Below are 114914 nucleotides of genomic sequence, written 5' to 3' on the forward strand. Positions count from 1 at the left end.
TACTGCACCTTGTCCTTGCTTTTTATGATCAAAATGTTTTCCTCGACTCATGAGATAGACCTCCTTTATTGAATACTACGTTAAAGCTTTTATAGTATAAACAAGTCAAAAAAGAAGTATGTGTCCACTTTATAGGAAACAAAGAAACCACCGATTTCTCGGTGGTAGTAAAAAAATTAATCATCTTGTGCACTAAAATCGGGCTTAGTAGCTCCAATTTGTTCGAGTTCACGTACAGCGGCTTTGTAATTCATAGGAGTTAAAAAACCTTTTAAATACTGCTGCTGAGCAAAATCGAGTAATTCATTACTTGACTGCGGCTCATATTGTTTCACCGCAATAAAAGCTTCTTGAAGTTCGTTCACATACATGTAAATTCCCTCCTAATCCCCATTTGTGCCACTACGTATACGTAGTATCACTTGTTCTTATCGTACCATATATTTAAATAATCTCGTTTTTTTGAAAAATTTAAACTTTCGACAGAAACCTACATATTTTTGAAGGTGTTCTCCAAAAGTACAAGTAGACGAACGTCACCTCTTATTTCTGCATACATACTATATATTATGTAATATTAAAAAGGAGGTATTGATTTTGCATGTATACAAGTAAGCACTATCCGTATTATGAGCAACATCAACCAGAACGTTTTGATTTAAGTCAGGTACATCCATTTCCGCAGTATCATCAGCAGCCATGGACGGAAGCTTATATGCCGCAACATCCGTACGCTCAGCAACAAATGCCTTTTGGTCCTCAGCAAATTCCCTATATGAACGGAATGTACCAGCAGCCTATGTACAATAATGCAGGTGCGCCTTTTAATCCATACCCTAAAGCTCAGCAACAAAAGCCCCAGCCTTCTCAATTTCAGTCATTAATGTCTCAGTTTAAATCGAGTGATGGCAATTACGATATGAACAAGATGATGAATACTGCGGGGCAGATGATGGGAGCCATGAACCAATTAACATCCCTAGTAAAAGGATTTTCCGGGATTTTTAAAGTATAAGGACTAGAAGGTGTTTTCTAGTCCCTGCTTATTATTTTTTCTTTTGATTTTTCAAATAGGTTTCTCCAAGAAGTGTAAATACTTCATTGTAAGTTAATCCAGAATGAGCATTTAAACGTTTGACTTCTTCGACATCTGTTGTTGATGAAGTTGAAATTTGATGCTTGTTTTTTTTCATAAAACCTCTCCTTCTCTATGTAAAATGAATAACACTCCATCTTAGTATGTTTCTAAATGTGCTTCTTCTATAAGTGGAAAAAAACGCCGAAGACAATCATGGTTCTTCGGCGTTTTTTTGCAATAAAGATGAGTGTTTAGAGAAATTAAGAGCGGCGAGTAGAACGACGTGAACGGCGAGTAGAACGACGAGAGCGGCGAGTAGAACGACGTGAACGGCGAGTAGAACGACGAGAGCGGCGAGTAGAACGACGTGAACGGCGAGTAGAACGACGTGAACGGCGAGTAGAACGACGAGAGCGGCGAGTAGAACGACGAGAGCGGCGAGTAGAACGACGAGAGCGGCGAGTAGAACGACGTGAACGGCGAGTAGAACGACGAGAGCGGCGAGTAGAACGACGTGAACGGCGAGTAGAACGACGAGTAGAACGGCGGCTACTGCGACGAGTGCTACGAGAAGAGCGACGACGTCTTGTTAGTGGGCCGGCAGTTGGCTCTTGAAACATAAAAGATTTCAGTTCTGTACATTCTAGGGCTTCAGCAGCCTCTTTAATTTTTTCAGCTGTAATATGCAATACAAAAACCTCCTTGTCAATTGGACTAGGTCTTGCATTAATAGAATACGCGCTGATGCTTGTCCTTGATATGAGTCAAAAGTGGAGTTTGCGGAAATAGTTGATGTGGCGGGGTATCATGAAGAATTTTCCCTTCATATACTTTAATAATTGAAGAAAGGTGGTCGAGTAATGAAGCAAAAAGAAATCCCCCAATACGCTCTGTTTGTGAATGTAAAAGATTTAAAGGAAATGCAAAGAGATATTTGGTCAGAAGATGCTGTTCAGGCAACGATGAAGTTTAACAAAAAACGCTACGATATTGATTTGCTGCTAAGAGGCTCCCATATTCGAAAGATGAAAAAAAAGTCATATTATATTGAATTTTATTCTCCAAAAATATTTCAGGGTGCCAAAGAAATACACCTAAACGCTGAATACAAAGATCCATCGCTTATGCGCAACAAGTTGTCCCTTGATTTTTTCTCCTCCTTAGACGTTTTATCTCCGCACTCTCAGTTTGTCACTCTTAAAATTAATGGAAAAAATGAAGGAATATATCTGCAGCTTGAATCGGTAGATGAACTATTTTTGAAAAAAAGAAGTTTAGCGGATGGATCCATATTTTATGCAGTGGACGGAGATGCTAATTTTTCTTTGATGAGCGACTTGGATAAAAAGCCGAAAACAACTCTGCTATCTGGATATGAAGATAAAGCAGTGAGAGAAGGGGATGAGGAAAAATTAGAAAAGTTTATATTTAATCTTAATACGTGGACAAATACAGAATTCGAACAGAATATTGAGAAGTATCTGAACGTCGACCGCTACTTATCTTGGTTAGTTGGTATTATTTGTATGCAGAATTACGACGGTTTTGTCCATAATTATGCTCTCTATCTAAATCATGAAAGCGGGCGCTTTGAACTGATTCCATGGGATTATGATGCAACTTGGGGAAGAGATGTAAATGGGAAAGTAATGGAAGGAGATTACGTCCGTGCTCAGGGATTTAACACGCTTACAGCACGCTTATTGGCGGTAGATAGCATAAAAAAACGGTATATTCAAAAAATGAACAATGTTCTAAATAATCAATTTACAGTAGAGTATATGAAACCAATCATTTATCAACTGCATGAGTATATCGCTCCATACGCATTAAAAGATCCTTACGTAAAAGATAACATGGAGCAATTTTATAAAGAACCCGACTTTATACTGTCTTTTGTAAAAGAACGAACAGCGTATATTAAAAACAACCTTTTGACTTTTTAAAAATGGATAGATTTATAGGCAATTTATAGGCAACAGTGGATTTTGTTAATAATAGGCAAATGCAGGAAATCAATAGCTGTACATGATACGTATATATACAGTATGAATGACCAATAAGGATAACTAATAAGGAGGAAAAACAATGAGTAACTATTACTATGGCCAAGAACAAGGGCAAAATCAAAATCCACGCCAAAAATCAACCCAAAAACTCAGCCGAAATGTACAAATGCCTGATAAAGGCTATTCTTCTCACTTCAAACCCCTAAAAGGAAGAGTGGTGACCGTTTATCGTGGAGGACCTGAATCTAAAACAGGTTATTTGGTTGACGTGCAATCAGATTATTTAATCTTAGCGGTGGAAAGCAATAATAACAATAATAACAATAATGGTGAAAATAACAATCAAAATAACAATCAAAATAACCAAAATAATAATCAACAAGAATATACACTTGTATATTATCACTTAGCCCATGTAAAAAGTATTACTGAAGATACTATGTCAAATTCGGCACAAACGTTTACCGGAATTAGCACAGAATTAGAATTATATCGAGGAAAAACTTTTGCTGGAACTTTATCATTGATGAAAACTAAATATGTGCAGGTTAACCAAGGTGGACCTGAGAAAAAAGCAGGTCAGCTTCTTGATGTCTTAGGTTCATTTGAATCTGCTTATATAGTATTACTCACAGAGGACGACGGTGTTATCTATATTAACACTGAACACGTTAAGAGTGTGAGTGAATATCAAAACAACAATGGAGATCAAACTAGTCAATCTGCAAATGAGCTCTTAGTGAGCCAAGAACCAGAATATATGAAATCTAAAAGCTTTAACGATCTTTTTGCACATCTTTCTCATAAATGGGTATCTATCAATAATGGAGGACCTGAAGCTGTAGAGGGCGTGTTAGTACAAAGCCGAAATGGTACATTTACACTTGTGCAGAATAATCAAGTATTACGCTTACAGCCAAGACACGTTAAAACCATTTGTGTAGGAGCAAAAGGGGCTTTTAAGCAAAACGATAACAATCAAAATAATGAAGAAACAGAAGAAAATGGAGAGACTGAAGCTGCAAAGTCTACAGAAGAACGTACAGGAAGCCGCACGGGAGGACGCACAGACGATCGCTCTCGAGGACGCCGCACAGGAGGACGCCGCACGGGTTCACGCTCTTCAGCATCGGCCGAGAAAGTTATTAAAACGAAAAATTATCGTTGGAAAGCATGATGAAATGGAACATAAAAGGTGCTTATAAAGCACCTTTTCTATCATATAGGAAAAAGGAGGAAAATGAGAATGAGTATGAATCATTATATCAATAAAATTGTGGAGTTAGATATTTCAGGTAAAACGACATTTGTTGGCAGACTTATTGATCTTGGATTAGATATTATGGTTTTGTATAATGGACATGATTATTTGTATATTCCTCTTTTACACATGCATCGTTTGCGGGAAGTATCGGAAGAAGACTATACGGTTTTACGTGAAATAGAAGAGAACTTAATAGAAGAAAGTCAGCGGATTTCTTATCGTAATATTTTACAGCAGGCAAAAGGGAAATTTATTGAAATTTATGTAACGGGAGGGAAATCATTGCATGGCTATATCACAAGCGTGCTGAATGATTATCTTGTGTTTTATTCTCCAGTGTATAAAAATGTCTTTGTTTCTCTGCATCATTTGAAATGGCTTACCCCTTACAGTAATGAGTTAACCCCTTATTCTTTAAGTGACAAAGAGCTCCCAGTAAGGCCCGCCTCTGCACCTTTTGTCAGAAACTTTGAAGAGCAGCTTAAAAAATATGAAAATCAACTGGTCGTATTAGATTTAGGGGATCAATCAGAAAAAATTGGTGTACTTAAAGAAGTTTCTAATAATATTGTTGAACTAATTACGGCAAATGGAGAAAGTATGTATTGGAAGTTAGCTCACGTAAAATCCGTGCACTTGCCTTAGAAAAAGAGACCTCGCTGTCGTCTCTTTTTTTTATGTGCTTATCAGGACAAGTATATTGAATAAACAAATGAGATGATTTAAATTTTTCGGAAAATTATGTTGACAATAAAGAAAATCTTTATTAAAGTTATTAACAACAAACGTTAACCACCAACAATTATATAGAACTCTTATCAAGAGTGGCGGAGGGACTGGCCCTGCGATGCCCGGCAACCATCAAATGAAACATTCATTTGAACGGTGCTAATTCCTGTGGAACATCAGTATTGTTCTAACAGATGAGAGAAATCGTGTATAAACGAACACTCTTCCATCTGTGAAGAGTGTTTTTTATTTTGAGTTAAGGAGAGAAATAGATGAAAATTGAAACTTTATTAGTTCGTTCAGGAGTAGGTCGTGACCCTTCAACAGGTTCTATTACAACACCCATTTATCAAGCATCAACATTTGCTCATCCTGCTTTAGGGCAAAGTACAGGATTTGACTATGCACGTACGGCAAATCCTACTCGTACAGCATTGGAAGAAGCAATTGCTGCTTTAGAAAAAGGAGAAGTAGGAGTAGCATTTGCTTCAGGAATGGCGGGCGTAATGGCAGTTTTAGCACTATTTAAAAACGGAGATCATTTAATTGTATCAGAGGATCTATACGGAGGAACGTACCGAGTACTAAATGAAATCTTTTCAGAGCAAGGAATTACTGTTTCGTACGTCAACACAGCCCATCTCGAGCAAGTAAAAGATGCGCTTCGTCCCAACACGAAAGCTTTATTTATTGAAACACCTACAAATCCAATGATGCACGTGACTGATTTGCCAGAAGCAATTGCGTTAGCTAAACAGCATGATTTGCTTACTATCGTTGACAATACATTCATGTCCCCTTACTATCAGCGTCCTTTAGAGCTTGGAGCAGATATTGTGATACATAGTGCAAGCAAATACATTGGGGGTCATAATGATGTAGTTGCTGGTCTTGTAGTCGCTCGATGTAGTAGCTTAGGAGAGAAAATTCGTTTTTATCAAAATGCAGCTGGGGCAATCTTAGGTCCACAAGATAGCTGGTTGTTATTGCGCGGTGTTAAGACGCTAGCGCTTCGTATGGAAAAGCATAACGAAAACGCACTGAAAATTGCAAATTGGCTTACTGCTCATGATCTCGTAGAAAAAGTGTATTACCCTGGCCTTGAAACACATCCAGGCTATGAAATCATGAAGAAACAAGCGACTGGATTTGGAGGCATGATTTCTTTTGCTGTCTCACACCCTGACATCGTGTCCACGCTTTTGGAAAATGTTAAAGTTATTACATTTGCAGAAAGCTTAGGAGGCGTGGAAAGTTTAATGACATTCCCAGCTCGTCAAACACACGCTGATATTCCCGAGGAAATTCGAAATCGTGTCGGAGTAACAAACTGTTTACTGCGATTATCAGTTGGAATTGAGCACGCAGATGATTTAATTAAAGATTTGAAGGAGGCATTTGATGCATACCAACAATAATAAACATAGATTTGGTACGAACTTAATTCATGCAAATACAGGAATTGACGGTCATTTTGGAGCGGTTAACGTACCTATTTATCAGGTATCTACATTTAACCAAGAAGATGAGACGAACAACGGCCGCTATGACTATTCTCGTTCAGGAAATCCAACTCGTGAGGCTTTAGAAAACACCATTGCTCAGCTAGAAAATGGATACGCTGGTTTTGCTTTTTCATCAGGTATGGCTGCTATCTCATCGGTGTTATCTATTTTTGAATCAGGGGATGAAATTTTAGTTTCACACGATACGTACGGCGGGACATATCGTGTATTAACACGATTATTTTCAAAGTTTGGTATCAAAACAACTTTTGTTGATACAACGAAGGTTCAGAAAGTAGAAGAAGCTATCACAAAAGATACGAAGGCTATTTATATCGAAAGCCCTTCAAATCCATTTTTACAGGTAACGGATATTAAAGCAGTAGCAAGTTTGGCGAAGGAGCGCAATCTCCTTACAATTGTGGATAACACGTTTTTAACACCTTATCTACAGCAGCCGATTGACCTTGGTGTAAATATTGTGATTCATAGTGCTACAAAATATATCAGCGGTCACAGTGACGTCATTGGCGGTCTAGTTGTGGTAAGCGATGAAAAGCTAGCAGAAGAAGTAAAGTTTGTACAAAATGCTTTTGGTGCTATCTTAGGACCACAGGATTGTTTTTTACTGCTCCGAGGAATTAAGACATTAAAAGTTCGTTTAGATCAGCAGTTAAAAACAGCGCTGCAGTTTGCAAAGTGGCTTGAAGAACAATCTCTAGTGAGCCGTGTATACTACCCGGGCTTAAAAAGTCATCCAGACCACAAACTGATTTCAGAACAAGCAAATGGATACGGAGCTATGATTTCTTTCCAAGTGCAGGATGAAAAAGTAGCACGACATATTTTACAAGGAGTCAAATTGGCTTCAATTGGCGTTAGTCTAGGTGCAGTTGAATCCATCCTAACGCATCCTGCAACAATGTCTCATGCAAGTATCCCAAAAGAAGTGCGTGAAGAAAAAGGAATTACTGATTCACTTCTTCGACTTTCAGTAGGGTTAGAGGAATTCGAGGATTTGAAGCAAGACTTTAAAGCTGTTTTTCAAAGCTTAGAAGAAAAAGCGTTAATTAAATAAAAAAAGGACTTCCATCAAGGAAGTCCTTTTTATTGTTATATACAGCTATCTAAAAGGTTTGTGTATAGGGACGTAAGCGCAACTTTTTCATCAGAGGAAAGACTGCTGTTTAGAATTCTTTTTATGCCAAGATGATATTTTACATGCGGTGTTTGCCGGACGCGTGGATGAGTCATTTCATCTTTTAAATCTTTCAGAATGGCTTCGTGAAGCTGATCTTCACTTGTCAGGGCTTGTTTAGAAGCGAACGAACGGTTCAACCATAGGGTTTGATAAGCTGCTAGTAAATGTTCAGAAGTCATTGTGCAAAGAGCTCCTTTAGATTAGTTTCTTCATTATAATAATCTATAGTTTACCATAAGTATTAATACGTGTACGTAACTTTTACAGAAGCAGATACAGTCAAGGACTGAGCTTGAATAGGGGGAGAGGCTGCTAATAACTTAGGCGAGGAGCCAGATGACTGATAGACGGGGCCTTCTTCGATTAAAATGGGGATTTGGTTAATAGGGAGCTGCAGCGTGTTGGCAATGGTAAAGGCCTTTTCTTTAGCGTTAAGCAAAGCTTTACTTATCGCTTCTTGTTCATATTTATCATCACTTGTAACGTAAAATTGAAGATCTTGCGCTACGTTGGCTCCGCTTGAAAACGTAGCGTTATAGACGTCGCCCGCTTGTTTTACATCTTGTACTCTTACTCTAAATAAGTGCTGTACTTCGTATCCTGTAAGAGTCGATTTTCCATCACTGTAATCATATTTAGGATTTATGGTGAATGAAGCCGTTTCAATTTGCTGGTCATTAATTCCAAGGTTTTTCATCTCTTGCAGCAGAGTATTTGAAACAGCTGAATTTTCTTTTAACGCTTCTTGAACGTCCCGGTTTTCCGTGCGCGTTCCAATTGTCATGGAAATTTCATTTGGAATTGCTGAAGCTGTTCCTTCACCAATTACTTTAATTTCTCTATTTTGTGTATCTACGCGCAGTTGCTGTGTAGGCTCGTAAGGAAAATAAGAATGTTGCATACAAAAAACCTCCTTTATTGATCTTTAGTATATATATGATAAGAAAAGGAGATTAAAAACAAAAAGAGATTGAGACATAACTAAATCAACCGAGTCTAAAGACGAACAAATTGGATAAATAAGCTCGTATGGATTACTTGGTACACTGCGGTTGATTTCCGTGCAAGGCTTTGCTTTCCGCTTTTCCCGCAGGAGTTTTCGCCTTGCCCTCCAATCAACCGCTAGAAGCAGATACATACATGAAACCTACGTTCACCATACCAATAAAAAAATCCGAACGAATTTGATTCTCCATCAAGAATCTCGATTCATCGTTCGGATCTTCCTTCAACTAACATACTTTTTTTCCAGCTTCTTTTTGTTTATTTCGATTCTTTTATTAAGATTTCTTTCATTTCAATGAATTGATTTTGAACATCGCTTGACGGTTTCTTTGTTAGTAAACTTACAATAATAACAGCTAATAAGCTTAAAAAGAACCCGGGAATCATTTCGTAAAGGGCATCCTTCAATGGAGTATTTACCCAAATTAATACTGTAGCAGCACCTACAATCATTCCTGCAAGTGCTCCCCATCGAGTCATACGCTTCCAGTAAAGACTTAGTAAAATAGCAGGACCAAAAGCTGAACCAAATCCAGCCCAAGCATATCCAACCAGTCCTAAAATCGTATCACTAGGTTTTAAAGAAAGCAAAATAGCTATAATTGCAACACCTAAAACCGCAGCTCTTCCAACCGTTACAAGCTCTTTGTCAGAGGCCTTGCGTCGGAAAAATGTTTTATAAAAGTCTTCTGTAACAGAGCTTGCCGTTACAAGCAGCTGAGAAGAAATAGTACTCATAATTGCTGCTAGTAAAGCTGCATATAAAAATCCTGTAATTAACGGGTTAAAGAGTATATCTGCAAATTTAATAAAAATAGTTTCAGGATCTGCTAGTTTCATACCTGTTTTTTCTACATAGGCAATTCCAACAAGCCCTGTCAGCATAGCACCAATAATAGAAATAATCATCCAGCTCATTCCAATACGACGTGCGGGTTTTAACTCCTTAACAGAAGAGATAGCCATAAAGCGAACGATAATATGAGGCTGTCCGAAATAGCCAAGTCCCCAGGCTAAGAAAGATATAATACCTAAAACGGTTGTACCTTTGAAAATGTCAAGGTATGCTGGATTAATGTCCTGTACAATGTCCATTGTAGTGTTGACGCCTCCAACGTCGGTGAAAGCTACAATGGGTACTAAAACTAAAGCAAGGAACATAATAACACCTTGAACAAAATCTGTTAAACTAACGGCTAAAAATCCGCCAAAAAGAGTGTAGGCAATAACAACAGATGCTGTTACGAACAAGCCAATTTGATAATTTAAACTAAATGCCGATTCAAATAATCGTCCACCTGATACCATACCAGCTGAAGTGTAAAGAGTGAAGAAGATAAAGATAACGATTGCTGATACTGTTCGAAGAATTTTGGCATGGTCGCCAAAGCGATTTTCAAAAAAGTCTGGAATTGTAATGGAGTCGTTCGCTACTTCCGTATAAGTGCGAAGACGCGGAGCGAGGATTAAATAGTTTAAATAAGCACCTATAGACAATCCTACTGCTAGCCATACACTAGAAAGGCCCGTTACATACATGGAGCCAGGAAGACCCATTAACATCCATCCACTCATATCCGAAGCGCCAGCTGAAAGGGCGGTAACGGCTGGACCTAGCCCGCGTCCTCCTAACATATAGCCAGCTACATCTTCAGTGGTTTTTGTATAGGCATACCATCCTATTCCGAGCATTCCTACAAAATAAATGCCGAGTGAAATATAAACTCCAATATCCACAAAATCTCCCCTTTATGCATTTTTTATGCATGGGATAAGCAACACATCCCATGAAAACATCTTATGGTTTCTAAAACTAACAAACTTTTCCTATACTATCAACCCGTAAAATCGTAAATTTTCTAAGTCTAAAATCCCCCAAACCTTTATACAAAAGAAATGAAATCGTTTTCAAAATAAAGTAAAATAAAAATATTCAGAAATTTATCGGTGTATTTTTTATGCAATATTTTATGCAATAGGTAAAATAAAAAGAGCATTTTAAAAAATGCTCTTTTTACATTCATGTATATTAGCGTGAATTCGGGAATACGCGTCGAACAACTTCTGAAAACTCGTTAAACAGTCCAGAAACTGGTTTGCCCGTTTGAAGCTTGTCTACATATCCGTTCATACGGTTTACAAAATCAGGGTTTGTTGATACAAACACTCGATGAACACTGCCGTCGGCTTTTCTCACTTCATGTGCAATCTTATGCTCCATATCTTTTGTGAGATTACCTTCTTTGTTATCGTCTAATACAGCTGCTACATAAGCTGTATGATCGGTTACGATTACATTAGCATCTTTTACGTTTTTTAACGCTACGATACGATCAGCTGCTACATCGGCTACTCTCATTCCACTGGACTGATTATACTGTTCTTTTTCGTTACGCTGTACGTCTTGCGTATCGTTTACGTCATTCATTTTCGTTTTATTGTTCCCATTTTCATATGTGACGTTGCGGACTGTATCATCATCAATGACGCCATCTTTACCTTGATCTGCTGTGCTGCAGCCGAATAAAGAAAGAGTCGTCATACAGCCCACAACAAACAAAAACGATTTCTTCATTGTAGTATCACTCCTTATAAGTTTTAACCTTTCTTATAATTTGTTGAAAACGTGTGAAGCATACATGAAAAATATAAAAAAGCCTATACTATCGGAAAAGGAGGAATATGTATGAGTGGAATCCAACAAAGCGTATTTGTGCTTCATACAAAAGAAGAAAACCATGAAGAAACAACAACGTTTGCATTAACTTCAGAAGAAGCTAAGCTATTATTTGAGACCCTGCAAAATAAACGAAAAGAAATTATCGATGCCCATATTGATAACAAGCTGACGTAAGGAGATAGATATCTTGCAAAACGGATGGGACATACATTAACAATGACCAAATATTTGCATTCTACATATAGGTGTAGTACAATGTAAACGCAACCAAATTTAATAAATGTAATTAATACTACGTTTGACCATACACTCGAATTAGATTTAGTGAAAATTCACTTGTTATAAAGGAGATCTACTTCGCGTAGGTCTCTTTTATAATATGTGAATTTTTTATTTACGGTATAAATGTAAATATAGAGTAACATATTAAAATTTTTACATTTTTTGGAGGTTTTTTTACATGGCTACTACAGGTACAGTAAAATGGTTTAACAGTGAAAAAGGCTTCGGTTTTATCGAAGTACCAGGCGAAAATGACGTATTTGTTCATTTTTCAGCTATCCAATCTGAAGGCTTCAAAACATTAGAAGAAGGCCAAAAAGTTGAATTTGAAATCGTTGAAGGCCAACGTGGACCTCAAGCGGAGAATGTTGTAAAATTATAATTCAACGCTACATATGAAAGCTGCCGATAGGCAGCTTTTTTTGTGCAAATTTGTTTTAGTTGTATGATTAAGAAAATAGATTAAAATAGGGAAGAGGGGAAGGCATGAGTTCATTTCATTGCTGTGCCACATGTCAACATTTTCAAAGCATTAAATTGGATAAGGGAATGAAGTATCAATGCAAAAGACTAGGCTATGAAACCCGTCCTTCCTATCGGTTTACATGCTGGGAGCCAAAAGAAGTAGTTAAAAAACTAATGGAAAAACGAAATCAAAAATGAGGATGGGACATAACTAAATCAATTCAATCTACAGACGAACAAATGAGATAAATGAGCTAGTAGGGATCGCTTGTTACACAAGAGCTGTTGATTTCCGTGCAAGACTTCGCTTTCCGCGGGCGGCCGGTGAGCCTCCTCGTCGCTTACGCTCCTGCGGGGTCTCACCTATTCCGCTTTTCCCGCAGGAGTCTTCGCCTTGCCCTCCAATCAACAGCTAGAAGCAGATACATACATAAAACCTACGTTCACTCTACCAATGAAAAAATCCGAACGAGTTTGATTCTCCACCAAGAATCTCGATTCATCGTTCGGATTTTCCTTCAACTAAAATACTTTTGCCCCAGCCTCTTTTAATTATTCCTCGTTATTTGTACCTTCCTCTGAAGGCAAATGCTTCCCGCAAAACTCTTTTACAGCTGCTTCTTCCTCTTCTTCAAGGTCGAAGTCTAATACTTTATTTGTTGAAACTTCGTAGAAATGAGTTTGGGCAATAGAAGTGCTGTCTTCGCCTTTAATATATACTACGCGTAGTGCTAGGTCGTTGCCGGTATATAATTCATCATCTTCTTCTACCTCAATGTATAAATGAAATTCATAGCGTTCACCTAGAAGGAGACCAAATGGATCCTGCAATTGTTCAGCTGTATATTCTTTAATTGTAAACATATGTACGTCCTTTCCATATATCAGTAAAATACTTGCATCATCTATTATAGTTTTTCTTTGCAAAGAAAGAAAGTGCATGCGTAATTCATGCACGGATTTATTCCTTGATCATTCTATTTAGCGAATCTACTTGATGCGACGGCGCAAGGACTTCGATGATTTACTTAAAGGTGGAAGAAACGCGCGTATGTTTTTGCTTATACATGGCAGCATCTGCTTTTTGAATTAATGTATCTAGGTTGGTGTCGTCTGAAGGCGCACATATAATAAATCCGTAACTCGCAGACAGTGCATATGACTTATCAAATTCTTTCTTTTTATCTTCTAGCTGTTCATTAATATTTTGCCACAGCTCTTGTACGTATTCTTCCGTTTGTTCAGGAGCAATTAATAAAAACTCATCACCTCCGTAGCGAAAGAGCGTATCATCCTTGCTAATATAACCACTAATTGATTCTGCTATTGTTTTAATAAGCCAGTCGCCTTCTCTATGACCGTATTGATCATTTACTAGTTTTAAAGAATTAATATCGATAAAACATAATAGAAAAGATGTATCATTGGTTTTAGCTCTCAGCAGTTCCAGCTGCAGTTTTTCCATTCCGCTTCTTCGATTTAAAATTCCCGTTAGCATATCAGTTGAAGCGTGCAAGCTCAATTCATGCTCAACCGCTTTTAAATCGGTTATATCGGTAATACCTGCGAGTATGCAGCTTTCGCTTTGATACTCTAGTAATTCATAATTGATCATAACCCACTTAGAATCTCCATGTTCACGTGCTTCTAAGATGTAGTTTTTTACATATTTCTCTTGTTGAAGACGTTTTAAAATCTCCTCTCGATCTTCATTGGTAGGATAGATTATAAATCCGTCTATTTGATCAAGATCTTGAGAAGCAAGATTGTAAAAATGAATAGCTTTATTGTTAATGAGCAGCACTTTGTGGTCGGATAATCTCGTTAATAGTAAAGGATAGGGATTAATTTTGAACAACGTAGAAAAATTACGTTCGCTTTCTTTTAGCTGTAAATGATTCATATATTCTTTATGACGGTATGTATAAAGAATGTATGAAATAAGTAAAGCGATAGCAACTGCTGCAGTTGTATTGATCTGTTTTGAAATAAGGGAAAAAGAATCCGGTACATATCGTGATAAGCCGTATAGTAAAAAAAGATGGTTAGGAATAAAAATGATGCACAGCTGTTTTACTTTCATAGGGCATAAAACAGCCGTGGAAATCAAAAGCATCATATACACGTCTATGCGACCTGTGAAAAGCTGACTGTTAATAGTAGAAAGTGCTGCAGCAAATACGTAATAAAATATATAGCCATATACAATGGTGTTTAAGTAGCTAGCAAACCGCTCTTTTCTTTTACTAAAATAATAGAAAAATAAATAAAGAGAAGAGAGAGCAAAACTAGTGAAATGAATACCAATTAGTGTATGTCTAAACTGAGGTGTTCCTGCATGTTGAAGTAAAGAAAACCCGATATAAAGATAAATTGGGTAGGAAATGACAAGAGCAAGTGAAACTAGCTTAACTCTCTGTTGAAGCATTTTTACATTCGTTTTATCGAACAGTTTATCTTCATTAACTTCTCTCCCTGAAGGAAAATGAGGTTTCTTCAGAAATGAGAAAGGTAAAAGCGAAAGAAGAAATGACATGACCATCATCTCCATATCTTTTTTTAGGTATTTTAGCATGTTTGTATAAGAAAAGACATGAATTTTTTAGATGAAAATGTCTGCTTTTCGATCAAGAAAAAGGAAAGGCATTAATAGTCATATAATTAAAGGTGAGGCCAAAGAGCCTCACCTTTTTTATTGAAGCTTATTCGATTCAGCATGTCGCACAAACATGGTTTCATCTTCTACTAATCCGCAAGCTCCGCACTGAATGCGTTTTTGCGGTCCATTATAAGCAGCGTGAAATGCATCGAGTGTATCGTTTGTATATTCTTCTACGACGTCTCCGCTTCTTGGATCCATTTTTACAGGTTTTGCATTTTGTTCAATAATATTAAAACGCGTTCGATTTGTCTTGCAGCTAGGGCAAAGATAAGGGCTTCCCATTTTTAACATCTCCTTGAAAAATTTACTGTATTAATACCATGTCCGAATCGACTAAAAACATACAAAAACTTATGGTTTTCTATCGAACGTTCATTCGTTAAAATAGAAGCAGGTGATGAAAATGAGAATACGAAAAAATTTACAAGAAGTAATGGATGTTTTGCAGACCAATCCGTCGTATCAGCAAAATATTGTTCATTGGCATACAATCCAAGAGAAAGAAGCTAAAACTGCTCCATTTCCAGCTTCTTTGCATACGAAACTGCGAGAAGCATTGGAAAAACGAGGAGTTGGTTCGCTCTATACGCATCAAAAGACGGCGTTTGATTTGGCGACAGCTAAGAAGAATGTTGTGGCCGTTACGCCAACAGCATCCGGGAAAACGCTGTGCTACAACCTGCCAGTACTGCAAAGTATTATGGAGAACGATCAGGCTAGAGCTCTTTATTTGTTTCCAACAAAAGCGCTTGCTCAAGATCAAAAAAGTGAATTAAATGAAATCATTGAAGAAATGGAAGTGCCAATTAATAGCTATACGTATGATGGAGATACTCCCGCAAATATCCGTCAAAAGGTGAGAAAAGCAGGTCATATCGTTATTACCAATCCGGATATGCTTCATTCAGCTATTTTACCTCATCATACAAAATGGGTATCGCTGTTTGAAAACCTGAAGTACATTGTGATTGATGAACTTCATACGTACCGCGGTGTTTTTGGCAGCCACGTAGCCAACGTTATACGCCGGTTAAAGCGAATTTGCCGCTATTATGGAAGTAATCCTGTCTTTATTTGTACATCAGCGACCATCGCGAATCCAAAAGAACTCGCTGAACATTTAACGGGAGCGCACGTGACGCTAGTGGACAACAACGGAGCTCCTAGCGGCCGCAAGCATTTTATTTTTTATAACCCGCCTATCGTTAATAAACCGCTAAACATTAGAAGAAGTGCTACGCTTGAAGTACGCAATATTGCAGGAGAGTTTTTGAAAAATAAAATTCAAACGATTGTATTTGCACGAAGCCGCGTACGGGTGGAAATTATTTTAACGTATCTGCAGGAGCTTGTGAAAAACCAGCTTCAGAATAAGTCTATTCAAGGATATCGCGGAGGATATTTGCCGAAGCAGCGACGCGAAATAGAGAAAGGACTTCGAGAGGGGAGTATTTACGGAGTAGTCAGTACAAACGCCTTAGAACTAGGAGTGGATATTGGTCAGCTGCAAGTGTGTGTGATGACAGGTTATCCGGGCACGGTTGCAAGCGCTTGGCAGCAAGCAGGACGAGCAGGACGCCGTCACGGAGAAGCCGTCATTGTGATGGTTGCAAGTTCGAGTCCGCTTGATCAGTACATGATTCAGCATCCGGATTACTTTTTTAGCCGAAATCCAGAAACAGCTCGAATTAATCCTGATAATCTTGTTATTTTAGTCGATCATTTAAAATGTGCTTCCTATGAGCTGCCGTTTAAGCAGGGAGAAACATTTGATGGGGTAGAAATTGAAGACGTGCTAGAGTTTTTGCAAGAAGAGCGAGTGATTCATTTTAGCAGAGACAAATGGTACTGGATGAATGATTCGTTCCCAGCTCATAACATCAGTCTGCGCTCTGCGTCTCAAGAAAATGTCGTCATCATCGATCAGTCGGACGTGGCAAATGTGAAAGTAATTGGAGAAATGGATCGTTTTAGCGCCATGACCCTTCTTCATGATGAGGCAATTTATTTGCATCAAGGCATTCAGTATCAAGTAGAATACTTGGACTGGGATGAGAAAAAAGCGTATGTCCGTGAAGTCGATGTAGATTATTTTACTGATGCAAATTTGGCGGTTAACTTGAAGGTTCTAGAAGCTGATAAAGAGCGATTGGAAGGAACCTACTCAATCGGTTATGGGGATGTAATGGTCAGCGCTATGGCTACGATATTTAAAAAAATAAAGTTTGAGACGCATGAAAACATAGGGTCAGGCCCTATTTCACTTCCGGAAGAAGAGCTTCACACAAATGCCGTGTGGCTAAGCTTTGTCAAAGAACAGTTTCACGAATCTGAAGAACGATTGGAACAAGCTCTCATTTCTGTGGCAAATGCCATTCAGTCGATTGCCCCACTTATGGTGATGTGTGACCCGTCTGATTTACATGTAGTGCCTCAAATAAAAGCGATTCACAACGAACAGCCTACTATCTTCTTATATGATCGATACCCGGGAGGTATTGGGCTAAGCGACAAAGTATATGAACAAATGAATGATGTGCTAAGTCAAACCAATCAGCTGATTGGAAATTGTTCTTGCGAAAGCGGCTGTCCGTCTTGTATTGGTATGGAAGCTCAAGGAGAACACGCAAAAAGCGATGCGCTCGTGCTGCTACAACAACTGCAAAGTAGGTGAAATCGTGTCTTTTAAAAATAAATTAAACCGTATGAAAAAGCATCTTCATGTTACAGAAGCAAAGCCGCCGGTCGAAAATAACCGACAGCGAACTACGAGCGCGTCTATTCCCTATGAGCAGGAGTGGAAGGGAAATGATGCTGTCCCTTACTTTGCCGAAGACAGCTACTGTATGATCAGAGAAGTCATTTACCCGCTTGACTATAAGCATGGACATTATGAGTTTAATGAGCTGAAAAAAATAGTAGAAGTATGGAATCGGTCTACAGTTGCTCATCCGCTTTCAGCAAAAGGACACACATATTCAGATTTATTTTTCTTTGATACGGAAACGACGGGACTCAGTACAGGCACAGGGACGACTATCTTTTTGCTGGGATATGCAAGGGTGCTAAAAGATTCCGTGATTTTTCGTCAGCATATATTAACCGAGCCGAGTGGAGAAGTAGCATTTTACGAAAGTTTTTTAAAAGAAGTAGACTATACGACGCTTGTGACATATAACGGGAAATCTTTTGATTGGCCTCATGTGAAGACTCGTCATACACTATTGAGAGATCATTTGCCCAAGCTGCCTAAGTTTGGCCACTTTGATTTATTGCATGCTTCAAGAAGACTGTGGAAACACAAAATGAATTCGGTTAAGCTCGCCAATGTAGAAAAAGAAATACTTGGAATCGAACGAGTTGATGATATTCCAGGCTTCTTAGCTCCCATGATTTATTTCGACTTTATTGAAACGAAAAACCCTAGAGGCTTATTCGATATTATGAAACATAACGAACATGATATTTTATCACTTATTACGCTATATATTCATTTATCAAAGCATCTCCTTACTAGTGAGGAGTTTACAGAAAAAGAAACATACGAAGTAGCAAGGTGGTATGAGCAGTTAGGAGAGAGCAAGCACGCTTTCTCTCTTTATCAAGGCGTAGCAGAAAAAGAAAAAGAAGAGCATGAAAAAGCTCAGCTAGCTATGGCTTATCATTATAAAAAAGAGAAGAGTTGGAAACAGGCAGTGGAGATGTTTGAACCCTTGGTTCACACATCTGAAGGTGACGTCTCTATAGAAGCATTAGTTGAGCTAGCTAAAATCTATGAACATCGTCTCAAAGATGTTCATAAAGCTCTTCTATATACCGAGCTAGCTTTGAAGAAATGGAGTCAACTCAGAGGAATGGCTAAAACAACGTCGGAAGAAGCGCTCGAAAAAAGACTTTTTAGACTAAAAAATAAATCAGCTAAAGCATAGACTTTAGCTGATTTATTTTAAAATATTCAGAATTATTATTATTTTGTTTTTGTAGATGTTTTATATTGTTCTATTTTTCAGTCATTGATAAAATTAGTCAATGTAAGACTGATTCTTACAGCTTAAAAACAGAACTTTGGTGAGATGGAGAGAGGCCTCATGAAAAATGTGATTTTAGTATCATTTTTCGCATTAATTTGTTTAACAGTAATTGTCTTAAGCAGTTTGAAAAATTCGTATAACTCCTTTATGTAGGCCAAAAATAGGTGTTTGTCTTAGTACATGTACATTACCCTTCACATATTGTAATAGTGTAATAACTAAACAGTGAAAGGGGAAAAAGGATATGTATCCAAGACCAACAAAATGTATGCCACCAATTGTGCATCCAACAAAATGTTGCACGCAGTTTACTTCTCAGGAGGTAGTTGTACCTCACATTCATCCAAGCCATAATACATTGGTGAATCATACAAATGTGAAGCACGTGCATTACTTCCCGCAAACGCAATCTGTTGTAAATGAAACTTCAAATCAACAGTTTTTTGGCGGCGCGCAGCAGTATCCAACTCAAGTAGGTGGGGCAGGCTATCCAGGTCAAATGGGAGGCTACCCAGGTCAAGTAGCAGGTGCTGGTTACCCAGGTCAAGGAGGTTACCCAGGTCAAGTAGCAGGTGCTAGCTATCCAGGTCAAGGAGGCTACCCAGGTCAAGTAGGTGGAGCTGGTTATCCAGGTCAAGGAGGCTACCCAGGTCAAGTAGCAGGTGCTAGCTATCCGGGACACAAAGGTTGCGGCCAAGGAAGCTGTCATACAAAAGGCGCGCATCAAGGACCTAATTCAGGGTATTTTAGATAATGTACGTTAATGGGAGCTGATTACATCAGTTCCTATTCTATTTTGTTATAAAGGAGTTATACAATGAAGGTGCTAACAGTTACTGGTTACAAGCCATTCGAACTTGGAATTTTTAACGAAAAACATCAAGGAATTACATACATAAAAAAAGCGCTCTATAAAAAAATACAGGAATTAGTAGAAGATGGGTTAGAATGGGTATTGATCAGTGGCCAGCTAGGAGTAGAGATTTGGGCAGCGGAAGTGGTATTTGATCTGCAGCTTGATTATCCAGAGCTTCAGTTAGCTGTTTTAACACCGTTTTTAGAGCAGGAAGAAAAATGGAATGATGTGAATAAAGAATTGTATGAATTCGTCTTAAGTCAAGCAGATTATGTAGATAGCATCACAAAAAAGAAATATGAAAGTCCGGCACAGTTTCGGCTGAAAAATCAATTTTTAGTAGAAAAAAGTGAAGGTATTTGTTTAGTTTACGACGAAGAGCACGAAGGAAGTCCAAAATATATGTTAGAAACGGCTAAAAAACGTGCTGAACGAGAAGAATACCCTATTATAATGATTACGTCTCACGACTTACAAGATATCGTGGATGAAGAAAAATTTTCGTCTTTTTAACGCCATTTGACGAAACATTTTAAAAGATAAATTGACATTTGAAGCTATTTTTGAAAAAATGAATTATAATAAAGATAAGGTTTATCGTATTTGAGGTGATAGAGATGTTAGCTGATAAAATTCGTTTAACGGCCAAGGAAATTTTAGAAAAAGAATTCAAAACAGGCATGAGAGGCTATAATCAAGAAGAAGTAGATAAGTATCTAGATTCTGTTATTAAAGATTATGAAGCATTTCATGAAGAAATTGAAGCATTACAAACTGAAAATTTACGCTTAAAAAAGCAAGTAGAAGAGTTATCTAAAAAGCCGCAACAACCTTCGTTTACTCCGCCCCCTGCTCAACAGCAGCAGCAAGCGGGTACGACAAACTTTGATATTTTAAAACGTTTGTCGAACTTAGAAAAACATGTGTTTGGAAGTAAATTATACGAATAACCTAAAAATAGGAGTTGCATTCAACTCCTATTTTTATTATACTAAGGAAAGTCGTTATCAATAACGTTCGGGTAATTGCTGCATCACATATGAGGATGTAGAGGAAAGTCCATGCTCGCACAGACTGCGATGTCTGTAGTGTTCGTGCCTAGCGAAGTCATAAGCTAGGGTAGCTGTTAAAAGCTAACGGCGGGGAAAAAGCCTAAGTCTTTCTAAGATATGGCTTGACTACTCTGAAAGTGCCACAGTGACGAAGTCTTATCAGAAATGGTAAGAGTGGAACGAGGTAAACCCCTCGAGCGAGAAACCCAAATAATGGTAGGGGAACTTTCTGGAAGGAACTGAACGGAAGGAAGGACAAAATGGTTACATTTTGTAGATAGATAATTGCCACCGGAGTACGAGGTAGCTAGCCGCTTGCAGTACAATGGTACAAAACATGGCTTACAGAACGTTATTGAAAAGCAATCGACACTTGTTGTTATACACTATATTTTAATCCAACCCAGCTCTTCGTATAACGGAAGAGCTTTTTTTATGTTAAAAAGAGGCTGAGACAAAAGTATTTTAGTTGAAGTAATAAACCGGACTGTTAATCAAAATTATTGATTGATAGTTCGGTTTTTTGTCGTGAACGTAGATTTAACGTGTTTAGTTGCTTCTAGCAGTTGATTGGAGGGCAAGGCGAAAACTCCTGAGGGAAAAGCGCAAGCGACGAGGAGGTCCATCGGCCGCCCGCGGAAAGCGAAGCCTTATACGGAAATCAACTGCGGCGTAACGAGTAATCCCTACTAGCTCATTTATTCCATTTGTTTGTCTTTAGATGGGATCTATTTAATTATGTCTCAATCTCTTTTTTTATACAATCAGACTGAGTCTGTTATCAGCCTCAGGTCTTAGGAGAAAATAAAGCTCTAGCTCGTTTTGAAAAAACGTTATAATCCTTAAACTAAGTATATAGAGAAGCGAAAGGAGGAAACAAAATGAAAAAAGTTGGTTTGTTTTTAATTGGAGCGGTAGCTGCTATCGTTCTTCTTGCAAATGCCGGCCCGATGGTAGGACTTGCGCTTGGCTTGGTTATTTTGTACGTAGCATTTAAAGGGTTTGTTAAAGCAGAGACCCCCTTTAAAAAATGGCTCTGGGGGTTTATTGGTGTTGTCGTACTCTTAACAACTGTTTCAAACCTCCCGGCCCTTGCTGGTATCATCGCAGCAGCAGTACTTTACATTGTATATAAAAAGTGGAACAGCAGCAGCCCAATACAAACGGAAAAAGAAGATCCGTTTAAGCACTTTGAACGTCAGTGGGCTGACTTGAATCAAAAATAATAAAATTTCACGTCAATATCTAAGGAGATGAACAAAATGAGAAACTTATTTACTCGAATGAAAGAAACGATTTCTGCAGATCTTCACCAATTACTTGATCACAAAGAACAAAAAAATCCAATTGCTGCATTAAACCACTATTTGCGCCAATGCGAGCAGGAGGCCGAAAAGGTAAGGCAGCTTGTTGAGCGACAGCACACGTTAAAAGAACAGTTTAATCGCGAATACCATCTGGCTCTTGACATGATGAAAAAACGTCATGAGCAAGCACAAGTAGCACAAGCAGCTGAAGAAGCAGAATTACATGAATTTATTTTAAAAGAACATGCTCACTACGAAGAGAGAGCAAAGCGTGTAAAAGAATCTTATGAAGATGCATCCAAGCAGTTAGAAGAGCTTGAACAAAAGTATGAAGAAATGAAGCATAAGGTAAAAGATATGCATATTCGCCGTATGGAACTAATGGGGCGCGAAAATATTGCTCGTGCGCATCATCGTATGAATTCAGTAATGAAAACAGAAGCATCTTATACGTCCTACAGCCAGTTTGACGAAATGGAAACCTATATTGACCAGCTTGAAAATCAAATTAATACAAATTACTATAGACAAACGGTAGACAGCAAGATTGCTGAATTAGAAAAAAGAGTAAAATCATCGTAAAAAATCAGTGTTTCTGCATAAAACATGGTATTCTAAAAAAGGCGTAGGTTTCTGCGTCTTTTTAAGGTGAGAGAATAGATATCTGCAGCATCCACAGAACGCTATGTCATCTACGAGGAGAAAGGAGAGAGAGCTGTGCAAAGCGTAAACAAAACAGAATCTCTTATGTTCATTTTTATTTGCAGTTTATTTGTCCTGTTTATTGAAATTATGTTTTTTCACAGCGGCTTGATCTTTTCTGTATTAATTGCCGGTGCGTTCATGTATATTGGGCGAAAAAAAATGAGAAGAAAACTAGGGCGCATTTTATTTTGGATTGGCGTTATTGGGCTTGTGTTGAATATATTTAATACGGTTGCATTTAAGTTTTTAGTTATTGCTCTTTTTCTGTATTTTTTACTTAGATTTATTCAATCAAGAAAGCATCCGGTTGAATTCAGACCAACTGACGAATTTACACAGCAGCCAAACCAAAGTTTGGTGCAGGTCCGGCCGGTTTTGACGAATAAACTTCTTGGTAGTCAAAGAACCGAAGACTCCGTATACGAATGGGATGATATTAATATTCAAAGCGTATGGGGAGACATTGTGGTTGATTTAAGCAATACCGTTCTGCCAAAAGGAGATGCGGTTATTTTTATTCGTCAAGTGTTTGGAAATATTAAAGTGCTCATTCCTTACGAAACGGAAGTATCTGTGAATCATTCTAAACTGGCAGGAAACGTAACGGTTTTTGGACATCAGCGCGGCTTTTCGTTCAATGAAAATTTGTCTATCAAAACAGAGGAATTTGATCAATCTGCTCATAGGGTGAAGATTGTTACAACTGTTGTGATTGGAGATTTAGAGGTGCAAAGGATATGAGTATTCTTCAACGGCAGTTATTATGGGGGATTTTCTTAAGTTTTTTTGTATTTGTATCCGTGCTCCTTACCGTGTTTTTTGCATATCCTGTTTTTCACCTTAGCGACTTATGGAAAACAAGCGTATTTGGCATGCCTTTTGTGCTGTTTTCCTTCAGTTTAAGCCTTACGATTGGAAGCGTGATTGGAGGAATCATGGGGTTTATGTGGAGACAGCAGTGGACATATGTTGAAAACCGATTATATGAAATAGAAAATGGCCACCGGCATATGTCGGCAAATGAACCGCTTATTCAAGAAACGTCTCGAATTATAAGCCGTTTAAACAAAGTAGATCATAAAATGATTCTTCAAGCAAAGCAATCTCAAAAGATGGCAACGGAAAAAGTGGAAAATCAGCAAAAGCAAGTGCAAGAAATTGTTTCTCAGGAACGAAATCGGCTTGCTAGAGAACTGCATGACTCTGTTAGTCAGCAGCTATTTGCCGCTTCGATGCTTATGTCTGCTATTACGGAATCCAATCTTACGCTACAAGATTCTGAAGCTAAGCAATTAAAGATGGTTGAAAAAATGATTAATCAATCACAGCTTGAAATGAGGGCTTTGCTTCTTCATCTTCGCCCTGCAGCATTAAAAGGAAAATCGCTACAGGCTGGAATGAAAGAACTGATGAATGAGCTTGCTCAAAAAGTACCGCTTGAATTAAATTGGAAAATAGAAGGATTTGAACTTGATAAAGGCATTGAAGACCACTTGTTTCGGATTTTGCAAGAATCCGTATCAAATACGCTGCGTCATGCTAATGCAACAGCTTTAGATGTGCTGCTAATTAAACGTGACTTTTCCATTATTTTACGTATTGTTGATAACGGAGTTGGTTTTGATGTAGAAAAGGAAAAAGTCGGATCGTACGGCCTGCAAAATATGTATGAACGCGCAGTTGAAATTGGAGGCCTATTAAAAATTATTAGTTTGCCCGACAAAGGAACAAAGCTAGAAGTAAAAGTACCGTTAGTAGAAAGAGAGGAGAAGCAAAATGATTAATGTACTGTTAGTAGATGATCATGAAATGGTTCGTATTGGCGTAGGAGCGTATTTGTCGGCTCAAACAGACATTCATGTAATTGCTGAAGCAGCAAATGGCCAACAGGCCGTTGAATTAGGGCTTCAGCTGCGCCCGGATATTATTTTAATGGATTTAGTCATGGAAGAAATGGACGGGATTGAAGCAACAAAACAACTTATTAAGCAGTGGCCAGAAGCGAAAGTGATTATTGTCACTAGCTTTCTAGATGACGAAAAAGTATATCCCGCTCTAGAGGCAGGGGCAACAAGCTACTTATTAAAAACGTCTAAAGCAGGAGAAATTGCAGCTGCTATTCGCCGTACATATGAGGGGCAGTCTGTATTAGAGCCCGAAGTAACCGGTAAAATGATGTCTAAAATGAGAAAGCCGTCTTTACCTCATGAAGAACTGACAGCTCGTGAAATGGAAATTTTACTCCTAATGACACAAGGTAAAACAAATCAAGAGATTGCAGACGAATTATTTATTGCGCTAAAGACGGTAAAAACACATGTGAGCAATTTATTAAGTAAGCTGGATGTACAGGACCGGACTCAAGCAGTCATCTACGCCTTTAAACACAAATTAGCGCAGTGAGAATCGTTATTCAAAAGAGAATAACGATTTTTTTTGTGAAAAACCTATTTTTTTGCATGTATTCATTATAAAATAGCGATATGCGTAAAGGTGAACGCTTACGTAAAAGCACTATTTTGAGGGGTTGAGCACATGGAAAAGAAATGGTGGAAAGAAGCTGTTGCGTATCAAATCTACCCGCGAAGCTTCATGGATTCAAACGGCGACGGAATTGGTGACATTCAAGGGGTTATTTCAAAATTAGACTATTTATCTGATCTTGGAATTGATGTCATTTGGATTTGCCCGATTTATCAGTCTCCTAACGACGATAATGGCTACGATATCAGTGATTATAAAGATATTATGAAAGATTTCGGAACAATGGAAGACTTTGATGAGCTGCTAGATGAAGTTCACCATCGCGGAATGAAGCTGATTATGGATTTAGTTATTAATCATACTTCAGATGAACATCCTTGGTTTTTAGAATCTAGGTCTTCTAAAGAGAATCCATATCGTGATTATTATATCTGGCACGAAGGTAAAGATGGAAAAGAGCCAAACAACTGGGAATCTATTTTTAGCGGATCAGCTTGGGAGTTCGACGAAAAGACAAAAGAATATTACATGCACGTATTTTCTAAAAAGCAGCCCGATTTAAACTGGGAAAACGAAAAAGTACGTCATGAGCTTTATGAAATGGTTAACTGGTGGTTAGATAAAGGAATTGACGGCTTTCGTGTAGATGCTATTTCGCATATTAAGAAAGTGGCCGGCTTCCCAGATCTACCGAACCCTGAAAAGCTAGATTATGTGCCATCGTTTGAAGGGCATATGAATCGACCGGGAATTCAAGAACATTTAAAAGAGCTAAAAGAAAATACGTTTGCCAAATACGATATTATGACGGTTGGAGAGGCAAATGGTGTAACATCGGACAGCGCAGATGAGTGGGTAGCTGAAGATGGCGGAAACTTCAATATGATTTTTCAGTTCGAGCATATGGGACTGTGGGATAAAGGAGAAGAAAAACCGCTTGATTTAATCGAGTTAAAAACGATTTTAACTAATTGGCAAAATGGTTTAGAAGAAATCAACGGCTGGAACGCTTTATATTTAGAAAATCATGACCAAATTCGTTCTGTAAATAAATTCGGCAGCGTAGCTTACCGAGTGGAAAGCGCAAAGTGCTTAGCTGCACTATACTTTTTAATGAAAGGAACACCGTTTATTTATCAAGGACAAGAACTTGGAATGACCAATGTTAAGTTCGATTCTATTGACGATTATGATGATGTTGGTATGATTAACTACTACCGTATTCAGCGTGAAAAAGGCGATTCACATGAAGAGATTATGAAAGTTATCTGGGAAACAGGACGCGACAATTCTAGAACGCCAATGCAGTGGAACACAGAAAGAAATGCAGGATTTTCTACTGGAAACCCTTGGATGAAGGTCAATCCAAATTACGTAGATATTAACGTAGAAGAGCAGAAGCGTGATAAGAATTCGGTACTGAATTTTTACAAACAGCTCATTAAAATTAGAAAACAACATGATGTGCTCGTGTATGGATCTTATAAGCTGCTAGCAGAAGAAGATCCTGCTATTTACGCGTATACGCGAACGTTAAAAGGCAAAACCGCTGTTGTTATTTGTAATATGTCACCGAATAATCAAACGTTCGAGCTTCCTTCAGAGAGCTCATTTGCAAACATAGAAGTGCTGATTCATAATTATCCGTTGGATAAAAACGAAACGCTTGAAAAATGTACGCTGCATCCATATGAAACACGTGTATACTTACTTTCATAAACAAGTTGAGCAACCGATTGCGCAATTTTAAAGTGAAAAGCTTTTAAAAACACATTTATATGCGACATAGGTGAAGAAACTGCTGGCTCTATCAAAAGCCAGCAGTTTTTGCATTTTAATAAAAAGACGGAGAAAGCTTTGACTACGGCGCATGTATATGGTACTTTTACACTTAGTGTAGATAATTAGAAACAAAATGAGGTTGAAAAATGGCGAAATATAAAATTATTGCAACAGCAGCAATGGGAATTGAAGCACTGGTCGCTAAAGAAGTGCGTGCTTTAGGATATGACTGTGAAGTAGATAATGGCAAGGTTATCTTTGAAGGAGACGAGCTCGCAATTGCTCGCTGCAATTTATGGCTTCGTACAGCAGATCGAATTAAAGTGCAGGTTGGACAGTTCAAAGCTCGTACGTTTGATGAGCTTTTTGAACAAACAAAAGCATTAAATTGGGGCGATTATTTGCCCGTAGATGCACAGTTTCCTGTATCGGGAAAATCAGTTAAATCTAAATTGTTCAGCGTATCAGATTGTCAAAGCATTGTGAAAAAAGCAATTGTTGACAGCATGAAAAAACATTATAACAAAACAACAGGCTGGCTTGAAGAAACGGGGTCAACGTTTAAAATTGAAGTAGCGCTATTAAAAGATGTTGCTACATTAACAATTGACGCAAGCGGTGCAGGACTTCATAAGCGCGGTTACCGCGTTGGGCAAGGGGAAGCGCCGTTAAAAGAAACGCTGGCAGCGGCTCTAATTATGCTAACGCCGTGGAATGCGAATCGTCCGTTTGTCGATGTTTTTTGCGGTTCTGGTACAATTGCCATCGAAGCAGCGCTTATCGGTCAAAATATTGCACCAGGATTTAACCGGGACTTCTTATCAGAAGAATGGCCGTGGATGTCAGCAAGTATTTGGGACAAAGCGCGTGAAGAGGCAGAAGACTTAGCGAACTACGACCAAGTGCTAGATATTGCTGGTCATGATATTGACCATCGTATGGTAAAAGTAGCGGAGCAAAATGCATTTGAAGCTGGACTTGGAGATTTAATTCAATTTAAGCAAATGCAGGTGCGCGATTTCACTACGCCGAAAGAATATGGAATCATTATTGGTAACCCTCCGTACGGCGAACGTTTAAGCGATCGTCCTTCTGTTGAAAAAATGTACGCTGAAATGGGCGAAGCGTTTTCTAAGCTTGATACGTGGTCGATTTATATGCTTACATCTCATGAACAATTTGAACAATACTACGGTAAAAAAGCAACGAAAAAACGCAAATTGTTTAACGGATTTATTAAAACAGACTACTATCAATACTGGGGACCTCGTCCTCCACGCAACGATCAATAAATACAAAAGCCAAGCGGTGTAAAAACCAGCTTGGCTTTTGTATGTTATTTCTTTTTCAAACCCCGATAAGCTAGCATTCCAAACATGCCTATACCGAGCACGATAATTAATAAAATAAACCAAAATGTAGCATTAAGCAGGTATTTATATAGTCCGTCATAATATTCATGCATATACTCACCCCATTATGTTTTTTTATAGTATGGGCGAGTAGCAGTGAAATATATGTATTCATTTCTTTTCAATAGTAGGCTTAAAACGAGAAATGATTAGCTTATTTCTAACATATTTACGAAAGGGAAATCTCATACTAAAACCTAAGAGGTGATAAAATAAGAAAAAATCGATCAGCACGGGTTTTTGGAGGAATGGCTCTTCTTTCCTGGCTAACCATCCCTTTTATAGGACGACAGCACATTAAGCACTACTTATCATCTACTATGTTTATTTCCTTTTTAATTATGGTTGAAAGCTACATTGCTGAAAAAAAGAAATGGTGGATATTTCCTAATCCTCCCTATCGATATCTAACAGGTAAAGCTGCTTTACTTTTAGGTCCATTTTTAGCAGGTTCGTTATGGATTAAAAAGTTCACATATGGCCATTTTGGAAGGTATATGTTGTTAAATATAATCGTAGATGCATTTTTTGTTTATCCTTTTCAACGAGCTATGAGTCGTGCAAAGCTTTTAGGGTAGGCACATTTAAAGAGTACCATTTGCTAGGTATCTTTCTGTTGAAAGCTGCTTTAATGTACGTTTACCAACATCTAGTAGTAGAGAAACCGAAATCTCAGCGTGCTTTAAAAAATAATCCTATAGAATAAAGGGGCAGGCAGGGAAGCGTGATTTTCTTGCCTGCTATTTTAATGCCCCAGATGTCATTCCTGAAATGAAATGCTTTTGCAAAAACACGTACGCAATCAATAATGGAATAGAAGAAAGAACGACTGCTGAAAACAGCATAGGGTAATTAGTCAGAAATTCCCCTTGAAAGTCCAATAGTGCAATAGGCAGCGTTTTTACTTCTTTAGATTTTAACAATAGCAAAGGGAATAACAGATCATTCCACACAATCACAAACGAAAAAATTCCTACTGTAGCCATTGATGGTATTGAGAGTCGAAGAGCGATTTTTGAATATATTTTCCACTCTGACGCTCCGTCCATGCGAGCGGCTTCGAATAGTTCCTTTGGCAAAGTTTTCATAAACCCCGTGATAATAAACACACCGATGGGAAGCAAAAAGCTTATGGAGACGATAATGACGCCTGTGAGCGTATTGATGAGACCAAGCTTATTCATCAGCAAAAAGACAGGAATCATATTGACTTGAGTAGGGACAATCATTCCGCAAACAAAAAAGCCGTATACAATCCATCCAAGCTTTTGAGGTAGCTGAATAATAGCGTAAGCAATCATGCTTGAAAACCATAGAATAAAAAACGTGCTAAAGACGGTAACAATCACGCTGTTTTTAATATAGCCAAAGATGGGTTCATTGACGAGCAGCTGTTTATAATTTTCAATATTCCAGCCTGCTGGTAATCCAATTGGGTTGCTGTAAAGTTCAGGCGTTGTTTTAAAGGTTGTTAATAAAACCAAGCTTAAGGGCAACAGAATGATTAAACCGTATATCCCTAAAATCAGTTGTCTGAATGGGTTTTGTTTCATAAAAGAATCTCCTTTTACATTTTGGTCAAGCGAAGTACGCGAAATTGAAGAAACGTTAAAAGAGCAATTACAATCATAAATACAACTGAAATGGCAGAGGCATAGCCGAAACGAAAATTAATAAAAGCTTCGTGATAAAGAAGTGTCGAAAGAATTTCAGTTGAATTGGAGGGACCTCCATTTGTCATTGCAATGATTAAATCAAATGCTTTAAAACTTTGTATGGTCGTATAAGCTACAACCATTGTCGTAGCTGGAGCTAAAAGAGGCCACGTAATGCGCTTGAATTTTTGCCATCTTGTTGCTCCATCAATACTAGCAGCTTCATATAACTCACTGGGAATAGCTTGAATTCCAGCTACAAAAATAATAAGCATTTGACCAGTATGTGCCCAAAATTGTACAAAAGCCAAGCTGTAAATTGCGATATGTCCATTTCCAATCCAAGACTGGGTCCAATGCTCAAGGCCTATTTTACTTAAAAATAGGTTAACTCCTCCAATGTTGGGGTCATACATAAAGTTCCACGTGAAGGCAATCGACACGGACGAAATAATCGTCGGTACAAAAAAGAGTGAGCGATAAAATGTATTCCATGCAGAATTTTTATAAAGTAAGAGTGCAAAGCCTAAGCTCAATAACGTTTGAAAGATCAGCACGCCAATTGTGAACTTTAAGTTGTTTGTAAGAGACTGTGTAAAAATAGCATCGTTTGTTAAAATTTCTTTGAAGTTTTGAAACCCTACAAATGAGAACTGAGAAGATAATCCATTCCAATCAGTTGTGCTTAAAAATAAAGCAGAAAGCGTTGGCAATGCAAAGAAAACAGTATATATGACAAAACCGGGAAGTAAAAACAACCATAGATGTCTGCTTTTAGAGATACTTTTAAATGAAAAGAGAGGAAAAGAGAACGAAGGGGTTCTCTTTTCTTCTTCTTGAATAGACGTATTAGTTTTTAGCGACACGTTCTACCTCTCCTTGTGCTTTTTCAGCAGCTTTTTTCGCTGACATACCGGATAGTACGTCCTGTATAGATGTTTCAACAGCTTTTGATACGCGCTCATTTAAAATTGTAAATCGAGGTTGGAAGACCGTTTTTTTGTCTTTCCACTTTGCGCTTTCTTTGAGTTCAGGTGAATCATATTTCACGTCTTTGACCGTTAATAACTGGCCAGTAGCATTCGCATACTCAGAAGAAATCTTTGGATCTGCAAGGAAAGTTAAAAATTTCTTAGCAGCTTCTTTGTGTTTTGATTTTTCAGCAACACCTAATAAGAATGTCGTGGTATGAACACCTTCGTATTTTGCTTTATCTTGATCCACTGTAATCGGTGCAAGCAAACCTTGATCAATCTTCGTATTTTGCTGTTTGACTGTAGCCATCATATAAGAACCTTGAGCAAGCATTGCGCCTTTTTCCTGAGCAAAAAGTGCTGCAGCACTTTCTTTTTTCGTACCAAGAGCATCTTTTTGGAAGTAACCTTTGTCATTTAATTCTTTAATTTGAGATAGTGTTTTGATAAACCATTCATCAGTTAGCTTGCGCTTGCCCGTTTCTACTTCGTGAAGGGCGTTGTTTGTAGGTTCGTTATTCATAATCATTGGATTAATAAATTGAGAAGGACTTACGTCTCCTGAAAATAAAATCGGCGTGTATCCATTTTTCTTTAATGTTTCAGATGTTTTTAAAAAGCTATTCCAGTCTTTAGGAACATCTAAGTTTAGTTTTTCAAAAATGCCTTTGTTATAGACAGGGATGTTATAGACTAGCTGATAAGGAAGAGCATATTGCGTATTATTCGCTTTACCCGCTTGGATTAGCTTTTCGTCAAATTTGCTGAGTAAGTTTTGGTCGTCTAGCTTTGCAAAACCATTTGCTTTGCGAATCGTTTCAAATTGACTTCCTGGAAAACTAGCAAATATATCGATACCTTCTCCAGATAGTAGAGATCCTTGAATTTGTGATTGATATGAATCAGAAGGAAAGACGGTCATTTCTACATGAATATTTGGATTTTTCTTTTCAAATTGCTCAATGATAGAATCAAAGGCTTTCGTATCTTCTCCTCGCCAATGCGTAAAGTTAATGGTTACTTTTTTAGAAGAGTCGCTGCTGTCGCCGCTTGTTGAACTGTTTTTGCCGCAGCCCGCGATGATCACGGTGAGCATTGCTAACAGAATTAATAATTTTTTCATTTTAGTTCCCCCACTTATAGAATTCTTTTTAGATAGTTATTGGTCAATTTTGATACGGTTGGTAGATGCTTGGTCAAAGAAATGAGCATGATTCATTTGAAAATGAAATGGAAAGTGCTGATGAACTTGAATATGTTCATCCCCAGGGATTTTAGCCACAAAGAGCTGGTCTCCTAAACTACTGTATAGTATGTACTCTGCTCCTAATAACTCAGACACATCTACCGGTAATGAAATATGAGGAGCATCAGAAGAGGCGCGCGTAATATGCTCAGGTCGAATTCCTACAGTAATGAATTGATTATTGTAGCCTTTTTCATGTAACGAATGCATTTGATTTTCTGTCAGTTGAAACTCATGTTCACTGATGTGCAGTTTGTTGTTCACTACTTTTCCTGTGAAAAAGTTCATTCCCGGTGATCCTATAAAACTGGCTACAAACGTATTCTCTGGAGCATTATACACTTGCATAGGTGAACCTATTTGCTGAATTTTTCCGTCTTTCATAACTACGATTCTGCTTGCCATCGTCATGGCTTCTGTTTGATCGTGGGTTACATAAATAATGGTCGTCTGCAGCCTCTGATGAAGCTTACTGATTTCAGCACGCATTTGTACGCGAAGCTTCGCATCAAGATTAGATAAAGGCTCATCCATTAAAAAAATTTGGGCATTCCGTACAATGGCTCTTCCTAAAGCCACCCGCTGACGCTGACCTCCTGATAACGCTTTTGGCTTGCGTTTTAAATAGGGTTCTAAGTCCAAAATACGAGCCGCTTCACGAACGCGATCATCAATTTCTTGTTTTGGGACTTTGCGGAGCTGCAAGCCAAATGCCATGTTGTCGTAAACTGTTAAATGAGGGTAAAGTGCGTAGTTTTGAAACACCATTGCAATATCCCGGCCCTTAGAAGGTAAATCGTTTGCACGATTTCCATTAATAAGCAATTCTCCTTCTGTTATCGATTCAAGGCCGGCGATCATTCGAAGGGTAGTGGATTTGCCGCACCCTGAAGGTCCTACAAATACAATAAATTCTTTGTCTTGAATATGAAGGTTGAAATTATCAACTGCAAGACTATCTTTTCCGTATTTTTTATACACATGCTGTAACTGCAGTTCTGCCATTTTTTCTCCTTTCAGCAGGCTTTTAAAAAAATAAAAGCCTCTAATTGCACAGACGGATTGTACGTGTATCTGGCAATTAGAGGCTATCGGTTGACCGGTAAGCCTGTATTATGTAGTTTTGAGTGATTGAATCTGTAAGTAATTTTAAAATATATTATTCCTATATGTCAAGTGAGAATTAAAATATTTTAATAAGTTCGATTATTTTCTTAAATGAAAGAATCCATTTATTAAGCCAGAGATGGTGGTTTTGAGAATAAAATAAACAGCTGGTGTATAGAATGATAGTATTCACTTTTATAGTAAGCACTACAGAGAGAGGATGTTTATAAATGGATAGAAACACACAGTTCACTATGATTCGTCAAGCGTTGGAAAACAGCTATCATTTAATGCAGCAGGGAATAGAAGTTAGCGGAGAGACGCTTACTCAGCTGGAACAAGCAAAAGCCGAGTATGAAGCGGCCTTTTTATTGTCTCAGTCCACGGACTCAAAATTCCGCTGTAATTAATTTTTTAATAGCACTTATTCCGTTTGCGTTCTATACACCCAGCTTTTATACAAAAAGGTTCTGTCCTTACAGGCAGAACTTTTTTATGTTCAGCTCTTTTTGTTGACATTTTAGATAAAGTAGTCAATAATTAAGTTTTGCTTACATGAGAAATTTACTAGATAAAAAGAAGTGAAGCTAATTTTTATTGATAGATATTTACATAAATAAAGGAGTCAGTATCGATGATGAGAGAGCGGTTGCCTTTTACAATTGAGCGGGATGAAAACTTTTTTGACAAATTAAATGAATGGATAGGTGATGTTTTTTATGATCATCTTCCAGATGCAGGGTTAGAACTTCGAGACGAACAAATTTTTATGGCTTTTCAAATCGAACGAGCTTTTAAAGAAAAAAATGTGATTTTTGCAGAAGCAGGTGTAGGAACAGGAAAGACCATTGTGTATTTACTGTATGCTATTTGTTATGCAAGGTATATTGGCAAGCCAGCTATTATTGCCTGTGCGGATGAAACATTAATTGAACAGTTAGTAAAAGCCGAAGGAGACATTGCCAAGCTCTCTGGTATTTTAGATATTAACATGGATGTTCGCCTAGCAAAATCTCAAGATCAGTATCTGTGTTTAAAGAAATTAGATGCTGTGACAGCACGAACAGATAATGAAAACATTGAAGAAATTTACGATACGCTTCCTGATTTTGTTCATGATCATAGCGGTATGCAGTCGTTCTATCACTACGGAGACCGTAAAGAATATCCTCATTTAACGGATGAGGAATGGAATCAAATTAACTGGGATACGTTTCAAGACTGCTCTTCCTGTGAGCAGCGTCATAGATGCGGCTTAACGCTTTCACGGGAGCACTATAGAAAAGCACATGACTTAATTATTTGCTCTCACGATTTTTACATGGAGCACATTTGGACATATGAAGCCCGCAAGCGTGAAGGACAGCTTCCGCTTCTTCCTGAAAGCAGCTGTGTTGTATTTGATGAAGGTCACCTGCTGGAATTTGCTGCACAAAAGGCTTTAACGTATCGCATTCAAGAAGATACGTTAGAAAACTTGTTAACGCGTCTATTAGAAAATGACGTGCGAGAAGAATTTGCTGTGAAGATCGAGCACGCTATCGATGTGTATGCAATGTTCTTTGACCGTTTAAGTGAAGCAAGCACAGAAATCGTTGGTTCTAGCCGTAAAGAAGTAGCCCGCACAAACGGATTACAAAGTGTAGGAAAAGAACTTTTATCGCTGCTTGAGCATATCGGAAACGAGCTTGTGTTTGAGAGTGAGACCTATACAGTAGACGAATATACGCTGCGAATTGTAGATGAGTACCTAGATCAAATTGATTATTCGCTGCGCTTATTTATGGACAACGAAAATGCCATCTACTGGGTGGAAGAAAACAACTGGCAGCTGACGTTGGTTATTATGCCTCAAGCAGTAAAAGACGTCTTAAAAGAACGAGTATTTGCGAAGAAAATACCATATATTTTCACTTCTGCCACTCTTTCAGATAACCAATCGTTCGATTATTTAGCATATAGCTTAGGAATTGCAAAGCCGCTTTCTTTTTCCGTTGAATCGCCATTTGATTATGATGAGCAAATGAAAATTGCGGTAAAAAATGTTTCGGATGATCAAGAAGAAGCATTTGCTGAAAAATTCGCCTTTGCTGTTGCTCAGCTCGAAAAAACGAACGGACGAGCACTTTTATTGTTTAACAGCAAAGAAGAACTAGAGATGTTCAAAGAAGTTTCCAAAGAGTTAAATCAGTACACATTTTTATTTGAAGGCGATCAAGAGATCAGTAAATTAGTATCTCAGTTCCAAAGGGAAGAAGAAACGATTTTATGCGCTGTTCATTTGTGGGAAGGGTTGGATATTCCTGGACCTTCGCTATCCAATGTGATTATTTGGTCTCTGCCGTATCCGCCAAATGATCCGGTCTTTGAAGCAAAGCGCAATCAAGTAGTCGATCCATTTTGGGATGCAGATATGCCGTATATGCTTCTTCGCTTAAAGCAAGGAGTTGGAAGACTGATTCGCTCTCATAACGATAAGGGTCTAATCACGATCTTTATGCCAAAAAGCACAGATTCAAAGGTGCGTTCAATCATTGAACAAAATGTTCCAACGAAAATAGAAAACGTATAAAAAAGCGCGGCTACCACCGCGCTTTTTTATATGTATAATAGATTGAATATTCAGTTATATACACACCGTTACTATTATGATAAAATAATTTATGGTGAAATAAGGAAAGTAAGGAGGAAAAACAATGAGAGAAGACATACATAAAATTGAGAAACAATTTTATGAATACATGAATAAAATCAAAAGTTATCACGAGGCAATCGGAGTGATGTACTGGGATTTGAGGACAGGTGCTCCAAAAAAAGGGGCGGATCAACGTTCTGAAGTTATTGGCATGATGTCATCAGAAGCGTTCAATCTTTCTGTTTCTGATGAAATGGCAGGTTTTATTGAGAAATTAACGCACCCTGAGTCGCAGCCTTACATAAACGATATTACGAAAAAAGCAGTGGAAGAATGTAAAAAAGAATATGACTTAAATAAAAAGATTCCTTCGCATGAATATAAAGAATACGTTACGTTAACTTCAAAAGCTGAGTCGGTTTGGGAAGACGCAAAAGAAAAAGCAGATTTTGCTTTATTTCAACCGTACCTTGAAAAAATTGTAGCGTTCAATCAGAAGTTTGTGGAGTATTGGGGGTATGAAGGAAATAAATATAACCGTTTATTGGACCTTTTTGAACCGGGGATGACGGTTGAAATCTTAGACGAGGTATTTGGAAAGCTACGGGAGCATATTGTGCCTCTTGTTCAGCGAATCGCCGGGTCAAATACAAAGCCGAAGACGGAATTTTTATTCCGTACTTTCCCAAAAGAAGCGCAAAAACAATTTAGTCTAGACGTGTTAAAAGCACTTGGCTATGATTTTGAAGCGGGGCGACTTGATGAAACAGTCCATCCTTTTGCTACTGGCTTAAACCCGGGAGATGTGCGCATCACGACTAAATATGCCGAAAACGATTTCCGAACGGCTATTTTTGGAACGATTCACGAATGCGGCCATGCTTTATATGAGCAGAATATTTCAAAGGATCTTGTCGGTACGGTTCTATGTGAAGGTACTTCAATGGGAATTCATGAATCACAGTCGCTGTTTTTTGAGCAGTTTGTCGGCAAAAATAAAGCATTTTGGCAGCATCATTACGACGTACTAAAAAAGCATGCGCCGGGACAATTTGACGATGTAGGTTTAGAAGATTTTTACCGAGGAGTAAATGAGGCAAAACCGTCGCTTATTCGTATTGAAGCAGATGAGTTAACGTATCCTCTTCATATTATGATTCGTTACGAAATTGAAAAAGGATTAATAAACGGGGAGTATAAAGTTGAGGATTTACCGGAAATTTGGAATGAGAAATACGAAGAATATCTAGGGGTTCGTCCAAGTCACGATGGAGAAGGCGTGCTTCAGGACGTACACTGGGCCGGAGGAAGCTTTGGGTACTTCCCTTCCTATGCTCTAGGCTATATGTACGCAGCGCAGCTTAAGCATACCATGTTAAAAGACTTGCCTAATTATGATGAACTCCTGGAAAAAGGAGAAATTTCGCCGATTACAAATTGGTTAACAGAACATATTCACCAGTACGGAAAAATGAAAAAACCTCTTAAAATTTTAAACGATGTGACGGGCGAAGGATTAAATGTAGATTATTTAATTCAATATCTAGAAGAGAAATACCGACAAATTTATCACGTATAAAAAGTGCTATAACCGAATATTATGTTTTGTATCGCAAGTAAATGTTCGAAAATATCTTTTTTAGATATTTTCAAATAAAAGATTTGCTGATATAATACAATTAACTCAATAACGCACTCATATAATGACGAGAATAAGGCTCGTAAGTATCTACCAAACTACCGTAAATAGTTTGACTATGGGTGAGCGATGAAGTTTGTTTTTCACTTTTGTGCGTAAAAGCTCAAAGACATTGCTCTACTCATATACGAGTGCAGCTATGTTTTTGAGCTTTTTTAATACAAACGTTGGAGGAACGAACTATGCAAGTTTTGCAAAACAAAATTTTAACAGATGGTATCGTATTATCGGACACGGTTTTAAAAGTAGACACATTTTTAAACCACCAAATGGATCCTGTATTGATGAAAGAAATTGGAGAAGAATTTGCTTTGCGCTTTGGAAATGCAGGAATTACGAAGATTTTAACGATTGAATCATCAGGAATTGCTCCAGCGATTATGACCGCATTGAAGCTAAACGTTGAGATGGTGTTTGCTAGAAAAAGAAAATCTTTAACACTTCAAGACGGACTCATTACATCAAAAGTATATTCATTTACAAAAAAAGAAGAAAATGAAATTTCAGTTGCTGATAAATTTATTCGAGAAGATGACGTGATTTTAATTATTGATGACTTTTTAGCAAACGGTCAAGCTGCATTCGGCTTGATGGATATCGTGCAAAAAGCAGGTGCTAAAGTAGGTGGCATTGGTATTGTTATTGAAAAAGCGTTCCAAGATGGAGGAAAACAAATTCGTAAATCAGGCGTTAAAGTAGAATCATTAGCACGCATTCAGTCTTTATCAAATGGTAAAGTGACATTTGTTGAAGATAAACCAACAGTGGAGGTTTAATATGAATAAAGGAAAAGTCTTTTCACTTGGTTTACAGCATGTTTTAGCTATGTACGGAGGTGCGATTGTTGTTCCGCTTATTGTTGGAGGAGCCATCGGCTTGACTCAGCAGCAGCTTACGTATTTAGTGGCGATTGACTTATTTATGTGCGGTGTGGCAACGTTACTGCAAGTATGGAAAAATCGTTTTTTTGGAATTGGTCTTCCAGTTGTATTAGGGTGTACGTTTACTGCCGTAGGACCTATGATTTCAATTGGAGGTTCTTACGGCGTTTCCTCCATATATGGTTCTATTATTGTCGCTGGTTTACTCATTGTCCTTCTTTCTGCTTTTTTAGGTAAATTGGTTAAGTTTTTCCCTCCTTTAGTTACGGGTTCGGTTGTAACGATTATTGGAATTACGTTAATTCCTGTAGCGATAAAAGATTTAGCCGGAGGAGAAGGAAGTAAAGATTTTGGCAGCTTGAGCAATTTAGGTTTAGGTTTTGGCGTTTTGCTATTAATTATTGTTCTGTATCGATTTACAAAAGGATTTATGCGCTCTGTCTCTGTGTTATTAGGATTAGTTGTTGGAACAATTGCAGCGTCTTTTATGGGAAAAGTCGATTTTTCCGGCGTAAAAGAAGAAGCGTGGGTTCATATGCCACATGTGCTGTACTTTGGGATGCCAACTTTTAATATTATGGCCATTCTGACAATGTTCCTTGTTTTACTTGTTGGCATTGTCGAGTCAACAGGCGTTTATTTTGCCGTTAGTGATATTTGTAAAAAAGAAGTGGATGAAAAAGATTTATCTAAAGGCTATCGTGCAGAAGGATTGGCGATTTTATTAGGCGGATTTTTTAACGCATTTCCTTATACAGCGTATTCTCAAAATGTAGGACTTTTACAGTTGTCAGGTGTTCGCACAAGAAATGTTGTATTTGCAGCGAGTGGAATTTTAATCGTTTTAGGTTTTCTACCTAAAATCGCAGCCGTGACGACAGTTATCCCGAGCTCTGTACTTGGAGGAGCAATGGTAGCTATGTTTGGAATGGTAATCTCTTCAGGTATTAAAATCCTTAGTCAAGTTGATTTAGCAAAACAAGAAAACCTTCTTGTGATTGCATGTTCGGTTGGCATGGGTCTAGGAGTGACAGTTGTACCTGAACTCTTCAAAAACTTACCAGAGAGTCTTCAAGTTCTTACTGGAAGCGGTATTGTAATGGGGAGTTTTACAGCAATCTTTTTAAATATTGTCTTTAATATGATGAAATCACCACGTACGCAAGTTGCAGAAACAAAGTTAACAAATGAAGTAGTATCGAAATAAAAAGAGGCTAGGACAAAAGTATTTTAGTTGAGAAGATCCGAACGATTAATCGTTCGGATCTTCTCATTGTCATGGGGAACATAGGTTTAATTTATTTAGTTGTTTCTTATTGTTGATTGGAGGGCAAGGCGAAGACTCCTGCGGAAAGCGGAGCCTTGCACCGAAATCAACGGCGGTGTAACAAGCGATCCATAGTAGATCATTTATCCAATTTGTTCGTCTTTCCTATTAAGACCGTGTTTTGAAAAACAGTGTATAAAGCATTTTTCCCACATCAGGATTTTTTGCCACTAATGAAATTTCTCTTTTGAATTTGAAGTCTGTAATGGGTAAAGCTTTAATGTTTGAGCTTTGTAAATGGCGCATAAAAATTTCAGGTAGAATTGAAATACCTAAATTAGCTGAAATAAATCCCATAATACTTTGAGCAAATTCAATTTCATTGGCAATGGGGATTTTTAAGTTATGACGATTGTACGCTTTTTCTACTAGTGTCCGAACATCGCACCCTGGGGGGAGAACTACAATGGGTTCTTCTTTGAAATCTTCAAATGATACGTTTTCTTTTTCGGCTAACGGGTGCTGATCATTCACAAATAAATAAAAGTCTTCTTTGAACAATAGTTTTGACCAGTAAGTATGTTGAACCTCTCGATCATCAAATAAAGCCCCGTCAATTTTATTGCTTTCTAACTGCTCTAACAAATCATAATAGTGATGCGAGGTTTTTATATCAATATGGCGATCGTGGTCTTTAGCAGAAGCCAGTTGATAAGGTAAGTAAAAAGCAGCCATACTCTGCCACGTTCCGATAGTTAAATCACAAGCTTCTTGCGTAGATACTAATTTTTTTTGAAGAGCATGAACGCTTGATAGTATGGATTCACCTTCTTGTAAAAGAATTTCACCTGCTGAGGTTAATTCTACTCCTGTAGCGGAGCGAATAAATAATGTTACTCCTAAATCTTCTTCTAGTTTTCTCATTTGCTTACTAAGTGCAGGCTGCGTCATATGCAGCTGTTCGCTTGCTTTGCTTAAGCTTTTTGTTTTGGCTGTTTCAATAAAAGACTCAAGCCACTCTGTTTTCATATTTATCACCTATAACCTTTTGTTATACCCATAGTATAGAAGGGAAGTTCTCATAAATCAACGAAGATGCTAGTGTATATAGTGTAGTTAACACAGCACAAAGAAATTCACACAACTAGGAGGATGAATGATGTATCCAAACAAACTATATATTAACGGTGAATGGACAACAACGGAAGAGAAAATTGATGTGATTAATCCAGCAACAAAAGAAGTTATAGGACAAATTCCAAAGGCAGGCGCAAAGGAAGCAGCTTCTGCAACCGATGCAGCGGCTGCAGCTTTTAAAACATGGTCGAAAAGAACCGCTCAAGAGCGCAGTGCTATTTTAATGAGATGGCATCAACTAATTGAAAATCATAAAGATGAACTAGCAGAAATTATGACAACGGAACAAGGCAAACCATTTGCAGAAGCAAAAGGTGAAGTGCAGTATGGCAATGATTATATTGCTTGGTTTGCTGAAGAAGGAAAGCGTGTATACGGTGAAACGATTCCAGCTCATCATACGCATAAACGTATTACGGTTAAAAAACAGCCTGTTGGCGTTGTAGCAGCTATTACACCATGGAACTTCCCTGCAGCAATGATTACGCGTAAAGTGGCCCCAGCTCTTGCAGCAGGATGTACAATTGTTTTAAAACCATCTGAAGAAACACCATTTACAGCATTTCGTTTAGTAGAGCTCGCAGAAGAAGCGGGAGTTCCAAAAGGTGTGATTAATGTTGTTACTGGAGATGCAGCAGCTATTGGTGACACATGGCAAAAAGACGGACGCATCCGAAAATTAACATTTACTGGTTCAACAGCGGTTGGTAAACATTTAATGCGCGGTGCTGCGGATACTGTGAAAAAATTATCGCTGGAATTAGGCGGTCATGCACCGTTTATCGTAACAGAAAATGCAGATTTAGACGCTGCTGTAAACGGCGTAATTGCTTCTAAGTTTGTCAACGCAGGTCAAACGTGTATCTGCACAAACCGCGTATATGTACAAGAATCCATTGCAGATGCTTTTGTTGAAAAATTTGCAGCAAAAGCGGCGGAATTAACAGTAGGAAATGGATTAGAAGAAGGTACACAAGTTGGACCGTTAATTAACGACAAAGCGGTTGAGAAAGTAAAAGCACAAATTGCGGATGCAAAAAGTAAAGGAGCTAAAGTTGTGGTTGGCGGACAAGCTATAACAACTAAAAACGGTTTCTTTATGGAGCCGACAATTATTATAAATGTAACTGATGACATGAATTGCATGTTTGAAGAAACGTTTGGACCATTGGCACCTGTAGCAACATTCAAAACAGTAGAAGAAGCCGTAGAACGAGCAAACAATAGCCCTTATGGTTTAGCCGCTTACGTATTTACAGAAAACATTAAAGAAGCAACGTTTGTATCTGAAGAGTTAGAATACGGCATTGTAGGAGTAAATGATGGCTCTCCATCTGCAGCTCAAGCTCCATTCGGTGGCTTTAAAGAAAGTGGTCTTGGACGTGAAGGAAGTCATTACGGCATTGAAGATTATTTAGAAGTAAAATATATCTCAATGGGACTATAATAAAAAGTAGAGGCTGGGACAAAAATATTTTAGTCGAAGTGAAATACGAACTAGTAACTAATAATCAAAATTATTGGTTGTTAGTTCGTATTTTTTTGTTGTTAAGATGGACGTAGCGCTTTCATGTGTTTCGTTGCTTCTAGCTGTTGATTGGAGGGCGAGGCGAAGACTCCCGCGGAAATCGAAGCCTTGCAGGAGATCCACAGCGGTGTCACAAGCAGTCCAGCTCATTAATCCCATTTGTTGTTCGTCTTGAGGTTGGATTGATTTCGTTGTGTCCCAGCCTCTTTTTTATGAACTTTTGTAAAGAAAATTTGGAATAATAGTTCTTTAACGCAATTAATTGCATTTCTAGGATGTCTGTGCAAGAATAAATATTTCAAAAATGGTTTAGCTTTGTTTAAAGCGTGGGTAATACAACAAATGCACATGATTGCTTGTTAGATGAAATGAAAAGCAGAACTTTACCACTGATAAATTACGCAAGCTAGAACCAAAATAGTAGTACTGAATGGTGAAAAATATAGGAGTTGATATAGATGATTATAGCAGAGAAAAACATAGTGAAATTTAAAGCAAAAGACGGACGTGAAGTCACTATTCGCCCCGCACAGGCAAGTGATGCGGAGCATATTACAACAGCGGTAAGAGAAATTATTGAGGCTGGGGAATTTATTCAAAAAGATGAGCCGCGCACCGTCCAAGAAGAACAAGATTTTATTGCATCAGTAGAAAAGAACAATCACATGTACGTTGTAGCTGAGGTCGAAGGTGAAGTGCTTGGAATTGCACGTGTTCTTAGAGGCGAAATTAAAATGAAGCGCCACACGGGGCTCTTCCGTACATGGCTTATTTCAAAAGCACAGGGAATGGGAATAGGAAAACAATTTATGAATTATACGCTAAACTGGTGCAAAGAAAATAATCTTCATAAACTTTCTTTAACTGTGTTTGCTTCGAATAAAGTGGCATACGAATTGTATAAAAAGGTAGGATTTGAACAAGAAGGCGTTATGAAAGAACAAGCTTATTTCAACAATGAATATGTAGATGAAATCTATATGTCCATTTTCTTTTCATAAAAAATAAGCACTTATTTTCGTCAATCCATAAATTGTATCTGTACATTCAGATTATTTGCGCTATAATAAAAGTGCACAACAAACATACACTTCTTCAAAACGTAGACTTTCCTGAGTTACAGGAAAGTTTTTTTGTGTTTCGCCTCCATTCCACTAAAAAAGAATTGAATAAATCCCCAGCTATTACAAATGTTAAATGTAACGCAATCAAAGAGGTGAAGTGTATGCCAAAGATTATCTCAGTTGGATTTGGAGTTCCCCCTTATGAATTAACTCAGCAAGACACGCTGCTATTTGCAAAAGAACTTTTTTCCGAATCGTTTAAAGATATTAATCGTCTGCTGACCGTTTTTCAAAATGGCCAAATTGAGAAACGTAATTTTGCCAAAGACTTATCTTGGTTTCAAGAAGATCATACATTCGAAGAAAAAAATGATGCTTTTATAGAATCTGCTGTTGAATTAGGTACAAAAGCAATTGAAGACTGCTTAACAAATAAGAACTATGTAAGTACCCCTTTGCCGTGTGGAGAAATTGAGGCTATTTTTTATGTTTCAACAAGCGGTTTAGCTACGCCTAGTATTGAAGCGCGAATTATGAATAAGCTTGCGTTCTCAGACCATACAAAAAGAATTCCTATTTGGGGATTAGGGTGTGCTGGAGGAGCGTCTGGGCTTTCAAGAGCTTATGAGTATTGCAAAGCCTTTCCGCGTGCCAAAGTCCTTGTTTTATCCATTGAGCTCTGCAGTTTAACTTTTCAGCGAAATGATCGTTCAAAAAGCAACTTAATCGGTACATCTTTATTTGCAGATGGAGTAGCGGCTGCTTTAGTCGCAGGTGACGAAGCTGATACCACTTTTGCCATTGAAAAAAGCTATCCTTACATTTTACATACACAATCGACGCTCATGCCCAATTCAGAAGATGTAATGGGATGGGAGATTAAAAATGATGGACTATTTGTTGTCTTTTCAAAAGATATTCCCACGATTATCGATTCGTGGTTAGGCGGAGAAGTTGAGTCATTTTTACAAACACAGAATTTGACCAGTCGCGATTTGAAGCATTTTGTTGCTCATCCTGGAGGGAAAAAAGTGCTTGAAGCATATGTATCAACGCTATCGCTAAACGAAAATATGATTGCTGATTCCCTAGATGTACTTAAAAACCATGGAAACATGTCTTCGGCAACCGTTTTGTATGTGCTAGACCGCTTTATGAAGAAAGAAATTTCGAGTAAAGAATACGGTTTATTAACAGCTCTTGGCCCTGGATTTAGTTCTGAAATGCTTCTATTAGAGTGGAGGTAAAGCGATTGTTTTTTTATAGCTTTTTTGTATTTATTATCTTACAGCGTCTATGTGAATTGGTTATTGCCAAAAGAAATGAAGCTTGGATGAAGAAGCAGGGAGCATACGAAGCTGGTCAAAGTCACTACAAATGGATGGTAAGCATGCATGCCGCTTTTTTTGCTGCTCTTTTTACGGAAGTGTATGTGTTAAACGATGGAATGTATCACTTTTCTTTTTTGTTGTTTAGCTTTTTTGTGCTTGTTCAACTTGCAAGAATATGGGCTATTTCTTCGTTAGGAAAGTATTGGAATACAAAAATTATCGTCTTGCCTAATGCGAAGGTTGTGCTAAGAGGTCCTTATCGTTTTATGAAGCACCCTAACTATACAGTAGTAGCGGCAGAATTGGTGTTAGTTCCGCTTATGTTTCAGGCATACTGGACGTTAGCTATTTTTTCTGTTTTCAATTTGTGTATATTAGCCGTCAGAATTCCCTTAGAAGAGCAAGCGTTAACGAATGAAACAAATTACGGCGAAGTCATGCAAAACAGGGGACGTTTCTTTCCTGTAAAAAAATCTTAAAACTAATTGAAAATGATTATCTTTCATGATAAGATAAAACAAATGATAAAGATTATCAATTTCATCAAGTAGAAACGGTGGTGGACGTAATGGTTAGTCTTTTTGTGATCGGAGCACTTGCTACATATGTTGGCGTCACAACGTATGTAATGAAAAATATTGAAAAAGCCCAAAAGGCGTAACATACATGGGATGAATAAAAAGTACGATGCAAAGCTGTCAAATTATTGACAGCTTTTTTTATTGTTTTTGTAACTAAAAATTCAGTTTTTTATGGGAAAACGCATGTGAATCAAGTAAAATAGAGAAAGAATAAGCAGAAATGAAGCTGGATAGAGAACATTTAAATACAGTCTTGAATGAGGCAAAAGGGGTAGAGTAATAATGGGTAAAGTGAGTGTGAAACATCAAGAAAATCTCCAATTGGAAGCATCTCTTTTTCATTTACATAAGCAATTTCAAGCAGCTGGAGATGAACAGCAGGCAGCAAAAGCAATACAGCTGTTAAAAAAGTGGGTGAACGGCGAATTTGTTGTAGCATTTTGCGGACATTTTTCGGCTGGAAAATCGAGCATGATTAACGAATTAATGGGGCAAGCAATTTTGCCTGCAAGTCCTATTCCAACAAGCGCAAACTTAGTATCAGTAAAAGCTGGGGATGAGCATGCAACCGTTTATTACCGCAAACAGCCGCCGGTGCGTTATGAAGCGCCTTATGAGTATGAGCAAATTAAGCAGTTTGCTGTCGATGGAGATGAAGTAGAGTCCATTCATTTATCGATAGATACAGATGCTATTCCTAAAAATGTTGTGGTGATGGACACACCGGGAATTGATTCAACAGATGATGCGCATCGTGTATCGACCGAGTCAGCTCTTCACTTAGCTGACGTTATTTTCTACGTGATGGATTATAATCATGTGCAGGCAGAATTAAATCTTCAATTTGCAAAACAGCTGCAAGAAGCTAATAAAACGCTTTATTTAATTGTAAATCAAATCGATAAACACCAAGAAGATCAGCTAACATTTCAAGCATTTAAAGAATCTGTAGAAACGTCATTTTTAAAGTGGAATGTGAGACCAGAAGGAATCTTCTATACGTCCTTAAAAGAGCCAGCCAACCGTCATAATGATCTTTCGTACGTAAAATCTCTATTACTTGCTATGATGACGGAAAAAGAAAACCGACATCAGCATATTCAACATGCGATGCAAATGTTAATTGACGATCACCTTGCCTTTATTGAAGACCAAGAAGAAGAAAAGTTAACGATTCATGACAAGCTGCGCCATCAGCTGACGCTTGAGAACCATGAAATGAATAAGCAGCAAAAAGAGCAGCTTCTCGAAAAAGAAGCTGAAATGAGGCGTGCTGAAAAGCAGCTAGCAGAAACGTACCAACAAGAAACAGATAAGATACTAAGCAACGCCAATTTAACACCATATGAAATGAGAGAAAAAGCTAGGCTGTTTTTAGAAACGACAAAGCCTGATTTTAAAGTAGGCCTTTTATTTGCTAAGAAAAAGACCGAGGAAGTAAAAAAAGAGCGGCTGACGTTATTTTTTGATGATATGAAAGAACGAGCAGCTTCTCAGCTGCAGTGGCACTTGCAGCAATATGTGCAAGAGCTGGTGAAAAATCAAAATCTTACCGACCCGGATCTTATACGCCAGGTTCAGCAGTTTGAAATCCCGTTAGAACCGCATGATTTAATTGAAACGGTAAAGGCAGGAGCTACGATTAATGGTGATTATGTTTTAACGTACGCAAAAGATGTAGCCGATCATATTAAGAAAAAAGCCACGCGATTATTATACGAGCTTTATGCGCAAATCGAACAGAGCAAAATCGAGCAAGATGAAGTAAAGCGTGAGAACATTTCTCAACACTTGCAGGAATGTGAGGCATTTGAAGAAGCGTATACATCTCTTCAGGAAATGAAAGCAAAACTGGCACGTACAAAAGCTTTGCTTCAATCTTTACAGCAAACTGATGACAACCTAACGGCAGAAGATACAAACGAGTTGTCATATATGTTACAAGAAGAATATGAAACGGGCATCATGAAAGCTGAAGAAAAGCATGAAGCTGTGAGTGAGCAGCAGTTAGTTTCACAGCCTGAGGAAGCTGTGCATGAAACAGGAACAGAAAAGGTTCTTCAAGATGTATCAGCTGTTCTCGAACAGCTCCGTTCATTTGGAAAGTTAGACCGCTTTATTAACAGGCTTCAAGAAAAGCGTAAAAAGCTATCAAATCAAACGTTTACCGTAGCTTTATTCGGAGCATTCAGTGCCGGTAAGTCATCTTTTGCTAATGCGTTGATTGGAGAAAGATTACTTCCTGTATCTCCGAACCCAACAACAGCAACCATCAATAAAATTATGCCTCCAACAGAAAAACGGCCGCATAAAACAGCTGTTGTGCAAATGAAAACAAACGAGCAGATGATCCAAGATTTAAATGGTGCACTTAAGCTGTTTCATCATGAAGTAGAATCAATTGACGAAGCGCTAACGATTATTCCAACCCTGCAGGCAACAGAAGAGCTGCAGCTGCATTTGTCGTTTTTACAGGCAGTAGAAAAAGGCTACGCCGAAGTCAAGCAGCATATCGGTTTAGAAGTAGTAGTGGATACAGAAGAATTTCATGATTATGTAGCCAAAGAAGAAAAAGCGTGTTTTGTTCAATTTATTAACCTGTATTATGACTGTGAATTTACTCGCTTAGGCATTACGCTCGTTGATACACCCGGAGCTGATTCAATCAATGCGAGACACACGGGAGTAGCGTTTGAGTATATCAAAAATGCAGATGCCATTTTATTTGTAACGTATTATAATCATGCGTTTTCAAAAGCTGACCGCGAATTTCTTATTCAGCTTGGCCGTGTAAAAGATGTATTTGCGCTTGATAAAATGTTTTTCTTAGTAAATGCAGCGGACCTAGCCAGCTCGGATACAGAGCTGCAGTTAGTTCAGACGTACGTAAAAGAGCAGCTTGAACAGTATGGTATACGCTTTCCGCGCTTATACCCGGTATCAAGCTTGCAGGCTTTGCAAAACCACGAGGATAAAATGTTTCTGCCATTCAAAAATGCGTTTTACCGCTTCATAAATTATGAATTACCAGAGCTTGCTATCCAAAGTGTTTATGCAGATTTCGAACAAATTTTAGCAGTTGCCAATGAAATGAAACAGGTGCAAACAAAATCAGAAGTGGATAAAAAGCGATACATTCAATCTCTTCACATAAAAAATGAGCAGGTAGCAGCAAAACTGCATGAAATTCATTTTGAATATGAACAACAGCAGTTTGACCGAGAATTAGAAGAGCTCTTATTTTATGTAAAAAAACGTCTGTTTGTGAGGTACGATGATTTCTTTAAAGAAGCATTCAGTCCAGCAAACTTAAGGGATGATCGAGGTGAAAAGCAAAAGCAGCTGCGCCTGTGTTTACAGGAGTTGTTAACGTCTATTTCCTTCGACGCAACTCAAGAAGTGCGTGCGACCACTTTGCGAATCGAAAAATACATCGTAAAATTAATCGAAGACTGGCATCGAATGATTATTACAAAGCTACAGCGCTATGAACCGACGTTTACTCCAACGTTGAACTCGTTAGAGCCTCCAAATGGCAGTGAAGTTGTGACAAGTCATCAATTTGATGAGAATGAATCGTATCAAAAAGAGCTTTCACTGTATAAAAACAATAAAAGCTTTTTTGAAAAAAATGAGAAAGCAAAGCTTCACGCTGCTTTACTAGAACGTATTAAGCCGGATGTTAATCACTACATTGCGAAAGAAGAAGCCGCTCTTCATTCACACTATACCCATTTAGTGAATCAGTACGTTTTAGCGCATAAACAGTCTGTATCTGAAGAATGGTATGATTATTACAAACAGCTGCAAGCGGCCGTGTCTGAAGAATTTCCAATTCAAGAATTGGTAAGTACAATGACGGTGCTAGAACATGTATTGGAGGAAAGAAAGGGTCATTAATTTTTATGTCTACACACATAAATAAACGTTTACAGGAAATTGAAAAAGAATATAATGTGGAAATTTTGTTTGCATGTGAATCAGGCAGCCGTGCTTACGGACTCGATACGTTAGCGAGTGATTTTGACGTCCGCTTTATATACAAATATAAAGCATCACGCTATCTTCATCTCAATAGACCTCAAGAGGTCATTAATGTAGCAGAAGGCAATTATGATATGCAAGGGTGGGATTTGTACAAAACCATTTATTTGTTTACAAAATCAAACCCTTCGCTTTATGAGTGGCTATGGTCGCCTTTTGTTTATTATCAGAAGCCATCGTTTGCTGAGCCACTTCGGCAAATGATGGCTCAATCATATTCCTTAAAAGCATTGGGATATCATTATTTTAAAATTTTAACGATAAATAGTAAAAGAAATCTGACATCTTCTGTTACAATAGAGGATATAAAAGTGATGCTCCAACTGATTCGTGCATTTTTATCACTGAAAGTAGTAGTAAAGCAGCGCAGTTTCCCTGTCATTTTATTTGCTGACTTATGCAAGCAGGCAAACCTTGATGATAGGCAGCAATCCATCATTAAGCAGTTTGTACAATGCAAGGTAAGCGGGCAAATTGTTTTTAATGAGAAAATGAAGAACTTTTTGGACAGCATTAAGAAAGAAGCTGCAGCGATAGAAGAAAACTTAAAAGAATTACCGGAAAAGCGAATCAGTTATGAGGACATTAACTTATTTTTACTAACTCAGCATAATATAATGGAGGAAAGAACATGAGTGTACATAAAGAAATTTCAGCCCATTCTAAAAAACAGCACGAATTAGTACGTGCTTTTGCCAGCTTAGAAGCTCGACGCGAGCAAGCTATTGAAGCAGCTGTGCTTTTGTGTAAAGAAGGGAAGCCCTTTTCTGTAGACGGTATTAACGCTGTAACAGCAGAAATTAATGAGCTGTCTCAAAAATATACCATCATTCCAGGCCGTAAAGTAGTGACAGAAGAAATGGTTAAAGAGTACGTAGCAAGAATATAAACGTGCTAAGCTCTGGTGTTTTTACCTTAATTTGAACAGGATATGACGTGCCGCTTGATCCATACTAATAGTGTACCAACGAGGTACAAATAGGAGGAGATAGCGATGGGTCGTCAAAAATTAGGTAATAAAAATGCGCAAGCGAATAACAATGCAAAGCATAATTATAACCAAGAGTTCTCTTCTGAGTTTAAAGCAAATCAGGCTCAAAAAGCAAAGCGTGCAAAAAGTGCAAATGACACTTATGCTGGGGAGTTTGCTTCTGAGTTCAACGTGCAACAAAACCAAAACAATTCTGTTAACAAGAAGTTAGAAGCTAATAAAAGTGCAAATAATCAATATGGACAAGAATTCGGCTCTTATGCTGAAGTTGAATCTGCCAAAATGAATAATGCTGCACAAAAAAAGCGTAAAAAATAACAGAACTGTTTCCAAAAGCGCCGGAATTAGTCTGCTCTATCAGCAGATTAGCCCGGCGTTTTTTGTTGGGCAATATTTGCTTGGGTACGAGACGTCAATCCATCGCAAACTATAGATGAGGTGAAGCAATATGAATAAAGGAATTGTCATTGCTCTTTCATCAATCGGTTTAGCCCAAGCCTTAAAAATCCCAATTAAAAAGTATCAAACAGGAAAATGGGATATGCGGATGATTGCTGCGTCGGGTGGAATGCCAAGCTCTCATTCAGCCGGCGTATCTTCTTTGGCGACCTATGTAGCGTTAAAAAGAGGTGTTTCTACGATTGACTTTGCGCTAGCATCTGTTTTTGGAATTATTGTCATGTACGATGCACAAGGAATTCGAAGGCAGACTGGCGAAATTACTATTAAAGTGAATACGTTAGATGAAGAAATTGAAAAGCTTGCGGGTCTTCCAGACGGAGGCTTTCACGATTTGACGGAACAGCGCTTGAAAGAAATGCTTGGGCATCAGCCCGAAGAAGTGATTGGCGGAGCCATTTTAGGAGTAGCACTTGGAGCAATTGGCTATTTTTTAGAAGGGAAATCATAGTCAAATAGCCAAAAGTAAGCTAAGATAAAGAAGAACCTTTGCAAAAGGATGGGACGAAAAAGTGACAAAAACAGCTCAAACCGTTGAAGAGTATCTTCTTTATCTTGAAGAAAAAGGCTTTCATTTAGCAGAAGATGCACGTGGATTTATTTCATTTGGTCAGCAGTATACGCGTGCAGCTGACGAGATGGTCATATTTACAATTGAATGGACACTAAAAGTACAAAAAGAATTTGACGGCAGTTTTTTTGTATCGCTCCTCGAGAATTTGACATCAAATCGTATTAGCAATCAAAAACAAGCCATTCAATATTTAAAGTCATCAGGTATGATTTAAGCAGGATTACATTCCTGCTTCTTTTTGATTAATGGCTTGTCTGGCCAGCTGATCAGCACCTGCATTTTGAGAGCTAGGGATCCACTTTATAAAAAATAAATCGAATTGACTGGACAATTTGAGGGCTTCTTCCAGTAAAGGAGCAAACGCTTTATTTTTAACGTATTCTTGGTTCATTGCGCGGTCTACTAGCTGAGAGTCCGTTCGAAAAGATACGCTCGTATACTTTTTTTCTAAACAAATTTTTAATGCATGAAGAAGTGCATGGTACTCTGCTTCATGATTCGTCATTGTCCCAAGAGCAATAGCGTAACGATGATGTTCACCATTTCCTTTAATTAAAATACCAGCTCCAGAAGGACCAGGATTGCCAGCAGTGGCTCCGTCTATATAAACTTCAATCATCATACAGCCTCCTTGTTAAAACAATATAAGCTTAAACCATGTTTTTTCATCAATAGTATTGTATCATAAGTACTTCAGCTATTTTATATTAGCACGTATAAACGCTAAAATCCGCTTATTAGGTAAGAAAACTGTCATGAAAAGACATAATAGAAGATAAAATACAAAAAAGCAGAAAAAGTGTTGAATTCAAAATTGCTGATGAAAGGAATGCTCGTTATGAATTTCCAAATTGAATGGCATTATAAATCCTCGAAACATAAACAGTTAATTTTCACATCCGATTTCACAGATGCGAATGAGGCGCTAATGATTGTGGGTGATTTAGAAAAAACAGGTCGAACGAAGGAAATTTTTCTACTTGATGAGCAGCAGCAAAAATGGACTGTAAAAGAAGCGAAAAAGCTCTTACAGGAAGTACAGACAGAGCCTCATGATATTGTGGCATATTTTGACGGAGGCTATGAGCATGATACGCTCTTAGCGGGGCTTGGGGTTGTGATTTATTTTAAACAGAACAACAAGTCTTACCGAATACGACGCAACTCAAGACTGCAAGAGATTGAATCAAATAATGAGGCAGAGTATGCTGCTTTTTATTATTTAATACAAGAGCTTGAGGAACTTGGTGTTCATCATATACCGGTAACGTTTAGAGGTGACTCTCAGGTTGTATTAAATCAGCTGGCTGGGGAGTGGCCCTGTTTCGAAGAAGAGTTTAATCGGTACTTAGATCGAATAGAAGATAAAATGCAGGAACTTGGTATCCGACCGGTATATGAGCCTATTTCGAGGAAGGAAAATGAAGAGGCTGACCAGCTTGCTACTCAAGCTCTTCAAGGGATACCAATTGCTAGCAGGAAGCAAGTGTAACACACAGAACGAAATGGAGATGAACGAGAGTGGAACGTAAACAATTATTAGAAGAAGTAACGGAGTTATTGGATTACTACTGTAGTGATTGTTTTGTAAAAAAAACGTTTAATAAAGAAAAGGGCAAAACATACGCTCAGACGTTTTGTATTAAAGAGTGTACTGTAGGAGAAAAAATTAAGCAGTATGGAGATTTGCTGACTAAAAAGTAAGCGTGTATAATTTGCAGGCAGCAGCTTCATTCTATCCATATGGAGGTGTTCTTTCAATGGATAAGTTTTCAAATGAAGAAGTAACAACAGGATATAATGATTTAAAGCAAGTAGAAGTGTCTATTCAATCTGCTCAAAAGATGATTGGAACAGCTACGATGAGTATGAGTCCTCAGCAGCTTGAAGAGGCAACGAATGCGCTTAATGATGCAAAAGCACAGCTTCAATCTGCCAAAGCTCATGGCACAGGAGTAGACGAGCAATTTCTTCAGCAGTGCATGCAGTCTATTCAAACATGTGAACAGCAGCTTACTGAGGCCAAACGCTAGGTATAACAAAAAAGAGACTCGGAAAAGAGTCTCTTTTACTATAAAATAAAAAGATCTATTTATGATAGCTTAGTGACATTAGCGGCTTGTGGGCCTCTATTGCCTTCTACAATTTCAAAAGATACCTCTTGTCCTTCTTCCAAGGATTTATAACCTTCGCTTTGGATGGCAGAAAAATGTACAAATACGTCGCTGCCGCCTTCAACTTCAATAAAACCATAGCCTTTTTCATTGTTGAACCATTTTACTTTACCATTTTGCATAACTTGAATCCCCCTAGTACTGTGCAGCCTCATGCTGCTGAAACTCGAATTATCATTTCCAATAGAGGTAAATGATTGTTTATATTATATAATAAGAAGAAATAAAATTTCAACATTAAAATTTCACTTTTCTGAAAATTGAATTTTCATTTAACATAGACGTAGTACAATTATAACTAAAAAAATTTCTTATGAGATGAAAAATAACTGAAAATTTAGTTTATAATAAAAGTATAGTCAGCATAATTTTAACGCGGTGATAAGGAGTGGGTCGTGTATGTATCGTACACAAGTAAATGGAAAAGAAATCATTTTGTTATTTTCAACGCTCGAAGCAGCAAAGAGCCGCAGCAACCTAGAGAAAGAGCAAATTTATAAGCGAGTATTGCATTTAAATGAGCAGCTGCTAATGTTTCAAAATGGAACAAGCTTCACTATTGGCGATCCGTTAGGATTAATTGTAGCTCAAGTGAAAAAAAGTGATTTGACAACCATATATATCGAACATATCATTGATAAACAGTTTATGTATGATGGAGATGGTCATCGAGGTGAAGTAGTGTAACAAGATGACACCTATATATGAAGAAGCGTACGGAGATACTCGTACGCTTCTTCATATATAGGATTTAAAATATGTGATTTTACAAGTATTAACAGGGATAAATAACAAAGTTCAATAAATTAAAGAAGAACAGTGAAACCATGAATAGCAATCACCTTTTTAGCTAAAAAATATAGATACACATCATCTTATGTAATGAGATAGTTAAGCTTTAAAATCAATGAACACGAGAGGTTTTATAACGCTTAAATTGAAAAACGTGTGATTGTGACGTTAATTAGAAGTAAGGTTTGGAGGACGCTATGGAAAGTAGAAAAAAATTGGATTTACTTGCTCTTGCTTCTGTGCCACTTATCATGACCCTCGGAAATTCAATGTTAATTCCGGTATTGCCGGTGATTGAAAAACGTCTACAGATAAGCTCGCTGCAGGTATCCATGATTATCACGGTCTACTCAATTTTCGCTATTTTTTTAATCCCGATTGCTGGTTATTTATCAGATCGATTTGGCCGCAAGAAAATTATTATTCCTAGTTTGCTGCTTGCCGCAGTAGGAGGGGCTTTAACAGGCTGGGCTTCATGGCAAATGGCCAATCCTTTCTGGGTTATTTTAATTGGCCGCGCGATTCAAGGAATAGGTTCAGCAGGAGCTATGCCTGTTGTGATGCCTTGTGTAGGAGATATGTTCAAAGACGAGCAAGAAATTACAAAAGGACTAGGTTTAATTGAAACAGCTAATACGTTTGGGAAAGTACTAAGCCCAATACTGGGAGCTTTTTTAGCGGCTATGATTTGGTTTCTTCCTTTTTGGTTCATTCCTATTCTTTGCCTTATTTCGATTCTTTTGGTTATCTTTTTAGTAAAAGTTCCGAAAAATGATAGTTCTTCTGAATCTGAACAAAAAAAGAAAAGTATTACGCAGTTTTTGAAGGATTTGAAGAAAACGCTCAAAGAAAATATTGGATGGCTTATGGCTATTTTTATTTTAGGCGCCATTATTATGCTTGTATTATTCGGTGTTTTATTTTACCTATCGACCATACTAGAGGAGCGTTATCATATTGTGAATACGAAAAAAGGTTTAGTGATGGCTATTCCTTTGCTAGCTTTATCTATTTCTTCTTTTGTGGCGGGGAAAAAAGTTGGAAACAATAAAATCGTTATGAAGTGGTCTGCTTTTTTTGGCTTTTTATTGTTAACATGTTCTTTCATCATTTTATTTTTTAATACGTCTCTTTTTAGTATTTTACTCACTTTAGTGCTTGGTGGAATTGGAATTGGAGCAGCTCTTCCCAGTCTTGATGCGCTTATTACAGAAGGAATTGAAAAGGAAGAGAGAGGAACCATTACGTCTCTTTACAGTTCGATGCGCTTTGTCGGAGTAGCAGCTGGGCCTCCTCTTTATACATTGCTTATGAAGTGGTCGGACATGGCTGTGTTCCAAACGTCTCTAGGGATTAGTGCGGTAGGTGCCATTTTAGTTTTAAAAGCTATCAAACCAAAACCTGAAGGCGGCGTAAAACTGAAGAAAGCTGAAGTGTGATTTTACGGAGCTGTCTTATGATAAAAGACAGCTCTTTGCTATTTAAAGACCCGTCAATATGCTTAAATTTATATTGTGTCTAGAAAAAATCCTTGAAATTTCTTATACTTCAATTTATAGACAGCAGATGCAATAGTTCTTATTTTATTGAATAAGGTGGTTTTGAATTGAGTATAAATTATCAGAAATTAAAAAGCATGGTGGATCATTATCAAATATTTGATCTTGTAGCGTATATAACAGAAGAAGTAAAAAGCCTTCAACCAAAGAGCCTTGCGGGGATTGTGAAAGAATGGTTAACAAACTTACAAACGGAAGAAGAGCTGTACGAGCTTATTCGCTTTTGTGATGAAGCTTTATTAAATCGTTTAAGCCGAATGTTAACGACATATGGCTATCGTCGATTTGGCTCGATTCGAATGGTGACTCTTTATTGCGATGATCTTCTGCGAGAAGGCAAGATACTCGACGCTGATGATAGACTTTCTTTATTAATTTCTCAGCTGGATACGGAATCAGTTAAAGAGGAACAGCTTGAGAAAATCTATTTTTTAAAGGTAAGAATTCTTTTAGAAATGAAACAAGTGGATGAAGCTTCTAAGTGGATGAAACAAGTAACGTCACATAATCAAAAGGGTATGGCTGACAGATGGGGTTATTTTTATTTGCAGCTCAATGACAGAATGAAAGCTGAAGCCTGCTTAAAAGAAGGAACGGCATATAAGAAGAATGGAGATTTTTGCTATGCAATGCTCGCGGACTTGTATGCGTATGAAGGGAAGCATGAACAATCGCTTGAAACAATTAACGAGGCTATTGTACGCTATCCACAGCTTCCGTCTTTATATATGGATAAAGTGATGCGATTAAAAGATTTAAAAGAGTATTCTCTCTTGCTTGAAACGATTGAATTTATCGACTCAAAGTTACCCTATCACGATTATCAAGATTTTTTTACGCTGCTGCGCGCCGACATTTATTTTGAACACCAGCAGCAATCTCAGCTTACGCATCTGCTCTCGACTAAGCGATGTTTAAAAGATTCACCTTATCAAAAATTAATCGGAAAGCATACAGACGATAAATTCAGTACAATCAAGCTTCCTATTGTACCAATTGTTCAAAAAGATAATTATTGCGTGCCAGCCAGTATGAGTATGATGTTAAAACTTTTACATACCGAAAAAACGCAGGATGAGATTGGAACGCGTATTTACGGAGGGTTAGGGTCCAAATTATCAACTGCGGTGAGCTACTTTGAATCTCTTGGCTTTGCAGCGATGTTTTTTACAGGCACAGTTGAACAGTTTAAAGAACTATTAGACAAAGGGCTGCCTATTTTGGTCAGTCTGGAATTTGAACAAGCTTCCCACGTTCAAGTTGTATTTGGCTATGATGATGAACTTGAACTTTTTCATGTACAAGATGCTAATTTTCTAAGTCCAACGTATGTAGAATATAAAAATTTTGATCAGCATTACGCTAATTCGGGTTTTTTATCAATTGTTGCTTCTAAAGCGGCAGCGGATCTCGCTTCACTTTCTAAAGAGCAAGATGTGTTTATTCGTCAGCTGTATGACTTAATCGAATTAGTTGAAGCGGATGAAGAGGCACACATTAACGATCTCGTTTCTTTATTAAAAGCAAATGAGCATGTTCCATTTGCCGCTATTTACAGTATGAAGCATTTGTACAGAAAAGAGCATGAAGCCTATATTCGTACGTGTATTAATCATGTGTTAGAGAAATATAGCAATCATGATTATCTTAAGCTTCACGCCGCATATGCCTTTTTTAAACTTGACGACAGTAAGGGAGCATCTTCCTTGTTACACCACATAGATAACAAAAAGCATAGCTCTTTTTATCACTATCTTAAAGGAAGAATTGCGCTGGATGAAGAGAAATATGATGAGGCTGCTGAAGCACTGCGCAGCTCGCTGCAATTAGACGTAGAGCAGCATTTGAACTGGAGCTATTTAGCACTTGCATATATGTACAAAGGAAACCTCGAAAAGGCTTTTGAATGCTCGACTATTTCCTTAAATATGTATGGCGATGAATCTTATACACAAATCAATCACGGACTTATTTTAATGGAGAAAGAAAGATACGCAGAAGCCAGAACTCTTTTCGACGCGTTATTAAAAGAAAACCCAAAAGATGCGCACAGCTGGTTTGAAAGAGCCCGTTGTGATGAACATTTAAAAAAGTTTCGTAAAGCTTACCGGGGATTTCAAGTAGCTAAACAGCTTTTGCCGACTGTTCCTTATCCATATCTTTCGATAGCTGATTTGCTACAATATCAACTAGAAAAAACAGACGAAGCTGAAAGCTATCTCAAAGAAGGCATGAAGCATCTCCCGAGCGACATGACAATTCGAGGAAGACTAGGCGATTTATACGTCGCGAATCAAAGGTACGAAGAAGCTATTGCTCTGTATAAAGAAGGCTTAAAAATAGAAGAAGATGCCCTTATGTATTTGGGCTTATCTTATGCGTATCTAGAAACAGGTGAACATTTAACGGCCGTTGATACGCTCACGCTTATTGCGCAGAAGTTTTCATCGAACAGTGACGTCATGTTGGATGCAGGCAGCATGCTTTTAGATGCAGCAAAACAAAAGGAGCTAGACAACCAAACGATAGAATTTGGATTTGCTCTTTATGAAGAAGGAATTCATTTTGCTCAAACAGCGTTAGATGAAGTGTTAGAAGCATATACGAGTTATTTAGAAGACACGGCTTTACTGACTCGTGGAATTAAGTTTTTAACTGCAGAACATCAAGAGCACCCTAATGAGATTTTGTACATGTGCTATTTAGGCATATTATACGAACAAGCCAAGCAGCTAACAAAAAGTGAGAAACTTTATCATCAAGCGCTTCGTATCAAGCAAGATGCTTTGCCATATTATCGATTAGGTGAAATATATCAATCAATGAATCGCATCACTGAAGCAAAAGAGGCCTTCCAAAAATGCTTAACTCTTGATAAAACATTTGAAGCCGCTTGTATGAAGCTTGCCGAAATGGCTTGTGAAGAACAAAATCGAACGGCTGAAAGGAATTGGCTGCTTCAATGGATACAGCTGAATCCTATGGAAGTAAACGTTGAGCACGCAGCTTCACTTTGTGAAACAGAGAAAGAGTATGAAGAGCTGTTAGAGGTATTAAAGAGCGTAGAGGAAATTGTGCTGCCTCAATGGCTCGCTGACAGCCAGGCTCATGTGTATCGCCTAAAAGGAGACATTTCACAGGCTAAAACGCATCTAGAGAAGGCCCTTGAACTAGATCCACAGAATCCTGCTATTCGCCATCATCAGGCAAAATGGCTCATCATGGAGCATAGATATGAAGAAGCTAGAACAATTCTTACAGAGTTACTAAGTGAGGATCCGGAAGATTACGCTCTATTTCAAACGTTCATGTCTAGCTTTCCAAATGGAAAAAAACTGTCCGGGCTTACGGCAGATTTAAAAAAGATAAAAATGGAAAAACAAAGCAAAAGCTTGTTATTTAAAAATGCAGCCGAGGCTTTAAATGAGTATGCCGATTCGATCGTAGAAGAGCAGCAAGGATCTATCTTCAAACGAAGCTTAGCAAAGTTCAAAGCAAAAGCAAAAACGGTTACGCTGCTTGGCTTAACGATTGAACTGTATGAACTTGCTATAAAAACGGATAGGAATAATAAAGAGGCTGTGCATGCATTTGCGGCTTTTTACGAAGAGAAAGGATTGATTGAAGATAGCATCACCGTGCTGAAAAAATCGCTGCATCAAAGCTGGGATTTTGATGTTGCCTATCATTTAGCCAATATACTCGTTAATATCCATGAAAATGAACAGGTTGCACATGAAGCGCTAAACTTAGTTCAAAAACTTCTTGAACAGCAGCCATATCATATAAATTTGCAGATATACCGAGCATTTATTTTGAGTAGCCTTGAAGAGGTAGAAAAATCGGAGGCAGCTTTTCAAGAATTACTTCAGCAGGAGATTTATCAGCCTGACATATATGCAGGACTAGCAAAACTGTATAATAAAACGGAACGTTATCATGAAACTGTTCAGCTTCTTCAAAAAGCAATTGAACAGCGTCAAGAGTATGAAGGGATGTATACCGATTTAGGTATCGCGTATCATTTAGAAGGTGAAACGGAAGCAGCAGCTTCGCTTATGATAACCAGAGTAGAAAGTGGAGACGAAGATCTTTTTATTCGCTATAACTTGGCATGCTATCTAGCTGTTCTTGGAAAAACTGCTTCTGCTCAGGAAGAGTTGGGTTATGTTTTAGCGCACGATGAAACGGGAGAATTTTATGAAATGGCTATGGAAGACGATGAACTAAAAGGATTAACGGTAAGAAGGTAAAAAGAAGCTGAGTTTCAGCTTCTTTTTTCTATCCCTCTTTTGCACCTTGTCTTTTCAAAGAAATAGATTCGAAAATTTCCAGTACAAGAATGATAATGGTGCCAAGAACTAATCCGTTGCTTAAAAACGTAGTAACTAAAGGTGGCAGTGTTGAAAAAGCTTGAGAAGGCAAAAACATAACCCCTATCCCCGACAGCAACGCAATACCGGCTTTTTTCATCGCTTTTTCGGGCTGTTTGGCATGCTTGAATTCTCCAATTCCAAGAGCCATCATACCTGTAAAAACAGGAAAGATTGCCGCGTATCCGACGGCAGGAGGAAGAGCGGACATAATGGACGTTAAAGGAGTAAAGATACTCAGAAAAAGCAAAAGACACGATGCTACAATAAAAGGAACTCGGCTATAAAGATTTGTAGCTGAAATAAATCCACCGGAACCTGAAATAGGAACGGCACCGACACCTGAAAACAATCCTCCAAGCAGCTGACTTATACCCGAAACCATCCCGGAACGCTTAATATTGTCTTTTTCAATTTTTTCTCCTTTGTGTTTATAAACAGACTCAACAACACGAATAGAAGCGAGCATGTTTGTAATTAAAATGAGCGTCACAAAAAAAGCAGTAACAACCATATTCCATTCAACGCGAGGAGCTCCAAATACAAACACTTTAGGTATGTAAAATAACTGCGCCTGAAATTCGATAGGTTTAGCTAACCCTAGCATTGCAAATACTCCCCAGCCTACACCAATACTAATAATAATGCTGAGCTTATTTAACGTCCGGTGCGATAATAAATAAAAAGTCAGCAGCAAAATCGCAGCTGAAGCCAGCGCAATTGGAAGTTTAATAGCTGAATTCGTTTCTGTAATGCCAAACATTCCTTTTAAAAAGGAACCGCTGAGCTGCGTCACTAATAAAATTAAATATGTACCGGTAACTGTCGGGGTAAAGTATTTTGCTAGTTTATCAATGAGACCAAGCAGGCTCATCAAAATAGCAATTATCCCGCTTATAAGGAGGGTGAACTGCAGCACGCGGAGCGTTTCAGAGTGAGAACCAAACAGAACGGTTCCAAGACTCGCATACAGAGAAAAGACGCCCCACCAAACGCCAGCTGGCCCTTCCATGATTGGGTATTTATGCCCTATAAACACCTGCAAGAGCCCGGATAAAGCCAAAATAAATAACGTTCGCTGTAAAAATTGAATAGAATCCGCTGCGTTTAAATGAAACTGAGAGGCAATTACAATAGGAACAATCATACTATTAGAAATCATAAATAAAAACCATTGTAGTGAAGCAATGGAAACTCGAAACATTCTTAACACCTCAATTAATGCCGACGAGCGGCTGAATGAACCAACAGGCTGCTCTATTATTTTACCATGGGATTTCCAATTTGTAAGCGATATCTTGTTAAAAGGAGGATGAGTAAAGTGTCAAAAAATTCAATATATTGTTGTAAAAAGAAGAAAGATAATTTATAATTTTCTTACAATTATAAATTATAAACATAAGAATAATTTATAATGAACTGACTAACAGTCAAGGAAGGAGGAGGAATAAGACAAATGAAACTATACCTGTCAGTTGATATGGAAGGAATTACGGGACTCGTCGATCACACAAATGTTCTGCGACAGAAAGAAAATTACGAAAGAAGCCGCAAAATAATGACGGATGAAGCAAATGCAGTAATTTATGCAGGATTTAGAGAAAAGTGCTCAGAAGTTGTGGTAAATGACAGTCATTCGAGTATGAATAATCTCCTTGTTGAACGGCTTCATCCAGAAACTCAGCTTATTTCAGGGAGCGTAAAACCATATTCAATGGTACAGGGATTAGATCAGACTTTTGATGGTGCTATGTTTCTAGGGTATCATGCTAAAGCATCCATGCCTGGTGTCATGTCTCATTCGATGATATTTGGTGCTCGCAATATGTACATAGACGATACAAATATTGGAGAGGTAGGCTTCAACGCATACGTCGCAGGGTATTACGGCGTTCCAGTTTTAATGGTAGCCGGTGATGACCAAACGGCGCTGGAAGCACAGCAGCTTATTCCAAACGTGACGACTGCTATCGTCAAACAGGCCATTTCACGTTCTGCAGCCAAAACATTAACCCCTAAGAAAGCAGAACAATTACTTCAAGAAAAAACAGCCGCAGCTATTCAACACAAACACCTTGTTAAACCTTTAATTCCACCTAAACATCCAACCTTACGAATAGAATTTGCAAATTACGGTCAAGCAGAGTGGGCCCATTTAATGCCGGGCACAGAAATTGAGCCTGGAACGACGACCGTTCGGTTTCAAGCAAAAGATATTTTAGAAGCTTATCAGGCCATGCTTGTTATGACTGAATTAGCTACGCGCACAACATTCTGTTAGAAGGTGGGATAAAGGTGAAAAGTTATATTTTGAAACGATTTTTATCCATGCTTGTTACGCTGTGGGTAATTGTGACCTTAACCTTCTTTTTAATGCATTCGATTCCTGGATCTCCATTTAATGAAGAACGAGCGACAAGCGATGCAGTTCAAAAAAACCTGGAATCATTTTATCACTTAGATGAGCCGCTAGCTGTGCAATATATTCTTTATTTAAAATCCATTGTTACCTTTGACTTTGGTCCTTCCATTAAACAGCCGTCTCAAACGGTTAACGACCTTTTAGGAAGAGGGTTTCCAGTGTCATTTGAACTTGGAATGGTGACGTTAATTCTTGCGGTGATTTCCGGTATTACACTAGGCATTATCGCTGCTCTTAGAAGGAATGGAATGATTGATTACATTGCGATGAGTATAGCAGTTATCGGATTGTCGGTTCCAAATTTTGTTATGGCCACGTTGTTAATTCAACAGCTTTCTGTTAATTTGAAAATTTTACCTGCCGCTACGTGGACGAGCCCTTTACATATGATTCTTCCGACTCTAGCTCTTGCCACAGGTCCTATGGCTATTATTGCACGTTTGACTCGCTCAAGCATGATAGAAGTACTAACTCAAGATTATATTCGAACAGCGCGTGCAAAAGGGCTTTCGCCAGTGAAAATTGTATTTAAGCATGCGCTTAGAAATGCTTTAATGCCCGTTATAACAGTTCTTGGAACGATTGCAGCCAGCGTATTAACCGGCACATTTGTTATTGAACAAATCTTTGCTATTCCTGGCATGGGAAAATATTTTGTGGACAGTATTAATACGAGAGACTACCCGGTAATTATGGGCACTACGGTCTTTTACAGTTCGATTCTCATCATTATGCTTTTTTTAGTAGACATTGCTTACGGAATACTTGATCCACGAATCAAACTGCATAAGAAGGAGGGATAACGTGCTGGAAAAACAGGAGTATAAGCAAATTCCTGATGAGTGGTTTGTGCCAAAGAAAAAAAACAAATCTGAAGCTGAAGCAGTTGTAAGGCCGAGTCTTTCTTATTGGCATGATGCTTGGCGCAGGCTTATAAAAAACAAGTTGGCCATGCTGGGTCTCTTTTTTTTAGTCATTCTCGTTGTGATGGCTATATTCGGCCCTATGTTTTCACCCTACAGTGTAACGAAAGCTTCTTTTACAGAGCAAAACCTTCCTCCTTCAGCTAGTCATTGGTTTGGAACGGATGACTTAGGCAGAGATATGTACACTCGGACATGGTATGGAGCTAGAATCTCTTTATTTGTAGGACTGATGGCAGCGCTTATTGATTTTATCATCGGTGTCATTTACGGGGGATTCTCAGGCTATAAAGGCGGAAAAACAGATAATGTCATGATGCGTGTAATTGAAATTTTATACGGTCTTCCTTATTTATTAGTGGTGATTTTACTGATGGTAGTCATGGGCCCCGGGCTTTCTACGATCATTGTGGCACTTTCCGTTACAGGTTGGATCGGGATGGCGAGAATTGTACGGGGGCAAGTATTGCAAATAAAAAACTATGAATACGTGCTTGCATCCAAAACGTTTGGAACAAAAACTAGTCGTATCATTAAGCGGAACCTGCTTCCAAATACGATGGGACCGATTATCGTTCAAATGACACTAACCGTACCAACTGCCATTTTTGCTGAAGCTTTTTTAAGCTTTTTAGGGCTGGGTGTACAGGCTCCTTATGCTAGCTGGGGAGTAATGGCAAACGATGGTTTATCAACGATTCTATCAGGCTATTGGTGGCGTTTGTTTTTTCCCGCTTTTTTTATTTCTCTTACCATGTTTGCTTTTAATGTCCTTGGAGACGGACTGCAAGATGCACTTGATCCAAAATTAAGGAGGTAAGCAAATGGAAAAAATGATCCAAATCAAAAACTTACACGTACAGTTTTCAACTTACGGAGGGCAAGTTCAAGCTGTAAGAGGCGTTAGTTTTGATTTGCATAAAGGAGAAACACTAGCGATTGTCGGAGAGTCAGGGTGCGGAAAAAGCGTAACATCTCAAAGTATTATGAGGTTAATTCCGACACCTCCGGGCAGGATCACAAGCGGATCTATTTTATTTAAAGGCCAGGATTTAACGAAACTATCAGAAAAGAAAATGCGAGACATTCGAGGCGCTGATATTTCGATGATTTTTCAGGATCCTATGACTGCGCTTAATCCAACTCTTCGCGTAGGTGAGCAAATTTCAGAAAATATTATGCAACATGAAAACATCTCAAAAGAAAAAGCCAAAGAAAAAGCATTTGAAATGCTGGAGCTAGTCGGAATTCCAAATCCTAAAGAACGCCTAAAGCAATATCCTCATGAATTTAGCGGGGGAATGAGACAGCGTATTGTCATTGCAATGGCCCTTGTATGCAATCCCGAAGTGCTAATTGCTGATGAACCTACCACAGCTCTGGACGTCACGATACAAGCGCAGATTTTAGAATTGTTTAAGAATATTCAGCAGAAAACGGATGTCTCAATTGTTTTAATTACCCATGATTTAGGTGTAGTTGCTCAGGTAGCTGACCGTGTTGCCGTAATGTATGCAGGAAAGATTGTAGAAATTGGAACAAGAAGAGACATCTTTTATACGCCACAGCATCCGTATACAAAAGGATTGCTGCGTTCAGTTCCTCGGTTAGATTTATACGAAAGTGAGCTTGTGCCTATTGCAGGATCACCTCCCGATTTATTTGCACCTCCATCCGGATGTTCGTTCGCACCTCGCTGTCCTTACGTAATGGAAGTGTGTGATCGCATGTATCCTGTGTCGACAAAGCTGAAAGAAAGTCACCAAGTGCACTGCTGGCTTCAAGATGAGAGAGCCCAAAAATTTGTAACAACTATAAGCTAGATTTATAGATGAATAGAGAACTTATGAAAGAGGGGGAAATGATGAAAAAAATAGGGTCTTTACTAATGATGTGTGTACTTATATTTGCACTTGCTGCCTGTACGGCCACAAAAGATTCAGGCGCGGAGCCAGAAAAGAAGAGCAGTACAGCAAAAGAAGACGGTAAGGTCCTTTATATGAATAATGGCGCAGAACCTACGTCTTTTGATCCACCTATTGGGTTTGATTCATATTCTTGGAATATGCTTAATAACTTAATGGAAGGGCTGACTCGTTTAGGGAAAAGCGATGAGCCTGAAGGAGCAATGGCCGAGAAATGGGATATCTCTGAGGACAAAAAGGTCTATACGTTTCATTTACGAAAAGATGCTAAATGGTCAAATGGAGATGACGTGAAAGCAAGTGATTTTGTATTTGCTTGGAAGAGGCTTTTAGATCCTAAGACTGGTTCTCCAGCGGCATTTTTAGGTTATTTCATCCAAGGTGGAGAAGAATTTAATACGGGTAAAGGTAGTGCTGATCAAGTAGGGGTAAAAGCGCTAGATGACAAAACCTTTGAAGTTACGCTTAAAAGTCCTCAAGCCTATTTCTTAAGCGTAGTTTCCAATCCAGCGTTCTTCCCAATTAATGAAAAAGTAGCAACAAAAAATCCGAAATGGTTTGCAGAAGCAGATTCATTTGTTGCTAATGGTCCCTTCAAATTAACTAAATGGAAGCATAACAGTAATCTAGTAATGGAAAGAAACGATCAGTATTGGGATGCTGAAAATGTAAAGCTAGAAAAGGTAAAATGGGCAATTGTTGAAAATACAAACACAGAATATCAAATGTATCAAAATGGAGAACTAGATGTTTCTGAAATTCCATCGGATTTAAGTGAAAAGCTGTTGAAAGATGGAGATGTTCATATCGAAGACCAAGCAGGAACTTACTTCTACCGCTTTAACTTAGATAAAGAGCCCTTTCAAAACAAAAATATCCGTAAAGCATTTGCAATGGCTGTAGATCAAGATCAAATTGTTAATTTTGTTACAAAAAATAAAGAAAAACCAGCTCGCGGGTTCGTATCTTACGGATTTAAAGATGTAGATGGAAAGGATTTCCGGAAAACGGGCGGCGACTTATTAAAAACAGACGGCAAAGAAGCAAAAGCACTTCTGAAAAAAGGAATGAAAGAAGAAGGATATAAAAAGCTGCCAGCTATTACGCTAACATACAGTACAGACGATACGCATAAAAAAATAGCAGAAGCACTGCAGCAAATGTTCAAAGAAAATCTAGGCGTAGATGTGAAGCTTGCCAATATGGAATGGAATGTTTTCCAAGAAGAACAAAAAGCGTTAAAGTTTCAGCTGTCACGAAGTTCATTTTTAGCTGATTATGCAGATCCAATTAACTTTTTAGAGAGCTTCCAGACGGGTCATTCAATGAACCGTACAGCTTGGAGCAATAAAGAATATGATGAGTTAATTAAACAAGCTATGAACGAAACGGATAATAAAAAACGTTTTGAGCTTATGTATAAAGCAGAAGGTATTTTATTTGATGAGATGCCGATCATCCCTATCCATTTCTACAACTATGTGTTTTTAATCAAAGATAACGTATCTGGAATTGTTCGTCATCCTGTTGGCTATTTAGATTTGAAGTGGGCAGATAAACAGTAAAGTGGAACTTTTCGTCAGAGGGGATTTCAATTCCCTTCTGACCCAAGTTTCACTTTCTTCATTTCTTTACACAAAAGGAGTGTAACAAATGATAAAACCAAAACGATTACAAAAAGGTGATACAGTAGCTGTTATTGCACCTGCTAGTCCGCCTAATCAGCACAATCTAAAAAAAGGAATAGAATATTTAAAGGAAATAGGATTAAACGTAGTAACAGGCGCGCATTTATATAAAAAAAACGGGTACTTGGCAGGGACTGATGAACAGCGAGCAGCCGATATACATGCGATGTTTGCCAATAAGGAAGTAAAGGCAATTATCTGTGCATGCGGAGGGTACGGGACTGCTAAGCTTGCCTCGCAATTAAACTACGATTTAATTAAGCGAAACCCAAAGATTTTTTGGGGATATAGCGATATTACGTTTTTACATACGGCTATTCATCAGCGCACAGGTTTGGTTACCTTTCACGGGCCAATGCTTTCGTCGGATATCGGAAAAGAAGATGTTCATATAGAGACAAAGCAAGCTTTTTATCAATTATTTTCTCACCGTTCTTTTTGTTATACGGATCAAATTAGTCCGCTCGACACTATTTGTGAAGGAGAAGCAACTGGTCAGCTGATAGGAGGAAATCTTACTTTGCTGGTAAGCACGCTTGGCACACCATTTGAACTAGATACAAAAAATCGAATTTTATTTATTGAAGATATTGATGAAGAGCCGTATGAAATTGACCGCATGATGACACAGCTGTATATGGCCAATAAACTGCAGGATGTAGCGGGAATTATTATCGGAGATTTTCATAACTGCTATCCTAAAAAACGTACGGAGTCACTTTCATTAGAAGAGGCATTAACAAGTTACCTGACTTCTTTAAAAAAGCCTGTTATGAGAGGGTTTCGCATCGGGCATTGCTCTCCTCAAACAGCTGTGGCGATTGGAAGTTATGCCACGATGTCGACTTATGAACGAATGGTGGAATTTGAAACCGGTATTACATTACCAAAAAATAAAGTCGAACGCTGAAGGTTAAACCTGCGGGGAGGATAAATAAGTGGTGGATAAAAAAACGTATTACGTTTGTGTAGCTGTGGCGACTGTTTGGACTTCCTATGACTCTAGCAGAGAAATAGATGACAATGCAATAAGTGTCCCAGTAAAACTGGATAAATGGCTAGAACAATTAACGTATACACGTCGGTTGGAGCTTTGTGAGGGAAATTTAGTTCAAACGCAGCTGTTACTAGGAGAAGAAGTATATGTAACGGAAATGAAAGGTAAATGGGCAAAAATCGTTATTCCCTCTCAGTTTTCTTCTAAAGATGAAAGAGGATATCCCGGGTGGGTTCCTTCCCACCAACTGATTTCTCAAGCTGAATATTTTCCATTGAATAAACCAACGGCAGTGGTATCAGCAACGATTGCGACACTGCATCTAGCGGAAGAAGCCTTGCAAATTAGTTATCAAACACAGCTGCCTCTTTTAAAAGAAGATAAAGAATGGCTAGAAGTTCAAACGCCAGTTGGCAGTGGGAGAATAAAACGTCAAGATGCTGTTGTAATAGAGGATAGAAACCGTAAAGTGACAAAAGGAACTGGGGATATGATTATTGCAGCAGGAGAACAATTTTTGAATCTTCCATATTTATGGGGTGGCATGAGTGCCTGGGGATATGATTGTTCCGGGTTTGCCTATGCTACTCATAAAGCAAACGGATATCTTATTCCAAGAGATGCCACCGATCAAGCAAGGCAAGGAAAAGAAGTAGGGTTAGCCTCTATTCAACCTGGAGATTTGCTGTTTTTCGCTCATGAAAAAGGTGAAGGGTCTATCCACCATGTTGGTATTTATTATGGTAAAGGAAAAATGCTTCATTCACCTAAAACAGGTAAAACCGTTGAACTGATTGAATTAAAAGGAACGCTTTATGAAGAAGAGCTGTGCGCAGCCCGGCGCTATTATTAGGAGGTGGCAGTTATGACAACGAAGCATTTGTTAGAAGTAAAGCAGCTGAGCAAATATTTTTCGATTACGAATAAGCAGGTTTTGAAAGCAGTAGACGGCGTGTCTTTTCATATTTCAAAAGGAGAAACCTTTGGACTTGTTGGTGAATCCGGCTGCGGAAAATCAACTGCCGGGCGAACAATCATTGGGTTGTATAACCGTACATCAGGAGAGGTGCTTTATAAAGGGAAAAACGTGCATGAGCTATCAGAGAAAGAAAAATTTGCTTTTCATCGTAATATGCAAATGATTTTTCAAGATCCATATGCTTCACTAAACCCTCGTTCTACCGTGAAGGAGATTATCTCAGAACCAATGGAGGTTCACGGACTTTATTCGAATAAAAAAGAGATGCTTAACCGCGTGTATGGGCTGCTAGAAGATGTCGGGCTAAATCGTGATCATGCTAATCGCTATCCTCATGAATTCAGCGGCGGGCAGCGCCAGCGTATAGGAATTGCGAGAGCTTTAGCACTAAATCCAGAATGCATTATTGCAGACGAACCTATTTCTGCTTTAGATGTGTCTGTACAGGCTCAAGTAGTTAATTTATTAAAAAAACTCCAAAAAGAAAAAGGGTTAACTTATTTATTTATTGCACATGACTTGTCGATGGTAAAGCATATAAGCAATCGTATCGGAGTTATGTATTTAGGGCATTTAGTAGAATTAACAACAAGTTCGGAGCTGTATCAAAAACCGTTTCACCCTTACACTCAAGCTCTACTGTCAGCTATTCTTATCCCTGATCCTGACGTTGAGGATAATCGGAAGCGAATTGTTCTTAAAGGAGAATTGCCAAGCCCAATGAACCCGCCCTCGGGCTGCGTGTTTAATACGCGCTGTCCTCTTGCAGTAGCAGCCTGTAAGACTCAAAAACCAGAGTGGCAGGAAGTTGAAGAAAATCATTTTGTGGCCTGTCACTTGTACAATCAAAAGATAATAAGTAACAACTATATTGAAACAGCTGCGACAAAATGATGGAAAAAGCAAGGGTGAAAATAGAAGATGCAGTTACTAAATGGAAGCGGAGTAATAATGGACTTATACGCATTCATATTGAAGGAAAAGAATCCATACAGGTTAATTCTTTTATCCAACAAAGAGCAGCAAGTACAATCAAGCTGCTGCTCGCAATAGAAGCGTTTCGTCAAATTGATGAGGGCATCTTGACTTTAACATCTGTCATTCAAAGAACGGAAAAAAACACGGTTGGCGGAGCAGGCGTACTTGGAGCTCTTCCGCGGTTAACACATATTAAAGTGGAAGAGCTGCTTACCCTTATGATAATTGTTTCTGACAACACAGCTACAAATGAGCTCATTTCTTTAGTAGGATTTGAAAAAATTAACGAATGTGCTAGAAATCTAGGATTAAAGAAAACGGTTTTAAACCGCTATATGATGGACGAAATCGCTGTTGAAAAAGGGGTTGATAATTATACGTGTGCCTCTGACGTAGTAAAGTGTCTAAGGGAAATATATGAAGGAAACCTTTTGAAAAAATCTAGTCACGAAAAAATAATGAGAATGTTAGAAATGCAGCAGTTTCAGCATAAGCTTCCAGCACGTATAGGATCAGCGTTTCAAGCTGCGAATAAGACTGGAGAACTACAGGGAGCAGAACATGATAGTGCTATTCTCATGCGAGGTAACGAAACGTATTATGCCGTTGTTTTGATAGATGGACTAAGTGACAATGAACAGGGAAGGAGATTGATTGCTGATATTGGATACCTCCTGTCATCTAACATCTAAAATCTTTTGACCATATACTTCAATAAGCGGGATTGGTTTGGTCCCTTTTATATAATGTCTTCTATCAAAGAGAAACTCACATTTACTAATAATAAATGCTTGTCTTCTCAAATTTTGGCGAGACCATTGTTTGCTGTGCTGGATTTGTGCTAGTAATAGATACACATGTTCTTTTTCATAAAATTTTATGAAAAAATAATGATAAATCATTCATCCTATACCAACTTATTCATATTTTTTATATAATAGAATAATAGTATATATTTTAAACGAATAGTGAATGTCTATGCAAAGCAGCAAGGAGCATGAAATTATTCGATTCATAAATGGTGGTGTATGTATGGCAAACGAACATGTAATGATAGATATTATAAAAGCATTTAAGCGCAATTCAACTGAATCCATTGCCATGGATTTAATTAAGGAAGTGCGAGGGACATTTAGTCCATTACCTAAATATATAGCGGATTTAATTGATGAGCTGAGAAAATTAAATTTAAAAGACGAAGTGATCAGTGTAATCTTGTATCAATCTGTATATGTGGCAGATCATCAATTTAATATTAAAGATACCATTACCAATCGTCAATTTGTAAAAGATACGATTGAAATGGGCAGAAGATGGGTGCATCAGTACGGCCGAATTGAAACAGTAGAAGAAGCAATTCATATTGCAGAGCAAGTATCTACAAAAGAGGACTTGCCTCATCATTTGCAAACAGCAACAATTGACGAAAAAATTACGCTTGAGGTGCAGCTTGATCATCAAACGTATGAAATGTTAAAAAATATAGCGGTTTATTATGATCATCATTCCTATGAACAGTCAATGACTGTAGCAATTAATCGTTTATATACGCAGCTGCGCGATGCACAATCAAAAAATAGTTAAATGTCAAATCTCACATGTTCCGTGCACCATGTGAGATTTTTTAAGAGGTGAAAGAGGCACAGATGAAAATGTCTTGCTCCATCATTCATCAAAAGGAGGGAGAACATTGATGAGGGTATATTTATCTCCTCTTCAAAAAAAAGATGCTTCTAAAGTTTTTGCATATTGGTCGGATGAAGAGGTTACTAGATATATGAATATTGAGCCCTTTACGACGCTTTATCAGGCGGAAAGCATGATTGCACTTCTACAAAGTTTGATGAAAGAAGGGAAAGCAACACGCTATTCTATTCGATTAAAGACTTCAGATGAGATCATTGGAACCTGCGGTCTAAACCGTATTGATTATGTTAAAAAGCAAGCAGAGATAGGGTATGATTTAGGCAGACCTTTTTGGAAAAAAGGCCTCATGACAGAAGCGCTCTGCCTTTTGCTGGAAAAAGCTTTTGAAGAGTTTCATATAAAGGAGATTGAAGCAAAAGTTGATCCTAATAATAAAGATTCAATTACTCTTTTAAAAAAATTCTCGTTTCAACTAGAAGAGGCGTATGAGTCAGATGATTGTACTTGTTTATACACCGTCAACAAGGAAAAAGTGAGCGCGATATTGTCAGGACGTTCAAAAGATAAGAAGTAAATCAAGCAGAAGTTCTTTTGAAATAGTAAATATTTTTAGGCCTTAACCGATAACAAAGAAAAGAACGAATTGAAGGAAGGTCATGAATGAATCATCATACACATTTACTAGAAGGGACGTACAATGAGTTACTCGTTACACTCTCTTTCCTTATCGCTATTACTGCGGCGTACGCTTCTTTTGGGTTAGCTAATCGTGTGAAAATTTCCCGGGCAAAATTTATTCAGTTTTGGTTAATCAGCGGGGCATTTACATTGGGAGTAGGCATTTGGTCAATGCATTTTATCGCAATGCTTGCTTTTCACTTGCCCGTAGATGTTTCATACAATTTATGGTATGTTCTTCTCTCAATCTTGGGAGCGATAACGGGATGTTATATAGGCCTCTACCTCATTCACAAACAAAAGAAAAGCATGAAGGCACTCACCATTGCAGGGAGCTTTATGGGAGCTGGAATTGTTTTTATGCACTATTCCGGCATGATGGCAATGGAGCCAGTTATGATTTCCTATGATCCATTTATTGTTTTTCTCTCTATTCTTATTGCTGTTGCTGCTTCTAATACAGCTTTGTGGCTTGGTTTTTACTCAAAGCTAAATGAAGGGAAGCTTACCGTTTTTGCTAAGCTTATTTGTTCTACTATTATGGGCATTGCTATTGCTGGTATGCACTATACGGGCATGCAGGCAGCTTCTTTTTCAGGGATGTCAATGTCTGAACAATCAAACGGTTTTGCCTTAAATCCAATATATTTATCCGCCGTTATTATTTTTTTTATTGTCTGCCTATTTACGGCTGTGTTTTTAACCATTTTTATGGATCGACGCGTACAAAAACAAGAAGTTTTAAAATGGGCTTTTTTTGAATCTGCCCTGGATGCTATTTTGGTGATTGATGAAAAAAGACATGTTTTATCGCTCAATTATGCAGCAGAAACGCTTTTCTCTCTTAAAGCATCAGATGTAATCGGGAGTGATGTTGTTAAGCTGCTGCCCTTCTATAAATTTTCTTCTCTACAAGACGGACGAACTGAGCACTCCCTTTTGATAAGTAATAGAGAAGTTACGGTTGAGATAACGGTGATGGCGGTAGCGATTGAAGAGACGGTTGAGTATATGCTGTATATCCGCAATATGACGCAAGAGCGTGAAGCGGAAAAAACGTTGATTGAAGCAAAAAATCGCTATGAAAACTTGTTTTACTCCTCTCCATTGGCAATTATGGTCCATCGAGAAGAAGAGGTCGTTTCTGTTAATGATGCTATGATTCAGCTTTTAGGAGTAACGGAAGACCAGCTCGTTGGTAAATCGTTATATGATTTCTTCTCATCTGAACAAGTTCCTGATATTAAAAAAGGATTGAAGGCAGTAAAAGATAGAAAAGATGAGCCAAGACCTCCATTAGCTCAGTTGAAAATGTTTAATGCGTTAGGTAAGGAACTCTTTTTAGAAGTAAAATCTACGCTCATTCAAATTAATGGAGAGACGCTTTTTCAGACAGTAACTAGAGATGTAACGGAGCAGAAAAAAGCTCAAGAATCGCTTCAATATATGGCTTTTCACGATATGCTAACAGATTTACCAAATCGAAGTATGTTTTCAAACATTGTAGAGAAATCCATTGATTCAGCAGCTGCTTCAGGAAAAAAGCTTCATTTCTTATTTTTAGACCTAGATCGTTTCAAACAGGTAAATGACACGCTTGGTCATCATGCTGGAGATCAGCTTATGCTTCAGGTTGTCGATCGAATGAAGAGCTGCCTAAGAAACCAAGATGTGCTTTCGCGTTTTGGAGGAGATGAGTTTTTAGTTTTACTGCATGATAGGACGGATGAAGAAGTGAAAAAAATCTGTCAATCATTAAATGACTGCTTATCCACTCCTTTTGTAGTGCTATCGAGAGATGTTTATTTAGGGGTAAGCATCGGAGTTAGTTTATTTCCTAAAGATGGAAAGTCGCTTGAAGTGCTAGTTCGCCATGCTGATTTAGCGATGTACGAAGTCAAAAAACAAGGGCGTAATCATTATCTGTTTTATCAAAAAGAAATGCAGGTTCATACTACGCGACGAATGAGAATTGAAGATGGTTTACGCAAGGCTTTTGAGCTGGGCGAAATGGAGCTTCACTATCAGCCGAAAGTCAATATTCAAAGTGGCCATATTGTTGGAGTGGAGGCTTTGATCCGGTGGACTCATGCCGAGATGGGCGTCATTTCTCCCGCAGAATTTATTCCGATTGCTGAAGAAACAGGCGTTATTGTTACATTGACGAAATGGGTATTAAAAAAAGCGTGCCATCAAAATAAGTATTGGCAGCTTCAAGGACTTCCTCCCTTAAAAATGAGTGTGAACATATCAAGCGTGGATTTTGGTACAACTGATTTTGTTGATTATGTGTTAGATGTCTTGCGTAAAGTAGAGTTAGAATCACGATATTTAGAACTTGAAATTACAGAAAGTGTAACGATGAAGCATGTTGAGCAAACAATCGAAAAGCTACAAATCTTAAAAGATGCAGGAGTATTTATTTCGATTGATGATTTTGGCTCAGGATACTCCTCGTTCAGCTATATTCAGAAGTTGCCTATTCATACGCTGAAAATTGACCGGTCTTTTATTAAAGATTTAGATCCTAATACAACGGAAGTATCGATTGTCAGAGCCATTATTACACTAGCCAAAAGTTTGCAGCTATCCGTCGTAGCAGAAGGTGTAGAAGAAGTTGAGCAAGTAGAAATTCTTCATAAAGAAAAATGTGATGAAGTGCAGGGATACTATTTCTCCAAACCGATTTCAGCGGAGGAATTTTATGAGAAATTTCATAAAATCGAAGAAAAAATGGAATTTGTTCATTAATGTAAAAAGCCGTTCTTATTTAAAAGAACGGCTTTTTACATTTAAGGTCAGAGCTAACAGTTTATACAATACATAGATTCCAAGGTATGCACCGGTTAATAAAAAAGCTGAATTTAAAAAGATTGCATGAATGCTCGTCATAAAAACGGTATGGTTTTTTAAGATACGATAGATAGAAGCAGCAGCTATATTTCCAAATACTAGGGCTGAAAGAAGGGCTAGCGTATTAAAAACTAGCTCTGCTCCTTTCCATTTGAGTGAGAAAAAGAGCATGATAATAGGAACAATAATACTTCCAGAAACCAACAGGAAAATCAATGGACCATCTCCAATACGTTATCTTATTACAGTTACATAAGATAATGTTTTTGCTTATTTTTAGATAGTCTTCCCTTTTTATAGTCTGTTAAGCTTTTTTCTTCCATTTTTTACTTGTATAAAAAAGTAAAATAATGGATAAAACCACTAAAATGATTTTGCCTTGCACAGATCCTTGTGAAATATGATAAACCGAATAAACTTCAATAAAAAGCGCTGGAATTTTTCCAAGTGCGCTAGCAGAAATGAATACCGCAAAGGAGCCTTTTCCTACAGCGCTGAAGAATGTAATGAGGCCTGATGGAACAAAGGGAAGTAATCGCAGAGAAAGAATCAATATAAAACTCTCTTTCCCTTGTACGCGCAGCAGCTTTAGCCACTTGGAGTGAGAAGGTGTTTTTGTATAAACAAGTGTACGGAAACCTTTTCGATACAGCCAAAAAGAGAGAGCTGCGCCTAAAACTTCTCCAATAAAAGAAAGTAAAAATCCGTTCCAAAAACCAAATAACTTTACGTTTACGAACGTAAGGGGTGCGCTTGGAAATACGCCCGTAATGTTAATAAGGATGTTCAAGAGAATGCTGATAAACCCAGAAGCTTCTAAATGTTCAAGCAGAAATGTTTGAAGATAGTCAGTCATGGTTATACTCCCATTTATGTTTTACTTGTAGGGCTATTTTAGATGATTTTCTACTATTATATAATTTTTGGCATGAAATAAGTAGGTAAGCAGTTTATAAAAAACGAAACAGGGTAACTACTTACTAATGAAGATGATTTACTGATTTGAAGGGATGGACAACTCATGTTGAAATTTTTGCTTGTTATTGTAGTTGTATTATTAATTATTATGATTTTTAAACGCTTTATCCGAAAATAAAAAAGCTAACTAAGCAGCTCGTGAGATCTTTCTCACGAGCTCTTTTGCGGAGCTATTCAGTAGCTCAACAATACACTTTTTACCTGTGATGAATATCACTGCAGCTAGGGAAATGAAGGGGTAAGATAGAAATGGGAGGGAGGTATATGGAATTATTATTCTATCTCAGCACTTATTTATCAGGGGGAGCTATCGCATTATGGCTAATTAATGCAGCATTTAATGGATTATTAAAATAACAGAGGGAGAGAAAATGAACGATTCTAAAGGTATATTTAACGATAAAGAAAGAAAGCTTGCTCGCTATTTGGAGACGTACACAACCGAGCAGATTTTAAATGAAGCAGGCATGTCTTCGTCTGCTGCGTTATATGAGTTGAAAAAAATAAGATTACCGCGGGCAGTTGCTAATACGGTTGTTTATTACGTACTGGCAACAAATAATCAAAAGCTGGTTATGTACAAACTGCTCATGTTAGCTGGCGTTTGTAAAAAGCTTGGCATTCAAGATGCACAGGCAGCCCTCACTTTTATCAAAAAATATTACGTTTGTCATCAGCATTTACACTAAAAAGTACATCTATCTGAGGGGGAAAAGAGATGAATATTGTCCCGTTTAAGCAGCGTTCATCTGCGGAAATTTATCAAGGTAGAGAACAGCCGTTTCAATGTTTCATTGAGGGAGAGCGATTTCAGTTAGAGTTGTATATGACATATTTATTTCATCGCTGCCATTCTAGCAGGTATAGATATAGCCGTGCTAACAGAAAGGGTAGGATGTAATGATAAGATACCAGGGGTAAGCGGCTTCATTTTTCCTAATGGAATAATGAAGCCGTTTGTTGTGTTAGAAAGAATGATTTACTATGATGTAGTTAATGATAAAAGAAAAAAGGAAGGGAAGGAACGTAATGGATTTACATAAGTGGGAATATTGGATTTCAAAGCTCGAGCTGCAGCCTCATCCAGAAGGAGGGTTTTATAAACAAACCTATCGTTCTAATGATGAAATTTCCGATAAAGAAGTGTCATCGCATTTTGATGATAAACGATTTCTATATACGAGTATTTACTTTTTATTAAGGTCTCAAGATGTATCGCATTTCCACCGGCTGCAATCAGATGAACTATGGTACTATCATGGGGGAAGTCCTTTAACCATTCATATTATCTACCGCGACGGAACCTATCAAGAAGTAAAACTAGGTACAAACTTAGAAAATGGAGAAGTTCCTCAATTTTTAGTTCCAAGAGATACCATTTTCGGTTCCTCTGTCACAAATGAGAATACGTTTTCCCTGGTTGGATGTATGGTCGCACCAGGTTTTGATTTCCGTGACTTTGAATTATTCACAAAACAGCAGCTACTTGATGAATTCCCCGAGCATGTTGTGATCATCGACAAATTAGGGTACGATAAATTGCCAAATGATTAAAAAGCATGCATCTCGGTTTGATGCATGCTTTTTTCATTTGAACCAGCCTTTTTCCTTAAAGCGAGTAATGGCTTCAATGCGGTTCTTTACTTCGAGTTTGTCCAGAATGGTAGAAATATAGTTGCGTACTGTTCCAGTCTTAATAGATAGTTCGTCAGCAATTTCTTTTGTGTTTTTTCCATCAGCTACTAGAGCTAATACTTCTTTCTCTCTAGCTGTAAGAGGACTGGTAGATTCACTATATAAGTCATCCACTAATTCTGGAGCATAGAGGCGTCTGCCTGCCATCACGCTTCGAATTGAATTTGCGAGTTCTTCACTTGGACTATCTTTTAGCAAGTATCCGCTTACGCCTGCTTTCAAAGCTCTTTGAAAATAGCCGGAGCGAGCGAATGTTGTCAAAATGATGACTTTGCAGTTTAAATCTTTCAGTTCCTCTGCAGCTTCAAGCCCAGTTTTAAGAGGCATCTCGATATCCATTACGCATATATCTGGCTGGTGCTGCTTAGCAAGTGATACCGCTTGTTCCCCATTTGAAGCTTTTCCGACAACTTCCATGTCATCTTCTAAATTTAACAAAGAGCCTAAAGCCCCTAACATCATTTGTTGATCTTCGGCAATGACAATTCGAATCATAATTGTTCCTCCTTAATATGTTTGACGATGTTTGGAACTGTAATATGAATAATCGTCCCCTCTTGACTGGAGATATCAAGATGGCCGTTTACAAACTCCAGCCGCTCTTTCATTCCTAAAAGACCGTTTCCTTTCCAGCAGGTTTTTTTCGTATTAATACCAACTCCATTGTCTTCTACCGTTATGCCTACTTCTTTTGCAGACTGGTGTAAAGTAATCGTGCAAACGGTGGCTTGACTATGCTTAACCACATTGGTTACTGCTTCTTTTAAGCACATGCTAAGAATATTTTCAATGAGCAAAGACACATTCTCTAATGAAATGGCCTCTTCTCCTACAAACTTAATTTCGGCAGCTTCTAAAAGCTCTTGAACCCGTTTTAGTTCTTCACTAAGGCGGATTCCACGCATTTGAGAAACCATTTTTCTCACTTCATTAAGGGCCGTGCGCGCTGTTTGCTGGACATCTTTTAATTCTGATTTTGCTTTTTCAGGATCTTTTGCAATAAGTTTTCTTGCTAAATCACTTTTTAGACCGATAAGAGACAGCTTTTGTCCTAATGTATCGTGCAGGTCGCGAGCTATCCGCTGGCGTTCTTCCTGTTTTACAAGCTCAGAAATACGTTTATTTGCATCTTCAAGCTGTTCTTCCAGCCGGTCTCGCTTCTTCCGGTTATAAATGCTAAATGGCAGTACAATCACACTGATGGAAATTACAAAAATGAAAGGCAGCTGTTTTAAAAAGATCTCTTCTTGCATAACAACGTTAAAGTTTACCGAAATAACGGTGCTAATTAAATGAACAGCATACAAAGTAAAGAAAGCGAGCCGTTTTTGGATATTTCCAATAAAATAAGCGATAAAAAAAGCAAAGTAAAAGGCAAAGTAAATATAATTAAAAATAGTTGTTAGGGCTAAGGAAATGACGATTAACAAAGCCGTCCATACGTAAACGGACTTGTCTGTTGAAACAAATGCAAAACGATAGAAAATAAAAAATAAGATGGTGAGTAAAGAGCCAAGAATAATGTGATTCATGGATGAAGACTGTAAGATAAAATAAAATGGTAAAATGGCAAATACCGTCCATATGTAAGGAGATAGCCCAGTGATTTTTTGGAAAAACGTATATTTTTTCATAAAGAACCTCGTTTACTTGTTAAAATACACTATTAGTTTACCACAAAGTAGAATGAAATAAGTTTAGACGGATAGATAAAACAGTCAAGCTTTTGAAAGCTTGACTGTTTTGTTTTATTAAAGTTCTGCTTTTGTTTGAGATGAAATTCTGCTTGCTTTTGGTGCAGCTGAGCGTGTTTTTATTTCTTTAAAGCTCACAAACATTTTGTTTTCTTCATCCCATAGACGGAATCGAAGAGAGCGAAGGCTTGTTGCGAGTGTAATGGTTGGTACATTTTGAAGAGGCTGTGTGTGTTGATGAACAGCTTCAAGCTTATAGTTGGGCACTCTTGGGCTTAAATGATGTACATGGTGAAACCCAATATTTCCTGTTAGCCATTGCAATAGTTTTGGAAGCTTGTAAAATGAACTTCCTTCAACGGCTGCTTTTACATAATCCCAGTGCTCATCTTCTTCAAAATAAGAGTCTTCAAACTGATGCTGTACATAAAACAGCCAAATTCCAATTGAACCTGAAATGAAGAAAATCGGTCCTTGAATTAATACAAACGCCTGCCAACCTACCAACCAGCAGGTCGCTGCTGCTAATGCAACGATCAATACATTTGTAAGATACGTATTCATTCTTTCTTTTTTCTTCGCATTTTTTCGATTGAATCGGTTTGTAATCAAAAATACATATATAGGTCCCACGCCGAACATAATGAACGGGTTGCGATAGATACGGTAAGCGATTTTTTTCCAAATAGAAGCTTCTTTATATTCTGTTACGGTTAACACCCAAATGTCACCCGTACCTCTTTTATCTAAGTTGCTGCTTGTTGCATGGTGAATTGCATGGCTATGTCCCCATTGACTGTAAGGAAACATCGTTAAGACACCGGTAATTGTTCCGAGAATTTTATTGTGTTGTCTACTCTTAAAGAAAGAGTAGTGACAACAGTCATGAAAAATAATGAATATTCTTACTAAAAATCCTGCTGCGATAACAGTTAGGGGAAATGCTAAAAAATAAGAAATTGAAAGGCTCTCATAAGCGAGAAACCATAGTGTGAAAAAAGGTAAAAAAGTATTGATCAATTGTCTTATGCTGTCTTTCATTACTGCTTTTTCAAAAGGTGCAACTTGTTTTCGTAAATTCTTTTGTTTTTGTATAGTCATATGAAATTCCTTTCATCACCGTATATTACCCTCAGTATAAAGGAATTTTTCTGACTATTTAAGACATACGTGTCATATAGAAACTATGACAGTTGTCATATATACGTAGGGGGAAGCTGTAAAAAATGAAAAAAAGCGGTATTTAACAGTCTGCGGTTCTGATAAAATTATACAGTGAAGGCTTATTGTTACGGAGCATTTAAGAAGAAAAAAGGAGTTTGAAATGAATAAAAGAAATAGATGGGTATATCTGCTTCTAGCTATTGTTATCATGGGAGCAGGCCTTTTATCAAGAAAACTTACCGCGTATCTTCCTCACATCGTAAATATATATGCGGGAGATTCGTTATGGGCCTTAATGATTTTTGTCAGCGCGGGTTTTTTGTTTCCTACATGGAAGACAAAAATGATTGGTATGTTTGCTATAGTGTTTTGTTACTTCATTGAATTTACACAGCTGTATCACGCTCCGTGGATTGATGACATAAGGAAAACTGCGCTAGGAGGGCTCATTCTGGGGTATGGCTTCTTATGGAGCGATATACTAGCCTATTCGATTGGAGTCGCGGTAGGAATGAGCTGGGAGTATTATAGATATCGATTTAAAAGATCCGCCTAGCAAATAAGGTTCCATGAATCTTAGAACTCAGCTGAGAATGGAATAAGCCGTAGGGTTATGAAGCAGGGTGTATATACATAAAAATAAACTTATGCATAAAATTTTTTATTTAAAACCTATTGTCTATTCGTTGAAAGAGAGGAAGAGAGGGGATTATTTGAATTTAATAGCCTGGATGATTATTGCATGTGAAATCACTTTTTGGATAGTCATCATTTTAGGATTAGCAACAAGGTATATGTTTAAAAAACAAAAGCTCAGTTTTTTTATTTTAACTCTAACACCTGTTGTTGATTTTTTTCTTCTGATTGTGACGAGCGTAGACCTTTACGGAGGTGCTACAGCGACCTATGCTCACGCTATTGCAGCCGTGTATATTGGAATTTCGATCGCTTTTGGAAAAAGTATGATTCAATGGGCAGACGAACGCTTTCAATATTATGTGATGAAAAGCGGAGAAAAACCTCGTAGGTGCTATGGAAAAGAATATGCAAAGCATTATTTTAAGTCATGGATACAGCATCTTGTTGCTTACGCTATTGGGGCAACTCTTTTAGCGGCGATGATGTATATAGTACCAAATGGAAAAACCAACGTGTTGCAAAATGTAGTGGAATTTTGGACAGTTATTGTAGGAATTGATTTCTTATTATCTCTTTCTAATTTCGTTTGGCCTAAAAAAGAAAAAGAGTCCGGTTATACCAACTCATAAAAAGGCATCGTCATGCGTGAAAAACCAGTGAAAAAACCTCCCCGTAAGGAGGTTTTTTGTTTTACCGTCCAGGGTATAGGTATATGAATGATGCTTGTCTGAGGTAGTTCAGTTTAGTTGCTTAAGCGGCTAAACTGCTTTTTGTGCAAATATATGTACATTTTATGTGGCATGCATGATAAGAATTCTGTGTATTCCATATACTACCTCATATGAAAGATAGACAAGTGATACAATACAGTTTGTTTTTAGGAGAGCTTTTATGAAAAAACGCCGGTTGGACTTTATTTTTTTATTTATTATTTTACTTTCAATTTATGCTTTCTTTTTTACCTCTATTGATGTTCATTGGAAGTATGCCTTAGTTGGATTATATGGTGTCATCATTTTTATTTGTATGTATTCACTTATGCTTGAAAATCGAACGCCTGAAAGTACGTTGGTTTGGATGTATGTCCTCTTTTTCTTCCCTGTTGCAGGTTTTTTCTTTTATTTGTATTCAGGACAGCTCTATTTAAAGGGGCATATGTTCAAAAAAAAGCGTATGCATAACCGAGAGATGCTTAGAAAGATGGCAGATAAAGAAACGACGCCTGATCTATCGCCGCTTCAATCTCATCAGCGTTACTTTGCTCAGTATCTTCAATGTGTATCTTTGACGAAGATGAATGTTCATACAAAAACCTACGTCCTTAAGAACGGGCAAGAAACGTTTAATGAAATCAAAAAGCATTTGCAATCAGCAAAACATTTTATTCATATGGAATACTATATGTTTCACTCAGATTCTCTAGGAAAAGAAATCATTGATATTTTAATAAAAAAAGCAAGCGAAGGTATAGAAGTGCGCTTTACATTCGATACAATGGGAAGTTTTACACTATCGGGTTCAGATATTAAACGAATGAAGAAAGCGAATATTAAAGTGCATCCTTTCTTACCTATTAAGTATGGATTTTTCAATCAAAAATTTAACTTTCGAAACCACCGTAAAATAGTCGTAATTGACGGGGAAGTAGGTTTTGTAGGGGGATTGAATGTTGGGGATGAGTATCTAGGAAAAAACAAAAAAATTGGTTTTTGGAGAGATACTCATCTGATGCTAAAAGGAGAATCCGTTCAAACCTTGCATTCGATCTTTATGTTCGATTGGGAATACGTTTCTGGAGAATGCTTAATTAACAATGAAGCATATACAAAGCCTCATCCTGTCGAAGGAGAAGGCTATGTGCAAGTGGTGGCAACAGGGCCGGATACGCAGGAAAATATGAGTGATTATTACTATACTATGATTACAAGCGCGACGAAATCAATCTGGATTTCAACCCCTTATTTTGTTCCAAATGAAGCCATAAGAACCGCCCTTCGTATTGCGGCTAGAAAAGGTGTAGAGGTACGAATTATGGTACCAGAAATTAATGATGGCTTTCTGACTCAATATGGAACGAGGTCATATTTTGCTGAACTTCTTCGATGTGGAATTGAAGTATATTCGTATAGAAAAGGGTTTTTGCATCAAAAAATTGTGATTATAGACGGAGATATGGCTTCGGTCGGTACTGCAAATATGGATATGAGAAGTTTTCATCTGAACTTTGAAGTTAATGCATTTTTAATTGAGGGAGAGACGATTCAAACGCTCATCAAAAATTACGAAGAAGATATTGAAGACAGTCATTTGATCAAACCAGTAGCATTTTACAAGCGAAGCTTAGTAGAACGTTCGAAAGAGTCATTTGCGCGCTTATTTTCAGGTGTTTTATAAAATAAAGTTTGTTTTCAAAAAGCAGGAGGAAACGTATGGGTGAATCTCCATTTGTTAAAAAAGATACGTTTGGTCGAAAGTTACATCGTTTAAAAGAACGTACTAAGCCATTTGTCGTGCGTTTTTCACGGTTTGGTCATGTGGCTCAAGGTGTGGTCTATTTTATCATCGGTATATTAGCGATTCAGACAGCTTTCGGATTAAAAGGCGATTTAGTTACTTCTCAAGGAGCCCTACACACAATTGCAAAGCAGCCGTTTGGATTTTTAATTTTAATTGTTTTGGCAGTAGGTTTAAGTGGATATGCGTTTTGGCAAATCATTTCTGCTATTTTTGATCCTCACCACGTTGGGCATGGGGTAAAAGGCGTTTTTACTCGTTTAGGCTATTTAGTTGTAGCCACGTTTTATATTAGCCTTTGTGTGAGTTCGGTGAAAATTTTGCTTCATGCTCACGTTCATACGTCAGGTAAGCATTATCAAACGGTATCAGCCAAGTTGTTATCTTATCCCTTTGGGCAAACCATCATTGCGCTTACAGGTATCGGCGTTATTATCTTTGGGATTGGACAAGTATATTGGGCTCTTTCAGGACGCTTCCTAAAAAAACTAAAGAAAAACGAAATGTCAAAAGAAGAGTGGCGATGGAGCGGGCATATTGGAAAAGCAGGTATTATTGCTCGAAGTATCGTCTTTGGCATTATTGGTTTCTTTCTTATTCGCACGGCTCTTCAAGCGGATCCAGACGAAACGAAAGGGTTAGATGGAGCCCTTGCTGAAGTAGCACAGCGTCCTTTTGGGTCTGTACTGCTGGCTATCGTATCAATCGGGCTTATGGCATACGGAGTATATATGTTTGCAGAATCAAGGTATAAACGAATTGATCCTTAATAAAATTAAAAAGATGAAAAAGCTACTTTTTGGCCTTCTGCTCATATCATATAGCAGATAGATAACGAACAGGAGGAGAGGCAGATGCCATCGGTAGTAGGAGCCGTAAATATCTCGAATGTATTGGTTTCATCTTCAGTGGAGTTTGGTGATTGTCTGGCTATTAAGCCAAAAAGTACAGCTTTTACAACAGTCGGTTCTGGTAGCGGGAACACAGGGAATTTTATGAATATTACAAGCAGTGCCAGTACCGCTAATACAATTGATATGGATATTAAGGATCAAAATGTAGTGGGAAATGCATAAGAAACGAAAGCTTATCGTCATCGGACGGTAAGCTTTTTTATTTAAATTTTACGTATACCCAGACGTTTCTTTACCACAATGTACCTCTAGGATTCTATCTTATAGGAGTAGTAAACTAGACAGGTGATGTCAAAAAGTGGGGAGGCGAAATTATAAAATGAAGAAAATATGTATGAGCCTGATCATTCTCTGTCTTTTCAGTGGAGGATTGGCCCCGATGAGTAAAGGAGCCGCTGCTTCTTCAGTGGGCACTGTCAAAGGTGACAACGTAAACGTATATCGTTCTCCTTCCTTACATTCTTTTGTTATGCAGACAGTGAAAAAAGGAGAAGAATTTCCTGTCATTTCATCTGAAGCTGGAGATGCAGCTCAAGTTACTACTCATACGGTAGTGCCGGGAAATACACTATGGCTACTAGCTAAGCAATACGGTGTAACAGTCAGTGATCTAATAAAACAAAATCAGCTAAAAAAGACGGAGCTGATTCCAGGGCAAACGCTGAAAATACCAGCAAAAGGCTTGTTACATAAAGTAGTATCAGGAGATACGCTTTGGACAGTCTCCGTAAAGTACGGTGTAAAAGCGAATGAGTTAACAAAGTTAAATCAGCTATCATCAACAAATATTAAGCCTGGACAAATGCTTATTATTCCTGATTACTATGTACAAGTACAGCTTTTGGAAGGGAAAAAGGGCTGGATCAAAAAATCTGATTTAACGCAAAAGAAGCATCAGCCTGTAGTTATGGGTTGGAGCTTTAATGAAAAGACAGCAGGCTACACAGAATCGATGAAGCAAAAGAATTTAGATGTTGTTTCACCTCGTTGGTTTACGCTAACGTCGAATGACAAAGTTGTTTCATCTTCTATAAATGAATCATATGTTCAAACGGCTCATAAAAACGGCAAAAAAGTCTGGCCGCTTATTGGTAACAATTTTGATGATGTGCTTACAAGTGATGTGCTAAGTAACAAAGCAAAGCGGCAAAAGCTTGTATCGTCAGTAGAAAGTTCGCTAGTAAAAACAAACAGCGATGGGATCAATGTTGACTTTGAAAATATTAATATCAAAAACAAACAAGATTTTGTTTTATTTATTAAAGAATTAAAAGCAGCGTTAAAGCCTCATGGTATGACTATTTCAGTAGACGTAACAAGAGAAAATAATGATCCGTTTTGGTCGGGAAGCTTTGATAGGAAACAGATTGGTCAAGTGGCAGACTATGTCATTATGATGGGATATGAAGAACACTGGGGAGGAAGTCAGGTTCCGGGATCTGTTGCTTCGCTGCCTTGGGTGAAAGAAGGCACACAACTTCTTATGAAAGATGTACCTGCACACAAAATCCTGCTGGGAGTTCCTTTTTATACGCGAGAATGGAAAACGGACCTATCGACCAAAAAAGTTGTCACAAAAGACTTAACGATGAAAGAAGCCAAAGCTGTTATCTCTTCTAAAAAGTTAACTAAAAAATGGGATAGCCAAGCCTCACAGTACTATGTAGAATACACGGAAAATGGGACGAAGCATCAAATATGGCTCGAAGACAAAGCCTCTATGCAGCGCCGGGTTAAATTAATTAATGATTATCATTTAGGTGGAGCGGCAGCTTGGTATATTGGTTCAGAAACCTCAGATATATGGGAGTTATACAACTTTTAAATAAAGAACACACCTCTTGCTTGATTTAGCGAGGTGTGTTTTTTTATTTGCATCATAATGAAGCGCATACATCTATTTACAAACGAGATAAATTTTACAATATTTGTTTTTCTTGAGTTAATTTATAACTATATTCCAAAATGAGCCTATTTAACCTTTTTTTAGTTGAAAACGCTTAATGACTTTACGATAAAGATAATTTATAGTAAATTCAGTTTCTATACAATAAATTTACTATATGAATAATTAAATGATTTAATTATTAACTAAGTGAAAGGAATGAATGTTATGGGAAATGCATTAGTAATAGGCTTTCCAGGTGAAGGACATGTGAACCCTTCTTTGGGAATTGTAAAAGAATTGATGGCTCAAGGGGAAAAGGTCGTCTATTACGGCATTGAAGACTATGCTGAAAAAATTCGAAAATCAGGCGCAGAATTTCGTGAATATGAAGATTTTCGCCCAAGTCTTGATATGAGCAACCGGATGACCAAAGAAGAGTCTTATGACCGCTATGAAATAATGAATTTGTTTTTAAATGAATCTGAAAATATTATTACTAAAATTATGAGTGAAACGAAACATGAAACATATGATTATGTACTTTATGATTATCACCTTTTAGCAGGTTCCGCTGTGGCCGACCTTCTTCAGCTTCCGAAGGTTTCTCTTTGTACGACATTTGCGTTAAATAAGGAGTTAGCAACTTGTATGATGCCAAGTGGTCAAACAGAACCTGACCAATCTTCCTTTTATCCTCAATTCGAAAAATCATTAAATAAGTTCAACAACCAATATAATACTGAGTTAAAAGATTCCATGGACATTATGTCGAATCCAGGGGATATTACGTTAGTATTTACGTCAGAATTCTTTCAGCCAAACGTATCTGAATTTACGAGTGAGTACAAGTTTATTGGTCCTTCAATTGTTAAACGACTAGATATTGAAGATCCTTCTTACTTACAGAATGAAAATGAAAAAATTATTTTTGTTTCTATGGGAACTATTTTTAATCAGCAGCTAGAAATCTATAACTTATGTGTAGAAGCATTAAAAGATTTTGAGGGTAAAGTTATTTTATCTATTGGTAAAAATACAAAACCTGAAGAATTAGCACACATTCCAGAAAACTTCGTTGTGAAACAATACGTACCGCAGCTAGAAATTTTAAAACGTGCGGATTTATTTATTACTCACGGCGGAATGAACAGCAGCAGTGAAGGCTTATACTACGATACGCCGCTTGTCGTTATTCCAATGGCAGTGGATCAATTTATGGTTGGCGATCGCGTGCAGGAGTTAGGAGCAGGTGTAAAATTAGATAAAAATAATGTATCTGCTGAGCTAATCAAAAATACAGTTAACGGCGTTTTAACTACTCACACATATAAACAGCATGCACAACGAATTGGAGAATCACTTCGTTCAGCGGGAGGATACAAGCAAGGAGTGAAAGAAATTTTCAAGATGGTGCCTGTTAAAGCGTAATAGATGTAAGACAGCTAGATAACTAAAAGAGAGGAGTAAATAATATGCAGACTATAAAAAAAGCAGTTATACCAGCAGCAGGGTTAGGTACTCGTTTTTTACCCGTTACAAAATCTATCCCAAAAGAAATGCTTCCAATTGTAAATAAGCCTGTTATTCAATTTATAGTAGAAGAAGCTTTAAAATCAGGAATCGAAGATATTTTAATTGTAACAGGGAATGGAAAACAAGCGATTGAAAATCACTTTGATCATAATATTCAATTAGAGCACTTGCTTCATCAAAAGGGAAAGACCGAACTACTAGAAGAAATGGAGCATATCTCTGAACTAGCGAATATTCATTATGTTCGTCAAAAAGAAATGAAGGGCCTTGGCCATGCGATTGGCTGTGCTCGACAGTTTATTGGAAACGAACCGTTTGCAGTTTTGCTTGGAGATGACTTAACAGACCCAGACCAGCCTTGTTTAAAACAGCTGATTGACCAGTATAACCAAACGGGATCGTCGGTTATCGGCGTACAGCGCGTAGAGGAAGAATCCGTTCACCGTTACGGGATTATAGATCCAAAAGTAAATAAAAACCGGTTATACAAAGTGAATGGTTTTGTAGAAAAACCTTCAGTCGAAGAAGCTCCGTCTAATTTAGGAATTATTGGACGCTATGTATTTACACCTGACATTTTTGATTATCTTGAAACGCAGGAAGCTGGAAAAGGTGGGGAAATTCAGCTGACGGATGCTATTCAGCGTATGAATATAGACCGTTCTATTTATGCTTACGAATTCGAAGGCGAACGTTATGATGCAGGGGAAAAATTAGATTTTATTTTTACGACCCTTGCTTTTGCGTTAAAAGACGAAGAATTAAAAGCACCTCTTTTAACTAAATTCAAAGAGCTGATCAACAAGGAAGAACAAAAAGAAAAAATTACTGTACAAATTGGAAAATAACCTTCATTTACACACCTTTCTTCTACAGTTTCTTGAAGAAAGGTGCATTTTTTTGCGGAAATTGAACGTTTGACAGCTGGATAGAAAGGATTGAAATGAGTTTATGTCGAAAGCAGAAAATTCGTTTGTATCAGGCATAAAGATTGTATTTACAGACCGGGATTTTCGAACGATTTTTATTTCATTATTCATTATCGGATTGTCTGTTGGCGGCTTTATGCCTTATTTAACGGTTTGGGCAACAAATACATTGCATGCCACTTCTTTTCAAGCAGGGTTTTTATTTGTGCCAATGAGCATTATTGGTTTAATCGTATCGTTTTATTTAGCTTCGTTATCAGACAAATGGGGGAAACGAAAGCCATTTATTATTTGGGCGTTACTGATTGGAACCATTTCAAGAGTGCCGTTAGCGTTTACGCATTCTTATACAATAGCACTCATTTTACTTGCTATAGGAGGGTTTAATGCGTTTTCTTTTTTCTTTGCCCTGCTGAATGATTTTATTGTTAAAAAGGAAGAAAGCAACTCGCAGGCAGGTACGATTACTGGTACAGTACGAATGGCTTTTTCACAAGGCTATATTTTTGGACCTATGCTTGGCGCTTTAATCATTGACCACGGAGGGTATACTCTTTTATTTTTACTATCAGGGTTGTTATCGCTAGCAACTTTAGTGTGGGTTCTTTTTGCGCTTAAAGAAGACAGTATGCCTCAAACTTCAGCTCATGCATCTTCAAAAGCCCCAGCTGGTATACCTTCTGTATTAATAGCTGTATTCGTAGCAGCTCTTTTCATTTTTGCGGGTGATTCCGGGCGTTCTATGTATTTGCCGCTCTACATAACGGATACGTTAAAGCAATCCGTTTCGATTGTAGGGATTCTCTTTACCGTTACATCTGTTTTTGAGCTAGTATTTATGCCGTTAGGGGGCTATTTTTCTGATAAGATCGGAGTTAAACGATTCTTTATCATTGGAATTGCTTGCCAAGTGCTTTATTTTATTTTAACGAGCCTTCATTTAACGCTTAGTGGATTAATTGCGCTTCAGGTATTTTATGCCTTTATTCTATCCGCTACGATGGGAGTTGGAATGGTGTATGCTCAGTCACTGGCCCCGCGTCAAATTGGACTAGCCACAACGGCATATATGACAGCTATGCAAACTTCGGCAGTTGTCAGCAGCTTAGCTATGGGTTCGCTAGTTAGCGTGATTCCGTTGCCTTCTACTTTTTACATTTTAGCTGTTTTTGCGGTTATTTCAGGTGTGATGTTTCTATTTATGAAGCAAAAATCAGCTGAGGAAATGAGTTGAAAAGTAAAAAAGAGGGTGAAAAAAAAGTAGTTTCATTAAAGTGAAACACGAACTATCTATCAAAAATGGATAAATAGTTCGTGTTTTTTTATAATCATGGTGAATGCAGGTGCTTTTAGCTGTTGGTTGGAGGGCAAGGCGAAGACTCCTGCGGAAACAGCGGAACAGATGAGACCCCGCAGGAGCGCAAGCGACGAGGAGGCTCATCGGCCGCCCGCGGAAAGCGAAGCCTTGCACGGAAAGCAACAGCGGTCGAGCAAGCAGTCCAGATCATGTATCCAGATTATTCGTCTTTGGGTTGGATTCATTTTGGTATGTCCAGCCTCTTTTTTTATGATGCTGTTTCTTGAATTTGTTCGCTGCGATTTTTATTTAAAATTTTGCGGTAGCGGTAATTAACAAAGGCTGCCGCCGCCATACCTACTACTGAAAGCATCGCATCAAAGATAAAGATAATTGAAATATGTCCCGTTTTAGACATGAGCCCTGTTGCTAAAGGTAGTAAAATAGCAGCTAATCCAGCAGCCGTCGCTACAATTCCAGTAACCGTTCCTTTTTTATTCCAGAAAAGTTCGGTCATAACAGTAATCGCTAATTGAAAGACCCCAGCCGTAGAAAACCCCATGAAAAAAGCAGCTGCAATTGCAATAGTAGGTACTTTAACAAACAGAAGCGTAAGTACGGCTATAAGGGTAATCACCGGGTAAACGAGAATAACCGTTACAGGACGAAGCACTTTGCTTAATAATACAGCTAATACTAAAACAGAGATTAAAGCTCCGATGCTGTAGTAGCTTAAAAGGCGGACCGAGCTGCTTTCAGCCATACCTAATACTTGTTGACCATAAGTAGGGAGCCAAATTTGAGCCACCGTAAAAAGCGCTGTAGAAGTAAATCCAATCACAATAAGAGCAATTCCTTCTTGTTTCATTTTAGGAGCAGAGATAAATTTATTCTCTCCTGTATTTTGTTGTTGAACTGTACTCTGTTCACGTTTATGATTGGGAAAAGGCAGTTTGAACATAAAGATCATATTTAGTAAATAAATAAGAGCAGGAAGAAAAAAAGCATACCCATAAAACAAATCACGATCTGCAAAAAAGGCAATCATAAACGGCAGAAGCGCTGCTCCTGCTGAAATAAATGCTTTTACAAGAACACTGGCTGAACCTGAAGATTTAGGAAAGACCTCAATCAAAGCAGGATACGTTCCAGCATCCATAGCAGAGTTTGCAATACCAGCAATAATGGCAAAGATAAAGGCTGTTTGATAATTTGGTGATAATGGAATGCCAATTAAGAAAATAGCCATCGTCAGAGACGAAACAATAATCAAAGGCTTTCGTCCGAATTTATCAGACAAGATGCCTGATAGAGAATACGAAAGCAATTTTCCAATTCCGATAGCAGAAATGATATAGCTGATTCCGGCACCGTCGGTATTTAATTGTTTTGTCAAAAATGACATATTTGATGCAAGCATGATATTTACCATGCCAAGTAGAAAGTAGTTAATATACATACCTGAAGCTGACAGCATGTACTTATTTTTCATCGTTTACACATCCCTACGTAAATAAAGCTTATATGAAATGGATAAAAGTAATCACCTGTTCCTCCTTCTTTTCTTCGTAATTTATAAACCTACTTCCATGATAAGTTTATGAAGACATTACCTTTACCTTTTATCATTGGATTTATTCAGTTCTTTTTAGTATGTGACTAAATGCGTGCATCTAGTGTGTTAAATCAATATGGAATCTATTCTAACATGTTTTTAGCGCTTTAAACCAAAAAAGTGATATTTTATAAAAAAATCCTATCTTCTTTCACGGTTTCACTAAAGAAATTCTATAAAAAATGTGCGCTGGAAAGCAGGCTGTATAAGAATTTTCTCTTAATAGTGATTATTCAAAAGGGGAAAAGGGTATTTATAAACTAAGGGAAAGGAACCAAAGAAAGAAAGGTGAAAACAATGAAGCACAAAGTATTTTTTGATGCGGAATGTCCTTTATGCTACAACGTGAAAAAAATCATTAAAGCGCTGGATTGGACGAACCAAATCCAGTGGATCCCAGTTCAATACATTGACCGAACAGAATATAGTTATTTAAAAGAAGAGGGAAGAGATTTATATGACCAAATTCATATGGTGACCAAAAAAGGTGAAGTTCTAGCAGGATTTGAAACGGTTAGACGACTTTTGGCTGTTTTACCTCTTACATGTCCAATCGGTGTACTTCTGCATTTACCATTGATGAAAAAAGCGTTTAGTCCGCTATACAAATGGATATCCACAAACAGGTACGACTGGTTTGGACGCTACGATTCGCCGCGGATCACGTAAACATATAAAAGGGACGAGCTTTGAAAAAGCTTGTTCCTTTTGTTTTGAAGACATTATACTTTATACATACCTTGATTTTTAAAAAAGAACACAAGAAGCTTTCAGATAAAAAAACGTAAAATTTAGTGTGACTGAGACGCGTAAATTCTAGAAAAACAGCTATAGGTGAAAGGGAGAACTTTATATGACAACAAAATGGACAGCTGAACGAATGCCCGATGTAACGGGAAAAACAGCCCTTATAACGGGAGGAAACAGCGGTATTGGGTTTGAAGCAGCAAGGGCTCTAGCAGCTCGCGGAGCAGAAATCATTCTTGCTGTGCGTAATGAGGAAAAAGGGAAAGAAGCTAAGAAGAGAATTAAAGCGGATAACGGAAATGCTAAAGTGACTATTATGTCATTAGATCTCAGTGACTTGAGCTCTATTCAGCATTTTGCCAATCAATTTCTTCAACAATACTCGTCTTTGGATCTTCTCATTAATAATGCAGGCGTGATGGTGCCGCCTCACAGCAAAACGAAAGACGGATTTGAACTGCAGTTTGGCTGTAATCATTTAGGGCATTTTGCACTTACGGGTTTGCTGCTGCCTTTACTAATGGCAACTCCACATTCACGAGTCGTAACGGTAAGCAGTATAGCCGCTAATTCTGGAGAAATCTATTTTGATAATCTCGACGGAGAAAAAGGCTACAGTCCAATGAAGTTCTATAGACAAAGCAAACTCGCCAACCTATTGTTTGCCAAAGAATTGCAAACCCGCTTAGAAGCAGCCGGATCAACAACAATTAGTGCCGCTGTACATCCAGGTATTTCAAATACAAACCTATTATCGCGCGGTTCAGGTAAAGAACCAAACGGCTTGTTGAAATTTTTAATCAAGCTATTTAGTCAACCTGCAGAAATGGGCGCGCTGCCTACTCTTTATGCAGCCACTGAATCAATAGAAGGCGGTACATATATTGGGCCAGACGGAAAAGATGCTAAAAAAGGATATCCTGTAAAAGATATGATGGGAGATGTTTTATTTAAACCGGACGTAGCGGAAAAACTATGGAGCGTATCTGAGGACTTAACAGGTGTTGAGTACTTGTTTCGTGCTTAAGATAAAAAACAGTTCTGTAAATGCGGGGCTGTTTTTTGTTGCCCAAAAGTTATAGGTCAGCGGGTTAAATAAAAAAAAGAATGTTGGATAGCATAATGATAAGTAAATGTACAATGAGTATGCCTCTTTTCAAAGAAGCAGACGCACTCAACAAAGCTAAAGAAGCGGAGGGAAGTAACAGTGCCTGACAAACCTAGTATTACCTCAAGCGAAATTGGGACGCTGTGGATGACATATCAGCAGAAAACGTTAATCATTTGCTTGTTGGATTATATGATTGAACATGCGGATGATGAGGATGCTAAAATAATAATGACAGACTTGCGTGAACAGCTTATTATATACATACGAAAGATAAAAACAATATTTGAAAAAGAAGGAGCCGTAGTGCCAACGGGGCTTTCATCTCAAGACGTAAACGTACAGGCTCCAAAACTATTTACTAATGGATTTGATATTATGTTTCTTCGTGTTATTAAAGAAATTAGTATGGGGATGTATACATTAAGTTTAGGTAAGGCCTACAGAGAAGATGTGGTGAAATTTTATCAAGATTTAACAAAGATTACGCAACATTGTTACGATTCCTGTACGCAGTATTTACTGAAAAAAGGGATTTTATCACGCCCACCCTATATTCCGATGCCAACCACCGTTGAGTTTGTTTCTGACAGAAAATATCTGAGCGGCTTAAATGTATTTGCGGATAAAAGAGTATTGAATACGATGGAGCTAGCTCAGCTTTATCACGGGGTCGAAACAAACATTGTGGGAATGAAGTTAATGAAGGCTTTTTCTCAAACGGCTAAAGATACCGAAGTCAAAAAGCATTTTTTGAAAGGAAAAGAGCTCAGTAAAAAGATTATTACGCGTCTAGAAGAAATAATTATACAAGACGATATTTCACCTTCTGTTGCCTCAACAGGAAGCATAACGACTTCTGAAACGCCTGCTTTTTCTGATCGTTTGATGCTGACATGCGATATTTTACTAAGTAATTTTAGTATTGGAAGTCAGGCATTTGGAGCAGCATTTAGTTTTCGAAGAGATATTGTGGCTAAAATGATGCTGATAGGAGAAGATGCGTTTCAATATGCAAGCGAAGCAACAGAAATTATGATCAAAAAAGGCTGGCTTGAAGTTCCGCCAAGCATTAATTAGCTAAGAGGAAAGCCTCTTTCATGCATTGTAAATGGAAGTTTATATATCTTTACACACCTTTAACCTTTTATTTAAGTTGATTTAACAGACTGCGTGTACAGTTAAGTTATGTCAATAATAAACAGTAAAGGGTGTAAAAAATGAAAAAACGTGCAATTGGAGCGGCAGTATTATCAGCGGTAGCTGTAGCAGCGCTGACATTTGGAACAAATTCACCACCAGATGCTAAAGCAGCTAAAGGCGTAAATAACCAAAAAGCTAAAAATGTTATTCTTTTTGTTGGAGACGGTATGGGTACCGATCATCGTGATGCGATCCGACTGGCCGCTGTAGGAGCAAATGGAAAGTTAGCAATGGATGATATGCCGGCAGTAGGGAGAGTCCATACATCTTCAGGAAATTCATTTGTTACGGATTCCGCTGCAGCTGCTACAGCCATGGCTTCAGGAGTTAAAAGCTATAATGGCGCTATTGGCGTAAATATGAAAGGAAAGCCTGTTCAAACAGTTTTAGAAAAAGCAAAATTAGCTGGGAAAACGACGGGGCTTGTGACAACAAGTCAAGTAACAGACGCAACTCCAGCTGCTTTTGGCGCACATGTTAAAGATCGAAGTGCTCAAAGTGACATCGCGAAGCAGTATCTTGAAAACAGTAAAGTAGATGTGATCCTAGGTGGTGGAGAAGATTATTGGTACCCAAAAGGAAATGAAGGTGCACATCCAGATGCCCCGCCAGAAGATAAAACTGAAGGAAGCAAAGGAACGCAAGGAAACTTAGTAAACAAAGCACAAAAACTTGGGTATACGTACGTTAATAACGAAAATGAATTAAAATATGCTAAAGGAACAAAACTGCTTGGTCTGTTTGCTAATGAAGAAATGTTTCAACAAGCTCCTGAAGGACAAGGTGATGTGTACAACCCTCAAGTATCTCTAAAAGACATGACAAAAAAAGCAATCAATACGCTATCACAAAATAAAAAAGGATTCTTTCTTGTAGTAGAAGAGGAAGCCATTGATGAAATGGCTCATAATAATAATGCTGAACTCATGATTAAAGCAGGTAAGCAGCTTGATGATACGGTGAAGATGGCTAAAGCTTATGCTAAAACACACCCAGACACTCTCGTATTAGTAACAGCTGACCATGCAACCGGAGGTTTAGCACTTGAAAAAGTAGACAATAAAGATAACGGTGGAGATGAAGCATCAAAAGAAGACGGGCCATTTGCAATCGCTCATTCAAAAGAGCAGTTCGTTGCGGATTGGACAACTGAAGAGCATACGTCATCAGACGTTCCTTTAAATGCAATGGGTGCCGGCTCAGAAAGATTTACCGGAGTATATGAAAATACGTATTTACATGATGCTCTTCTAAAAGCAATGAATTTAAAATAAGTGAGATAAAAACACCGTGTTGATTTAATACACTTAGTATGTAAATCAACACGGTGTTTTTGCTTTGTTTGAGCAAGTTATGATGGAATTTCTTCAAAGGTATGCTACGATAAGAATTATCTTGAATTGAAGAGGTGTCACGATGAAAATAGAAGTTTGGTCAGATTTTGTCTGTCCTTTTTGTTATATTGGAAAGCGCCGATTAGAGCAAGCGCTTCAGCAATTTGCACACAAAGATGATGTGCAGGTTGAATTTAAAAGCTTCGAGCTAGATCCAAATGCCCCAGTTAATACTGGTAAAACGATTAATGAAGCTCTTGCTGCTAAATATGGAATGACGATTGAACAAGCGAAGCAAGCAAATGAAGGAATCGGACAGCAGGCAGCTAGTGTGGGCTTATCCTTTAATTTTGACGATATGAAGCCAACTAATACATTTGATGCTCACCGCTTAGCTAAATTTGCAAAAGCTCAAGGAAAAGAAGCAGCCATTACAGAAAAACTTCTATATGCATACTTTACTGAATCAAAACATCTAGGTGAAGAAGAGACGCTGATTGCCCTTGCTGAAGATGCGGGTCTTGATCGAGAAGAAGCACGTCAAATTCTCGCGGATAAAAACGCATATGCAAATGAAGTGCGCAGTGATGAAGCAGCGGCTCAGCAATATGGCATTAGCGGTGTTCCGTATTTTGTTATCAATCAAAAATATGCGATTTCAGGCGCACAGCCAGCTGAAACATTCGTAGGAGCTCTCCAACAAGTGTGGGAAGAAGAAAATCCGACTCCCGCTTTGAAGAGCCTGTCTCCAGAAGGTGCAGATGATGCCTTTTGTGCAGATGGTCAATGTGCCGTTCCTGATTCCTCTAAAAACCAACAATAAATAAAAAGCAGAGGCGGAAATTTCGCTTCTGTTTTTTGTTTATTTGCAAAAAATTTAACAAAAAGCAAACAAGTGTTCGTTTTTTGTGTTATAATAAGTTTAGAAGCAACATACCTCGATGAGTAAGCTCCAAAAATAAGCGATTAAAAGTGATCCCACCATGAACTAGCTTCCATTTAATCCTGCAGGGGGAATCTGAATGAAGAACAAAGTGCGCATTATCCCATTTCAAGTAGTTGAACAATTGAATCAATTTAATGAAGTCCCAGAAGGAGTGGCTCTAATTGGAGCAGAGGAAGTATGGAAGCAAACAACGGGGCGGGGAATAACCATAGCGGTTTTGGATACCGGCTGTGATATTACACATCCAGATTTGCAGGAACGAATTATTGGAGGAAGAAATTTTACACACGATGATCAGCAAAATCCAGATATTTTTCAAGATTATAATGGTCACGGTACTCACGTAGCAGGCACAATTGCAGCAGCGCATAATGGAACGGGTGTTGTAGGAGTGGCTCCTGAAGTGGGCTTGCTTATCCTAAAAGTACTTGATGGAAATGGTTCAGGTCAATACGAGTGGATTATTCAAGGTATTAACTACGCCATCGAGCAAAAAGTAGATATCATTTCGATGTCGCTTGGAGGTCCGGCAGATGTGCCTGGGCTACATGAAGCGATTCAAGATGCTGTTGATCAGAATATTTTAGTTGTCTGCGCAGCGGGAAATGAAGGAGATGGAGAAGGCTCCACAGATGAGTTTGCGTACCCAGGCTCATATAATGAAGTGATTAGCGTAGGAGCTGTTGATTTAGAGAAACGATCTTCGGTATTTTCCAACTCAAACAACGAAGTAGATGTAGTGGCTCCGGGAGAGAAGATCGTATCAACTTACTTGAATGGAAAGTATGCCGCACTGAGCGGAACCTCTATGGCAACACCTCACGTAGCAGGGGCCTTAGCATTGATAAAAGTTCTTTCAAATGAAACGTTTGGAAGAGAACTTACAGAACCAGAGCTTTATGCACAGTTAATCAGAAGAACACTTCCATTAAATGAATCACCAAGAGAAGTAGGAAACGGATTTGTGCACTTGACTGTTGTTGAAAAGCTGTTGCGTGAAATTCAACGTCAAATGACTTCAGAGGTGATCGGATGAGAAGCAGTTTAGATATGGTAATGATGGAAAAGCAGCAGGCAAAAGCTCTTTATCACGAATACGTAAACAATCGAAGTTATTATGATGAAAAGACGGATGAAGAAAATAAAAATCTTTATTATCAAGATACGCTCTTTGAAAGAGAAGCCATGCAAACTTTGTTAACGGAAACGCATCAGCATTTGCTAAGTTATTCGCCGCATAAATATGTATATCCATGGGTGGATCTACAGGAGAATGGGGAGCTGAAAAGTCTATACTCAGGGAAAGGTATGGATCCGTTAGAAACTATACAGCAAGATATTGATCAGCTTCAGTCCCTTAGTAACTCATCTCTTTCAAGCAATGATATACTGCTAAACTGTGAGCACGTTGTCCCACAATCTTGGTTTGGAAAACAAGAGCCTATGAGAGGCGATTTGCATCATTTATTTGCGTGTGAACCTTCTTGTAACAGTCGAAGAGGTAATTCTTCTTATATTGACTTCCCGGATTATACGCCGGAAGTAAAGCAATCAGATGTGAAAGAAGGGTGCGGCAAAGCAGAAAAAGGTAAGTTTGAACCCGAATATGGAAAAGGAATTGTGGCTCGATCAACTCTTTATTTTTTAATTCGCTATCATAATAAAATTGACTCTTCGCGAGTAGATCTTCCTCTTTTACTAAAATGGCATGAAGAATTTACTGTTTCACTTTATGAAAAACATCGCAATGCAGCAATCTTTGAGTTGCAAGGCAACCGAAATCCTTTTATCGATTTTCCTGATAAAGCAGGTGCGTTAATGAGTTCTGCTTTCTAAAATAGCAAAGAGCTCCGCTTCAATTCGAAGCGGAGCTCTTTTGGATAATCTAATATGAAAATCCATATTTATCACTTAAAAGGGCATCCATTTTATTTAATAAGCGAAAATATTCTTCTTGTTCTTCTACAGTTAGAGCTGCTAGCATATCTTTTAAAAATCCATTTCGCTTCTCTGTAATCATTGAAACAAGTTTCTTTGATTCATCGGTCAATGAAACCCACACGACTCTCCGGTCTTTTTCGTCTCGCACGCGCTGAATGAGAGATTCTTCTTCCAATTGGTTTAATAAGCTAGTTGTAGCGCCCGAGGTTAAGTGAAGTTTATTTGAAATATCTGCTACCATATACTTTGTGCCGCTGGCAATGTAGTTTAAGATATAAAATTTAGTGGGTGTTAAGTGATAAGGCTGTGTTTTTAATGTTTCTTCGACTAAATGTCGCATATATTGAAAAAAAGATGTGTTAATTTGATAAAGGTGTTCAATTTTTGACTCTAAATTGTTATCCATGCTAGCTTCCATCTCCTTGTACACTACGGACATATATAAACTAACTCTAAAATAAAATGAAACAATTGTAAAGGATGGCAATGATTATCTTTAACCACCATTATTATTTTTAAATTAATATCTTTACGAAAAAATATCTTTATGATAAAGTTATTTAGGTAGTTAACCAAATAGATGATTATAAAGAAACATATCTCATAATAGATGGAGATAATATCTTTATGAAAAAGCTATATCGAAAAGTAATTTTATTAGTGAATTATTAAGGAGGAGTAATGAATGTCTAGAAGTCGCTTAATGGTAACAAATTTTATTGGAATCATCGTTATTTTAGCTTTATTAATTGGAGGAGGATATTATTACGTTCAAAAATCGAACTATATTACAACGGATAACGCTAAAGTATCCGGAGATGTATACAATGTAGTTGCACCTGCAGCAGGTAAAGTAGCAAGCTGGACAGTAGAAGAAGGAAATGATGTATCAAAAGATGCTGAAATTGCTAAAATTCAAGCTGAAAAAGGGTCTGTAGCTGCTATAGTACCAGCAGATGGAAAAATTATTCAAACAAACGTAAAAGAAAATCAAATGGTTCAAGCTGGACAGCAAATTGCAACGGAAGTAGATATGAAAGACCTATTTATCGTAGCAAATATTAAAGAAGATCAGCTTAAGGATATTAAAGAAGGCGACGATGTAGATGTAACGGTAGACGGAGACAGCAGTGCAAAAATCGACGGCAAAGTCGAAGAAATTGGATATGCAACCAATTCACTTTCATCTTTAACATCGAACTCAAGCTCAGATGGAAACTACACAAAAGTGTCTCAAACGGTTCCTGTGAAAATTTCTATTTCTAATTATTCAGAGCATGTACTGCCAGGTATGAACGCCGAAGTAAAAATTTCGAAAGACTAATTCTTACTACAACAGTTCAAGAAGGGAGGAAATATGATGACAGCCAGTATAGAAAACACAAGTGATGGATCCATCAAAAAGCATATTCCGCTATTGATTGTTTTAATGCTTGGTTTGTTTCTTGCGATATTAAACCAAACGTTACTAAACGTAGCCATCCCGCATTTGATTACTGAGTTTGGCGTAACGGCAAATACAGCTCAGTGGTTGTTAACTGGATATATGCTTGTTAACGGGGCGTTAATTCCGCTTTCAGCTTTTTTAATTGAACGATTTGGTGTGCGTCGCTTGTTCTTATTTGCAATGTTTTGTTTTACAGTAGGGTCATTGATTTGCGGAATTGCACCTACATTTTCGATTATGCTTACCGGCCGTTTAATTCAAGCTATTGGCGGAGGTGTCTTATCGCCTCTTGTTATGACCATTATTGTGTTTATTTTCCCTCCTCATATGCGAGGAAAAGGGATGGGGATTTTTGGTTTAGCCATGATGTTCGCACCGGCTATTGGACCAACGTTATCTGGATGGGTTATTCAAAACTATGATTGGCACATCCTTTTTAACGGTATGGTGCCATTAGGTGCCATTGTATTAATTATTGCTTTCTTTCAATTAAAAGACATTCAGCCTCCAAAGGATGTAAAAGTTCACATGCCTTCTGTTGTGACATCACTTGCAGGTATGGGATTATTGCTTTACGGATTCAGTGAAGCTGGAAATGACGGCTGGACGGATTCAGTTGTTCTTTCTACAATCATTGGCGGGGCAGTTCTTTTAATTATATTTGTTCTTCAACAAATTAAATCTGAAAAGCCGCTATTGGATATGCGTGTGTTTAAATATAATATTTTTTCACTATCAAATATTATTAGTATTGCGATTACAATTAGTATGTACGCAGGTATGTTCTTGCTTCCAATTTACTTGCAAAATATCCGTGGATATTCTGCTTTTGATTCAGGACTGCTGTTGCTTCCTGGCGCACTTGTTATGCTGGTTATGTCGCCGATTTCAGGTGCATTGTTTGATAAAGTGGGACCTCGTCCGCTAGCAATCGTTGGTATGCTCATTACATCTATTTCAACGTTTGAATTTACGAAGCTGACGATGGATACACCGTTTAATCATATTTTAGCGATTTATATTATCCGCTCGTTTGGTATGTCACTTTTAATGATGCCAATTATGACAGCCGGTTTGAATCAGCTTCCGCAGCGGCTAAGCAGTCACGGAACGTCAATGTCTAATACGCTTCGTCAAGTAAGTGGTTCAATTGGTATTAGTTTAATGACGACCATTTTTACGAACCGTACAACGTATCACGTAAATGAAATCAGCAGTTCCATGAATACGTCTGATCCATTCTTTATGAATAGCTTTCATTTATTTGTACAAAAAGTAGCTGCTACTTTGCATTTATCACAAGATCAAGCTCAGCAGCAAGCGCTGACGATTTTATCTGGAAAAATGACGCAGCAAGGTACGATTCAAGGTATTAACGATGCCTTTTATTGGGCAACAGCGATTTCTGTTATCGGTTTAATTTTAAGTTTCTTCCTTCGTGACGTACGTAAAGATAGAGTAGTCGAAGAAAAGAAATCAGAAGCTCAAGAGGAAGATATTCGTATGCTTCCAGCTCCAAAAAGTATAAATTCATAAGGAGCTATAGAAATCTAAAGTTCATCATAAAACATGTTGGAGAGAAAGGGGAAGTGAGGTGGATGGATCCATTGATATTTGGTGAAGAAATTCAAAGAATTTCAATATCTTTAAACAAAAAAGTAATGACAAATGTAAAAAGCCTTTTACAGCATTACGGAATTACCCCTTTTCAATATCATATTTTACTGATTGTTGAACGTGCACGTACAATGCCTGTCACCAAAGTGGCAGACGAAATGAAGGCGAGCCCAAGCGTTATCACAGCATCGATTACACGTTTGTATGAACTGAACCTTGTGGAGCGCTACCATTCAAAAAGAGATCGGCGTAAAGTTATGATCGAGCTTACAAACAAAGGGAAACAAGTGATTCAAGCTGCTGAGAAAGACATGCAGCAAGGGGTTGAAAAACTGTTTGCTTGCTATAAAGAAGAAGAACAGCAGCAATTTCTCACGCTCTGTCGGCAGCTAGATGAACATGTGACTTGAACTTGAGTAGAAAAAAGTATATTGAGTTAAGCGGAGTGAGTGTAAATGAATAAAGAAACGGTAAAAAACATTCGGAAAAACTACAATATGAATCAGCGAAACTTCGCTCAAGCAGTGAACTGCAGTTTTTCTTTAATCGCACTGGTTGAAGTGGGGAAGCGAAGAGTAACAAAAAACTTGGAAGACAAAATTAAGCAAGCATTTCAATTGAATGATCATGATTTAAAAACACTGCAAGGGTAATACAAAAAGTAGGTGTGAAACGAGCGCACCTACTTTTTCTCGTCTTGTTTTTTTGTAAGCGGATCTACCGTATGTTTGTAATCATAAGCTTTCGAAGTGGTAACTACGCACAGCAGTAAAATAACAAATACAATGATAATAGAGAGCGTAATAATGATGATCATATAAAACGTCCTTTCTTTTTCTTATTACGTATGCTTTCGGTCTTATTGGTAAAATTCCTTCTTTCTCCACATAGTGCAGAAACGACAAACGCATACTAGTAACAGTCTAGAATAAAGGAGTGTTCATAATGAATGAAAAAGAGTTGAAAAAACAATTAAAAAAGGTAGCGGATTATCCTGCATCTAAAGCAGATGGAGTAGATGAAGAGTTTTCTCGTGAATTAGCAGACCAAAACGATTTAGAAGCACAGGATAGAGCGAACGCTGCAGATGAAAGACAAAAAAAGCAAAACTGAAGCTGAGATAAAAGTATTTTAGCCCAAGTGACAAACGAACCACTAATCGAAATGTTTGATTAGTGGTTCGTTATTTTTGTTATGGTGAACGTAGGTTTCATCTTAGTTCTTTCTAGCTGTCGATTGGAGGGCAAGGCGAAGACTCCTGCGGGAAAAGCGGAATAGGTGAGACCCCGCAGGAGCGTAAGCGACGAGGAGGCTCACCGGCCGCCCGCGGAAAGCGAAGTCTTGCACGGAAATCAACAGCGGTGTAACGAGCGGTTCAGCTCATGCATTCAATTGGTTTGTCTTTAGATTGGATTGATGTTGTTATTTCTCAGCCTCGTTTATTATTTTTTCAAAAGCAAATAAACAAAGTAAGGAGCACCTATTATGGCGGCAATAATTCCTGCCGGTATACCGTTAGGATCGGCAATGTTATGTCCTATTGTATCTGCAATCAGCAAAAGCCAGCCGCCAAGTAAAATGGCAACGGGAATAAAAAGCTGGTTTCTCGGTCCGACTAAGCCTTTGGCAATATGAGGAGCAAGAAGCCCAATAAAGGCCACACCGCCTGTAACTGAAACTGCGGCTGCCGCTAATGCAACCGCGGCTAGAAGCAATGTTATACGCTCTTTCTCCATAGCGATACCGACTCCAATAGCTGCAGCTTCATTTAAGTTAAAAATGTTTAATGAATTTGCTTTGTACAATATAAAAGGAATCAAGACAAGAAGCCAAGGTAGAAGTGCCCATATAAAAGGCCAGTCTGACCCCCAAATGTTTCCTGCGATCCATTTAGCAATAAAATCAACTTTAGCACGATCAGCTGATGACATAATCACCACCATCATTCCAGAAAGAGCCATCGAAAAACCTACGCCTGTTAAAATAAGCTTCACAGGCTGCAGCCCTTGGCTTTTACTATATGCACAAAGATAGATAAGACCAGCAGTAAACAAGGCGCCGATGAACCCTACTAACGGAAGAGCATACACGAAAGAGCCAGCTTCAATTGGAAAAAATAAAAAGAATACGGCAATTGCGACGCCTACTCCTGAATTAATTCCTATAATTCCAGGTTCTGCTAAATCATTGCGCGTAACACCTTGTAAGATAGCGCCTGATAAAGCTAGAGCCATTCCTGCTAAAAGAGTAATGATAATTCGCGGAAGTCGAATTGAAAAAAGAACGAACTCATCTGCAAAATTCCCTTTGCCAAAAAGAGTAGGAAACACTTTATTATAAGGAAGGGATGCATCACCAAGCCCCATTCCTATCACAATCGTTCCAAGAATCAAAAAAGTGAGCAGCATCATAATTATTCGTTGTTTTCTAATAAGCGCTGGGTGAATCATGAGAATGCTTTTCCTCCTTTACGAACAATGACTAAAAAGAAAGGTAAACCAATCATCGATACAACTGCTGCTATTGGTGTTTCATAAGGAGCACTTACGGTTCGGGCCAACGTATCAGCGAGCAGCATAAACGCTGCGCCAGTGATAGCGGACATAGGGATAATATAACGATAGTCGGTTCCTATGATTCCTCGTACAATATGAGGAATCATCAAACCGATAAACACCATGTTTCCGACTAGCGCGACAGAAGCGCCGGCAAGAAGAATCATGACAACAAATAAAATGGTTTTGACTTTTGCAGTTTGCTGACCTAACCCCACAGCGACTTCTTCATTTAAGCTTAAAATAGTAAGCTGCCGAGAAAGCAGAAGGGCAATGAATATACCTCCGACAATAAAAGGAACAATGATTTGAAGCTGTTCCCATGAAGTGCCTACCATTCCGCCAGCAGTCCACATCGATACATCTTTTGAAATTTTAAAATAAATACCGACGCCTTCTCCAATCGCATAAAGAAATGCTGAAACGGCAGCCCCGGCTAGTACAATTCGAAGCGGAGAAAAACCGCCTCTTTTTATAGCAGCAATTCCAAACACCAAAATTGCGCCAACCGCAGCTCCGATAAAGCAAGCAATCGTAATACCTAAATAATTTACAGAAGGGATAAAGGCAATTGTTACAGCTAAAGCTGCATTTGCGCCAGAAGTTAAGCCTAAAAGTCCTGGATCTGCAAGAGGATTTCTTGTCATACCTTGCATAATCGCCCCTGATACTGATAAAGCAGCGCCAACAAAAACAGCGGCGATTTCACGAGGTAAACGAATATCTCGGATGATCGAAATCTGTTCGTTTACACTGCTTGATGAAAGTGCTAGCCACACATCTTTTATAGCTATATCAGCAGCCCCAAAAACCATTGAAGAAACAAACATTATGATGAATACGAGCAGCATACCTATTAATTTATATAAAAAAGGAATGAAACGCTGATTGTCTTTTTTCATAAAACACCCATCTTTTCATGTAAGAATAAATTTAGTAAAACAAAGCAAGAGGAATTCTAAAAAGAATTCCTCTTGAATGAATTACTTGCCAAGAAATTTTTGAGTAAAGAAATCTAGTTGATAATCTAATGTGATTGGATCATTAAAATAAAATTCTTTTGCATTTGCTTCAAATACGTGATCATTCTTTACAGCAGGAATATTTTTGTACGTATCTGTTTTCTCAAATGATGTATCTCCATCTTGGTTTTTGCTGAAGATTAAATAATCTCCGGCATATTCAGGAAGAACTTCTGGCGAAATCGCATAGTATCCATCTTTCAAAGCCATTTTCTTTACTTTCTCCGGCATTTTTAATTTCATTTCTTGATAAAGAATTTCCGTTCCGCGTCCCCAGTTATCGCCAAACACATACAACTGCTTGTCAAAGTTCTCAATAACTGAAACCGTGGTATCTTCGCCAATTTTAGCTTTGATGTCAGAACCAGCTTTTGCCGCACGGTTTTTAAAATCGTTTACCCATGCTTGTGCTTCTTTTTCTTTATTTAATAGTTTTCCGATTTCTACATGCTGAGTAAGGTAATCTACTTTATCGTATGTATACGTGACGGTAGGAGCAATTTTTTTTAATTTATCAACGTTTTTTGTAGTAGATAAGCCAATAATTAGGTCAGGCTTTAATTTAATGATCTTTTCTAAATTTTCATCTGATACTTCTTCAACGCCTTTTAATTTCTTTTCAAAGCGGGGATTCATTTTAGACCATGAATCAACTCCGACAATATTGACGCCTAACGACATGACGTTACCTGCGTAGGAGCCTAACACTACAACACGTTTCGGGTTAGCCGGAACTTTTACAGGGCCGTCTTCAGATTGATATGTGATCGTCTTGGATTCGCTGTTTCCTTTACTAGAATCGTTTTTGCTTTCAGTTGAACCGTTGCTGCAGGCACTAATAAGTAGTACGAATATGAGCATGAATGGAAGCAGTAATTTTTTCATTTAGTTATCTCCTCTTAATAAGTTATACGTGATGCACATTGGTTTATTTGTTCTCGGGTCTCGTCCGATTTCAGCGTCGATATGAAACACTTTTTTTAGAACGTCATGCGTAATGACTTCTTCACATTTTCCGGCTTTGACAATTTCACCATCTTTTAAAGCAATAATATAATCTGCAAAGCGAGCGGCTTGATTTAGATCATGAAGCACCATTACAATTGTACGTTCCTGCTCTTTGTTTAACTTTTGAAGAAGCTCAAGCACTTCTAACTGATGAGCCATATCCAAGTAGGTAGTAGGCTCATCGAGGAATATAATATCGGTTTCTTGAGCTAAAGCCATTGCAATCCACACTCGCTGACGCTGACCGCCCGAAAGAGAGTCAACGAGCCGGAATTTATAATCTTTTGTTCCGGTTACTTCAAGCGCCCAGTCAATCGTTTGATAGTCTTGTTTCGACAGACGCCCAAACCCTTTTTGGTAGGGAAATCGTCCATAAGATACGAGTTCTCCCACAGTTAGGCCTTTAGCACTTTCAGGGGTTTGAGGGAGAATGGCCATTTTTTTAGCGAGTGCTTTTGTATGTTCTATTGAAATATTTTCACCATCTAAAATAACGGAACCGGATTGATGAGAAATAATGCGGGTGATGGCTTTTAAAAGCGTTGATTTGCCGCATCCATTTGAACCAATAATGGTGGTAATCTTTTTGTCTGGAATGTTAACGCTTAAATCCTTTACTATTAGACGTTCACCATAACTAATATGTAATTTCTCTGTATATAGGCGAACCATATCTGACCCTCCGTTTACGTTTAATACAACAAACACCTGATAATGATTATCAGTATCGTTTACTTTACATACTATAATTCGAACGTTTCAGGATGTCAATAGTTATTTTTATTGTCAAAACGGTGAAGAAGATGTATATTCAAATGAGAATGATAATCAATAACAATTAATTGCAAGGAGTGGGTGTTCATGACACATAACGAACTGTTTGACGTGACAATTATAGGCGGGGGACCTGCTGGCCTTTACTCTGCCTTTTATAGTGGACTAAGAGAAATGAAAACAAAGCTAATTGAATATCAGCCCAAGCTAGGCGGAAAACTTCACGTTTATCCTGAAAAAATGATTTGGGATGTAGGAGGACAAACTCCTATTTCTGGTGCGAAGCTTATTGAACAGCTTGTTGAACAAGGGCTGACGTTTGATCCAACTGTTGTTTTAAATGAGAAAGTTGAATCCATTTCCCGCTTAGAAGATGGTACTTTCCAGCTGACGAGTTCTTCAGGTGAACACCATTACTCTAAAACCATTATCCTTGCTGTCGGAGGAGGTATTTTAAATCCGCAAAAGCTCAAAATTGAAGGGGCAGAACGATTTGAAATATCAAACTTAAACTATACGGTTAAATCTCTGCAGCATTTTAAAAATAAAACGGTGATTGTTTCCGGGGGAGGCAATTCAGCCATTGATTGGGCAAATGAGCTAGAGTCCGTTGCTAAAAAAGTATATATTTCGTACCGAAACAGTGAACTAAACGGTCATGAAGCACAGGTGAGACAATTAATAAACAGTTCAGCTCGGTGTCTGCTTAACACATCTATTACAAAATTAGTGGCTGATGCGGCGCATGAATTTATTGAAAAAGTTGAGCTGACTAATCATCAAACCGGTGAAATTTCTTATTTGCCGATTGACGAAGTTATTATTAATCACGGTTATGAAAGAGACACCGAACTGTTAAAAAGCAGTGAATTACATATTAAAACCATTGATGACTGCTATGTTGCAGGTAACGCAGCAAGCGAAACGTCTGTAGAAGGCATGTATGCAGCAGGAGACATTCTCATGCACGAAGGAAAAGTCCATTTAATTACCGGTGCTTTTCAAGATGCTGCTAATGCCGTAAACAAAGCAAAACAATTCGTTCAGCCCTCAGCTGCTAAGGCGGCTATGGTTTCTTCTCATAATGAAGTATTTAAAAAGCGTAATTCAGCACTAATTAAACAAATGATGAAGTAAAGCGAGGTGCAATGTGCATGTCGCTTCTTTCTCTACGATGGAATTATCTACATGGAGAGGCAGGGAACGAAAAAAGAAAAGAGAAATATAATAAAAGAAAACGCTTACATTTTTAAAATGACACAGCGCTTGTTTGCATAAGGGGGAAGCCGTATGAACGAAAAAGAGAAATATCAGTTTGAAACAAAAGCCATTCACGCAGGGTATGAATCAAAACATCATTTTGATAGTTTAGCTCCGCCTATTTATCAAACGTCTACATTTACATTTTCATCTCTAGAACAAGGTGCAAACCGGTTTAGCGGAGCAGAAAATGGTTATGTATATTCCCGGTTATCTAATCCAACGGTCACCATTTTAGAAGAGCGTATGGCACAGCTTGAAGAAGGAGAAGCCGCTTTGGCATTTGGATCAGGAATGGCCGCAGTATCGGCTGTATTGATTGGACTTACAAAAGCAGGCGATCATATTTTATGTTCTAAAGGAGTGTATGGATGTACGTTTGGTCTGCTGGAAATGCTTGAGGAAAAATATCAAATCCATCATTCTTTCTCCAACTTGGAAAATGAGGAAGAAATTCTTGCTGCTATCAGAGAAGATACAGCATGTATTTATATTGAAACACCGATTAACCCGACTATGACTTTAGTAGATTTAGAGTTAGTTACTTCTATCGCCAAACAAAAGGGAATTCCCGTGGTAGTAGACAATACCTTTTCAACTCCTTATTTGCAACAGCCGCTGAAGCTTGGATGCGACTTAGTCATTCATAGCGCAACTAAATTTATTGGTGGACACGGAGATGTTGTCGCAGGGATTGTAGTAGGGAACGAAGAGGTTATTTCCGTACTGCGCAAAACGACGCAAAAAGATATCGGAGGCATTCTTTCACCATTTGATGCTTGGCTGTTACTCCGAGGCTTAAAAACGCTGGCCGTTCGAATGGATCGTCACTGTGAGAATGCTGAACATATCGCAAAACAATTAAGTCTCCATCCCAAGGTAAAAGCCGTTTATTATCCAGGTGATAAAAAGAGCACTGCTTATTCTCTTATGCAAAAGCAAATGAAAAAAGGAGGGGGGCTTCTCTCCTTTGAAGTGAAAGGAGGTTATGAAGAAACCGTAAAAGTGGTCAATCAGCTTAAGCTCATTTCCATTGCAGTAAGTCTTGGAGATGCTGAAACACTTATTCAGCATCCTGCCTCTATGACGCATGCAGTTGTGCCGGAAGAAGCTCGGAAAGAAATGGGAATCTCAAACGAACTCCTTCGTTTATCAGTTGGACTGGAAGCTTGGGAAGATATTATGAAAGATTTACAGCAGGCATTAGATAGTATATAACAAACGCTCAAACAACGCTTGAAGTATCTTAAGGATATTTCAAGCGTTGTTTTTTGAATATCAACCGCATGTCATCACTCATACATCCTTTTTTGCGAGTGGAACTTTACCTACATCTTTAGACAAATGTCCTAGACAGAAGAGATGCCTTTCAATAGACTAAAGGTTATCTGTGAAAATACAATATTTAGGTAAGGAAGGTGCTCTGCTATTATGCTTCATAATCCAACTGGAAAAAAACGTCTAGGATTGGCGTTTCTTCTCAGCACGCTTGCGATATTAGGTCCGCTTAATATCGATATGTATTTGCCAAGTTTTCCTGCTATTGCTGATCATTTAGATGCGCGAGCTTCACTTGTACAGCTTAGCTTAACATCGTGTTTACTAGGACTTGCCGTTGGTCAAATCGTGATTGGTCCAATCAGTGATGCGAAGGGAAGAAAAGGACCTTTACTCATTTCCATCTCTTTATTTATGTTATCGTCATTGCTCTGTGCGCTGGCTCCTACTATCACGGCTTTAGTCATCGCACGCTTTTTGCAGGGGTTTACGGCTTCGGCAGGAGTTGTTCTTTCTCGCGCCATTGTCAGAGACGTTTTTAGTGGAAGAGAGCTTACGAAGTTTTTTGCTCTGTTAATGGTTATCAATGCCTTTGCACCAATGATAGCACCAATGGCCGGAGGTGCTATTTTACTTCTTCCTTTTGCAAGCTGGCATACTATTTTCTTGTTTTTAAGTTTAATAGGTCTTTTAATTGTTTTAACAATCTCAATGCGTTTAAAAGAAACTTTGCCAATTGAAAATAGAACGCCAAGTTCAATTGGTCATTCCGTTCGCACAATGGGCAGTTTATTACAAGACCGTTCTTTTATTGGGTATGCCTTAATTGTCGGACTGGTCCACGGAGGAAGCTTTGCTTATGTATCAGGCACTCCGTTTGTCTATCAAGGGATATACCATGTTTCTCCGCAAGTTTTTAGCATTTTGTTTGGCATTAACGGCTTGGCCATTGTGACTGGAAGCTTTATTATTGGGCGCTTTAGCGGAATTCTTCATGAAAGAAGCCTGCTTCGCATTGCCGTGATTACGGCTGTAAGTGCTACTAGCGTACTTCTTATCATGACCATGCTTAAAGGGCCGCTTGCTACGATTGTTATTCCCATTTTTATTTACATGATCTCTATAGGAATGACGATCACAGGCTCCGTGACATTGGCAATGAAAAATCAAGGACATAGAGCAGGAAGTGCGAGTGCCGTGTTAGGCATGCTTCCACTAACTTTAGGATCAATTGTTTCTCCTTTAGTGGGTATTAACGAAACCACAGCGATTCCGATGGCTGCTATTTTATTTAGTACGGCGCTTTTGGGTTTTGTAGCTTTCTTTACGTTAACTAAAAACAAGAAAGAAACAGAAAAGTGCGACGTTAACGAGTTTAAAACGGAGGTTTCTCCGTAATCACTTTTTTGATTGTTTGAAAGCATCACTCCTTTGTAAAAATGAGTGGTGCAAATTTATTCAAGTATTGGATAATATATGCTAACCTTAGGACATGATCGAAAGGAGTGGATAATAATGAGTAAAGTAATTCCTGAAATAACCCTTAATGACGGGGTAACCTTGCCTGCTATAGGTTTTGGTACATACAAGCTTAACGGAAATGAAGGCGTCAACGCTATAACGAGTGCGATTGATGTAGGGTATCGTCTAATTGATACTGCTTATAATTACGAAAATGAAGGCACTGTAGGGCAAGCTCTCCGAAGAACATCGGTTTCTAGACAAGAATTATTCGTTACGTCTAAACTCCCAGGGCGATACCATACGTATGACAAAGCAATTCCTACCATCCAAGAATCTTTATATCGCGCGAATTTAGACTATTACGATTTGTATCTTATTCATTGGCCTAATCCTAAACAAGATCATTATGTAGAAGCTTGGCAAGCATTGATTGATGCGAAGCGCTGGGGCTTAATTCGTTCAATTGGTGTTTGTAATTTTCTTCCCGAGCATATTGAGCGCTTGGAAAAAGAGACCGGCATTTTACCAAGTATCAATCAAATAGAACTGCATCCTTTTTTTAATCAACATCAATATCGAAATTGGTATCAAGAGAAAAACATTCAAATTGAATCTTGGAGTCCACTAGGGCGAGCAAGTGCTGTTTTAGAAAATGAAACAATTAAACAAATTGCCGACCGTCATAATAAGACAGTTTCACAAGTGATTTTGCGATGGCATTATCAGCTAGGGGCGATTTCAATTCCAAAATCGTCATCTCGCAAGCGGCAGCTTGAAAACATATCCATTTTTTCATTTTCTTTAGATGAAACTGAAATGAATATGATTTCAGAATTGAACCGCGAGGATGGAAGACTTAATAATCAAGACCCCGCTGCTTATGAAGAATTTTAACTATAAGGCCTCACTTATTTTTTAAGTGAGGCTTTTCTTCTATAATTTTTAGTTATTTAAGCTTGAAAATAGTCCGTTTAGTTCTAACGATTGTAGGAGAAAATGTGTTAAAATATTCCGAAAAAAGGAGTGGTGAACCATGGAAAAAGTAGTAAAAGCGATTCAAGACGAATATCCGGATGATTTTGCATGGTGTTACGGCTGCGGCCGATTAAATCAAGACGGCTATCATTTTCGGACAGGATGGTTAGGTGAAAAAACAATTACCCTTTATACACCTAAGGCTGAACATACAGCCATACCAGGATTTGTTTATGGCGGACTTCTTGCATCACTGATTGATTGCCATGGAACAGGCTCTGCATCTCTTGCTCTATACCGTAAAAATGGCTACGAAATAGGAGACTCAGCAGAGCCGCCGCGGTTTGTTACCGGTTCTCTCCACGTAGATTTTAAAAAACCAACGCCACAGGGTGAAGTACTAAAAGCGATAGGAACGGTTGAAGAAATTCACCCGAAGAAATGGAGAGTTAAAACAGAAGTATACGCGAGTGACATCATTGTTGCGACCGGAGAAGTTGTGGCAGTTGTTATGCCAAATACGTTTAAACGCAAAGAAGACTAAAAAATGAAAAGTGCAGTACAAAACAGTTACATAAAAGGGGAGGAAAAGGTATGGGTAAATGTAATTTAGACCACTCGGTAGAAGATGTAAAACAGAAGTTTAACTCGCAGTCACAATGGCTGCCAGAAGATGTTCGCTCGTTATTTCATGAGTTTCTCGTACGAAATCCTTCGCAAACAACATTAAACGAGATGTTTCATTTGCTGAAGAAATATGATTTGGTTGATGAACAAGAAAGAAAAGAGCGAGATCGAAAAATCAAATGGCTGATATTAAATAAAGAAGATACGAAGGCTTAAGTTTTTATCAATGAGTGACATTACTAGGTTTTAATAATAAATTTTTAATATTTTAAAAGGGGTTAAGACATAACTAAATGGATCCAATCTAAAGACCAACAACTAGTATACATGAGCTGAACCGCTTGTGACACCGCAGTTGATTTTCGTGCAAGACTTCGCTTTCCGCGGGCGGCCGCTGAGCCTCCTCGTCGCATACGCTCCTGCGGGGTCTCACCTGTTCCGCTTTTCCCGCAGGAGTCTTCGTCTTGCCCTCCAATCAACAACTAGAAGCAACTACATACAGTAAGCCTACGTTTACGACCACAATGAAAAAATCCGAACGAGTTGGATTTTCCATCAAGAATCTCGCTTCATCGTTCGGATCTTTCTTCAAATAAAATGCTTTTACCCCAGCCTCTTTTTAACGAGATTAAAAGTAATCACCACCACTTAAATCCGTCTTCTTTTAACAATTGATTTGAAGCTGCTGGTCCCATCGTACCCGCAGGATAAAAATGAAGAGGAAAGCGTTCATCATTAAAAACTTCTAAAATAGGTTGCACCCATTTCCAAGATAATTCAACTTCTTCCCAATGAGCAAAAAATGTGGAGTCTCCCTGTAAAGCATCAAATAACAGCAGTTCATAAGCTTCGGGTACTTCTTTTTGATTTGTTGAGAAATTGATAAAAATAGGCTCGATTTTATTATCATTCAAAGGATTTTTGCTGTTTAATTGTAGCGAGATACCTTCATTTGGGCTAATTTCGACAACTAAAAGGTTAGGAATGACTTCTTCATCTGTATAAACATCCTTTAAAGGATGTTTAAATTCAATGACGATACGCGTGCATTTTTTACTCATTCTTTTTCCTGTGCGAA

The 114914-nt window shown here is 38.1% G+C and carries 121 protein-coding genes, 1 other RNA gene and 2 riboswitches (2 of these 124 cut by a window edge); of the genes, 86 read left to right on the forward strand and 36 right to left on the reverse strand.

The window, feature by feature from the left end; genetic code table 11:
* Both LIS78_RS07105 and LIS78_RS07110 read right to left on the reverse strand, forming a co-directional pair.
* Window positions 1-51: the 5' portion of a hypothetical protein gene (locus tag LIS78_RS07105; protein WP_209151242.1), read on the reverse strand. Its footprint begins 120 nt before the window's first position; only the first 51 of its 171 coding nucleotides appear in the window; its start codon is at window positions 49-51; its stop codon lies beyond the left edge, outside the window.
* A 125-nt stretch (window positions 52-176) separates the two neighbouring features.
* Window positions 177-371, reverse strand: coding sequence for a YppF family protein (locus tag LIS78_RS07110; RefSeq protein ID WP_013056115.1), 195 nt, complete (start codon window positions 369-371; stop codon window positions 177-179).
* Between the two features lie 230 nt (window positions 372-601).
* Here LIS78_RS07110 and LIS78_RS07115 point away from each other — a divergent pair, with 230 nt between their 5' ends.
* Window positions 602-1015 carry a YppG family protein gene (locus LIS78_RS07115; protein ID WP_013056116.1) on the forward strand — a complete coding sequence of 138 codons (414 nt, stop codon included), beginning with the start codon at window positions 602-604 and terminating at the stop codon, window positions 1013-1015.
* A gap of 31 nt (window positions 1016-1046) precedes the next feature.
* Here LIS78_RS07115 and LIS78_RS07120 read toward each other — a convergent pair whose 3' ends face one another.
* Both LIS78_RS07120 and LIS78_RS07125 read right to left on the reverse strand, forming a co-directional pair.
* On the reverse strand, window positions 1047-1193 hold the full coding sequence (locus tag LIS78_RS07120) for a hypothetical protein (protein WP_209151243.1): 147 nt from the start codon (window positions 1191-1193) through the stop codon (window positions 1047-1049).
* Window positions 1194-1338: 145 nt separating this feature from the next.
* Complete coding sequence (locus LIS78_RS07125) at window positions 1339-1767, reverse strand: CotG/ExsB N-terminal domain-containing protein (protein WP_252284879.1); 429 nt, start codon at window positions 1765-1767, stop codon at window positions 1339-1341.
* A gap of 171 nt (window positions 1768-1938) precedes the next feature.
* Between LIS78_RS07125 and LIS78_RS07130 the strand changes: the two genes are divergently transcribed.
* The 5 genes from LIS78_RS07130 to LIS78_RS07150 all read left to right on the forward strand — a co-directional run bounded on the left by LIS78_RS07130 (window position 1939) and on the right by LIS78_RS07150 (window position 7663).
* Window positions 1939-3024, forward strand: coding sequence for a CotH kinase family protein (locus LIS78_RS07130; protein WP_209151245.1), 1086 nt, complete (start codon window positions 1939-1941; stop codon window positions 3022-3024).
* Between the two features lie 229 nt (window positions 3025-3253).
* Window positions 3254-4264, forward strand: coding sequence for a spore coat protein (locus LIS78_RS07135; protein WP_434092356.1), 1011 nt, complete (start codon window positions 3254-3256; stop codon window positions 4262-4264).
* Window positions 4265-4333: 69 nt separating this feature from the next.
* Window positions 4334-4996: a hypothetical protein gene (locus LIS78_RS07140; RefSeq protein WP_014460954.1), complete on the forward strand. Its 663-nt coding sequence runs from the start codon at window positions 4334-4336 to the stop codon at window positions 4994-4996.
* A 167-nt stretch (window positions 4997-5163) separates the two neighbouring features.
* Window positions 5164-5281: riboswitch (SAM riboswitch) on the forward strand.
* Window positions 5282-5352: 71 nt separating this feature from the next.
* Complete coding sequence (locus LIS78_RS07145) at window positions 5353-6498, forward strand: trans-sulfuration enzyme family protein (RefSeq protein WP_013056122.1); 1146 nt, start codon at window positions 5353-5355, stop codon at window positions 6496-6498.
* Window positions 6482-7663: a trans-sulfuration enzyme family protein gene (locus LIS78_RS07150; protein WP_209151247.1), complete on the forward strand. Its 1182-nt coding sequence runs from the start codon at window positions 6482-6484 to the stop codon at window positions 7661-7663. Before LIS78_RS07145 ends, LIS78_RS07150 begins: the two co-directional genes overlap by 17 nt.
* A gap of 35 nt (window positions 7664-7698) precedes the next feature.
* On the opposite strand, the gene yoyC is transcribed toward LIS78_RS07150, so the two are convergent.
* The 5 genes from yoyC to LIS78_RS07170 all read right to left on the reverse strand — a co-directional run bounded on the left by yoyC (window position 7699) and on the right by LIS78_RS07170 (window position 11366).
* Window positions 7699-7965, reverse strand: coding sequence for a protein YoyC (gene yoyC, locus LIS78_RS07155; protein WP_209151248.1), 267 nt, complete (start codon window positions 7963-7965; stop codon window positions 7699-7701).
* A 62-nt stretch (window positions 7966-8027) separates the two neighbouring features.
* The gene (locus tag LIS78_RS07160; protein WP_209151249.1) at window positions 8028-8687 is read right to left on the reverse strand and encodes an SIMPL domain-containing protein; all 660 of its coding nucleotides are present in this window, start codon (window positions 8685-8687) and stop codon (window positions 8028-8030) included.
* A 95-nt stretch (window positions 8688-8782) separates the two neighbouring features.
* Window positions 8783-8905, reverse strand: coding sequence for a hypothetical protein (locus LIS78_RS31295; protein WP_280640306.1), 123 nt, complete (start codon window positions 8903-8905; stop codon window positions 8783-8785).
* 144 nt (window positions 8906-9049) lie between these two features.
* On the reverse strand, window positions 9050-10528 hold the full coding sequence (gene putP / locus LIS78_RS07165) for a sodium/proline symporter PutP (protein WP_209151250.1): 1479 nt from the start codon (window positions 10526-10528) through the stop codon (window positions 9050-9052).
* 292 nt (window positions 10529-10820) lie between these two features.
* A complete protein-coding gene (locus tag LIS78_RS07170; RefSeq protein ID WP_209151251.1) occupies window positions 10821-11366 on the reverse strand; it encodes a YhcN/YlaJ family sporulation lipoprotein in 546 nt (181 codons plus the stop codon).
* Window positions 11367-11477: 111 nt separating this feature from the next.
* Here LIS78_RS07170 and LIS78_RS07175 point away from each other — a divergent pair, with 111 nt between their 5' ends.
* The 3 genes from LIS78_RS07175 to LIS78_RS07185 all read left to right on the forward strand — a co-directional run bounded on the left by LIS78_RS07175 (window position 11478) and on the right by LIS78_RS07185 (window position 12416).
* Window positions 11478-11645 (forward strand): hypothetical protein, encoded by a 168-nt coding sequence (locus LIS78_RS07175; protein WP_252284881.1) that lies wholly within the window; start codon window positions 11478-11480, stop codon window positions 11643-11645.
* A gap of 286 nt (window positions 11646-11931) precedes the next feature.
* Window positions 11932-12135 carry a cold-shock protein gene (locus LIS78_RS07180; RefSeq protein WP_013056130.1) on the forward strand — a complete coding sequence of 68 codons (204 nt, stop codon included), beginning with the start codon at window positions 11932-11934 and terminating at the stop codon, window positions 12133-12135.
* Between the two features lie 104 nt (window positions 12136-12239).
* Window positions 12240-12416, forward strand: coding sequence for a hypothetical protein (locus LIS78_RS07185; protein ID WP_192885547.1), 177 nt, complete (start codon window positions 12240-12242; stop codon window positions 12414-12416).
* 73 nt (window positions 12417-12489) lie between these two features.
* Here LIS78_RS07185 and LIS78_RS07190 read toward each other — a convergent pair whose 3' ends face one another.
* The 4 genes from LIS78_RS07190 to LIS78_RS07205 form a co-directional block, all read right to left on the reverse strand.
* Window positions 12490-12627: a hypothetical protein gene (locus tag LIS78_RS07190; protein WP_209151252.1), complete on the reverse strand. Its 138-nt coding sequence runs from the start codon at window positions 12625-12627 to the stop codon at window positions 12490-12492.
* A gap of 143 nt (window positions 12628-12770) precedes the next feature.
* A complete protein-coding gene (locus tag LIS78_RS07195) occupies window positions 12771-13082 on the reverse strand; it encodes a DUF6509 family protein (RefSeq protein ID WP_209151253.1) in 312 nt (103 codons plus the stop codon).
* Window positions 13083-13242: 160 nt separating this feature from the next.
* Complete coding sequence (locus tag LIS78_RS07200; protein ID WP_252284882.1) at window positions 13243-14754, reverse strand: sensor domain-containing diguanylate cyclase; 1512 nt, start codon at window positions 14752-14754, stop codon at window positions 13243-13245.
* Window positions 14755-14910: 156 nt separating this feature from the next.
* On the reverse strand, window positions 14911-15162 hold the full coding sequence (locus LIS78_RS07205; protein WP_013056134.1) for a hypothetical protein: 252 nt from the start codon (window positions 15160-15162) through the stop codon (window positions 14911-14913).
* A gap of 121 nt (window positions 15163-15283) precedes the next feature.
* Here LIS78_RS07205 and LIS78_RS07210 point away from each other — a divergent pair, with 121 nt between their 5' ends.
* The 13 genes from LIS78_RS07210 (at window position 15284) to LIS78_RS07275 (ending at window position 28389) form a co-directional block, all read left to right on the forward strand.
* Window positions 15284-17554, forward strand: coding sequence for a DEAD/DEAH box helicase (locus LIS78_RS07210; RefSeq protein ID WP_286676950.1), 2271 nt, complete (start codon window positions 15284-15286; stop codon window positions 17552-17554).
* A gap of 4 nt (window positions 17555-17558) precedes the next feature.
* The gene (locus LIS78_RS07215) at window positions 17559-18809 is read left to right on the forward strand and encodes a ribonuclease H-like domain-containing protein (protein ID WP_209151256.1); all 1251 of its coding nucleotides are present in this window, start codon (window positions 17559-17561) and stop codon (window positions 18807-18809) included.
* A 346-nt stretch (window positions 18810-19155) separates the two neighbouring features.
* The gene (locus LIS78_RS31300; RefSeq protein ID WP_034653393.1) at window positions 19156-19665 is read left to right on the forward strand and encodes a spore coat protein; all 510 of its coding nucleotides are present in this window, start codon (window positions 19156-19158) and stop codon (window positions 19663-19665) included.
* A gap of 63 nt (window positions 19666-19728) precedes the next feature.
* The gene (locus LIS78_RS07230) at window positions 19729-20280 is read left to right on the forward strand and encodes an SLOG family protein (RefSeq protein WP_252284884.1); all 552 of its coding nucleotides are present in this window, start codon (window positions 19729-19731) and stop codon (window positions 20278-20280) included.
* A gap of 104 nt (window positions 20281-20384) precedes the next feature.
* On the forward strand, window positions 20385-20717 hold the full coding sequence (gpsB, locus tag LIS78_RS07235) for a cell division regulator GpsB (RefSeq protein ID WP_013056140.1): 333 nt from the start codon (window positions 20385-20387) through the stop codon (window positions 20715-20717).
* Between the two features lie 63 nt (window positions 20718-20780).
* An RNA gene (gene rnpB, locus LIS78_RS07240) (RNase P RNA component class B) lies at window positions 20781-21169 on the forward strand.
* A 531-nt stretch (window positions 21170-21700) separates the two neighbouring features.
* Entirely contained in the window at window positions 21701-22045 is a 345-nt protein-coding gene (locus tag LIS78_RS07245) for a lmo0954 family membrane protein (protein WP_209151258.1), read from the forward strand.
* Between the two features lie 36 nt (window positions 22046-22081).
* Window positions 22082-22708, forward strand: a complete 627-nt coding sequence (locus LIS78_RS07250) for a PspA/IM30 family protein (protein ID WP_195780745.1) — start codon at window positions 22082-22084, stop codon at window positions 22706-22708.
* A 135-nt stretch (window positions 22709-22843) separates the two neighbouring features.
* Window positions 22844-23572, forward strand: coding sequence for a cell wall-active antibiotics response protein LiaF (liaF, locus tag LIS78_RS07255; RefSeq protein WP_013082358.1), 729 nt, complete (start codon window positions 22844-22846; stop codon window positions 23570-23572).
* The gene (locus tag LIS78_RS07260) at window positions 23569-24615 is read left to right on the forward strand and encodes a sensor histidine kinase (protein WP_209151259.1); all 1047 of its coding nucleotides are present in this window, start codon (window positions 23569-23571) and stop codon (window positions 24613-24615) included. Before liaF ends, LIS78_RS07260 begins: the two co-directional genes overlap by 4 nt.
* Window positions 24608-25234 carry a response regulator gene (locus tag LIS78_RS07265; RefSeq protein ID WP_057238537.1) on the forward strand — a complete coding sequence of 209 codons (627 nt, stop codon included), beginning with the start codon at window positions 24608-24610 and terminating at the stop codon, window positions 25232-25234. The genes LIS78_RS07260 and LIS78_RS07265 overlap by 8 nt, the downstream gene beginning before the upstream one ends.
* A 132-nt stretch (window positions 25235-25366) precedes the next feature.
* Entirely contained in the window at window positions 25367-27034 is a 1668-nt protein-coding gene (locus tag LIS78_RS07270) for a glycoside hydrolase family 13 protein (RefSeq protein ID WP_209151260.1), read from the forward strand.
* A 209-nt stretch (window positions 27035-27243) separates the two neighbouring features.
* Window positions 27244-28389: a THUMP domain-containing class I SAM-dependent RNA methyltransferase gene (locus LIS78_RS07275; RefSeq protein WP_013056147.1), complete on the forward strand. Its 1146-nt coding sequence runs from the start codon at window positions 27244-27246 to the stop codon at window positions 28387-28389.
* Between the two features lie 44 nt (window positions 28390-28433).
* Here the strand turns inward: LIS78_RS07275 and LIS78_RS31305 are convergent, their stop codons facing one another.
* Entirely contained in the window at window positions 28434-28562 is a 129-nt protein-coding gene (locus LIS78_RS31305; RefSeq protein WP_286676951.1) for a hypothetical protein, read from the reverse strand.
* 195 nt (window positions 28563-28757) lie between these two features.
* Here LIS78_RS31305 and LIS78_RS07280 point away from each other — a divergent pair, with 195 nt between their 5' ends.
* Entirely contained in the window at window positions 28758-29087 is a 330-nt protein-coding gene (locus tag LIS78_RS07280; protein WP_252284885.1) for a hypothetical protein, read from the forward strand.
* Window positions 29088-29249: 162 nt separating this feature from the next.
* Here LIS78_RS07280 and LIS78_RS07285 read toward each other — a convergent pair whose 3' ends face one another.
* From LIS78_RS07285 to LIS78_RS07300, 4 genes are read right to left on the reverse strand one after another with little or no spacing between them, the layout of a single operon-like run.
* Window positions 29250-30062, reverse strand: coding sequence for a carbohydrate ABC transporter permease (locus LIS78_RS07285; RefSeq protein WP_209151261.1), 813 nt, complete (start codon window positions 30060-30062; stop codon window positions 29250-29252).
* A gap of 14 nt (window positions 30063-30076) precedes the next feature.
* The gene (locus LIS78_RS07290) at window positions 30077-31030 is read right to left on the reverse strand and encodes a carbohydrate ABC transporter permease (RefSeq protein ID WP_013056151.1); all 954 of its coding nucleotides are present in this window, start codon (window positions 31028-31030) and stop codon (window positions 30077-30079) included.
* Complete coding sequence (locus LIS78_RS07295; protein WP_195780741.1) at window positions 31014-32261, reverse strand: ABC transporter substrate-binding protein; 1248 nt, start codon at window positions 32259-32261, stop codon at window positions 31014-31016. The genes LIS78_RS07290 and LIS78_RS07295 overlap by 17 nt, the downstream gene beginning before the upstream one ends.
* 36 nt (window positions 32262-32297) lie before the next feature.
* A complete protein-coding gene (locus LIS78_RS07300) occupies window positions 32298-33389 on the reverse strand; it encodes an ABC transporter ATP-binding protein (RefSeq protein ID WP_252284886.1) in 1092 nt (363 codons plus the stop codon).
* Window positions 33390-33721: 332 nt separating this feature from the next.
* Between LIS78_RS07300 and LIS78_RS07305 the strand changes: the two genes are divergently transcribed.
* The 5 genes from LIS78_RS07305 to LIS78_RS07325 all read left to right on the forward strand — a co-directional run bounded on the left by LIS78_RS07305 (window position 33722) and on the right by LIS78_RS07325 (window position 39913).
* Window positions 33722-33901, forward strand: a complete 180-nt coding sequence (locus LIS78_RS07305) for a hypothetical protein (protein ID WP_013056154.1) — start codon at window positions 33722-33724, stop codon at window positions 33899-33901.
* A gap of 224 nt (window positions 33902-34125) precedes the next feature.
* Window positions 34126-36063 carry an ATP-dependent DNA helicase gene (locus LIS78_RS07310; RefSeq protein ID WP_013056155.1) on the forward strand — a complete coding sequence of 646 codons (1938 nt, stop codon included), beginning with the start codon at window positions 34126-34128 and terminating at the stop codon, window positions 36061-36063.
* Between the two features lie 124 nt (window positions 36064-36187).
* Window positions 36188-37705: a carboxypeptidase M32 gene (locus LIS78_RS07315; protein ID WP_252284887.1), complete on the forward strand. Its 1518-nt coding sequence runs from the start codon at window positions 36188-36190 to the stop codon at window positions 37703-37705.
* 97 nt (window positions 37706-37802) lie between these two features.
* Window positions 37803-37904: riboswitch (purine riboswitch) on the forward strand.
* Between the two features lie 103 nt (window positions 37905-38007).
* Window positions 38008-38601, forward strand: a complete 594-nt coding sequence (locus LIS78_RS07320; protein WP_209151266.1) for a xanthine phosphoribosyltransferase — start codon at window positions 38008-38010, stop codon at window positions 38599-38601.
* Between the two features lies 1 nt (window position 38602).
* On the forward strand, window positions 38603-39913 hold the full coding sequence (locus tag LIS78_RS07325) for a nucleobase:cation symporter-2 family protein (RefSeq protein ID WP_013082372.1): 1311 nt from the start codon (window positions 38603-38605) through the stop codon (window positions 39911-39913).
* Window positions 39914-40141: 228 nt separating this feature from the next.
* Here the strand turns inward: LIS78_RS07325 and LIS78_RS07330 are convergent, their stop codons facing one another.
* Window positions 40142-41002, reverse strand: a complete 861-nt coding sequence (locus tag LIS78_RS07330; RefSeq protein ID WP_209151268.1) for a LysR family transcriptional regulator — start codon at window positions 41000-41002, stop codon at window positions 40142-40144.
* Window positions 41003-41132: 130 nt separating this feature from the next.
* Here LIS78_RS07330 and LIS78_RS07335 point away from each other — a divergent pair, with 130 nt between their 5' ends.
* The 10 genes from LIS78_RS07335 (at window position 41133) to LIS78_RS07380 (ending at window position 51896) form a co-directional block, all read left to right on the forward strand.
* A complete protein-coding gene (locus LIS78_RS07335; protein ID WP_209151269.1) occupies window positions 41133-42557 on the forward strand; it encodes an NAD-dependent succinate-semialdehyde dehydrogenase in 1425 nt (474 codons plus the stop codon).
* A gap of 539 nt (window positions 42558-43096) precedes the next feature.
* The gene (locus LIS78_RS07340) at window positions 43097-43639 is read left to right on the forward strand and encodes a GNAT family N-acetyltransferase (RefSeq protein WP_252284888.1); all 543 of its coding nucleotides are present in this window, start codon (window positions 43097-43099) and stop codon (window positions 43637-43639) included.
* Window positions 43640-43863: 224 nt separating this feature from the next.
* Window positions 43864-44949 carry a type III polyketide synthase gene (locus LIS78_RS07345; RefSeq protein ID WP_252284889.1) on the forward strand — a complete coding sequence of 362 codons (1086 nt, stop codon included), beginning with the start codon at window positions 43864-43866 and terminating at the stop codon, window positions 44947-44949.
* Window positions 44950-44954: 5 nt separating this feature from the next.
* The gene (locus LIS78_RS07350; protein WP_013082378.1) at window positions 44955-45512 is read left to right on the forward strand and encodes an isoprenylcysteine carboxyl methyltransferase family protein; all 558 of its coding nucleotides are present in this window, start codon (window positions 44955-44957) and stop codon (window positions 45510-45512) included.
* 384 nt (window positions 45513-45896) lie between these two features.
* Window positions 45897-49514 (forward strand): dynamin family protein, encoded by a 3618-nt coding sequence (locus LIS78_RS07355; RefSeq protein ID WP_252284890.1) that lies wholly within the window; start codon window positions 45897-45899, stop codon window positions 49512-49514.
* Between the two features lie 5 nt (window positions 49515-49519).
* Complete coding sequence (locus LIS78_RS07360) at window positions 49520-50293, forward strand: nucleotidyltransferase domain-containing protein (protein ID WP_252284891.1); 774 nt, start codon at window positions 49520-49522, stop codon at window positions 50291-50293.
* The gene (locus LIS78_RS07365; RefSeq protein ID WP_013082381.1) at window positions 50290-50547 is read left to right on the forward strand and encodes a DUF2533 family protein; all 258 of its coding nucleotides are present in this window, start codon (window positions 50290-50292) and stop codon (window positions 50545-50547) included. Before LIS78_RS07360 ends, LIS78_RS07365 begins: the two co-directional genes overlap by 4 nt.
* A 105-nt stretch (window positions 50548-50652) precedes the next feature.
* Complete coding sequence (locus tag LIS78_RS07370; protein WP_013056168.1) at window positions 50653-50967, forward strand: hypothetical protein; 315 nt, start codon at window positions 50653-50655, stop codon at window positions 50965-50967.
* 130 nt (window positions 50968-51097) lie between these two features.
* Window positions 51098-51559: a divergent PAP2 family protein gene (locus LIS78_RS07375; protein ID WP_013056169.1), complete on the forward strand. Its 462-nt coding sequence runs from the start codon at window positions 51098-51100 to the stop codon at window positions 51557-51559.
* A 61-nt stretch (window positions 51560-51620) separates the two neighbouring features.
* The gene (locus LIS78_RS07380; RefSeq protein WP_013082383.1) at window positions 51621-51896 is read left to right on the forward strand and encodes a DUF6123 family protein; all 276 of its coding nucleotides are present in this window, start codon (window positions 51621-51623) and stop codon (window positions 51894-51896) included.
* 6 nt (window positions 51897-51902) lie between these two features.
* On the opposite strand, the gene LIS78_RS07385 is transcribed toward LIS78_RS07380, so the two are convergent.
* Entirely contained in the window at window positions 51903-52301 is a 399-nt protein-coding gene (locus LIS78_RS07385) for a reverse transcriptase-like protein (RefSeq protein ID WP_033578453.1), read from the reverse strand.
* 219 nt (window positions 52302-52520) lie between these two features.
* Here LIS78_RS07385 and LIS78_RS07390 point away from each other — a divergent pair, with 219 nt between their 5' ends.
* The 3 genes from LIS78_RS07390 to LIS78_RS07400 are packed head-to-tail and all read left to right on the forward strand — an operon-like array spanning window position 52521 to window position 53715.
* Window positions 52521-53174 carry a ribonuclease H family protein gene (locus LIS78_RS07390; protein WP_195783306.1) on the forward strand — a complete coding sequence of 218 codons (654 nt, stop codon included), beginning with the start codon at window positions 52521-52523 and terminating at the stop codon, window positions 53172-53174.
* 29 nt (window positions 53175-53203) lie between these two features.
* A complete protein-coding gene (locus tag LIS78_RS07395) occupies window positions 53204-53386 on the forward strand; it encodes a zinc-finger domain-containing protein (RefSeq protein WP_013056173.1) in 183 nt (60 codons plus the stop codon).
* A gap of 56 nt (window positions 53387-53442) precedes the next feature.
* On the forward strand, window positions 53443-53715 hold the full coding sequence (locus LIS78_RS07400; RefSeq protein WP_013056174.1) for a DUF2564 family protein: 273 nt from the start codon (window positions 53443-53445) through the stop codon (window positions 53713-53715).
* Window positions 53716-53774: 59 nt separating this feature from the next.
* Here the strand turns inward: LIS78_RS07400 and cspD are convergent, their stop codons facing one another.
* Window positions 53775-53978: a cold-shock protein CspD gene (gene cspD / locus LIS78_RS07405; protein WP_013056175.1), complete on the reverse strand. Its 204-nt coding sequence runs from the start codon at window positions 53976-53978 to the stop codon at window positions 53775-53777.
* A gap of 277 nt (window positions 53979-54255) precedes the next feature.
* Here cspD and LIS78_RS07410 point away from each other — a divergent pair, with 277 nt between their 5' ends.
* From LIS78_RS07410 to LIS78_RS07420, 3 genes are all read left to right on the forward strand, one after another.
* Window positions 54256-54543 carry a hypothetical protein gene (locus tag LIS78_RS07410; RefSeq protein ID WP_013056176.1) on the forward strand — a complete coding sequence of 96 codons (288 nt, stop codon included), beginning with the start codon at window positions 54256-54258 and terminating at the stop codon, window positions 54541-54543.
* Window positions 54544-54845: 302 nt separating this feature from the next.
* Complete coding sequence (bcbE, locus tag LIS78_RS07415) at window positions 54846-56087, forward strand: bacillibactin exporter BcbE (protein ID WP_195780729.1); 1242 nt, start codon at window positions 54846-54848, stop codon at window positions 56085-56087.
* 167 nt (window positions 56088-56254) lie between these two features.
* A complete protein-coding gene (locus tag LIS78_RS07420; protein WP_252284892.1) occupies window positions 56255-60460 on the forward strand; it encodes a tetratricopeptide repeat protein in 4206 nt (1401 codons plus the stop codon).
* 28 nt (window positions 60461-60488) lie between these two features.
* Here LIS78_RS07420 and LIS78_RS07425 read toward each other — a convergent pair whose 3' ends face one another.
* Complete coding sequence (locus LIS78_RS07425) at window positions 60489-61784, reverse strand: purine/pyrimidine permease (protein ID WP_252284893.1); 1296 nt, start codon at window positions 61782-61784, stop codon at window positions 60489-60491.
* 252 nt (window positions 61785-62036) lie between these two features.
* Between LIS78_RS07425 and dppA the strand changes: the two genes are divergently transcribed.
* The 12 genes from dppA to LIS78_RS07485 all read left to right on the forward strand — a co-directional run bounded on the left by dppA (window position 62037) and on the right by LIS78_RS07485 (window position 75568).
* The gene (gene dppA, locus LIS78_RS07430) at window positions 62037-62861 is read left to right on the forward strand and encodes a D-aminopeptidase DppA (RefSeq protein ID WP_252284894.1); all 825 of its coding nucleotides are present in this window, start codon (window positions 62037-62039) and stop codon (window positions 62859-62861) included.
* A gap of 14 nt (window positions 62862-62875) precedes the next feature.
* Window positions 62876-63805 carry an ABC transporter permease gene (locus tag LIS78_RS07435; protein ID WP_195780726.1) on the forward strand — a complete coding sequence of 310 codons (930 nt, stop codon included), beginning with the start codon at window positions 62876-62878 and terminating at the stop codon, window positions 63803-63805.
* Window positions 63789-64745 (forward strand): ABC transporter permease, encoded by a 957-nt coding sequence (locus tag LIS78_RS07440; RefSeq protein WP_252285326.1) that lies wholly within the window; start codon window positions 63789-63791, stop codon window positions 64743-64745. The genes LIS78_RS07435 and LIS78_RS07440 overlap by 17 nt, the downstream gene beginning before the upstream one ends.
* Window positions 64746-64749: 4 nt before the next feature.
* Complete coding sequence (locus LIS78_RS07445; protein ID WP_195780725.1) at window positions 64750-65748, forward strand: ABC transporter ATP-binding protein; 999 nt, start codon at window positions 64750-64752, stop codon at window positions 65746-65748.
* A 23-nt stretch (window positions 65749-65771) separates the two neighbouring features.
* A complete protein-coding gene (locus LIS78_RS07450; RefSeq protein ID WP_209151715.1) occupies window positions 65772-67415 on the forward strand; it encodes a peptide ABC transporter substrate-binding protein in 1644 nt (547 codons plus the stop codon).
* Window positions 67416-67503: 88 nt separating this feature from the next.
* Window positions 67504-68448: a S66 peptidase family protein gene (locus tag LIS78_RS07455; protein ID WP_195780724.1), complete on the forward strand. Its 945-nt coding sequence runs from the start codon at window positions 67504-67506 to the stop codon at window positions 68446-68448.
* Between the two features lie 31 nt (window positions 68449-68479).
* A complete protein-coding gene (locus LIS78_RS07460; protein ID WP_252285327.1) occupies window positions 68480-69388 on the forward strand; it encodes a C40 family peptidase in 909 nt (302 codons plus the stop codon).
* Between the two features lie 12 nt (window positions 69389-69400).
* Window positions 69401-70408: an ABC transporter ATP-binding protein gene (locus tag LIS78_RS07465; RefSeq protein ID WP_252284895.1), complete on the forward strand. Its 1008-nt coding sequence runs from the start codon at window positions 69401-69403 to the stop codon at window positions 70406-70408.
* Complete coding sequence (locus tag LIS78_RS07470; protein ID WP_252284896.1) at window positions 70408-71184, forward strand: serine hydrolase; 777 nt, start codon at window positions 70408-70410, stop codon at window positions 71182-71184. Before LIS78_RS07465 ends, LIS78_RS07470 begins: the two co-directional genes overlap by 1 nt.
* 340 nt (window positions 71185-71524) lie before the next feature.
* Complete coding sequence (locus tag LIS78_RS07475) at window positions 71525-72076, forward strand: hypothetical protein (RefSeq protein ID WP_013056190.1); 552 nt, start codon at window positions 71525-71527, stop codon at window positions 72074-72076.
* A 109-nt stretch (window positions 72077-72185) separates the two neighbouring features.
* Window positions 72186-72713, forward strand: a complete 528-nt coding sequence (locus LIS78_RS07480) for a GNAT family N-acetyltransferase (RefSeq protein WP_209151716.1) — start codon at window positions 72186-72188, stop codon at window positions 72711-72713.
* Between the two features lie 86 nt (window positions 72714-72799).
* The gene (locus LIS78_RS07485; RefSeq protein WP_252284897.1) at window positions 72800-75568 is read left to right on the forward strand and encodes a bifunctional diguanylate cyclase/phosphodiesterase; all 2769 of its coding nucleotides are present in this window, start codon (window positions 72800-72802) and stop codon (window positions 75566-75568) included.
* A gap of 15 nt (window positions 75569-75583) precedes the next feature.
* Here the strand turns inward: LIS78_RS07485 and LIS78_RS07490 are convergent, their stop codons facing one another.
* Both LIS78_RS07490 and LIS78_RS07495 read right to left on the reverse strand, forming a co-directional pair.
* Window positions 75584-75886 (reverse strand): hypothetical protein, encoded by a 303-nt coding sequence (locus tag LIS78_RS07490; RefSeq protein ID WP_060746032.1) that lies wholly within the window; start codon window positions 75884-75886, stop codon window positions 75584-75586.
* An 88-nt stretch (window positions 75887-75974) separates the two neighbouring features.
* Window positions 75975-76526, reverse strand: coding sequence for a TVP38/TMEM64 family protein (locus tag LIS78_RS07495; RefSeq protein ID WP_252284898.1), 552 nt, complete (start codon window positions 76524-76526; stop codon window positions 75975-75977).
* A 493-nt stretch (window positions 76527-77019) separates the two neighbouring features.
* Between LIS78_RS07495 and LIS78_RS07500 the strand changes: the two genes are divergently transcribed.
* Both LIS78_RS07500 and LIS78_RS07505 read left to right on the forward strand, forming a co-directional pair.
* Window positions 77020-77337 (forward strand): hypothetical protein, encoded by a 318-nt coding sequence (locus LIS78_RS07500; protein ID WP_195780719.1) that lies wholly within the window; start codon window positions 77020-77022, stop codon window positions 77335-77337.
* A gap of 340 nt (window positions 77338-77677) precedes the next feature.
* On the forward strand, window positions 77678-78202 hold the full coding sequence (locus tag LIS78_RS07505; RefSeq protein WP_195780718.1) for a cupin domain-containing protein: 525 nt from the start codon (window positions 77678-77680) through the stop codon (window positions 78200-78202).
* 33 nt (window positions 78203-78235) lie between these two features.
* Here the strand turns inward: LIS78_RS07505 and LIS78_RS07510 are convergent, their stop codons facing one another.
* The 3 genes from LIS78_RS07510 to desA all read right to left on the reverse strand — a co-directional run bounded on the left by LIS78_RS07510 (window position 78236) and on the right by desA (window position 81138).
* On the reverse strand, window positions 78236-78838 hold the full coding sequence (locus tag LIS78_RS07510; protein WP_013056197.1) for a response regulator transcription factor: 603 nt from the start codon (window positions 78836-78838) through the stop codon (window positions 78236-78238).
* On the reverse strand, window positions 78835-79977 hold the full coding sequence (locus LIS78_RS07515) for a sensor histidine kinase (protein WP_209151280.1): 1143 nt from the start codon (window positions 79975-79977) through the stop codon (window positions 78835-78837). Before LIS78_RS07515 ends, LIS78_RS07510 begins: the two co-directional genes overlap by 4 nt.
* A gap of 117 nt (window positions 79978-80094) precedes the next feature.
* Complete coding sequence (gene desA / locus LIS78_RS07520) at window positions 80095-81138, reverse strand: Delta(5) desaturase DesA (RefSeq protein WP_116073256.1); 1044 nt, start codon at window positions 81136-81138, stop codon at window positions 80095-80097.
* A 223-nt stretch (window positions 81139-81361) separates the two neighbouring features.
* On the opposite strand from desA, the gene LIS78_RS07525 reads away from it, so the two are divergent.
* From LIS78_RS07525 to LIS78_RS07570, 10 genes are all read left to right on the forward strand, one after another.
* A complete protein-coding gene (locus LIS78_RS07525) occupies window positions 81362-81757 on the forward strand; it encodes a ribosomal maturation YjgA family protein (RefSeq protein WP_195780716.1) in 396 nt (131 codons plus the stop codon).
* A gap of 157 nt (window positions 81758-81914) precedes the next feature.
* On the forward strand, window positions 81915-82469 hold the full coding sequence (locus LIS78_RS07530) for a hypothetical protein (RefSeq protein ID WP_252284899.1): 555 nt from the start codon (window positions 81915-81917) through the stop codon (window positions 82467-82469).
* A 262-nt stretch (window positions 82470-82731) separates the two neighbouring features.
* A complete protein-coding gene (gene cls / locus LIS78_RS07535) occupies window positions 82732-84234 on the forward strand; it encodes a cardiolipin synthase (protein ID WP_195780714.1) in 1503 nt (500 codons plus the stop codon).
* A gap of 35 nt (window positions 84235-84269) precedes the next feature.
* Window positions 84270-85124 (forward strand): DUF1206 domain-containing protein, encoded by an 855-nt coding sequence (locus LIS78_RS07540; protein WP_014460878.1) that lies wholly within the window; start codon window positions 84270-84272, stop codon window positions 85122-85124.
* 84 nt (window positions 85125-85208) lie between these two features.
* Entirely contained in the window at window positions 85209-85430 is a 222-nt protein-coding gene (locus tag LIS78_RS07545) for a spore germination protein (RefSeq protein WP_045294391.1), read from the forward strand.
* Between the two features lie 217 nt (window positions 85431-85647).
* Complete coding sequence (locus LIS78_RS07550) at window positions 85648-87093, forward strand: glycosyl hydrolase family 18 protein (protein WP_252284900.1); 1446 nt, start codon at window positions 85648-85650, stop codon at window positions 87091-87093.
* Between the two features lie 288 nt (window positions 87094-87381).
* Complete coding sequence (locus tag LIS78_RS07555; RefSeq protein WP_252284901.1) at window positions 87382-88584, forward strand: macrolide family glycosyltransferase; 1203 nt, start codon at window positions 87382-87384, stop codon at window positions 88582-88584.
* 44 nt (window positions 88585-88628) lie between these two features.
* Complete coding sequence (gene galU / locus LIS78_RS07560) at window positions 88629-89537, forward strand: UTP--glucose-1-phosphate uridylyltransferase GalU (protein WP_252284902.1); 909 nt, start codon at window positions 88629-88631, stop codon at window positions 89535-89537.
* Window positions 89538-89640: 103 nt separating this feature from the next.
* Window positions 89641-90852, forward strand: a complete 1212-nt coding sequence (locus tag LIS78_RS07565) for a sugar efflux transporter (protein WP_252284903.1) — start codon at window positions 89641-89643, stop codon at window positions 90850-90852.
* A 122-nt stretch (window positions 90853-90974) separates the two neighbouring features.
* Window positions 90975-91202, forward strand: coding sequence for a hypothetical protein (locus LIS78_RS07570; RefSeq protein ID WP_252284904.1), 228 nt, complete (start codon window positions 90975-90977; stop codon window positions 91200-91202).
* On the opposite strand, the gene LIS78_RS07575 is transcribed toward LIS78_RS07570, so the two are convergent.
* Complete coding sequence (locus LIS78_RS07575; RefSeq protein ID WP_252284905.1) at window positions 91184-92407, reverse strand: MFS transporter; 1224 nt, start codon at window positions 92405-92407, stop codon at window positions 91184-91186. The genes LIS78_RS07570 and LIS78_RS07575 overlap by 19 nt on opposite strands.
* Before the next feature lie 420 nt (window positions 92408-92827).
* On the opposite strand from LIS78_RS07575, the gene LIS78_RS07580 reads away from it, so the two are divergent.
* The 7 genes from LIS78_RS07580 (at window position 92828) to LIS78_RS07610 (ending at window position 99704) form a co-directional block, all read left to right on the forward strand.
* Window positions 92828-93199: a thiol-disulfide oxidoreductase DCC family protein gene (locus tag LIS78_RS07580; protein WP_116073234.1), complete on the forward strand. Its 372-nt coding sequence runs from the start codon at window positions 92828-92830 to the stop codon at window positions 93197-93199.
* A 184-nt stretch (window positions 93200-93383) separates the two neighbouring features.
* A complete protein-coding gene (locus LIS78_RS07585; RefSeq protein ID WP_195780708.1) occupies window positions 93384-94304 on the forward strand; it encodes an oxidoreductase in 921 nt (306 codons plus the stop codon).
* A gap of 180 nt (window positions 94305-94484) precedes the next feature.
* On the forward strand, window positions 94485-95465 hold the full coding sequence (locus tag LIS78_RS07590) for a DUF3231 family protein (protein ID WP_252284906.1): 981 nt from the start codon (window positions 94485-94487) through the stop codon (window positions 95463-95465).
* A 140-nt stretch (window positions 95466-95605) separates the two neighbouring features.
* Window positions 95606-96862 (forward strand): alkaline phosphatase, encoded by a 1257-nt coding sequence (locus tag LIS78_RS07595; protein ID WP_195780706.1) that lies wholly within the window; start codon window positions 95606-95608, stop codon window positions 96860-96862.
* A gap of 142 nt (window positions 96863-97004) precedes the next feature.
* Entirely contained in the window at window positions 97005-97745 is a 741-nt protein-coding gene (locus tag LIS78_RS07600) for a DsbA family oxidoreductase (protein ID WP_195780705.1), read from the forward strand.
* A 199-nt stretch (window positions 97746-97944) separates the two neighbouring features.
* A complete protein-coding gene (locus LIS78_RS07605; RefSeq protein ID WP_252284907.1) occupies window positions 97945-98904 on the forward strand; it encodes a S8 family peptidase in 960 nt (319 codons plus the stop codon).
* The gene (locus tag LIS78_RS07610) at window positions 98901-99704 is read left to right on the forward strand and encodes an endonuclease I family protein (protein WP_252284908.1); all 804 of its coding nucleotides are present in this window, start codon (window positions 98901-98903) and stop codon (window positions 99702-99704) included. The genes LIS78_RS07605 and LIS78_RS07610 overlap by 4 nt, the downstream gene beginning before the upstream one ends.
* Before the next feature lie 49 nt (window positions 99705-99753).
* On the opposite strand, the gene LIS78_RS07615 is transcribed toward LIS78_RS07610, so the two are convergent.
* Entirely contained in the window at window positions 99754-100215 is a 462-nt protein-coding gene (locus LIS78_RS07615; protein ID WP_129707332.1) for a MarR family winged helix-turn-helix transcriptional regulator, read from the reverse strand.
* Window positions 100216-100494: 279 nt separating this feature from the next.
* Between LIS78_RS07615 and LIS78_RS07620 the strand changes: the two genes are divergently transcribed.
* From LIS78_RS07620 to LIS78_RS07635, 4 genes are all read left to right on the forward strand, one after another.
* Window positions 100495-101133, forward strand: a complete 639-nt coding sequence (locus LIS78_RS07620; protein WP_195780702.1) for a biotin/lipoyl-containing protein — start codon at window positions 100495-100497, stop codon at window positions 101131-101133.
* A gap of 33 nt (window positions 101134-101166) precedes the next feature.
* Window positions 101167-102792 carry a DHA2 family efflux MFS transporter permease subunit gene (locus tag LIS78_RS07625; protein WP_252284909.1) on the forward strand — a complete coding sequence of 542 codons (1626 nt, stop codon included), beginning with the start codon at window positions 101167-101169 and terminating at the stop codon, window positions 102790-102792.
* Window positions 102793-102854: 62 nt separating this feature from the next.
* Window positions 102855-103283: a MarR family winged helix-turn-helix transcriptional regulator gene (locus tag LIS78_RS07630; protein WP_252284910.1), complete on the forward strand. Its 429-nt coding sequence runs from the start codon at window positions 102855-102857 to the stop codon at window positions 103281-103283.
* Between the two features lie 45 nt (window positions 103284-103328).
* Window positions 103329-103526 carry a helix-turn-helix domain-containing protein gene (locus LIS78_RS07635; RefSeq protein WP_013082432.1) on the forward strand — a complete coding sequence of 66 codons (198 nt, stop codon included), beginning with the start codon at window positions 103329-103331 and terminating at the stop codon, window positions 103524-103526.
* Window positions 103527-103555: 29 nt separating this feature from the next.
* Here the strand turns inward: LIS78_RS07635 and ytzI are convergent, their stop codons facing one another.
* A complete protein-coding gene (gene ytzI, locus LIS78_RS07640) occupies window positions 103556-103690 on the reverse strand; it encodes a YtzI protein (protein ID WP_082178527.1) in 135 nt (44 codons plus the stop codon).
* Between the two features lie 128 nt (window positions 103691-103818).
* On the opposite strand from ytzI, the gene LIS78_RS07645 reads away from it, so the two are divergent.
* Window positions 103819-103986, forward strand: a complete 168-nt coding sequence (locus LIS78_RS07645) for a YfhD family protein (protein ID WP_252284911.1) — start codon at window positions 103819-103821, stop codon at window positions 103984-103986.
* 329 nt (window positions 103987-104315) lie between these two features.
* On the opposite strand, the gene LIS78_RS07650 is transcribed toward LIS78_RS07645, so the two are convergent.
* From LIS78_RS07650 to LIS78_RS07665, 4 genes are all read right to left on the reverse strand, one after another.
* The gene (locus LIS78_RS07650) at window positions 104316-105323 is read right to left on the reverse strand and encodes a FecCD family ABC transporter permease (protein WP_252284912.1); all 1008 of its coding nucleotides are present in this window, start codon (window positions 105321-105323) and stop codon (window positions 104316-104318) included.
* Complete coding sequence (locus tag LIS78_RS07655; protein WP_209151292.1) at window positions 105320-106330, reverse strand: FecCD family ABC transporter permease; 1011 nt, start codon at window positions 106328-106330, stop codon at window positions 105320-105322. Before LIS78_RS07655 ends, LIS78_RS07650 begins: the two co-directional genes overlap by 4 nt.
* A gap of 81 nt (window positions 106331-106411) precedes the next feature.
* On the reverse strand, window positions 106412-107335 hold the full coding sequence (locus LIS78_RS07660) for an iron-hydroxamate ABC transporter substrate-binding protein (RefSeq protein ID WP_195780698.1): 924 nt from the start codon (window positions 107333-107335) through the stop codon (window positions 106412-106414).
* Complete coding sequence (locus LIS78_RS07665; RefSeq protein ID WP_252284913.1) at window positions 107336-108130, reverse strand: ABC transporter ATP-binding protein; 795 nt, start codon at window positions 108128-108130, stop codon at window positions 107336-107338.
* Between the two features lie 189 nt (window positions 108131-108319).
* Between LIS78_RS07665 and LIS78_RS07670 the strand changes: the two genes are divergently transcribed.
* From LIS78_RS07670 to LIS78_RS07695, 6 genes are all read left to right on the forward strand, one after another.
* The gene (locus tag LIS78_RS07670) at window positions 108320-109369 is read left to right on the forward strand and encodes an NAD(P)/FAD-dependent oxidoreductase (RefSeq protein ID WP_252284914.1); all 1050 of its coding nucleotides are present in this window, start codon (window positions 108320-108322) and stop codon (window positions 109367-109369) included.
* 153 nt (window positions 109370-109522) lie between these two features.
* A complete protein-coding gene (gene megL, locus LIS78_RS07675) occupies window positions 109523-110710 on the forward strand; it encodes a methionine gamma-lyase (RefSeq protein WP_252284915.1) in 1188 nt (395 codons plus the stop codon).
* A gap of 213 nt (window positions 110711-110923) precedes the next feature.
* Window positions 110924-112168: a Bcr/CflA family efflux MFS transporter gene (locus LIS78_RS07680; RefSeq protein ID WP_064471497.1), complete on the forward strand. Its 1245-nt coding sequence runs from the start codon at window positions 110924-110926 to the stop codon at window positions 112166-112168.
* Between the two features lie 117 nt (window positions 112169-112285).
* Entirely contained in the window at window positions 112286-113128 is an 843-nt protein-coding gene (locus LIS78_RS07685) for an aldo/keto reductase (protein ID WP_195780694.1), read from the forward strand.
* 139 nt (window positions 113129-113267) lie between these two features.
* Window positions 113268-113753, forward strand: coding sequence for a PaaI family thioesterase (locus tag LIS78_RS07690; RefSeq protein WP_195780693.1), 486 nt, complete (start codon window positions 113268-113270; stop codon window positions 113751-113753).
* Between the two features lie 50 nt (window positions 113754-113803).
* On the forward strand, window positions 113804-114052 hold the full coding sequence (locus LIS78_RS07695; RefSeq protein ID WP_195780692.1) for a group-specific protein: 249 nt from the start codon (window positions 113804-113806) through the stop codon (window positions 114050-114052).
* A 62-nt stretch (window positions 114053-114114) separates the two neighbouring features.
* Here LIS78_RS07695 and LIS78_RS07700 read toward each other — a convergent pair whose 3' ends face one another.
* Window positions 114115-114315, reverse strand: a complete 201-nt coding sequence (locus LIS78_RS07700; protein WP_252284916.1) for a hypothetical protein — start codon at window positions 114313-114315, stop codon at window positions 114115-114117.
* Window positions 114316-114474: 159 nt separating this feature from the next.
* Window positions 114475-114914, reverse strand: the final stretch of a protein-coding gene (zwf, locus tag LIS78_RS07705; protein ID WP_195780690.1) for a glucose-6-phosphate dehydrogenase. 1075 nt of this gene lie beyond the right edge of the window; 440 of the gene's 1515 nt are visible here — the last part of the coding sequence; its start codon lies beyond the right edge, outside the window — the gene reads right to left on this strand; the stop codon is at window positions 114475-114477.

The sequence above is a fragment of the Priestia megaterium genome (genome assembly GCF_023824195.1).
GTDB lineage: Bacteria > Bacillota > Bacilli > Bacillales > Bacillaceae_H > Priestia > Priestia megaterium_D.

What these genes read in the sequence shown, in the direction of transcription:
- LIS78_RS07635 (WP_013082432.1), top strand. Translation starts at nt 103,329, where the DNA reads ATGAATAAAGAAACGGTAAAAAACATTCGGAAAAACTACAATATGAAT.
- LIS78_RS07550 (WP_252284900.1), top strand. Translation starts at nt 85,648, where the DNA reads ATGAGTAAAGGAGCCGCTGCTTCTTCAGTGGGCACTGTCAAAGGTGAC.
- LIS78_RS07390 (WP_195783306.1), top strand. Translation starts at nt 52,521, where the DNA reads ATGAATTTCCAAATTGAATGGCATTATAAATCCTCGAAACATAAACAG.
- LIS78_RS07180 (WP_013056130.1), top strand. Translation starts at nt 11,932, where the DNA reads ATGGCTACTACAGGTACAGTAAAATGGTTTAACAGTGAAAAAGGCTTC.
- LIS78_RS07400 (WP_013056174.1), top strand. Translation starts at nt 53,443, where the DNA reads ATGGATAAGTTTTCAAATGAAGAAGTAACAACAGGATATAATGATTTA.
- ytzI (WP_082178527.1), bottom strand. Translation starts at nt 103,690, where the DNA reads ATGATCATCATTATTACGCTCTCTATTATCATTGTATTTGTTATTTTA.
- LIS78_RS07250 (WP_195780745.1), top strand. Translation starts at nt 22,082, where the DNA reads ATGAGAAACTTATTTACTCGAATGAAAGAAACGATTTCTGCAGATCTT.
- LIS78_RS07515 (WP_209151280.1), bottom strand. Translation starts at nt 79,977, where the DNA reads ATGAAAAAATATACGTTTTTCCAAAAAATCACTGGGCTATCTCCTTAC.
- LIS78_RS07195 (WP_209151253.1), bottom strand. Translation starts at nt 13,082, where the DNA reads ATGTTTACAATTAAAGAATATACAGCTGAACAATTGCAGGATCCATTT.
- LIS78_RS07285 (WP_209151261.1), bottom strand. Translation starts at nt 30,062, where the DNA reads ATGAAACAAAACCCATTCAGACAACTGATTTTAGGGATATACGGTTTA.
- LIS78_RS07630 (WP_252284910.1), top strand. Translation starts at nt 102,855, where the DNA reads ATGGATCCATTGATATTTGGTGAAGAAATTCAAAGAATTTCAATATCT.
- LIS78_RS07565 (WP_252284903.1), top strand. Translation starts at nt 89,641, where the DNA reads ATGTCGAAAGCAGAAAATTCGTTTGTATCAGGCATAAAGATTGTATTT.
- LIS78_RS07610 (WP_252284908.1), top strand. Translation starts at nt 98,901, where the DNA reads ATGAGAAGCAGTTTAGATATGGTAATGATGGAAAAGCAGCAGGCAAAA.
- LIS78_RS07650 (WP_252284912.1), bottom strand. Translation starts at nt 105,323, where the DNA reads ATGATTCACCCAGCGCTTATTAGAAAACAACGAATAATTATGATGCTG.
- LIS78_RS07385 (WP_033578453.1), bottom strand. Translation starts at nt 52,301, where the DNA reads ATGATTGAAGTTTATATAGACGGAGCCACTGCTGGCAATCCTGGTCCT.
- LIS78_RS07685 (WP_195780694.1), top strand. Translation starts at nt 112,286, where the DNA reads ATGAGTAAAGTAATTCCTGAAATAACCCTTAATGACGGGGTAACCTTG.
- LIS78_RS07510 (WP_013056197.1), bottom strand. Translation starts at nt 78,838, where the DNA reads ATGATTCGAATTGTCATTGCCGAAGATCAACAAATGATGTTAGGGGCT.
- LIS78_RS07545 (WP_045294391.1), top strand. Translation starts at nt 85,209, where the DNA reads ATGCCATCGGTAGTAGGAGCCGTAAATATCTCGAATGTATTGGTTTCA.
- LIS78_RS07555 (WP_252284901.1), top strand. Translation starts at nt 87,382, where the DNA reads ATGGGAAATGCATTAGTAATAGGCTTTCCAGGTGAAGGACATGTGAAC.
- LIS78_RS07625 (WP_252284909.1), top strand. Translation starts at nt 101,167, where the DNA reads ATGATGACAGCCAGTATAGAAAACACAAGTGATGGATCCATCAAAAAG.
- LIS78_RS07575 (WP_252284905.1), bottom strand. Translation starts at nt 92,407, where the DNA reads ATGAAAAATAAGTACATGCTGTCAGCTTCAGGTATGTATATTAACTAC.
- LIS78_RS07175 (WP_252284881.1), top strand. Translation starts at nt 11,478, where the DNA reads ATGAGTGGAATCCAACAAAGCGTATTTGTGCTTCATACAAAAGAAGAA.
- LIS78_RS07505 (WP_195780718.1), top strand. Translation starts at nt 77,678, where the DNA reads ATGGATTTACATAAGTGGGAATATTGGATTTCAAAGCTCGAGCTGCAG.
- galU (WP_252284902.1), top strand. Translation starts at nt 88,629, where the DNA reads ATGCAGACTATAAAAAAAGCAGTTATACCAGCAGCAGGGTTAGGTACT.
- LIS78_RS31300 (WP_034653393.1), top strand. Translation starts at nt 19,156, where the DNA reads ATGTATCCAAGACCAACAAAATGTATGCCACCAATTGTGCATCCAACA.
- LIS78_RS07140 (WP_014460954.1), top strand. Translation starts at nt 4,334, where the DNA reads ATGAGTATGAATCATTATATCAATAAAATTGTGGAGTTAGATATTTCA.
- LIS78_RS07485 (WP_252284897.1), top strand. Translation starts at nt 72,800, where the DNA reads ATGAATCATCATACACATTTACTAGAAGGGACGTACAATGAGTTACTC.
- dppA (WP_252284894.1), top strand. Translation starts at nt 62,037, where the DNA reads ATGAAACTATACCTGTCAGTTGATATGGAAGGAATTACGGGACTCGTC.
- LIS78_RS07265 (WP_057238537.1), top strand. Translation starts at nt 24,608, where the DNA reads ATGATTAATGTACTGTTAGTAGATGATCATGAAATGGTTCGTATTGGC.
- bcbE (WP_195780729.1), top strand. Translation starts at nt 54,846, where the DNA reads ATGGAAAGTAGAAAAAAATTGGATTTACTTGCTCTTGCTTCTGTGCCA.
- LIS78_RS07365 (WP_013082381.1), top strand. Translation starts at nt 50,290, where the DNA reads ATGAGTGTACATAAAGAAATTTCAGCCCATTCTAAAAAACAGCACGAA.
- LIS78_RS07200 (WP_252284882.1), bottom strand. Translation starts at nt 14,754, where the DNA reads ATGTCATTTCTTCTTTCGCTTTTACCTTTCTCATTTCTGAAGAAACCT.
- LIS78_RS07130 (WP_209151245.1), top strand. Translation starts at nt 1,939, where the DNA reads ATGAAGCAAAAAGAAATCCCCCAATACGCTCTGTTTGTGAATGTAAAA.
- LIS78_RS07670 (WP_252284914.1), top strand. Translation starts at nt 108,320, where the DNA reads ATGACACATAACGAACTGTTTGACGTGACAATTATAGGCGGGGGACCT.
- LIS78_RS07465 (WP_252284895.1), top strand. Translation starts at nt 69,401, where the DNA reads ATGACAACGAAGCATTTGTTAGAAGTAAAGCAGCTGAGCAAATATTTT.
- LIS78_RS07595 (WP_195780706.1), top strand. Translation starts at nt 95,606, where the DNA reads ATGAAAAAACGTGCAATTGGAGCGGCAGTATTATCAGCGGTAGCTGTA.
- megL (WP_252284915.1), top strand. Translation starts at nt 109,523, where the DNA reads ATGAACGAAAAAGAGAAATATCAGTTTGAAACAAAAGCCATTCACGCA.
- LIS78_RS07605 (WP_252284907.1), top strand. Translation starts at nt 97,945, where the DNA reads ATGAAGAACAAAGTGCGCATTATCCCATTTCAAGTAGTTGAACAATTG.
- LIS78_RS07470 (WP_252284896.1), top strand. Translation starts at nt 70,408, where the DNA reads ATGGAAAAAGCAAGGGTGAAAATAGAAGATGCAGTTACTAAATGGAAG.
- LIS78_RS07275 (WP_013056147.1), top strand. Translation starts at nt 27,244, where the DNA reads ATGGCGAAATATAAAATTATTGCAACAGCAGCAATGGGAATTGAAGCA.
- LIS78_RS07655 (WP_209151292.1), bottom strand. Translation starts at nt 106,330, where the DNA reads ATGAAAAAAGACAATCAGCGTTTCATTCCTTTTTTATATAAATTAATA.
- LIS78_RS07620 (WP_195780702.1), top strand. Translation starts at nt 100,495, where the DNA reads ATGTCTAGAAGTCGCTTAATGGTAACAAATTTTATTGGAATCATCGTT.
- LIS78_RS07660 (WP_195780698.1), bottom strand. Translation starts at nt 107,335, where the DNA reads ATGAAAAAATTACTGCTTCCATTCATGCTCATATTCGTACTACTTATT.
- LIS78_RS07110 (WP_013056115.1), bottom strand. Translation starts at nt 371, where the DNA reads ATGTATGTGAACGAACTTCAAGAAGCTTTTATTGCGGTGAAACAATAT.
- LIS78_RS07425 (WP_252284893.1), bottom strand. Translation starts at nt 61,784, where the DNA reads ATGTTTCGAGTTTCCATTGCTTCACTACAATGGTTTTTATTTATGATT.
- LIS78_RS07170 (WP_209151251.1), bottom strand. Translation starts at nt 11,366, where the DNA reads ATGAAGAAATCGTTTTTGTTTGTTGTGGGCTGTATGACGACTCTTTCT.
- gpsB (WP_013056140.1), top strand. Translation starts at nt 20,385, where the DNA reads ATGTTAGCTGATAAAATTCGTTTAACGGCCAAGGAAATTTTAGAAAAA.
- LIS78_RS07455 (WP_195780724.1), top strand. Translation starts at nt 67,504, where the DNA reads ATGATAAAACCAAAACGATTACAAAAAGGTGATACAGTAGCTGTTATT.
- LIS78_RS07205 (WP_013056134.1), bottom strand. Translation starts at nt 15,162, where the DNA reads ATGGGAAGCCCTTATCTTTGCCCTAGCTGCAAGACAAATCGAACGCGT.
- LIS78_RS07325 (WP_013082372.1), top strand. Translation starts at nt 38,603, where the DNA reads ATGAATAAAGGAAAAGTCTTTTCACTTGGTTTACAGCATGTTTTAGCT.
- LIS78_RS07295 (WP_195780741.1), bottom strand. Translation starts at nt 32,261, where the DNA reads ATGAAAAAATTATTAATTCTGTTAGCAATGCTCACCGTGATCATCGCG.
- LIS78_RS07690 (WP_195780693.1), top strand. Translation starts at nt 113,268, where the DNA reads ATGGAAAAAGTAGTAAAAGCGATTCAAGACGAATATCCGGATGATTTT.
- LIS78_RS07500 (WP_195780719.1), top strand. Translation starts at nt 77,020, where the DNA reads ATGAACGATTCTAAAGGTATATTTAACGATAAAGAAAGAAAGCTTGCT.
- LIS78_RS07300 (WP_252284886.1), bottom strand. Translation starts at nt 33,389, where the DNA reads ATGGCAGAACTGCAGTTACAGCATGTGTATAAAAAATACGGAAAAGAT.
- LIS78_RS07580 (WP_116073234.1), top strand. Translation starts at nt 92,828, where the DNA reads ATGAAGCACAAAGTATTTTTTGATGCGGAATGTCCTTTATGCTACAAC.
- LIS78_RS07475 (WP_013056190.1), top strand. Translation starts at nt 71,525, where the DNA reads ATGGCAAACGAACATGTAATGATAGATATTATAAAAGCATTTAAGCGC.
- LIS78_RS07480 (WP_209151716.1), top strand. Translation starts at nt 72,186, where the DNA reads ATGAGGGTATATTTATCTCCTCTTCAAAAAAAAGATGCTTCTAAAGTT.
- LIS78_RS07345 (WP_252284889.1), top strand. Translation starts at nt 43,864, where the DNA reads ATGCCAAAGATTATCTCAGTTGGATTTGGAGTTCCCCCTTATGAATTA.
- LIS78_RS07280 (WP_252284885.1), top strand. Translation starts at nt 28,758, where the DNA reads ATGGCTCTTCTTTCCTGGCTAACCATCCCTTTTATAGGACGACAGCAC.
- LIS78_RS07260 (WP_209151259.1), top strand. Translation starts at nt 23,569, where the DNA reads ATGAGTATTCTTCAACGGCAGTTATTATGGGGGATTTTCTTAAGTTTT.
- LIS78_RS07160 (WP_209151249.1), bottom strand. Translation starts at nt 8,687, where the DNA reads ATGCAACATTCTTATTTTCCTTACGAGCCTACACAGCAACTGCGCGTA.
- cspD (WP_013056175.1), bottom strand. Translation starts at nt 53,978, where the DNA reads ATGCAAAATGGTAAAGTAAAATGGTTCAACAATGAAAAAGGCTATGGT.
- LIS78_RS07360 (WP_252284891.1), top strand. Translation starts at nt 49,520, where the DNA reads ATGTCTACACACATAAATAAACGTTTACAGGAAATTGAAAAAGAATAT.
- LIS78_RS07145 (WP_013056122.1), top strand. Translation starts at nt 5,353, where the DNA reads ATGAAAATTGAAACTTTATTAGTTCGTTCAGGAGTAGGTCGTGACCCT.
- LIS78_RS07370 (WP_013056168.1), top strand. Translation starts at nt 50,653, where the DNA reads ATGGGTCGTCAAAAATTAGGTAATAAAAATGCGCAAGCGAATAACAAT.
- LIS78_RS31305 (WP_286676951.1), bottom strand. Translation starts at nt 28,562, where the DNA reads ATGCATGAATATTATGACGGACTATATAAATACCTGCTTAATGCTACA.
- LIS78_RS07665 (WP_252284913.1), bottom strand. Translation starts at nt 108,130, where the DNA reads ATGGTTCGCCTATATACAGAGAAATTACATATTAGTTATGGTGAACGT.
- LIS78_RS07115 (WP_013056116.1), top strand. Translation starts at nt 602, where the DNA reads ATGTATACAAGTAAGCACTATCCGTATTATGAGCAACATCAACCAGAA.
- LIS78_RS07410 (WP_013056176.1), top strand. Translation starts at nt 54,256, where the DNA reads ATGTATCGTACACAAGTAAATGGAAAAGAAATCATTTTGTTATTTTCA.
- LIS78_RS07210 (WP_286676950.1), top strand. Translation starts at nt 15,284, where the DNA reads ATGAGAATACGAAAAAATTTACAAGAAGTAATGGATGTTTTGCAGACC.
- LIS78_RS07315 (WP_252284887.1), top strand. Translation starts at nt 36,188, where the DNA reads ATGAGAGAAGACATACATAAAATTGAGAAACAATTTTATGAATACATG.
- cls (WP_195780714.1), top strand. Translation starts at nt 82,732, where the DNA reads ATGAAAAAACGCCGGTTGGACTTTATTTTTTTATTTATTATTTTACTT.
- LIS78_RS07585 (WP_195780708.1), top strand. Translation starts at nt 93,384, where the DNA reads ATGACAACAAAATGGACAGCTGAACGAATGCCCGATGTAACGGGAAAA.
- LIS78_RS07695 (WP_195780692.1), top strand. Translation starts at nt 113,804, where the DNA reads ATGGGTAAATGTAATTTAGACCACTCGGTAGAAGATGTAAAACAGAAG.
- LIS78_RS07340 (WP_252284888.1), top strand. Translation starts at nt 43,097, where the DNA reads ATGATTATAGCAGAGAAAAACATAGTGAAATTTAAAGCAAAAGACGGA.
- LIS78_RS07330 (WP_209151268.1), bottom strand. Translation starts at nt 41,002, where the DNA reads ATGAAAACAGAGTGGCTTGAGTCTTTTATTGAAACAGCCAAAACAAAA.
- LIS78_RS07445 (WP_195780725.1), top strand. Translation starts at nt 64,750, where the DNA reads ATGGAAAAAATGATCCAAATCAAAAACTTACACGTACAGTTTTCAACT.
- LIS78_RS07335 (WP_209151269.1), top strand. Translation starts at nt 41,133, where the DNA reads ATGTATCCAAACAAACTATATATTAACGGTGAATGGACAACAACGGAA.
- LIS78_RS07120 (WP_209151243.1), bottom strand. Translation starts at nt 1,193, where the DNA reads ATGAAAAAAAACAAGCATCAAATTTCAACTTCATCAACAACAGATGTC.
- LIS78_RS07185 (WP_192885547.1), top strand. Translation starts at nt 12,240, where the DNA reads ATGAGTTCATTTCATTGCTGTGCCACATGTCAACATTTTCAAAGCATT.
- LIS78_RS07230 (WP_252284884.1), top strand. Translation starts at nt 19,729, where the DNA reads ATGAAGGTGCTAACAGTTACTGGTTACAAGCCATTCGAACTTGGAATT.
- LIS78_RS07600 (WP_195780705.1), top strand. Translation starts at nt 97,005, where the DNA reads ATGAAAATAGAAGTTTGGTCAGATTTTGTCTGTCCTTTTTGTTATATT.
- LIS78_RS07320 (WP_209151266.1), top strand. Translation starts at nt 38,008, where the DNA reads ATGCAAGTTTTGCAAAACAAAATTTTAACAGATGGTATCGTATTATCG.
- LIS78_RS07135 (WP_434092356.1), top strand. Translation starts at nt 3,254, where the DNA reads ATGCCTGATAAAGGCTATTCTTCTCACTTCAAACCCCTAAAAGGAAGA.
- LIS78_RS07375 (WP_013056169.1), top strand. Translation starts at nt 51,098, where the DNA reads ATGAATAAAGGAATTGTCATTGCTCTTTCATCAATCGGTTTAGCCCAA.
- LIS78_RS07495 (WP_252284898.1), bottom strand. Translation starts at nt 76,526, where the DNA reads ATGACTGACTATCTTCAAACATTTCTGCTTGAACATTTAGAAGCTTCT.
- LIS78_RS07355 (WP_252284890.1), top strand. Translation starts at nt 45,897, where the DNA reads ATGGGTAAAGTGAGTGTGAAACATCAAGAAAATCTCCAATTGGAAGCA.
- desA (WP_116073256.1), bottom strand. Translation starts at nt 81,138, where the DNA reads ATGACTATACAAAAACAAAAGAATTTACGAAAACAAGTTGCACCTTTT.
- LIS78_RS07450 (WP_209151715.1), top strand. Translation starts at nt 65,772, where the DNA reads ATGAAAGAGGGGGAAATGATGAAAAAAATAGGGTCTTTACTAATGATG.
- LIS78_RS07645 (WP_252284911.1), top strand. Translation starts at nt 103,819, where the DNA reads ATGAATGAAAAAGAGTTGAAAAAACAATTAAAAAAGGTAGCGGATTAT.
- LIS78_RS07245 (WP_209151258.1), top strand. Translation starts at nt 21,701, where the DNA reads ATGAAAAAAGTTGGTTTGTTTTTAATTGGAGCGGTAGCTGCTATCGTT.
- LIS78_RS07680 (WP_064471497.1), top strand. Translation starts at nt 110,924, where the DNA reads ATGCTTCATAATCCAACTGGAAAAAAACGTCTAGGATTGGCGTTTCTT.
- yoyC (WP_209151248.1), bottom strand. Translation starts at nt 7,965, where the DNA reads ATGACTTCTGAACATTTACTAGCAGCTTATCAAACCCTATGGTTGAAC.
- LIS78_RS07310 (WP_013056155.1), top strand. Translation starts at nt 34,126, where the DNA reads ATGATGAGAGAGCGGTTGCCTTTTACAATTGAGCGGGATGAAAACTTT.
- LIS78_RS07540 (WP_014460878.1), top strand. Translation starts at nt 84,270, where the DNA reads ATGGGTGAATCTCCATTTGTTAAAAAAGATACGTTTGGTCGAAAGTTA.
- LIS78_RS07525 (WP_195780716.1), top strand. Translation starts at nt 81,362, where the DNA reads ATGAATAAAAGAAATAGATGGGTATATCTGCTTCTAGCTATTGTTATC.
- LIS78_RS07150 (WP_209151247.1), top strand. Translation starts at nt 6,482, where the DNA reads ATGCATACCAACAATAATAAACATAGATTTGGTACGAACTTAATTCAT.
- LIS78_RS07615 (WP_129707332.1), bottom strand. Translation starts at nt 100,215, where the DNA reads ATGGATAACAATTTAGAGTCAAAAATTGAACACCTTTATCAAATTAAC.
- LIS78_RS07305 (WP_013056154.1), top strand. Translation starts at nt 33,722, where the DNA reads ATGGATAGAAACACACAGTTCACTATGATTCGTCAAGCGTTGGAAAAC.
- LIS78_RS07270 (WP_209151260.1), top strand. Translation starts at nt 25,367, where the DNA reads ATGGAAAAGAAATGGTGGAAAGAAGCTGTTGCGTATCAAATCTACCCG.